The organism is Bremerella alba, assembly GCF_013618625.1.
GTDB classification, from domain to species: Bacteria; Planctomycetota; Planctomycetia; order Pirellulales; family Pirellulaceae; genus Bremerella; species Bremerella alba.
Window position 1 is genome coordinate 1 of sequence record NZ_JABRWO010000016.1, and the last position, 95,000, is coordinate 95,000.

Annotated in this window: 75 protein-coding genes; 40 read left to right on the forward strand and 35 right to left on the reverse strand. The window is 54.4% G+C overall.

The features are described from left to right. Positions 1-467 precede the first annotated feature (467 nt). Positions 468-1,487, forward strand: coding sequence for a hypothetical protein (locus tag HOV93_RS22995; RefSeq protein ID WP_207398905.1), 1,020 nt, complete (start codon positions 468-470; stop codon positions 1,485-1,487). A 1,263-nt stretch (positions 1,488-2,750) separates the two neighbouring features. Here the strand turns inward: HOV93_RS22995 and HOV93_RS23000 are convergent. Further along, positions 2,751-4,286 carry a YifB family Mg chelatase-like AAA ATPase gene (locus HOV93_RS23000; RefSeq protein WP_207398906.1) on the reverse strand — a complete coding sequence of 512 codons (1,536 nt, stop codon included), beginning with the start codon at positions 4,284-4,286 and terminating at the stop codon, positions 2,751-2,753. Positions 4,287-4,458: 172 nt separating this feature from the next. Between HOV93_RS23000 and HOV93_RS23005 the strand changes: the two genes are divergently transcribed. Then, positions 4,459-5,931, forward strand: a complete 1,473-nt coding sequence (locus HOV93_RS23005) for a DoxX family protein (RefSeq protein ID WP_235990853.1) — start codon at positions 4,459-4,461, stop codon at positions 5,929-5,931. Between the two features lie 195 nt (positions 5,932-6,126). Here HOV93_RS23005 and HOV93_RS23010 read toward each other — a convergent pair whose 3' ends face one another. Both HOV93_RS23010 and HOV93_RS23015 read right to left on the reverse strand, forming a co-directional pair. Beyond that, complete coding sequence (locus HOV93_RS23010) at positions 6,127-7,443, reverse strand: DUF1501 domain-containing protein (protein WP_207398907.1); 1,317 nt, start codon at positions 7,441-7,443, stop codon at positions 6,127-6,129. A gap of 8 nt (positions 7,444-7,451) precedes the next feature. Beyond that, entirely contained in the window at positions 7,452-9,086 is a 1,635-nt protein-coding gene (locus HOV93_RS23015) for a DUF1549 domain-containing protein (protein ID WP_207398908.1), read from the reverse strand. Positions 9,087-9,290: 204 nt separating this feature from the next. Here HOV93_RS23015 and HOV93_RS23020 point away from each other — a divergent pair, with 204 nt between their 5' ends. The 3 genes from HOV93_RS23020 (at position 9,291) to HOV93_RS23030 (ending at position 12,363) form a co-directional block, all read left to right on the forward strand. Beyond that, a complete protein-coding gene (locus HOV93_RS23020) occupies positions 9,291-10,529 on the forward strand; it encodes a DUF4013 domain-containing protein (RefSeq protein WP_207398909.1) in 1,239 nt (412 codons plus the stop codon). A gap of 103 nt (positions 10,530-10,632) precedes the next feature. Further along, on the forward strand, positions 10,633-11,949 hold the full coding sequence (locus HOV93_RS23025) for a S41 family peptidase (RefSeq protein WP_207398910.1): 1,317 nt from the start codon (positions 10,633-10,635) through the stop codon (positions 11,947-11,949). 180 nt (positions 11,950-12,129) lie between these two features. Further along, positions 12,130-12,363 carry a hypothetical protein gene (locus HOV93_RS23030; protein WP_207398911.1) on the forward strand — a complete coding sequence of 78 codons (234 nt, stop codon included), beginning with the start codon at positions 12,130-12,132 and terminating at the stop codon, positions 12,361-12,363. A gap of 6 nt (positions 12,364-12,369) precedes the next feature. Here HOV93_RS23030 and HOV93_RS23035 read toward each other — a convergent pair whose 3' ends face one another. Continuing rightward, positions 12,370-13,323, reverse strand: a complete 954-nt coding sequence (locus tag HOV93_RS23035) for a histone deacetylase family protein (RefSeq protein ID WP_207398912.1) — start codon at positions 13,321-13,323, stop codon at positions 12,370-12,372. A 212-nt stretch (positions 13,324-13,535) separates the two neighbouring features. Here HOV93_RS23035 and HOV93_RS23040 point away from each other — a divergent pair, with 212 nt between their 5' ends. The 9 genes from HOV93_RS23040 to HOV93_RS23080 all read left to right on the forward strand — a co-directional run bounded on the left by HOV93_RS23040 (position 13,536) and on the right by HOV93_RS23080 (position 28,498). Next, positions 13,536-15,305, forward strand: a complete 1,770-nt coding sequence (locus HOV93_RS23040) for a hypothetical protein (RefSeq protein ID WP_207398913.1) — start codon at positions 13,536-13,538, stop codon at positions 15,303-15,305. Between the two features lie 49 nt (positions 15,306-15,354). Then, entirely contained in the window at positions 15,355-17,661 is a 2,307-nt protein-coding gene (locus tag HOV93_RS23045; RefSeq protein WP_207398914.1) for a HEAT repeat domain-containing protein, read from the forward strand. 135 nt (positions 17,662-17,796) lie between these two features. After that, entirely contained in the window at positions 17,797-19,953 is a 2,157-nt protein-coding gene (locus HOV93_RS23050; RefSeq protein WP_207398915.1) for a 3-hydroxyacyl-CoA dehydrogenase NAD-binding domain-containing protein, read from the forward strand. Between the two features lie 30 nt (positions 19,954-19,983). Next, positions 19,984-21,144: an acetyl-CoA C-acyltransferase FadA gene (fadA, locus tag HOV93_RS23055; protein WP_207398916.1), complete on the forward strand. Its 1,161-nt coding sequence runs from the start codon at positions 19,984-19,986 to the stop codon at positions 21,142-21,144. Positions 21,145-21,163: 19 nt separating this feature from the next. Next, positions 21,164-22,876: an AMP-dependent synthetase/ligase gene (locus tag HOV93_RS23060; protein WP_207398917.1), complete on the forward strand. Its 1,713-nt coding sequence runs from the start codon at positions 21,164-21,166 to the stop codon at positions 22,874-22,876. Between the two features lie 153 nt (positions 22,877-23,029). After that, positions 23,030-24,964 carry an acyl-CoA dehydrogenase family protein gene (locus HOV93_RS23065; protein ID WP_207398918.1) on the forward strand — a complete coding sequence of 645 codons (1,935 nt, stop codon included), beginning with the start codon at positions 23,030-23,032 and terminating at the stop codon, positions 24,962-24,964. 140 nt (positions 24,965-25,104) lie between these two features. Further along, positions 25,105-25,785 carry a 2-C-methyl-D-erythritol 4-phosphate cytidylyltransferase gene (gene ispD / locus HOV93_RS23070; protein WP_207398919.1) on the forward strand — a complete coding sequence of 227 codons (681 nt, stop codon included), beginning with the start codon at positions 25,105-25,107 and terminating at the stop codon, positions 25,783-25,785. Positions 25,786-25,862: 77 nt separating this feature from the next. Continuing rightward, the gene (gene tyrS, locus HOV93_RS23075; protein WP_390814352.1) at positions 25,863-27,200 is read left to right on the forward strand and encodes a tyrosine--tRNA ligase; all 1,338 of its coding nucleotides are present in this window, start codon (positions 25,863-25,865) and stop codon (positions 27,198-27,200) included. A 563-nt stretch (positions 27,201-27,763) separates the two neighbouring features. Then, positions 27,764-28,498, forward strand: a complete 735-nt coding sequence (locus HOV93_RS23080; protein WP_207398920.1) for a hypothetical protein — start codon at positions 27,764-27,766, stop codon at positions 28,496-28,498. Here HOV93_RS23080 and HOV93_RS23085 read toward each other — a convergent pair. The 3 genes from HOV93_RS23085 to HOV93_RS23095 form a co-directional block, all read right to left on the reverse strand. Continuing rightward, positions 28,447-28,818, reverse strand: coding sequence for a DNA polymerase ligase N-terminal domain-containing protein (locus HOV93_RS23085; protein ID WP_207398921.1), 372 nt, complete (start codon positions 28,816-28,818; stop codon positions 28,447-28,449). The two genes, HOV93_RS23080 and HOV93_RS23085, sit on opposite strands and share 52 nt — an antisense overlap. 4 nt (positions 28,819-28,822) lie before the next feature. Then, positions 28,823-31,303, reverse strand: coding sequence for a DUF11 domain-containing protein (locus HOV93_RS23090; RefSeq protein ID WP_207398922.1), 2,481 nt, complete (start codon positions 31,301-31,303; stop codon positions 28,823-28,825). A 228-nt stretch (positions 31,304-31,531) separates the two neighbouring features. Further along, positions 31,532-32,404: a hypothetical protein gene (locus HOV93_RS23095; protein ID WP_207398923.1), complete on the reverse strand. Its 873-nt coding sequence runs from the start codon at positions 32,402-32,404 to the stop codon at positions 31,532-31,534. Between the two features lie 371 nt (positions 32,405-32,775). Between HOV93_RS23095 and HOV93_RS23100 the strand changes: the two genes are divergently transcribed. Beyond that, on the forward strand, positions 32,776-34,680 hold the full coding sequence (locus tag HOV93_RS23100; RefSeq protein WP_207398924.1) for a hypothetical protein: 1,905 nt from the start codon (positions 32,776-32,778) through the stop codon (positions 34,678-34,680). Positions 34,681-34,839: 159 nt separating this feature from the next. Next, positions 34,840-35,316, forward strand: a complete 477-nt coding sequence (locus HOV93_RS23105; RefSeq protein ID WP_207398925.1) for a hypothetical protein — start codon at positions 34,840-34,842, stop codon at positions 35,314-35,316. 330 nt (positions 35,317-35,646) lie between these two features. On the opposite strand, the gene HOV93_RS23110 is transcribed toward HOV93_RS23105, so the two are convergent. Then, a complete protein-coding gene (locus HOV93_RS23110) occupies positions 35,647-36,981 on the reverse strand; it encodes a dihydroorotase (RefSeq protein WP_207398926.1) in 1,335 nt (444 codons plus the stop codon). 477 nt (positions 36,982-37,458) lie between these two features. Between HOV93_RS23110 and ccsA the strand changes: the two genes are divergently transcribed. Together ccsA and hemA are read left to right on the forward strand one after the other, a co-directional pair. Beyond that, the gene (ccsA, locus tag HOV93_RS23115; RefSeq protein WP_207398927.1) at positions 37,459-38,358 is read left to right on the forward strand and encodes a cytochrome c biogenesis protein CcsA; all 900 of its coding nucleotides are present in this window, start codon (positions 37,459-37,461) and stop codon (positions 38,356-38,358) included. Continuing rightward, positions 38,355-39,629, forward strand: coding sequence for a glutamyl-tRNA reductase (gene hemA / locus HOV93_RS23120; RefSeq protein ID WP_207398928.1), 1,275 nt, complete (start codon positions 38,355-38,357; stop codon positions 39,627-39,629). Before ccsA ends, hemA begins: the two co-directional genes overlap by 4 nt. An 81-nt stretch (positions 39,630-39,710) precedes the next feature. On the opposite strand, the gene HOV93_RS23125 is transcribed toward hemA, so the two are convergent. The 4 genes from HOV93_RS23125 to HOV93_RS23140 form a co-directional block, all read right to left on the reverse strand. Continuing rightward, complete coding sequence (locus HOV93_RS23125; protein WP_207398929.1) at positions 39,711-40,784, reverse strand: DUF932 domain-containing protein; 1,074 nt, start codon at positions 40,782-40,784, stop codon at positions 39,711-39,713. A 123-nt stretch (positions 40,785-40,907) separates the two neighbouring features. After that, complete coding sequence (locus HOV93_RS23130) at positions 40,908-42,122, reverse strand: DEAD/DEAH box helicase (protein ID WP_207398930.1); 1,215 nt, start codon at positions 42,120-42,122, stop codon at positions 40,908-40,910. A 201-nt stretch (positions 42,123-42,323) separates the two neighbouring features. Continuing rightward, complete coding sequence (locus HOV93_RS23135) at positions 42,324-42,737, reverse strand: YraN family protein (protein ID WP_207398931.1); 414 nt, start codon at positions 42,735-42,737, stop codon at positions 42,324-42,326. 14 nt (positions 42,738-42,751) lie between these two features. Further along, positions 42,752-44,344, reverse strand: coding sequence for an amidase (locus HOV93_RS23140; RefSeq protein WP_207398932.1), 1,593 nt, complete (start codon positions 44,342-44,344; stop codon positions 42,752-42,754). 28 nt (positions 44,345-44,372) lie between these two features. Between HOV93_RS23140 and HOV93_RS23145 the strand changes: the two genes are divergently transcribed. Next, positions 44,373-44,594 carry a hypothetical protein gene (locus HOV93_RS23145; protein WP_207398933.1) on the forward strand — a complete coding sequence of 74 codons (222 nt, stop codon included), beginning with the start codon at positions 44,373-44,375 and terminating at the stop codon, positions 44,592-44,594. Positions 44,595-44,656: 62 nt separating this feature from the next. Here HOV93_RS23145 and HOV93_RS23150 read toward each other — a convergent pair whose 3' ends face one another. From HOV93_RS23150 to ehuB, 5 genes are read right to left on the reverse strand one after another with little or no spacing between them, the layout of a single operon-like run. Next, a complete protein-coding gene (locus HOV93_RS23150) occupies positions 44,657-45,280 on the reverse strand; it encodes a MarC family protein (protein WP_207398934.1) in 624 nt (207 codons plus the stop codon). A gap of 7 nt (positions 45,281-45,287) precedes the next feature. After that, the gene (gene ehuA, locus HOV93_RS23155) at positions 45,288-46,067 is read right to left on the reverse strand and encodes an ectoine/hydroxyectoine ABC transporter ATP-binding protein EhuA (RefSeq protein WP_207398935.1); all 780 of its coding nucleotides are present in this window, start codon (positions 46,065-46,067) and stop codon (positions 45,288-45,290) included. Beyond that, on the reverse strand, positions 46,064-46,723 hold the full coding sequence (gene ehuD, locus HOV93_RS23160; protein ID WP_207398936.1) for an ectoine/hydroxyectoine ABC transporter permease subunit EhuD: 660 nt from the start codon (positions 46,721-46,723) through the stop codon (positions 46,064-46,066). The genes ehuA and ehuD overlap by 4 nt, the downstream gene beginning before the upstream one ends. A gap of 2 nt (positions 46,724-46,725) precedes the next feature. After that, positions 46,726-47,400: an ectoine/hydroxyectoine ABC transporter permease subunit EhuC gene (gene ehuC / locus HOV93_RS23165; RefSeq protein ID WP_315853459.1), complete on the reverse strand. Its 675-nt coding sequence runs from the start codon at positions 47,398-47,400 to the stop codon at positions 46,726-46,728. Further along, the gene (ehuB, locus tag HOV93_RS23170) at positions 47,397-48,302 is read right to left on the reverse strand and encodes an ectoine/hydroxyectoine ABC transporter substrate-binding protein EhuB (protein ID WP_207398937.1); all 906 of its coding nucleotides are present in this window, start codon (positions 48,300-48,302) and stop codon (positions 47,397-47,399) included. The genes ehuC and ehuB overlap by 4 nt, the downstream gene beginning before the upstream one ends. A gap of 243 nt (positions 48,303-48,545) precedes the next feature. On the opposite strand from ehuB, the gene ectA reads away from it, so the two are divergent. The 4 genes from ectA to thpD all read left to right on the forward strand — a co-directional run bounded on the left by ectA (position 48,546) and on the right by thpD (position 51,937). Beyond that, a complete protein-coding gene (gene ectA / locus HOV93_RS23175; RefSeq protein WP_207398938.1) occupies positions 48,546-49,040 on the forward strand; it encodes a diaminobutyrate acetyltransferase in 495 nt (164 codons plus the stop codon). Continuing rightward, positions 49,037-50,317, forward strand: a complete 1,281-nt coding sequence (ectB, locus tag HOV93_RS23180; RefSeq protein WP_207398939.1) for a diaminobutyrate--2-oxoglutarate transaminase — start codon at positions 49,037-49,039, stop codon at positions 50,315-50,317. The genes ectA and ectB overlap by 4 nt, the downstream gene beginning before the upstream one ends. 175 nt (positions 50,318-50,492) lie before the next feature. After that, the gene (locus tag HOV93_RS23185) at positions 50,493-50,882 is read left to right on the forward strand and encodes an ectoine synthase (RefSeq protein WP_207398940.1); all 390 of its coding nucleotides are present in this window, start codon (positions 50,493-50,495) and stop codon (positions 50,880-50,882) included. Positions 50,883-51,055: 173 nt separating this feature from the next. Then, complete coding sequence (gene thpD, locus HOV93_RS23190; protein WP_207398941.1) at positions 51,056-51,937, forward strand: ectoine hydroxylase; 882 nt, start codon at positions 51,056-51,058, stop codon at positions 51,935-51,937. 4 nt (positions 51,938-51,941) lie between these two features. Here thpD and HOV93_RS23195 read toward each other — a convergent pair whose 3' ends face one another. After that, positions 51,942-52,454, reverse strand: coding sequence for a MarR family winged helix-turn-helix transcriptional regulator (locus tag HOV93_RS23195; protein WP_390814353.1), 513 nt, complete (start codon positions 52,452-52,454; stop codon positions 51,942-51,944). 300 nt (positions 52,455-52,754) lie between these two features. Here HOV93_RS23195 and HOV93_RS23200 point away from each other — a divergent pair, with 300 nt between their 5' ends. From HOV93_RS23200 to HOV93_RS23210, 3 genes are all read left to right on the forward strand, one after another. After that, positions 52,755-53,342, forward strand: coding sequence for a TetR/AcrR family transcriptional regulator (locus HOV93_RS23200; RefSeq protein ID WP_207398943.1), 588 nt, complete (start codon positions 52,755-52,757; stop codon positions 53,340-53,342). Positions 53,343-53,418: 76 nt separating this feature from the next. After that, the gene (locus tag HOV93_RS23205) at positions 53,419-54,570 is read left to right on the forward strand and encodes an efflux RND transporter periplasmic adaptor subunit (protein ID WP_207398944.1); all 1,152 of its coding nucleotides are present in this window, start codon (positions 53,419-53,421) and stop codon (positions 54,568-54,570) included. 80 nt (positions 54,571-54,650) lie between these two features. Then, positions 54,651-58,028: an efflux RND transporter permease subunit gene (locus HOV93_RS23210; protein WP_207398945.1), complete on the forward strand. Its 3,378-nt coding sequence runs from the start codon at positions 54,651-54,653 to the stop codon at positions 58,026-58,028. Positions 58,029-58,043: 15 nt separating this feature from the next. On the opposite strand, the gene HOV93_RS23215 is transcribed toward HOV93_RS23210, so the two are convergent. Continuing rightward, entirely contained in the window at positions 58,044-58,241 is a 198-nt protein-coding gene (locus HOV93_RS23215) for a CPXCG motif-containing cysteine-rich protein (RefSeq protein ID WP_235990855.1), read from the reverse strand. A 268-nt stretch (positions 58,242-58,509) separates the two neighbouring features. On the opposite strand from HOV93_RS23215, the gene HOV93_RS23220 reads away from it, so the two are divergent. Continuing rightward, positions 58,510-59,961 carry an alkaline phosphatase D family protein gene (locus HOV93_RS23220; protein ID WP_207398946.1) on the forward strand — a complete coding sequence of 484 codons (1,452 nt, stop codon included), beginning with the start codon at positions 58,510-58,512 and terminating at the stop codon, positions 59,959-59,961. A gap of 97 nt (positions 59,962-60,058) precedes the next feature. Continuing rightward, positions 60,059-60,418 (forward strand): VOC family protein, encoded by a 360-nt coding sequence (locus tag HOV93_RS23225; protein WP_207398947.1) that lies wholly within the window; start codon positions 60,059-60,061, stop codon positions 60,416-60,418. A 10-nt stretch (positions 60,419-60,428) separates the two neighbouring features. Here HOV93_RS23225 and HOV93_RS23230 read toward each other — a convergent pair whose 3' ends face one another. Further along, on the reverse strand, positions 60,429-61,037 hold the full coding sequence (locus tag HOV93_RS23230) for a thioredoxin family protein (RefSeq protein ID WP_207398948.1): 609 nt from the start codon (positions 61,035-61,037) through the stop codon (positions 60,429-60,431). Between the two features lie 290 nt (positions 61,038-61,327). Between HOV93_RS23230 and HOV93_RS23235 the strand changes: the two genes are divergently transcribed. Next, entirely contained in the window at positions 61,328-62,110 is a 783-nt protein-coding gene (locus tag HOV93_RS23235; RefSeq protein ID WP_207398949.1) for a DUF4142 domain-containing protein, read from the forward strand. 2 nt (positions 62,111-62,112) lie between these two features. Here the strand turns inward: HOV93_RS23235 and HOV93_RS23240 are convergent, their stop codons facing one another. From HOV93_RS23240 to dxr, 7 genes are all read right to left on the reverse strand, one after another. Beyond that, the gene (locus tag HOV93_RS23240) at positions 62,113-62,895 is read right to left on the reverse strand and encodes an SDR family oxidoreductase (protein WP_207398950.1); all 783 of its coding nucleotides are present in this window, start codon (positions 62,893-62,895) and stop codon (positions 62,113-62,115) included. Positions 62,896-62,969: 74 nt separating this feature from the next. Continuing rightward, complete coding sequence (locus HOV93_RS23245) at positions 62,970-63,677, reverse strand: class I SAM-dependent methyltransferase (protein ID WP_207398951.1); 708 nt, start codon at positions 63,675-63,677, stop codon at positions 62,970-62,972. A gap of 31 nt (positions 63,678-63,708) precedes the next feature. Then, a complete protein-coding gene (locus HOV93_RS23250; protein WP_207398952.1) occupies positions 63,709-64,602 on the reverse strand; it encodes an LpxI family protein in 894 nt (297 codons plus the stop codon). Positions 64,603-64,612: 10 nt separating this feature from the next. Further along, positions 64,613-65,680, reverse strand: a complete 1,068-nt coding sequence (lpxD, locus tag HOV93_RS23255) for a UDP-3-O-(3-hydroxymyristoyl)glucosamine N-acyltransferase (protein ID WP_207398953.1) — start codon at positions 65,678-65,680, stop codon at positions 64,613-64,615. Between the two features lie 105 nt (positions 65,681-65,785). Further along, positions 65,786-66,478 (reverse strand): HAD-IA family hydrolase, encoded by a 693-nt coding sequence (locus tag HOV93_RS23260; RefSeq protein ID WP_207398954.1) that lies wholly within the window; start codon positions 66,476-66,478, stop codon positions 65,786-65,788. A gap of 49 nt (positions 66,479-66,527) precedes the next feature. Beyond that, the gene (locus HOV93_RS23265; RefSeq protein WP_207398955.1) at positions 66,528-68,630 is read right to left on the reverse strand and encodes a site-2 protease family protein; all 2,103 of its coding nucleotides are present in this window, start codon (positions 68,628-68,630) and stop codon (positions 66,528-66,530) included. Then, positions 68,576-69,793, reverse strand: a complete 1,218-nt coding sequence (gene dxr, locus HOV93_RS23270) for a 1-deoxy-D-xylulose-5-phosphate reductoisomerase (RefSeq protein WP_207398956.1) — start codon at positions 69,791-69,793, stop codon at positions 68,576-68,578. The genes HOV93_RS23265 and dxr overlap by 55 nt, the downstream gene beginning before the upstream one ends. Positions 69,794-69,984: 191 nt before the next feature. Here dxr and cmk point away from each other — a divergent pair, with 191 nt between their 5' ends. From cmk to HOV93_RS23295, 5 genes are all read left to right on the forward strand, one after another. Then, positions 69,985-70,638 carry a (d)CMP kinase gene (gene cmk / locus HOV93_RS23275; RefSeq protein WP_207398957.1) on the forward strand — a complete coding sequence of 218 codons (654 nt, stop codon included), beginning with the start codon at positions 69,985-69,987 and terminating at the stop codon, positions 70,636-70,638. Beyond that, positions 70,631-71,332, forward strand: coding sequence for a lysophospholipid acyltransferase family protein (locus HOV93_RS23280; RefSeq protein ID WP_207398958.1), 702 nt, complete (start codon positions 70,631-70,633; stop codon positions 71,330-71,332). The genes cmk and HOV93_RS23280 overlap by 8 nt, the downstream gene beginning before the upstream one ends. Before the next feature lie 274 nt (positions 71,333-71,606). Next, positions 71,607-73,505: a 30S ribosomal protein S1 gene (locus HOV93_RS23285; RefSeq protein ID WP_207398959.1), complete on the forward strand. Its 1,899-nt coding sequence runs from the start codon at positions 71,607-71,609 to the stop codon at positions 73,503-73,505. A 391-nt stretch (positions 73,506-73,896) separates the two neighbouring features. Further along, complete coding sequence (locus HOV93_RS23290) at positions 73,897-74,796, forward strand: sigma-70 family RNA polymerase sigma factor (RefSeq protein WP_105349688.1); 900 nt, start codon at positions 73,897-73,899, stop codon at positions 74,794-74,796. Between the two features lie 242 nt (positions 74,797-75,038). Beyond that, positions 75,039-75,488: an adenine phosphoribosyltransferase gene (locus tag HOV93_RS23295; RefSeq protein WP_449243600.1), complete on the forward strand. Its 450-nt coding sequence runs from the start codon at positions 75,039-75,041 to the stop codon at positions 75,486-75,488. A 119-nt stretch (positions 75,489-75,607) separates the two neighbouring features. Here the strand turns inward: HOV93_RS23295 and egtB are convergent, their stop codons facing one another. Next, positions 75,608-76,876: an ergothioneine biosynthesis protein EgtB gene (gene egtB / locus HOV93_RS23300; protein ID WP_207398960.1), complete on the reverse strand. Its 1,269-nt coding sequence runs from the start codon at positions 76,874-76,876 to the stop codon at positions 75,608-75,610. 39 nt (positions 76,877-76,915) lie between these two features. Beyond that, positions 76,916-77,854 carry an L-histidine N(alpha)-methyltransferase gene (gene egtD, locus HOV93_RS23305; protein ID WP_235990857.1) on the reverse strand — a complete coding sequence of 313 codons (939 nt, stop codon included), beginning with the start codon at positions 77,852-77,854 and terminating at the stop codon, positions 76,916-76,918. A gap of 678 nt (positions 77,855-78,532) precedes the next feature. Here egtD and HOV93_RS23310 point away from each other — a divergent pair. Both HOV93_RS23310 and mdoH read left to right on the forward strand, forming a co-directional pair. Next, entirely contained in the window at positions 78,533-80,143 is a 1,611-nt protein-coding gene (locus tag HOV93_RS23310) for a glucan biosynthesis protein (protein WP_207398962.1), read from the forward strand. Then, on the forward strand, positions 80,131-82,764 hold the full coding sequence (gene mdoH / locus HOV93_RS23315) for a glucans biosynthesis glucosyltransferase MdoH (RefSeq protein WP_207398963.1): 2,634 nt from the start codon (positions 80,131-80,133) through the stop codon (positions 82,762-82,764). Before HOV93_RS23310 ends, mdoH begins: the two co-directional genes overlap by 13 nt. Here the strand turns inward: mdoH and HOV93_RS23320 are convergent. From HOV93_RS23320 to HOV93_RS23335, 4 genes are all read right to left on the reverse strand, one after another. After that, positions 82,761-83,045 (reverse strand): hypothetical protein, encoded by a 285-nt coding sequence (locus HOV93_RS23320; RefSeq protein WP_207398964.1) that lies wholly within the window; start codon positions 83,043-83,045, stop codon positions 82,761-82,763. The genes mdoH and HOV93_RS23320 overlap by 4 nt on opposite strands. A gap of 7 nt (positions 83,046-83,052) precedes the next feature. Further along, on the reverse strand, positions 83,053-83,457 hold the full coding sequence (locus tag HOV93_RS23325) for a hypothetical protein (RefSeq protein WP_235990858.1): 405 nt from the start codon (positions 83,455-83,457) through the stop codon (positions 83,053-83,055). Positions 83,458-83,572: 115 nt separating this feature from the next. Further along, on the reverse strand, positions 83,573-84,553 hold the full coding sequence (locus HOV93_RS23330) for a DUF1559 domain-containing protein (protein ID WP_261358655.1): 981 nt from the start codon (positions 84,551-84,553) through the stop codon (positions 83,573-83,575). 353 nt (positions 84,554-84,906) lie between these two features. Continuing rightward, complete coding sequence (locus tag HOV93_RS23335; RefSeq protein ID WP_207398965.1) at positions 84,907-85,347, reverse strand: nucleoside deaminase; 441 nt, start codon at positions 85,345-85,347, stop codon at positions 84,907-84,909. A 351-nt stretch (positions 85,348-85,698) separates the two neighbouring features. On the opposite strand from HOV93_RS23335, the gene HOV93_RS23340 reads away from it, so the two are divergent. Further along, on the forward strand, positions 85,699-87,093 hold the full coding sequence (locus HOV93_RS23340; protein WP_207398966.1) for a metallophosphoesterase family protein: 1,395 nt from the start codon (positions 85,699-85,701) through the stop codon (positions 87,091-87,093). Between the two features lie 408 nt (positions 87,094-87,501). Then, positions 87,502-91,008 (forward strand): dockerin type I domain-containing protein, encoded by a 3,507-nt coding sequence (locus HOV93_RS23345; protein WP_207398967.1) that lies wholly within the window; start codon positions 87,502-87,504, stop codon positions 91,006-91,008. Positions 91,009-91,335: 327 nt separating this feature from the next. Here the strand turns inward: HOV93_RS23345 and HOV93_RS23350 are convergent, their stop codons facing one another. Both HOV93_RS23350 and HOV93_RS23355 read right to left on the reverse strand, forming a co-directional pair. Further along, the gene (locus tag HOV93_RS23350) at positions 91,336-91,764 is read right to left on the reverse strand and encodes a carboxypeptidase regulatory-like domain-containing protein (protein WP_207398968.1); all 429 of its coding nucleotides are present in this window, start codon (positions 91,762-91,764) and stop codon (positions 91,336-91,338) included. A 46-nt stretch (positions 91,765-91,810) separates the two neighbouring features. Then, a complete protein-coding gene (locus HOV93_RS23355; protein WP_207398969.1) occupies positions 91,811-92,827 on the reverse strand; it encodes a DUF1559 domain-containing protein in 1,017 nt (338 codons plus the stop codon). 206 nt (positions 92,828-93,033) lie between these two features. Between HOV93_RS23355 and HOV93_RS23360 the strand changes: the two genes are divergently transcribed. Then, a complete protein-coding gene (locus tag HOV93_RS23360; protein ID WP_207398970.1) occupies positions 93,034-93,597 on the forward strand; it encodes a sigma-70 family RNA polymerase sigma factor in 564 nt (187 codons plus the stop codon). A gap of 1 nt (position 93,598) precedes the next feature. After that, on the forward strand, positions 93,599-94,789 hold the full coding sequence (locus tag HOV93_RS23365) for a hypothetical protein (RefSeq protein WP_207398971.1): 1,191 nt from the start codon (positions 93,599-93,601) through the stop codon (positions 94,787-94,789). Positions 94,790-95,000: the final 211 nt, after the last annotated feature.

The following is a 95,000-nucleotide window of genomic DNA, read 5'->3' on the forward strand; positions in this document are numbered from 1 at the left end:
ATTCAGGGCATGATAGATCGAACCTCCCTCATCGGCACGCTTTTGTCGAGGCATGGCACTTCACCGAGCAGCAAATGGGATCGTGGACTATTACTGAATAGTGTATCACACCCCCAAGGCAGATTAATGACCCCCGTCCCCTTTTCTTCCCTCAAGACAACATCTGGTAAAACAAAACCAACCGGTCAAATCTTGTGCCGAACAGTATTGGACCTGCCCCCTTTCCGTCCTCTGGAGAAACGACGAATCCTGACACCGTTTCTTTCCCGCTTCTGCAAGTTGTACCTATATTGAAATCCTGAGCGTATTTGCCGTCGCCTTTAAATACTTGACGGCAGGCAGCTTTCCCGCTATTTTGGGGGTGTGTATTACTGGCAGGTATACATCTGTCGACAATACGTATTGATATGAACTCTATTTGTCTAACTAATCATTACTGGGCCAGGTTGTGAATTTGGGTGACTAGAATGAAATGGGATTCTTCGATACGTAGTGCAAGAAAGCAAGCACTGAAAGACGGAAAGTTATCACATCATGACGTGATTGAGATAATTCGGAGCACTCTCGATTGCGGTGGAATTACAGAACTTGAGCGAAAGAATCTAGAAGCAATTTCTAAGCATTCGAAGACGCTTCCTGACCGCTCTAGACGTTTGCTAAGGAAGCTTTGTTTTCGTCAGGGGAATATGTTCAGTGATAATCAGCAGAAAAAACTCAAAGTGACGAGTAGTGCGGCAAATCGAGTCTGTGACTTCTTAGAGCTGGAAGGAAATGGTGTGTTTCCAAATCTCGACCGCGATGAAGTCGGGATTGGCCTGTTAATGCGAATCTCAGACCCCGGCATAATTGCTCAGAAACATGCGAGCCTGTGTGGTCCGACTTCCTTACTGTTCTCCATTGCAACTCACCGGCCATTTAGATACGTAGAATTTGCTGCTGATCTTTACGACAAAGGTCGCGGAACGATTGGCGAGCTAACGATTAAACCTTGCAGTGATACTCGCAACTACAAACCGGCCAAAGGTTCGATCTCGCCGGTTGATTGGTTGACCGCAGCATCGATTCGTGACTCCGAAAACTGGTTTTTCGACTACCAGACTGCTTCCAATGAGTTTGCAGGGATCACGATGCCCAATGAAATGGCGTCATGGTTCGAAAGAGCCGGCTTTCGTGATGTCAGAAACGTGACCAATGTATACTTTACCAAGGGGGATAACGCCTTGGATGATATTAAAAGACTGATGGCAAAGGGATTTCGTATTTGTTTGTTTATCAACTCTAACATGGTAAAGTCAGCAAAACAAACTGTGAGTTCCACATTTCCTGATCATTGGGTGGTGCTACGTAAAGTACACAAGTCTTCTAAGGTTGTAGATCTAGAAATTTACAACCAGGGTACAGGGAAATTTCGAGTGCCGAAAACTGGCGAGTTATTGACAGAGGACTTTTTCAAAAATTTCTATGGCTATGTAGCTGCTCGACCTTAACTCTATTAATGTCAAAGGAGGCAATCCAGCAGGGGCACCACGGCCAGCACGCACTTTAGGTAATCTACGGTAGTGCGTCCAATCTCTTTCTGCGATGATAACGTTTTTCCAAATCCGTGTCTCGCGCTGCAGGGAAGAGCCGATGCCTCGCCGGATTGATCAGGATGATGTCGTTTCGATTCTCGGCGGACGTAGGAACGGGGGCAGGTCTCTTTACTCGGTCGTCTGGCCGGGTGACACAGTTTATCCTTCCAGCTTGTTCAGCATCTTGGGGTGTGCCACTGCCGCCCTCAGCAGTGTGAAGTGGTGAATCGGCTGGCTGCGGTAGTCGGCTTGTGCAATCGCCACGATATGGAAAAACAAACAGTCTTGATACCGATTCTTCCTCTGGCGCCTTGTCTATTCCAACGCGTTCGATGGCCCAAAAAAAATCGCGGGTTTTTGTTAGTTCTGCAACCCAAACGCCCAAGCGGGCTTAGGTGTTGCCTGGGATCGTGGTTCGAGCCTTTCGGCTAAAAAAATTTGCTGGCGCTCTAGCAAAAGCGCACACCAGGCTGGTATACCTAAATTCATCGCCGGGGTCACTTCTCCGGCTTCTTTATTTTCTGCTCGGTCCCGTGTGTATTTCTTCACGTTCAGGGACCCAATTGCGACGCCCAAATCTTCTTGGGTATTCGACGCCGGAACCCTTCTAAGTTGGGCTACCGATCGAACTATTTGACCTAAACGCGTGCCCTAATCGCGGCACGCCTGTTCCCTTTCACCGAAAGAAGTATTGTTATGTCTACCCCCATCGAAACACCAAGTCAGAACAGCCCTGCCGATGCCTGTGAAGGTCCGGCAACGCCGCTTGCCGACCGCATCTTGCATGTCTATCAGAGCATGCAGGCAGAGCTGCGTCAGAAGCAGCGCGAGATCGACCGCCTGCAGCAGGAACTGAGCGCGCTGGACGAAGCCGAAGCACGCGAAGCGTCTCCGCCGCCGGCGACCCAGCACGCAGGCCAAAGTCCGCCTGGGCTGGGCCGAAAATCTCGTCGGATGCCAAAGAAAGTGCCGGTGTGCCGGCCGATCTGCCCTGCCAGCGGCGACCGATCAGCGGATGCCCCATCGGATCAGCCTAGGACGCTGCGGCGCGACCGGAAGTCTTGTCTTTCGCAGAAGTTAACGCGAGAGCCATGCCTGCGGTTTGAGCCAAGGCATGCCGATCGATCGGCCGTCGAGGCTTGCACCGGGGCCGGAGCGGTGACCCACCGGGGATCCACTTTACCCCACCAGACTCCGGTCGAGCATTCGGTAGTTAATCGCCTCGCAAACATGATCGGCCGAGATCACCGTGGCCGATTCCAGGTCGGCGATCGTTCTCGCCAGACGCAGGATCTTATCGTAGGCCCTGGCACTCAGGCCAAAGTTGCTGATGCTTTGCTTCATCAGGTTGGCCGCTTCTTCTTCCACGTGGCAGTGCTTACGGACTTCGCGGCTACTCATTTGGGCGTTGTAACGGCTAGGGCTGCCGACGAAGCGGCGGGTTTGAATTTTGCGGGCCGAGATGACCATCTCTTTCAGCTCCTCGCTGCTGGTTCCTTCCGTGGTGCTGGCCAACTCTTGGTAAGGGACCGCAGGGACTTCGATCTGAATATCGATTCGATCGAGCAGCGGGCCCGATATTTTGCCGACGTACTTTTCGACCTGCGGGACCGAGCAGCGGCAGTTGCGGCGCGGGTCGTTGCGAAAACCGCACGGGCAAGGGTTCATCGCTGCGACCAGCATGAAGTCGGCCGGGAAGGTGACACTACGCAAAGCCCGGCTGATGGTCACCTGGCGATCTTCCAGCGGCTGCCGCATCAGTTCCAGCGTGCGGCGGTTGAACTCTGGAAGCTCGTCGAGGAAAAGAATTCCGTTGTGCGAGAGACTAATTTCGCCGGGTGCCGGGTTGCTGCCACCCCCGACCAGGCCAGCCTCAGAGATCGTATGGTGAGGCGAACGAAAAGGCCGCGTCGCCAGCAGCGGCTCGTTGGTGGCCAGGCGGCCGGTAGCGCTGTAGATGCGTGTAGTCTCGACCGATTCGCTGGGCGTCAGTTCCGGCAGGATCGTTCGAACCCGCTTGGCGAGCATTGTTTTGCCTGAGCCTGGAGGGCCTACTAACAGCAGGTTATGCATTCCGGCTGCGGCGATGGTGGCGGCTCGTTTGGCGAGTTCCTGCCCGCGGACGTCGGCGAAATCGACTTCGTAGGCAGAGTGTTCTTCCAGCAAGGCGTGGATTTGGGGTGGGACCGGTTCGATATCGAGCTGACCCGACAGAAAGCCGACCGCTTCACTCAGGCTGGCGACCGGAATGACCTCGATCCCTTCCACGACGGCAGCTTCCCGGGCATTTTGTGCCGGCACGATAATTCCGCGTAGCTTCTGCTTCTCGGTTTCGATCGCTTTGGAAAGTACACCGCGGATGGGACGCGTGTTGCCGTCGAGGGCCAGTTCGCCGACGATAGCGTATTCGCTAAGCCGGTCACTGGTGAGTTGCCCACTTCCCAGCAGCACGCCAAGCGTGATGGGCAAATCAAACGAGGCCGCGTTTTTGGGGATTTCCGCCGGGGCCAGGTTGATGACCACGCGATCACGCGGGCAGAAGAAGCCTGAGTTGACGATGGCCCGCTCGATACGGTGGACGCTTTCCTTGACGGCGGCTTCCGGCAGGCCGACCAGTACGGTCTTGGGAAGCGCGGTGGGAGAAACGTCGACCTCGACCTCCACGGGAATCGCATCGATGCCGGCCATCGTGTAGGTGCAAAGTTGAGCCAGCATGCCGAATTCCTTGTCGCCGTCATTGGAAGGTTTATCTTGAGGTAACCCCCATTGTGTGAGAAGCGGCCCCCCTCAGGCAAGCGATTCATCAGGATTTCTCGATCAACGCGTAAATGACCGGTTGTGTGCTATGGTTAAGGGTTTTAACGAATATCGAAGCGGCGTTGGGAACATGACCACAATCTCTCAGCCAGAAACAGCCGATACGTTGCCGGAGGCTCAGCCGATGGTGCTGGGGCTTTCGCGCATGCGGTATGGAATGCTGGTCGTGGCGGTGGTCGCCCAGGCTGCGACGATTTTGATTACTTGGCCGTTGTGGCAAGTCCGCGAAGCACCGGTCCATTTGCCGCTGGTCGATCTGCCGCAGATTCCTTTTGGCGGGTGGCTGCTGGCCACGCTGGTACTGGTGTTGATCCGCCCTCGTATGGGCTTGGCCGTGCATGCGGCTTCGCTGTTGCTGGCGTTTGGTTTCGATCAATACCGTACGCAGCCTCAGGTGATTGCCAATGCGGTGCTGATGCTGGCCGCCGTCGAGAACGTGGGCGTGGTCATTGTACGGTGGTTTCTGGCCTCGCTATGGCTATGGGCAGGCACGCACAAACTGCTGTCGCCTGATTGGTTTTCGTTCGGCTCGTGGAACATGGTGAGTTCGCTGCACGTGAACCCGGAAGACTTCCAGATGTTGTTCGCCTATGGCGTTTCGCTTGGGGAAGTCACCGTCGGCTTGCTGGCCATCTTTCGTCCCCGCTGGGCAGCGATACCGTGTGCGCTGATGCACGTGGGGATTGTGATCTTCTTGTCCCCACTTTTCTACGACCACAACGAAAGCGTGATGCCGTGGAATCTGGCCACGGCGGTGGTTGGCAGTTGGGTGATGTGGAACGCGCCGAGCATCCGTCCGCAGCTACGCTGGGAATGGATTCTGGCGGGACTGCTGTTGATGTACCCGGCTGGGTTTTATGTGGGCTGGGTCGATCATGGGATTGCCAGCGTGCTTTACTCGAATCATTTGCCGGAAGGAATGATCACCACCCCAAACGGCGCGGCGAAGATCTCGGGCTGGGGGGACCTCTACGTACCGTTTCCCAACGAGCGGCGATTGCTGGTGCAATACTTCGAGCGCTCTTCGCAGCCGGGCGATAAGTTGCACCTGTCTGAGCCCAGGCCTTGGCTGGGGGATAAGTATTATGTTCTTGGCGAGCGTGGCGACTTGGTCGAACAAACCCGCGAGCAGTTCGTGCAAGGCAGCGACGACGAAGTGTACGGGATGGAGGTCGAGAGCCGGCGAATGCGTTTCCTGCTGGCCCGGGCAGGTGCGAAAATGCTTAGGCGTGAGGAAAAGGGAACGATTTACGCCGTCGAGGTCCCCCCGCGGCGATACCGGCCGGAACTGCTTGGCATGCTGGCAGGGCTGCCAAATCTCGAGCAGATCAACCTGACCGGGTGCGAAGTGACCGACGACGACCTGAAGTGGTTGCCATTGCTGCCGAAACTGGTTGGCATTGGGCTTACTGATACGCCGGTAACGAACCAGGCGATCGAGACGCTGTTGAATCAGCCGCAGTTGCAGTTTATTGAGTATGAGCAATCGAACATAACGCTCGATGCGATTCTCGAATTCGAGCGAAAGCGACCTCTCGACTAACGGCAGGGAGACAGCCTGGGGTGGCCCAGAGATTTATCTCTGGGTCGGCAACGCCGACAAGCGGCTAAGGCAAGAACGTGAACAAGTAGCTAAGTCTCCATCGGATTCCAGCCCAACTCACAAGCCGCTTGTGGCCGATGGCCACCCAGAGATAAATCTCTGGGCCACCCCCATCCAATTCGCTGTGACGAGCCCTTAGGCATCGGCAACAAGCTCGGGGATGGCGGTTCCTTGGCAGATTGCCATCGGGCGGCCGATGGGGGTTTGGAAGTCTTTGTCGATGTTGATTCCCAATGCGTCATGGATGGTGGCGTGGATGTCTTCGACACGAACCGCGTTTTTGGTCTCGGCGGTGATCTTTTGTCCTTCCGGGTCGGTCTCGCCGAGGACCACTCCTTTGCGAATTCCGCCGCCGGCTAAGGCGACGCTGAAACCGTGGGGCCAGTGATCGCGGCCTGCGGCTGGATTGATCTTGGGGGTTCGCCCGAACTCGCCACCGCACAGGACGATGGTATCGTCGAGTCGATCACGCTCCTTCAGGTACTTGATGGTCGCGCTCAGTGCGGCGTCCAGGTTGCCGGCCTTGGCCGATTGAAATTCGTGATTGTTGGCATGCGTGTCCCAGCCATTGAGGGTTACTTGCACGCATCGCACGCCTGTCTCGATCAACTGCGTCGCGCACAGGCAGCCCCGGCCAAACGGCGTATCGCCGAACTGCTGTTTGACCTCTTGGGGAACACCGTCGATGTTGAACGCATCGATCTGGTCCGACGTCATCATCGTGGTGGCGCGATCGACCGTCTCGCGATGGAGGGTCTTCTTCTTTTCCAGATCCAGCCGACGGCCTCGGGCAAAGCTTGCTTCGAGGATGTCCAGGTCTCCTAGTCGGGCATCGAAGCGATCTTCCGGAACCCGCTTGGGAAGGTCTGGCAAGGGGCCAGTCGGATCGTACATCTTGAACGCGTCGTACTTGTTGCCCAGGAAACCACCTCGAGCAGAGAACTCGGAAGGGAAGATCGAGACATGACGAGGGATTTCAACTCCTTTCGCCGAAAGCTCGTGGCAGAGAATCGCGCCGATCGATGGGTGAATAAGCGTTGGGTCTGGCCGATAGCCGGTCTGCATGTTGTAGGTAGCCCGCTCGTGGTCTCCTTCTTTGCTGGTCACGCAGCGGAGCAGGGCCATTTCGTGCATGATTTCGGCGGTGAGGGGCATCGTGTCGGCGATCTTCAGGCCTTTGAGCGACGTGTCGATGGCCTTGGTGTCGCCGCCGATCATCTTGCCGGGGTGCGGGTCCCACGTTTCCAGCTGGCTGGGTCCTCCTTGCATCCACAAAACGATGACCGACTTGGGGCGTCCCTTGCTGGACTTCTCTTGGGAAGTGGCGGCCAGCACCTGGGAAAGAGGCGTCAGCCAGGCCAGGCCGGCACCGGCTTGCAAAAGCGTGCGGCGGCTAAAGTGGCTGGACGTGCCGCAACCTTCGGGACCGAGCAGATGTTGAAAGCGTGTCATGGCGTTTCCTAGTGATTCCAGGCGAACTCGGTGCAGTTCATCAAAGCCCAGTAAATGTCTTCAAAGTCTTGGGAGCGATTCGATGGGATCTCTTCGTTCTCGAGCTTATCGGTAAAGTGTTCTAGCTCGACGGGATTGGGGCGTCGCGTCAGGACGCACAGGAAGGCCGTTTCCACAGCCGTTTCGTCGTTGGGCGACAGTTGCGAGATACGCGTGGCAGCGTTGCGGACGAAATTGTTTTTGGTGCGCTCGGTGACCAAGTTTCCGTTCATCATTAACAGACGCTGCGGAATGGTGCCGCCGTCCATGCTGAACTCGTCTTCACCCGCATCGCCATACCGTTGCAGGAAATCGTTCGTTTCGCCATAGGTAATGAGCTTTGTCAGAACGTGGCTGTCGGCATTGAGCGTGCTTAACGAGGAGGCCTGATTGACGCTGCCAATAACCTGTTCTGGCCGAAGCCGGGTCACCGGGAAGGCGGCCCAGGCTTGTTCGTGCTGGGCGGTAATTTCATGATCGGCGCGGCTATCCCGCCCAAACGCTTCGGTCGCGGCGATCAAGCGAATCAATCGCTTCAGGTCGAAGTTGTGCGCGATGAAATCGTCGACCAGTGGGTCGAGCCCTGCTGGGAAATTACCTTTTTCAAAGCTTCCCTTGAGAGGAATGTCGTCGACCGGCTCCACCAGCGGACGGCCGGTCATGACCGCCCACACACGATTGACGATCGCTCTTGAGAATGGTTTGTTTTCAGGGTGCGTCACCCAGCTGGCCAGGCGATTTCTTAGCGTCCCGCCCGACTCGGGTATCAAGTGCTGATTGAACGGGGCTTGGGCCGGCACCGTGGTCTCTTCTTCGGCATGCAGATACTGGTAATCGTATGGCTTTCCCTTTTTGTCCATGATGCCGACAAACGAGTTCTGGGCTTCACGAAAGAAGGATGCCAGCTCGTGAAAGTCACTTTGTTTGAGATCGCCACCAAGGTTGTCGTCGTGACACTGCACGCAGTCGATTCGAGTCGCTAGAAAGGCCCGGGTCACGCGACCGGCCAGCATCGCCACGTCAGGCTCCTTGGTTCCATCTTGGTCGACGGTGGCCGTAATGAAATTAACCGCTGGGTGATCGGTCCACAGGCCGGAATCAGCGATGAGGTCTTGCGTTAGTTCGTTGTAGGGGCGATTCTCCATCAGCTGATCACTGAGCCAGGTGACAAATCGCCGCTTGCGAAAGATCAGGAACGGACCGTTCTCGGTTCCTACGTAGGCACGCGAAAGACGCTCGGCCATGTAGTCGCCATAGCGGCGGTCTTCCAGAAGATGGTTCACCCACCAAGCCAAGCGATCTTCGTCGGGGCGATTCTCGATCAGGCGGATCTCTTCCAGCGAGGGGATCGAGCCGGTCAGCCCCAGCGAGATGCGACGGGCGATCGTGAGATCATCGGCCTGGGGAGCCGGCTGCAGCTCTCGGGCTTGCCAAACCTCTTGAAATTGAGCATCGACGGCTAGTTTCGCAGCCTGGAAGTCATCTGCCACCACAATTACGGGGTCGTCGACAGCTTCGACCTTCGGGGGCGAAAGCAACCAATTGGCCAGAGAGGCCAAGACCACGGTGGCCAAGACGATAAAGGCAATATTCTTGAGCCACATAGGAAGACTCGCTGTGAGACTCACATGGTTAGAAAAGGAACGTCTAAGTACCTATTGTTACCGGTTGCAGCAGATCTTTGTTTCCTGTTGTTGAGGAAAGTTTTTGTTTTCGCGGATTTATCAAAACCATCGGGACATCGCGTTAGGTAGAACAGACATAAGGAATTACGCTGATTCCTTACTCATCGCATTCTGGATCTACCGATGTCTGTGGTCAACTCAACCTGGCAAGACGAAGCATTGGTTCCTGCCGAGGAACTGATTGCCCCGCTCAACCATTTGCCGGAAGAATCGGCAAGTGAAGCACCCTCAGAGACGGCCCAACCTCCCCAAAAGCATGTGTTTTGGCGGGCTGTCGATGGGCTAATGCATGCTTGGGAGTGGTGCTTTGGCGTCGTTTCCATGATTGTGATCCTCGCCTTTTTAGCGACCGTGCCCATTTTGAATTTGATGAGCCTGGGCTATTTGCTGGAAGTTAGCGGGCGAATTGCCCGGACTGGCAAATTTACGCAAGGGTTTGTCGGCATTCGCAAAGCGGCCCGCATCGGAAGTATTGTCGCCGGGGCCTGGCTGATGTTTCTGCCGCTGCGGCTTTTGTCCGACGCCTGGCAAAGCGCCTGGTTGATCGACCCTGAAAGCGTTCAAACGCGAAATCTGTGGGTGGTGACGATGGTCGCGACCGTTGCCGTCAGCCTGCATGTCGCTTGGGCCTGTTATCGGGGTGGGCGACTCCGGCATTTTCTTTGGCCGGCACCGATCAAGTTCTTCAAAACCATCTTCCACGGCGGCATGTATGCTCAGGCCCGGGAAGGCACGCTAGCTTTCATCAAAGAACTGCACTTATGGCACTATTTTTCGATGGGAGCCCGCGGCTTCGTCGGCACGCTGATTTGGCTGTTGGTGCCGGTGCTGTGGATGATAGGTGCTCGGCAGATCAATGAACCAGCGGCCGCTTTCCTGGTGAGCCTGCCTGGCATGTTGGTGTTTGCGTTTGTGCTGCTTTACCTCCCGTTTTTGCAAGCTCGCTTCGCGGCCGAGAATCGCTTCAAGGCCTTGTTTGAAGTGGGAGCGATTCGGCGGTTGTTTGTTCAAGCCCCGATGGCGTGGTGGCTGGCCCTCTTTATTACGCTGTTGTTTGCCCTGCCGCTGTATCTGCTCAAAGTCGAAATGATCGATCGCGAGATTGCCTGGCTGCCGAGCTTATTTTTTGTGATCTTCATCTTTCCGGCTCGGATGCTCTCTGGCTGGGCCCTGGCGGTGGCTAAGCGGCGGGAAAAACCGGCCCACTTCGCCTGGCGTTGGTTAAGCCGCCTGGCTGCGATCCCCGTGGTGGTGTCCTATATCTTCTTCATGTACTTGTTTTTGTACATCTCGTGGCGCGGGGCGGATAGCCTTTTAGAGCAGCACGCGTTTCTGGTTCCGGTGCCATTTTTGGGGGCTTAGCATCGGCTTGCTTCAAGCGTTGGCACTAGGACCGTCCCCAGTAAAGGGGTACGATAGAGCCATCGTTTCCTGTCTTTCTCGCTCTTAGGTTGAAGAGTCTTCCATGCCGCGTGGAAACCTGATCGTGATTTGTGTTGCCTTCGTGACGGCGATGATCTGTTATCAATCGGCGGCTCAATCGCGTTACGCGTTGATGTTTCAGCAGGGGTTGCGGACGATCTCCGAGTTCTACGTGCGCCCGGTTGAGAATGAAGATCTGTTCGACGCCGCCATGGAAGGGCTGACCGCTCCGCTGGATCAAAACTCGGTCTACATTGCCCCACCTCGCTATTCCAATTTTCGCCGCGAGCTTGGCCAAGAGTTCGGTGGGATTGGCGTGCATGTCGATTTCGACGAAGAAAACCGAGAGATGGTGATCATCACCCCGCTCGCCGGGGCACCCGCTTATGAAGCTGGAATCCAAGCCGGGGATGTCGTGGTGGCCATTGATGGGGTCGACTTGAACGGTGAAGACTTCGACAAGTCGCTGGACCGCCTACATGGCGAGACCGGCACGTCAGTAACCCTTACCGTTCGGCACATCGGCCAGGACGACTTGGTCGATATCACAATGGACCGAGCCAATATCATGGTCGAGTCGGTTATGGGGGATACGCACGGAGAAGGGGGGAAGTGGGATTTCCATCTCGCCAGTAATCCCCGCATTGGATACATCCGCGTCGATTCGTTCGGGGACCGTACAGCGGAAGACTTCGAACTCGCCTTAGAGCAAGTTGGCGATGATGTGGACGGATTGATCATCGATATGCGAGGCAACGCCGGTGGCTACCTGACGGCGGCAATCCAGATGGTCGACTTGTTTATCGATCAGGGAGACATCGTAACAACGCGTACCCGGAACAACCGCATTCGCGACATTTACGAAGCATCGTCCGGCGGAACGTTGGTCCGTCAAGATCTTCCGGTTGTGGTGATGGTCAATCGGTTCAGTGCCAGCGCGAGTGAGATCTTCGCGGCCGCACTGCAAGACCACGGGCGAGCGACGGTTGTCGGAGAACGTTCGTTTGGCAAAGGCACCGTGCAAAGTATCTTCCCGCTCGATGGAAACCGTCGTGCGATCAAAATCACTACGGCGACGTACTGGCGACCCAACGGAAGCAATATTCATCGTTTTCCCGATTCCAAGGAAGAAGACGATTGGGGCGTGGCTCCTGACCAAGGCTGGGAATTGGAGCTGGATGACGAGACGTTGACGAAAGTCATCAAGGCGAGGCGTTTAAACGACGTCGATCGAACCAACTTCGCCAACCCAGAATCGGCTACCGAGAGAGAAGTCTCAGAAGAAGAGCAAGTCCTTCTCGACTTTGAAGACCCACAGCTGCAACAGGCAATCGAAGTGATCGAGGAAGCGAACAAGTAAGCGTTTCTGGTACGTTTTGCAAACGTGAATTGCAATTTCTTCCAACGACCTGAGCGGCTATTCCGAAGGCATAATCGGGGCAAATTATGCCGATTCATTGCCATCATCGAAAACCACGCATATCAGCGACTTGAGGCAATTTCGAGTGCCTTTTCTGGAATTTGGCATTCGGATTGCAATATGAACCGGCTAGTCTCCCTGATCTCCCCCGGTTTGTTGAAAGACGCATTGATGGTTTGCAACGTCGACTACTTCCAGTGGCCCCCCACCAGTTCTGAGTCCGGCGTGGACTTGGAAACATTCTCGCGGCCACTGCCTTCCAATCCGCACCCAGAAACCCCGTACGTTGTGGTTCTCTTGAAAATGCTGAGTGTGGCGGACGAAGTTTCCGAGGGAGACGAGTTCGACCAGTAGGGATCGTTAGGGGGCCTTCTTGATCGAGGCTTGTGCTAACTCACGCAGGTGAACTTCGATCGAGTCGGCCAGCCGTGGCGGATTGTAGCCCCCTTCGAGCATGCTCACGATACGGCCCCCGCACCACGTGTCGGCCACCTCTTGGACAATATTGGTCAGGGTGGCAAAGTCTTCGGTTTCGAGCCCCAAGTCGCCGACCGGATCGTCTTTGTGGGCGTCGAAGCCAGCGCTGATCATCACCAACTCTGGCTGCACGCGCTCGGCGAACTCTTGGAGTTGGTACTCGAACGTCGTGAGCGTTGCCATGCGATCGGTCCCGTACGAGACCGGCAAATTCCAGGTATAGCCTCGGCCAGGACCTTCCCCCACGGCATCACGATCGCCGGAGCCAGGGTAGAAGGGATAGCGATGCATGGAAAAGAACGCCACGTTCTCGTCTCGCCAGAAGATCTCTTGCGTCCCGTTGCCGTGGTGAACGTCCCAGTCGACGATCAATACCCTGGGGACATCCAACTTCTTCACCGCGGTTGCGGCGGCGATGGCAATGTTGTTCAGCAGGCAGAACCCCATGCTGGTCTCGGATGTCGCATGATGCCCAGGCGGTCGAATCAGGCAGAACGCATTAGATGCTTCCCCCTGAGCAACCTGCCGCGTGGCGTCGATCGCCGCACCTACCGCCAGCAGGGCGACCTGGTAGGAAGCAGGCGAAACGACCGTGTCGGCATCGAGATTCCCCCCTCCAATGCCGGCCAAGTCTTGGATTTGGGCAATCATCTCTTGTGTGTGAACCAGTTGGGCGTGCTCGATCGTGGCCGCCTCGAAGCCTGGTCTGGTCCATTTTTCCCAGATATTTTTGTCGCGAAGGTGGGTCGTACACGTCGTGAGACGCAGCGGACATTCCGGATGTTTGCCCGTTAGGTGCTGAAGATATCGGTCGTGGTAGTAAAGCAGGCTGGTCATTGCCGGGATCGGCTCTTTTGGGGGGATTGTGCTAATTCGTTGACATCAATTCCAACTAGCAACTATTCTTAACCTAACCGATGTCAGAGGGTATGATTAGATAACTCGTCGATTGGGGAATAGTACTCCCTAAATTCCCTCGCTTATCTCATCGGCGCTCAATCCTGGCTCAGCTGGGGTGAGACGTCTTTTATTAATAGGAACACCGTGGCATGAAACGAGTTGCTGTTTCGACCCTGGTACTCGCCATCTTGGCGTGTTGTGCGCAAACAACCTGGGCTCAGTACAACGAGATTCCGATTACGGCCACCGATATCGACCCTGATTCGCAAGATACGCAAACACGTATCCGTTTCGGTCAAGCTCAAGCATCCGTTCGTGAATACCTCAGAGGTAATCGGACGATGGACGAGCAAGGTCGGACATTGATACGTAAGTTCTTCCGCGATGCTTACTTAAAGAGCTGGACCCGTAAGGAGAACTGGACCAAGGCTGGTACCAAGCGGCAAGAGTTCTTGCGTACCTACTACGGGCCACTCAATTCCGATCAAGTGGCTCGCGGCATGGTCAATGAAATCATGATCGAGTTCATGCGCGAATACATCAAGCCGAACTATCACCCGGTACTTCGATACAACGCGGTTCTGCTGCTGGGCGATTTGCGATCCCGAGAGATGGACAACATCAACCAGACCCCGGAAGTCCCTTACGCACCCGCGACGGCCATTCTGCTGTCGGCCATTGAAGATCCCAAGCAAAGCGACGCAGTGAAGGTGGGTGCCTGGATCGGACTGATGGAGCACAGTCAGCTTTACGGGGTGAACCTCGGAGCGATGTCAGGTGCCGAAAAGACGAAGGTAATGGACCTGGTCGTGAAAACGCTCAGCGAGAAAGCTCCTCCTAAAGATCGCGGGGCTGATGCCCATGCATGGATGCGTAAGCGAGCGATCGATGTGGCACGCCATATTGGTAACGCCGGCCGTGATGGAGCGTTAGCCAATGCCCTTAATACGATCATTCTCGACGAGAGTCTCCCGATTGAAATGCGATGTAATGCCATCGCAGCCAAAGGCAATCTCACCTTCGACGCGCAAACTGCCGGCAAACTTGATGTCGCCAAGGATGCAGCGGAAATTGGCAAAGTGGCATTGGAAGCCGTCTCGGCTGATGTTCTGTGGTACGACAACGCAATCACCGAGTATTACAAAGCCATGATGGGCCCAGGTGGTTCAGGCATTATGGGTGGCGAGTACGGCCCAGGCGGCCCGATGATGCGGCCAACCGCTCGTCCCCCGTCGCGTCCTTCGGGACGTCCATCACGTGGACGTCAACCGGCCGAATTCGATGAATTAGGTGGCGAAATGGCAGAACCTGAGATCATTCGCGATCCATTGGTCGTTCGCATGGAAACCTTGTTCCGTCGTCGCGTGAAGACGCATCTCGATGATTGCAAGCAAGGTCTGGTCGGTTCGACGACACAAATCTCAGGCGACGGAAGCGAGATCCGCGAAGGGATCATTCGCTATGCCAAGAACGCAGAAGATCGACAGCTGATCGTTGGTCTGGCCAAGTCGATGTTCGGCATGCTGGCAACCGTTGACGACGATGAGCTGTGGGAAGACGAACTGCTCAAGAATTCCAAAGCACGTCTTGAGACGCTTACCGTGGCAGCCCAGAAACTAGCCGCCAAGGCCGCCGTCGACATTACTCCGCCCGAGGCTGCGGCAGATGCCAAGCCTGCCGCCGACGTTCCCGGTGGGGCAGCGGATGTTCCTGGGGGTGCAGCAGACGTGCCCGGGGGTGCCGATGTGCCCGGTGGCGCTGATGTACCTGGACCGATGGCCCCAGCCGCAGACGTGCCCGGTGCCGGGGCTCCGGCGGCGGATGTACCAGGGGCGGCACCACCTGCCGATGTTCCTGGTGCGGCGGCTGGTCCCGCGGCCGATGTGCCGGGTGCCCCAGCGGCTGATGTGCCCAACTAACTCGGGACTGCTCTTGTCGTAGCTGCCGCTGCCAGCTAAAAGCAGCGGCATGACCGATCATTCCGTTCGCAATCACTCGATCCTTGCTGCGCTGCTAGCAGTAACTGTTTCCTTGGCCCTGGCCACAGGGGCAGGCTGTCGTAGTGTTGTCGATGGCTCTCGGGATCTAACCGAGATCGCTTCGCCTCCGGCTAAGACGAAGCCTGAGAAGAAGGCCGTGTCTGCTCCGACGCAGGCGCCAGCTGTCGTCGACCGAGCCGTAGAAGCCGCGGAAATGGTGCTCGCCGCCAGTGTCGTTCAAACCTCGGAAACCGCTCTTCGTCCCAAGCATATCGAGTCGCGCGGTTGGTATCTCGATCATGGACTGCCGGTCTATCAGGCCGTCGCCCAGAGAACCACGCGTTGGCGTCACTCGGCGCTTGAATCGCTGTTAGATCAGCCCGATTCTCCGCAAGCTACCTTCGATAACGGAACAAAGTCGACCAACTTCGAGATCCAGGCAACCGCCCTGATCGGATTGGTACGCAGCGGGCACACTGTCGAGCCGAAGCGTTTGGCCGAACTGATCGAGAATCAAGAGATCGCGCCCACCACCCAGGCCGCTCTGCTGGAAGCCCTGGCAATGACGCCGCCCAAGCAGGCCAAGCCGATCGTAGAGCAGCTCTTTCAGAACAGAGATTCACTCATCGCTTCCGCCGAAGCCATCGACGAAGAAGTGGCGACGGCACTCGAGCAACAGTTCTGGATAGCCCTGGCATTTCTTCTGACCGAAGATCAACAGGTAACCCGCTTCACCGAACGCTTCTCGCAAGCATCGCCGCAACTCCAAGCGACACTGCTCGACCTGCTCGTCTTTCATCGAGCTGACCAGCGGGACGCGATCACCGAACATTTCGAGCAACTGTCGCCTCAGGCAGTCCGGCGACTAGGGCTGTGGGAGCCATATCTTCGGAGCGTGGCCCCTTTAGAAACGCTTATCGCTCAGACGCGCTCGCCAGAGTTCGCCACGCGAGAAAGCGCTGTCATTGGTCTCGGACGAGATGGCTCTGCCGCGGCTCAGGCAATGCTCCGAGAGATCACCGATAAAGACCCCACCTTGGTCCAAGTTGCGTCGGTCTTTGCCTGGAGTCTGATTCCCGGACATGATCAGTGGACGCGACTTTCCGAGGCGTCGTCCTGGCGCGTACGTTTGGCCACGGCCCAGTTGGTACCGCTGCACTCGAAATATCAAGACATCTTCGCTGAGCTGAAAGACGACAATAGCCGCCAAGTGCGCGAGGCGATGATTCATCGTTCGCCAGAGCTGGTGGCCCGGCAGAAATCGCCGCAAGAAGAGGCCCCCCTGCCAACGAAGCGACATGAGATCCCGAATCTGACGGCCGAACAGGTTATGGCCATTCTCGACCGCATCGAAAAGGCCGAGCATGCCTCGGACGAATCGCAGCGACAGGAAGCCAGGCGGGCCTTATTATTGCAGCCGCAAGAGGTGCTCGCCGCAGTAGACCAGGCAGCCAAGCCCCTGGTGGCCTATGACAACGACTATCTATTTAACGTGCTGCTACCTCAGTGCGATCCAGCCTACCGGCTACTGCTTGAGGTGACTTCCGGAGATCCTCGGCTCACGCTTTCGGCATTAAGGCAGCTTGAACTGCAGTCCCGTCAGGCCGCATTGCCGGAACTTGTCGTGTGGCGTCTTCAATCGCACGTCGAACACTTCACGCCCATGACGTGGCCGGTGTTAATGGAAGTGATTCGCAATGACCAACGCGAGGCCGCGCAACAAATCGTGCGACGCGCTTTGGCTCACGACAGCCCTCAGATACGCATTGCCGCCTATCGTTACATCGCCGATTTTCCAATGGATGACGTGACGTCGCAGGTCAAAGACGGACTGAATCACGAAGTGCCCAATGTCCGAGTCGCGGCGATTGAAGCCCTGTCCAGCGTAGATGGAGCGGCCAGCATCGGCGATTTTGTCAATCGATTGACCGATAGCGACATCGACGTGCAGATGGCAGCCTGCCGGGCGCTCGACGCCCAAAACGATCGGCGCGGGATCGACCACTGGAACCGCATGATCTATTCGTCGTCTAAGGCCGTTCGCCTGAAAGCGGTGCAAGCGATTGTGGCGAGAAAACAGCCCAGCGACATCCCTCTTTTGATCCGTGTGTTGGATGATGAAACGTCCATTCGATCGGCGGCACTGGACGGACTGTCCAGTATTGTCGCGAAAGATCAATGGCCATCCTCAATTTCTAACGCAATTTCTTTAGAAGCGAAGTGTGCTGCCTGGAAAAACTGGTTCGACCGGCAAGCCGATCGCAGCGAACCGGAAATCTTAGCTCCTACCGGTTAGCCTACTCAACCTTGGGTGCTGCGGCGCGTTATAATTCCAGCGTCTGGGAGCACCCCCACATGTTGCGCTCCCCAAGATTAGTTACGTGGTCATGCAAGTAGCACTTGTTTGGCTCGGGACGAAACGGAACCAGACATGGCCCCCAATTCCAGCATCAAGCTTAGCTTCCCCGAACAGGATATCGCCTGCCTGACATTCGACCTGCCTGATAAGGGGGCGAACATACTGAGTCGTCCTGTCATGGACGAATTAGCCAGTCACCTCGATACACTCGCCGACCGAGACGATATCGTGGGCGTGATTATCGATTCGGCGAAGCCTAGTATCTTCATCGCCGGCGCCGATATCAACGAGTTTGCGGCTTCGATGGAAGTCGACGAGAAACACACCTACGAGATGTGCCGGCAGGGGCAAAGCCTGTTTGGTCGACTGCATGCCCACAAGTGGCTGACCGTGGCGGCCATCAACGGAACCTGCGTCGGCGGCGGAACAGAACTGGCCCTCGGCTGCGATCGGCGGATCGTCTCGACCCACGAGAAAACCGAAATCGGGCTGCCCGAGGTGAAGCTGGGCATCTATCCCGGTTGGGGTGGCACGGTTCGCTTGTCACGCTTGGTGGGTCTGGGCAACGCCGTTAAAATGATTACTTCCGGCGAAAGTGTCTCGCCGCAGAAGGCCTTAGAGATGGGCCTCGCCGACGACATCGTCCCGGCCGATCAGATGGTGCCGGCTGCGATTCGAATGATTCGTGAAGAGCAGCAAACGGGTCAATATTTAAACGACCGCGCCCAACGCATCAAGCCGATCTCGATCAACGAGACCGAACTTGGCTTTCTCGGGGCGACTGCTTCGGCGTACATTCTGCAGCAAACCAAAGGACAGTATCCCGCTCCCTTGGCCGCGTTAGAAACGTTGCTCGGTGGTGCGATGCTCGACGCCGAAGGGTCGTTGGAGGCCGAAGCCCAGGGCATGGCCAAGCTGTTTGGCACGCCCGTCAACGCGGCACTGATCAATGTCTTCTTGCTGACCGATCGCAACAAGAAGGATAGTGGTGTCGAGGGAGATGGCCCCCAACCACGCAAACTCAAGTCGGCCAGTGTTATCGGGGCTGGCATCATGGGCAGTGGTATCGCCGCCGCGAACCTGAAACGCGGCCTGACCGTCACGCTGAACGACGCCAACCCGGAAGCCCTCGAGCGTGGTGCCAGTGCGGTACTCGATGAAGTGTCGTTCGATAAAGAAACCCGCGGTAAGAACGTCGAGCGGGCAATTCATTACGCCGGTAAGCTGCGCAGCACGACCAGCGGCGACGAGCTGCTCGATTCTGAGATCATCATCGAAGCCGTCGTCGAGAACCTAGAACTCAAACGCAAGATCTTCGCAAGTCTGGAAGAGAAGCTGCCTGCCGATACCATTCTGGCCAGCAATACCTCGACCCTGCCGATCACCAAGATGGCCGAGAACCTGCAGCACCCAGAGCGTTTCGTGGGGATTCACTTTTTCAATCCCGTCCGCAAGATGAAGCTCGTGGAAGTGATTCGTGGCGAGAAGACCTCGGACGAAACGGCCGCGACGGCAGTGGCCTACGCCAAGGGGCTGGGCAAGTTTCCGATTGTCGTCAACGACGGGCCAGGCTTCCTGGTCAATCGGCTGCTCTTTCCTTACATGAACGAAGCGACGCAGCTGCTGCAAGATGGCGTCGACATGAAACGCATCGACAAAGTGGCCGCGAAGTTCGGTATGCCGATGGGGCCGATCGCGTTGTACGACATGGTAGGGATCGACACGTCCTTCTATGCAGGTCGAACCATGTACGATGCGTTCCCGGAACGGACGCTCGTTTCGCCCATTCTGCCGGCATTGATCAAGAACGAGCGGCTCGGCACGAAAAAGGGCTTCGGCTTTTACAACCACGAAAAGAAGAAAGGCCGCCCCCAGCCAGATCCGATGGCCTTGGAATTGATTGCCAAGTATGTCGACCCACCCGAGCGTGAAATCACCGACGAAGAAATCGAGCACCGCCTGATCTTGCCGATGCTGCTCGAAGCGACCCGGGCCTTGGACGAAGGCATCGTCCGCGATCCGCGGGATGTCGACCTGGGTTTGATCTTCGGGATCGGTTTTCCACCCTTCAAAGGCGGCCTGCTGTTCTGGGCCGACACCGTGGGGGCCAAGACGCTGGTCGAGTGGCTCACGCCGCTGGAAGCACTCGGCAAACGCTTCCTGCCCACGGAAATGCTTCTGGAGATGGCCCAGCACGACAGCAAGTTTTACGACCGGACCTCGGACTAACCCCACGAGGAAGTGAGAGAAAGCATCATCATGAATCAGGCAGTAATCATTGACTGTTTGCGAACGTCGATCGGTCGAGCCCACCCCGAACGTGGCTACTATCGTGATGTGCGTAGCGACGACCTGGCCGTGCACTGTGTCCAGGCACTGATCGAGCGGACGGGTATCGATCCGAATGAGATCGAAGACGTCCTGTTCGGCAACACTCAGCAAACGCTCGAGCAAGGTCTGAACGTTGCACGCATCATCGCATTGACCGCTGGTTTGCCAGTCACGGCAGCCGGAACTACCATCAACCGGCTTTGCGGAAGTAGCTTACAGGCACTCAATCAAGCCGCGCACAGCATCATCGCCGGTGGGGAAGACGTGCAGATTGTCGGCGGTCTGGAGCACATGACGCATGTTCCCATGGATCATGCGATCGACGTGAATCCCAAGCTTTACCATCACACGTCGGAAGCGGCCCTGCATATGGGCATCACGGCCGAGTTCCTGGCCCAGACGCAGGGCATCTCGCGTCAGGACCAGGACGAATTCGCCTTGGCGAGCCATCAGAAGGCCAGTGCCGCAATCGCCGCCGGCAAGTTCAACCAAGAGATCATCCCCACGCACGGTCGTGACGAAGAAGGCCAGCGAAAGCTGCTTACCATCGATCAGTGCGTCCGCGAAGATACCAGCCTCGAGGCCTTGTCGGCGCTTCGCCCCGTGTTCATGCCCGACGGCGGAACAGTCACCGCCGGCAACGCTTCGCCCATCAACGACGGCGCCTCTGCGATGCTCGTCATGTCTGACACGACTGCCAAGCGATGGGATTTGAAGCCGATGGCCCGGGTGGTTGCTACCGCCGTAGCTGGCGTCGAGCCATCGCTGATGGGTACCGGACCGATCCCCGCCACGCAGAAGGCGCTCAAGCGGGCCGGAATGACGCTCGATCAGATTGACGTCATCGAACTGAACGAAGCGTTCGCGGCCCAATCCCTGGCATGCATTCGTGCTCTGGAATTGGATATGGACAAGGTTAACGTCCACGGCGGAGCGATTGCGATTGGTCACCCACTGGGGTGCTCTGGGGCACGCATCAGCACGACGCTCCTTCACGCGATGCAAGACCGTGATGCTCGCTTCGGCCTGGCGACCATGTGCATCGGTGTCGGACAAGGAATCGCGACCATCTTCGAGCGACTGGACTAAGAGGAGCCGGAGTTCTCGGATGGATACGGGGGGAGAGATCCAGCAAACCGATTCGATCGCGGCCATCTTTCTAAAGCGGGTCCGCGCCGACTTGAAATCGCCTGCCCTGTGGTCGCGAGCGGCAAACTCTGTTTATGAAGAAACGACCTGGGAACAACTGCTTCTCGAGGTCGGCAGCATGACGGCTGCTCTGGCAAAGCAAGGGGTTACCCACGGCACGCGAGTCGTTCAACTGAGCGACAATCGTCGCGAGTGGATCACGCTCGATTTAGCATTGCAGTTTCTCGGTGCCTGGCATGTGCCCATCAGTACCCATGCGTCGCTCAGTCAGATTCGCGAGATCTTAGATCACTGCGATCCGGCGCTGATCGTCGTCGAGTCGACACTCAAAGATGGGTGGATCGCTAAAAGTGCTGCGGATACCGTCACAACGATTTGCTACGATCACGACGGTTCGTCCCAGGCTTTGGTCATGTCTGAACTGACTACCGATTTATCAACGTCGGTAGAACTTGCACTAGCCGACCTGGAACAACACGCAAGTCGCATCGACCCGGATGACGTCTGCTCGTTGGTCTATACCAGCGGCACGACCGGACCACCGAAGGGGGTAATGCTCACGCATCGAAACCTGGCCTTCGACGCCATGGCGGTGGTGCATGCGTACGAAGAAAAGCCGGCCGACAAGCGGTTGAGCTTTCTGCCGTTTAGTCATTTGTATGCTCGGACGTGCGATGTCTACACATGGATTGCCCGGGGATCGCAACTGGCGTTGGCGTTTTCGCGCGAGTCGATATTGGCCGATTGCCAGGCGATCCAGCCATCGCTGATCAATGGGGTTCCTTACTTCTATCAAAAGGTTGTCGAAGGCCTGAAAGCGAAAGATAAGCTGGCAACGCCTGGTGCGCTGCAAACGGTCTTGGGTGGCGAAGTGCGGATGTGTGCTAGTGGGGGTGCTGCATTGGCTGGCTTCGTGATCGAGGCGTTTGAGAAACAAGGCCTCCCGCTGCTGGAAGGGTACGGTCTGACCGAGGCCTCGCCGGTGATCGCCGTTTCGACCGAAGGAGCCCGCTGCGCTGGCAGTGTCGGTAAGAAGCTGACAGGCGTCGAGGTGCGAATCTCAGAGCACGGCGAGCTTGAAACGCGCGGTCCGCATGTCATGAAGGGCTATTACCAAGACGAAGAATCAACGCGGCAAGTGATGGACGGCGACTGGTTGCGTACCGGCGATATCGGCCTGATCGATGAAGATGGCTTTGTGTGGATCACCGGGCGACAGAAAGAAATGCTGGTCCTTTCAACCGGTCGGAAGGTCAATCCGGCGGCGTTGGAACTGGCCATCAGCAGCGATCCTCTGGTCGCCCAGGCAATTGTATGTGGCGAAGGCTGTAAGTGTCTCTCGGCACTGCTTGTCCCCGATCCAGATCAACTGCGTAAGAGAATCAAAGAAGCCAAGCTGTGGGTGTTTTCCAAACGGCAAGCACTTCAGCACCCGACGGTCCGCGGTTGGTATCGCGACATCCTCGATTGTCAGCTGGCCAATCGGGCCGATTACGAACAGGTCGGACCGTATACGGTCCTTGGCCAAGGCTTCACGCCAGCGACCGGAGAAATGACCGCCAAGCTAAGTCTTCGAAGGGATGCCATCCTGAAAAATTATCAGGATACGATTCAACAAATGTACAAACCTCAAGAAGTGTCGCCGCCCTGGTGGAAGGTCTGGTCGTCCTAATTGCTGTGTTTGTAATAAGTTATGGTAAATTCAGGGGCGTCATAGGCAGCCGCTGAACAGGAAATAAGGTAGAGTTAGATAGCCAGGATGCATTGCTAACGGGGGTGAGTCTCTCGTTACGCGTACACTCGAACCCCGGCAGGAGCAGCAACCATGAGCAGTGACACGACCAACTCTTCGGCCTCAGAAAACAAGCCGGAAGACGTTCAAGAGACTTCCTTCGCCGAAACCGCGCTCACCCTCGGCGGTAAAAGTGCCGACGAAGCGCGGCGCACAGGGGCCATCGACTCTGCGGACGATCAAGTTGAGAAGCTCTTCCAGCCGCAATATCAAACGGCCAACAGCCCTGCGCATCGTGCGGTGTGGGATCGTGGTATTCCGGTCGAGCTGTTCGAATCGAACCCGGTCGAAACGCCGCCCGAGATTCGCAAGGTAATGGACGACAGCCTGGAGGTCGTCCGTGGCTTTCAAAAGAGCAAAACCATCACCGATGAGAACGGGAAGATCCGCAACGAGGTGCTGCAGGGTCTCGCCGATGCAGGCTACTGGGGCTTGCTGGTCGATAAGAAATATGGCGGCAGCGGCACGCCGTTTCGTGCGTTCGCCCCGTTTCTCACCGAAATGGCAATGATCGACCCAACCTTGGCCGGTTTGGCTTCGGTGCACGGGTGTATTGGTGCTGTCGATCCGGTGAGCACCTTTGGAAACGAAGAGCAGAAGCAGCGGTACTTGCCCAAGCTGGCTAGTGGCGAAAAGCTTTCGGCTTTCGCATTGACTGAACCGGGTGCAGGTTCTGACCTGAGCGCCCTGCGGACAACGGCTAAGCTCGATGGTGACTCGTACGTCCTCAACGGGGAGAAGCTCTTCATCACTAACGTGGTGCCAGGCAGAACGATCGGTGCGGTGTGTCTGATCGACGAAGTGCCGGCGGTGCTGGTTGTCGATCTGCCGCCGGAAGAGAACGAAAACTTCCAACTTCGTAAGTACGGTATTTGGGCTCTCAAGCATACCTACAACCAGGGCATCATCTTTAAGGACTTCCGCGTCCCGAAAGAGAACTTGCTGCTGCCCGGCAAAGGCAACGGCCTGACGATTGCCTATCACGGGCTCAATCTGGGTCGTATCAGTTTGTGTGCCAACGCGGCCGGTACGATGCGGCTGATGATGGCCAGTATGATTCCTTGGATTCACTTCCGCGAAACGTACGGCGAACCGATTGCCAAACGAGAACTGGTTCAGCGCCGCTTAGGCAAACTGGCCGGGATGATTGTTGCTTCCGACGCGTTAGTGGCTTGGTGCAGTACGCTGATCGACGCAGGCTACCGTGGCGAGATGGAATGCATCATCGCCAAGATCTTCGGTAGCGAATCGCAGAAGGAAGCGGCGATCGAGCTCTTCATGAAAACGCACGGCGGACGTTCGTTCCTGCATGGGCACATGTTTGGCGATAACGTCCACGAGTACCTGGCTCCTTGCATCTATGAAGGAGAAGGCGAAATGCTCGGGATGGCGTTCTTCAAGTCGCTGGTGAAAAAGCACGGCACGCAGTTCTTCGAGCCGATCGGCAAGGCGTTGCACGAAGCGGGAATTAAGAATCCGAACCCGTTCAATCCGGCCCATGCCTGGGCGCTCAAAGGGGCAATTGCTCCGTATGCTAGTTGGATGATGAAAGAATACGTGGGTAGCAAGCCAAGTCCGAAGCTGCCGCAAATGCAGGAAGATTTAAAGGCCCACGCCCAGTTTGCCGCTGACCGCCTACAAGATATGCCGCTGCATATCTCTGGCACCATGCGGAAGCATCAGCTGAAACTAGCCGACCGTCAGTGCCGGATGTCGTACCTGTCGCAAAACGTGCAAGACCTTATGACGATTCTGTGTACGTCGCTCTACGCGGCTAAGCACGAGAACGAAACCGTCCGGGCAGCAGCCGATATTGCCTGTCGAGATCTGAAGCGGAAGATCCTTTTGACGCGGCCCAGCGATCGCTACTTCCGCCGCGTTTCGGAAGTGGGAGCCATGGTCGCCGAAGGAAACTTCCCCGGCGTCGACGTTCCCCCAGACGAAATCATGATGCGGTATGATAAGTAACGCTTTGTTACTTATTGAAGCCTAAGCTGGCAATCCAACCGGGGCATCCAGTGGAAGCCCCCGAATTTGTCGCAATCGGTTCGACGCAGTGTTCGATTCCGTGCGACGACATCCATCATTGCCTGGGAAGGACCGCATCGTTGATCAAATTCAGTGTTATCTTGCCTGCCGCCGGTCGCAGTACTCGTTTCGGTGGTGGCGAACTAAAGAAGGTCTACGTTTCGCTGCTCGGACAACCGGTTTGGCTGCACTGCGCTCGACGGTTTGCCGCTCGGCCTGACGTGAGCGATGTGGTCATCGTCATTTCCCCAGACGACGAGCCCTACTTCCGCGAGCAGTTCGCCGATGTCTGCGATGAACTGGGAATTCAGATCGTTTTAGGTGGCGAAACGCGTACCGACTCGATCGCCAACGCTGTCGACGCGTTGGATTCCAGCAGCGAGTTCATCGCCATTCACGATGCGGCCCGGCCTGGCATTGACGATGCGATGATCGACGCCGTGTTCAACAGTGCGGCTGGAAGTGGCGCGGCGATTCTCGCATTGCCGGTTCCTGGCACGCTGAAACGCGTTTCCATCGAAGGCAAGATTGTCGAGAACGTGCCCCGCGAAGGCGTGTGGGAAGCTCAAACCCCCCAGGTCTTTCGTCGGCAGTTGATTCTCGAAGCCTACGAGAAGTTCCGCCACGAGCCAGCAACTGACGATGCCAGCCTGGTGCAGCGACTAGGGCACCAGGTCGCGGTAGTGCGTGGTGCGATGAAGAACTTGAAGATCACCACGAAGGACGATCTTGCCGTGGCCGAGCAGCTTCTGGCGGACTAACTTGCCGGGGTCGCCGTTTGAACCAGGGAGTCGGTTTCGGTGTCGTCCCGTAGTTCGATGGGGCAAATTTTCTTAGAATGCCCGTTTCTCTCGATAACGAAACACCTAACGGCGGCGATCCTGGGCAGATGAACGATATTTTCGCAGAACTCTCGTGGCGTGGTCTCATCAATCAAACCACCGGGGACGACTCGTTCGGCACCTGGTTGAACGAGCAATCGCGGACCGTCTACGCCGGGTTCGATCCGACTGCCGAAAGCCTGCATGTGGGGCATATGCTGCCGCTGATGTTGTTGCGTCGCTTTCAAGCGGCAGGGCACAAGCCGATTGCGCTGGTCGGTGGTGCGACCGGGATGATCGGCGACCCCAGCGGAAAGAGTGCCGAACGCAACTTGCTATCCGTTGAACAGTTGCAGGCTAATGTCGATGCCATCAAGGTTCAGATGGGCCAGTTTCTCGACTTTGAAGCTTCAGGCAGTGGGGCCGTGCTGGTCAACAACTTTGACTGGATGCGAAGCTTCAGCTACCTCGACTTCCTCCGCGACATTGGGAAGAACTTCCCGGTAAACGTGATGATGGCGAAAGACTCGGTGAAAGGGCGTCTGGAACGCGACGACGCCGGTCTCAGCTACACCGAATTCAGCTACATGCTGCTACAGGCCTACGACTTCGTACACTTGTTTGACAAGCACGGCTGCACGCTGCAAATTGGCGGCAGCGATCAATGGGGCAACATCACCGCCGGGATCGACCTGGGGCGGCGGATGCGATCGGCCCAGCTTTTCGGTATGACCTGCCCGCTGCTGACTAAGAGCGACGGAACCAAGATGGGCAAGACCGAGTCGGGGGCTATTTGGCTTTCGGCTGAACGCACAAGCCCTTACGCGTTCTACCAATACTGGATCAACGTTGCTGACGAAGATGCTGGCAAGTGCCTTCGCTTTTTGACGGAGCTTGAGCGAGAAGAGATCGAATCGCTCGATAAGGCTCGCGAAGAAGAACCCCACAAGCGTCAAAGCCAGAAGCGATTGGCCGAAGCACTTACCCAGTTGGTACACGGCAGCGAAGGGGTCACGAGTGCTCAGCGAGCGACCGAGATTTTCTTCGGCGGCGAGATCGACAATCTGAGCGACAAGCAGTTGACCGAGATTTTCGCCGATGTTCCCAGCCAAGAGCTGAGTCGCGAACGATTGACTGCCGCCGAAGGATTGAACATCGTCGATGCGTTCATCGAAGCAGGGCTGTGCAAAAGCAAAGGGGACGCACGTCGAACCATTTCGCAGGGCGGAGCTTACGTCAATAATCGCCGCGTAGAAGAGGTCGACAAGGCCTTGGGAACCGACGACCTGGCCAGCGAAACAGTCATGGTGCTTCGCAGCGGTAAAAAGAAGTACGCCCTACTGCGATTCGCTTAGAGCTTTACCGATCGCCCCAGTAGTTAGGGGCTCGGGACGTGTGTGCGACGGCAAAACGTTTCGTTAACCTGCATCGACGAGACTTCCGGAATTCAACTTCCGGTAGTCATATGTTTGGGTTGGCTCTCTTCCTAAGGGCCGGAGGCCCGGCCGAAAATAGCCAGGGGCGCAAGCCCCTGGTGGGAAGCTAAAGATTAAGCAAGCCCTGAAAGGGCGACCGAATCTTCGCAAATGATTTTTCGGCCGCCCTTTCAGGGCTTGTTTTTATTAGTCCTTTCCTACCAGGGGTTATCACCCCTGGCTATTTTCGACCGGCCTTCCAGGCCTAAGACGACATGCCTTGTAATTGCGGGCGAACGTCCGGCCTGTAGGGCACTTCCATCCATTTCTTCCCGTCTTGGTCTTCCATTGCACTTCGATACTCAATAAAGCTGCTAGCGATCCGCCGATTCAAATTGACGACCGACGGCTAAACTCCTACGATTCCCCCAGGCGGTTCGTATAGGGGCGGAGCATTCTCCCAGACAGCTAGGTCGACGGTGGCGCGGAAGAAAACATTTTTAGTGGTGTTCGTTGTAGCGGCCGTACTTATCGCGGCGGTGACCGGGTCGGTTTACAACGCTACTCAGCACGTGCCAGACTTCTACACCGAAGCGTTACATGTTGAACCGACCACCGCTCATGAAACGGGCGAAGTCCTGGAAGAGCAAGTCTTTGCGTTTTCTAATCAGGTCAAAAAGCCTCGGCCGTGGTCCCTTCGTTTGACCGATAAACAAATCAACAGCTGGTTGGCCGCCGACCTGAAAGAGAAGTTCCCCGAGCTTCTGCCAGAGCACATCGAAGACCCTCGCATTGCCGTGAAGGGGAAGACGCTCTTGGTCGGGTGCAAATACAACGGACAGTCGCTCAACTCGATTCTGGCCGTATCGCTCGACTGCTTTCTTTTAGAAGGTGAGCCCAACGTGGTGGGCATCCAACTTCATAACGTGACCGCCGGTGCGTTGCCGATTCCCCTTGGACAGCTTATTTCAGAAATCGATACGTATGCCGGTAAGGCCGAAATTCCGATCCGTTGGCAGCAGCGCGATGGCGATCCTGTGGCCCTGATCACGATCCCCAGTACCGGCAAAGACATCGAAGGCGAAATACGGATCGAAGCGCTCGAATTCAAAGATGGCGAGATCTTACTCTCTGGCAAAACCATCAAAACAGAAGAGGAACTGGAAGAGGAAGCGGTAGCCGCCCCTCAAGATCCGCCTGCTTCGTCGCCCATGCAAGAGTCGCCCGACGAATCTTGAATCTCAAGGATCAAGCGACCTTGGAGCCGCTCGCCTTGCAGATGAACGGTGGCCAGGTCGTCTTGTCGAATGATCCAGCTAAACGTCCCTTCGTCGGCCCTGGTTACCTCGCCGCGATTATCAGATACGGGGCCTTCGTAGTCGAGATAGATCAAGCGATGGTCGAAGTCAGCGATCGCTCGCACCGGCAGGCCGACCTCCGGAAAGCTCTCGAGCGTGAAGGTCTTTAGCAGGTCGCCATCTTCGAGAAGCAGATCGTAGTGATCTGGCTTCTCGGCATTGGAGGGCGTTGTGTGGTGAAGGATCGCGTAGCGCGGCATAGCATCAGTAGACGGTCGTGTCTTCTTCGACCGAAACTCCTTGCGGTGAACGTTGGCTGCGAACTTCTGCCTTGACTATCTTTTTACCAGGCGTCGATGTTTGGATATCAACATGGAAACTAACCGACTCGCCGGCCCGCAGGAACTGCAGCGGCTGCACACCCACCGTCAGTCCATCGGGTGACCGCGAGACTTGCGGATTCACTGGGCCAGCAAGGGATAAAAATCGCATGCCATCGCCCAATCGAAGCATGATCTGGACATTCTCGTCGTCGACGTTCCGGCCGTTCTTGATCGTGAGGTAATAGCGAACGTTCTGACCGGCAGGGATGCCATCTTGCAGTTCGGTCATGGTCACTTCCAGCTGGCCGGTTACCGGTTGGTTGCCGCCGTTGTTCTGCCCGTTCTGACCGACCGTCGGCGGAGCTTCCGCAGCCGGCTGACTCGAAGCCGTGACGGTCGTGCAGGTTTGGGCATTATGCGTGATCCCTTCATCGGTCCGGGCCGTGATTCGATTGCATGCCTGAGCGATCGGGCTATTGGCCTGGCATTGAACTTCCAAGATTGCCTGTTGATTGGGCTGGATACGTGGAAACGTCCAGATAACCTTGTTCTGCTCGTCACGAGCAGGGTCCGTTCGTCCGGTAACTTGGAAGCTTGGATCGACTGTTTCTTCAACAACCACGTTGTTCAGTGGTGTCGCACCGGTATTGGTTAGCACCGCACGGAACAGGATTGGTTGACCCACTTCACGGCTGGCCGGGGCTCGCAGTTCCAGGGTGAAGGTCGGTTCCTGAGGTGGTGGATTAACGGAGACGCATGCCGTGGAGGACTTCCCTTGGACGCCGTCGGCCGAGACTGTCAGCCGATGGCAGAAACGTCCTGGCGTCTGGGTTTGGAAGTTCAAGCGAATTGTCTTCGCTTGACCAATGCCCAGCGATCCCAGGTCGTTAAAGATCGGGCTATTCTGGTTCGGATAAACCAAGCCGTCGTCGAAGACATCTTCCAACTTCATATTGTTGAGCGGTTGATCCCCCGTGTTTCGGATAATGACTTCGTACACTACAGGGTCGCCCACGGTGACGGCTTCGGGTCCGGTCATTTCCAGGTGGATGGCATCGACCGCGATTTGCGTGCTGGTGCAGTCTTCGCTTCGCAGTCCAGGCTCAGCGGTGGCTGTCACGCAGTTTTCGATGGTGCCGGACTTCTGTACCCGGGTGGTTAGCGAGATCTGACGGAAGCCGCGAGCTTCCAGGTCGCCGATCGACCATTCCAGGCGGTTCCCCATTTGCTGGGCAGCCGGAACACTCGATTCGTAGGTCAGCCCCGGTGGAAGGATCACGCTGACTAAAGTATTACGGGCCGCCACATCGCCCCCGTTCTGGACGTTGATATTATAAACCGCTTGGGCGTTGAATTCGGCAACCTGAGGACCGGTCATGTCGACGGCCAATTGCGGAGCACTCCAGGTAACCGTCGTCACGCCGGAACCAAGGATCAGGTTTTCCGCATTGCTCTCGGGATCTAAGTTGGGCTGAATGATCGTAACGCGAACCTGGGCGGTTCCGGCTTGATTGGAGAGTGGTGCCAGTTCGACGGTTGCGAAACCGTTGGCATCGCTGCGTGATTCGATGGGGGCCCCTTGGGCCGCTGGGCTTCCATTAACCAGGAACGCCGAAGCGGGGCCGTCGAGGATTTCGTATTGGACCTTCCAGTCGGCGACAGGCTGCCGATTGGTCTGCCGCAGCACGGTGGTCGTAAGAACTGCCTTATCCCCAGCAGGCACCACGACCGCGTTGGGAAACTGCCACTGCGCATCGACCCAGTAAATGGTGGCCGTTTGTTGACGTGCTGGCCAGTTCTCGAACGTCGGGGCCAGCGCTGTCACGCGGCTAACCCCAGGAGACGCCGAGCTGACCGACATCCAAGTTTGACCTTTCAACACGCGAACATCGTCGCCGGGAAGTTCGGTTCCGCGATCGATCGTTTTATCGCAAAGTAGCGTGCTGCTGGTAGCGAAGTCGGGGCCTTGAACGCCGTAGTTTCGGTTTGAGACCAGGTCGAACATATTCGAGTCCTGCCCCACTTCGGTGATATAGCCGACGCTTTCACGCGACAGAATCCAATTCATCGGGCGGCCCGCTTCGTGCAGATGCTTCTTGCGGTTTAGTCCCGCAACCAGAACGACTTCGGTGCCCACCGGAGCAACAACACGTGAGGGGGAAAGCTGTAAGGCCTCGGTATCGACAAGTCCCTTGGGAGGAGCCGGCAGCGGGGTTAATGGAGTCACGCCAGGGGCAGGGCAGGGCGAAAGGGGAGCTGGTTGCCGGAAAGCTGGTTGCTGATTGAAACAGCCCAGGTTGCAGTCGACCGACGTCGAGTCCTGTGCGAAGACACGCTGTCCGGTTGGATCAATGCTGGGAACACGAAGACGCGCACAGCCAGCGCTGACGACCGCAATCCATAGCGTCGTAAGGAGCAACATTCGCTTCGTGCTAGTTGACCGCAGCATGATAGTTTCCAAAATTGGGACGTGAAATTCCCGACGTAGCTTGCCCAGAATGACAAGCCATGAAAACCTAGCACGCAGTTAGGCAACATGCGGCATTTTTTCATCATGCGATGGTGAGAAAAAACAACGCGACCCGTGCGGTTACGAGAACAGCACGGGTCGCGAGGGTTATTCAGATTAAGCGGGCAACTGCCCAGCGTCTTAGCGGTTTCGAGCAAAGATGCCGGTGGCGTACCAGATGCCGTTTCGACCGCGCTTCATGTCGTAGCCGTAATAGACATTGTTGTCGCTAACGGCCGACCAGTGACCCGATGAATGACGCCAGCTGCGAACACATTCCACGGCGGCATCTTCCAGACGCTGACCTGGCCAGCTTTCGGCACAAACTTCGGTGGGAACCAATCCGCCTGGTAGTTGGGCCTTGATTTGGTGGAAACGCGATTCCCACTGATGGTGTCCCTGCAACTGCATGCTGGCCTGGTTGCGGCTATGCCGAAACGTCTCGAAGGCCAGCAACCGGCGGAAGATGCCTTTGGTGCTGCGAGGTTGTTCGGGATGCATACGCACAGCGTAGATGAGCGTCCGCTGTGTGAGTGAACCTGGAGGCAATGTCAGGATGACCTGCATCTCTTGAACGGTGCGACCCTGGGCCGATCGGAAATTGAACTGGCTGACGACCTGTCCATATTGCGAAGGATCGTTGTTGGTGTAGTCGATGATCGCGATCCCGGCGCTGCCATACATGTAACTAAACGCCGCATGGTTCAAAACCCGAGTTGGCTTGTCGTTCATTTTCACGTTGGCATCAACGGATAGATTTGCCACCACGTAGTTTTCTAGAAGTTGGCTAACACGACGATCGGTGAGAATTTCTTTCTCGAACCGGGTAGCCGCATTCGAATCGTCGTTAAAGACGATGAACAACATTTTCTTTTCCGCCGTGGCGGCTTTGACGGCCCGCGAATAATCATCGTGCCATTTGATTTCCGATGTTTCCGCTGTTGCGGTGCTGTTCCAGCTTGCAAGAAGCAATAGACTTGCCAGCAGGCAAAAGAAGCGAAGCGAAATGTTCATGGAGATTGGGGGAGGTTAAAGGGAGACTTACCGAAGGTAAAGGATCCAGCATTTAGGCAGGAAAAGCTGGATATACCGGTCAAGTTGTTTAAGTAAAGGTAAAGTGGTGAGTTGTAGCAGTCAATCTACTAGTACCGACTCAGGCAGTGGAGAGGTGCAAATTCCTCATATCTTTGCCCTGACGTTAACATGGTTAAAGGGCGAAGTATAGGAAAAGGAATGTGGTCTTGGAATTGTTTGTGAATTAGGCGACTTTTCGAGATAATGCTGGCGATGAAAGCTTCACGAGATCACCTAAACGGTATATCTTGTGGGCTGCCTAAACCTCACAACCCGTATTCAGCCCCTTCCCCCCACGGATGAGGAACATCATGATTTGGAATCTACGGCATACGGCAGCGCAGAGTCTTCTCGTTCTGGGTCTTCTCGTTCTGGCTTCAGGATTTTTGATCTTCCCAGGCAATGTTTCGGCTCAAGAGCCAACACCCGCTGGTGATCTGACGCAAGTCATCGACAACGCGAAGTCCGAGTTCAAAACGGTTACGCCTGCGGATGTCGCGACTGCAAAATCAACGCTACAAACCAAACTCAATTCGCTCCAAAGCCTGCTTTCCAATGGTTCGTCGGAAAACGAACAAGCTTGGAAAGACTTTTTGCGCTGGGATGACCTGCAAGCTCAGCTTTCGGCCGAAACGCCAGACATGCGAACCTTGGAAGAAATCTACCTGAAATTTAAGGGGTCGTATGCGGGCCTTGACAAGAAGCAGGTTGTATCGGCTCGTCAGGCACTGCGAACGTACATCAACCTGGCCTACTTCGTTCAGGTCGATCAGTACAAGCAACAGTTCGACATGCAGCTGAAAACGCTTAGCGAAGCGGTAAAACGCTATACGCAAAAAGCGACCGGAGACGATGCTCGTTCCATCGGAGCCATCCTCGGTTGGCTTGAGCAAGGCAACCAGGTACCGGCCTCCGTCAAAATGATCCGAAATAAATTGGATCAGCCCAACCTTTATGCCTCGGTTTCCCGTGAATTGATCGCCGGTGGAATCCGTCGAAGCGTCGATCAGGTCAGTCCCGTTCGCGAAGTCATCCTCGGAACCAACGTTCGTGGGACAGCCCATATGGTGGGTGACGTCGACGTAAATCTGGTCCCCAGTAAGAACCGAGGCCTGATCGAGCTTACGCTTACCGGTACGGTCAGCTCCGACAACGTGGGCGTGAATGGACCGGCCACCATCTACTCGACCGGCTATAGCACGATTGGGGCAAGCAAGCTGCTTAGCGTCGATAAAGACGGTCTGACACCAAGTGCCGCGGTCGCACATGCCGACACCACCACGACCTTCAATGCCATCTGTGCCAAGCTGCGTCTGGTGCAAAAGATTGCTACCAAGCGAGCATACCAGCAGAAATCACAGGCTGAAGCGATTGCTTCGCAGCGAACCGAAACCCGGATTGAAGGCCGTTTCGATAACGAAACGAAAGATCTGGTCGCCGATGCCAATACCCGGTTGCAGGAAAAGCTTTACCGGCCGTTGAATGGTCGGGATGAATTCCCCGACGAGATCAACGTTTCGACAACCAGCGATCACCTCAATCTCGAAGTGATGCAGGCCAGCCAGTCGCAATTGGCGGCACCCGGCCCGGCTCCGGCCACCGAGGACAAGCAAGCCGATCTGACCTTAAAGCTCCACGAGTCAATCGTGAACAACTACGGCGAAACATTCCTGGCCGGCGTGAAGCTGACCGATGAACGCTTGGTCGAACTTCTCAAAGAACGCGACGCGGAGATTCCGGAAGAACTGCAGATCACCCCTGATACCGATCCTTGGTCGATCACCTTCGACTATCAGAGCCCAATCCAGGTCGTCTTCGACAACGACACCCTTAAGATTGGCATCCGCGGTCGGCAGTTCACCCGGGGTGATAACGAAGTGAACCGCACGATCGCCATCAGCGCCGACTACAAGATCGAAAAAGGGGAGAACGGCACCCTGCTAACACGGACCGGTCCTGTGGTAGTTGATTTCCCTACCCAGGAACGCCTGGGCCCGTTGGATCTGACCGCCAAGACCTTCCTGCGAAAGAAGTTTGAAGCCGTCTTCAAGCAGGAAATCGTCGGCGAAGGCATCAAGCTCGAAGGCCAGTTGGAAAAAGCAGGCACGCTCCGCATCTCGTCGTTATCAGTCACGCCAGGCTGGTTTGTGGGAAGCTGGAGACTGGAAGCCCCGGCCCCAGCTGCTGCGACAGAAGTAACTTCTGTGGTAGAATAAGACGCTTCGCGAGTTTTCAGTTTGAAGTGTTCAGTTTTCAGTAAGAGATGATGGTGTCACCGGTCATTTCTTCAGTTGCCTATGGCATTAGGCTTAGCTGGTTCTCTTCACTGAAAACTGAATTCTGAAAACTTCAAACTAAGCTCCAAAGGAGCGCCAATGGATCGTTGGGTAGAAATTCAATTCGACTGCATTCCGCTGCGTTCAATCGATCGACTCGACATTCCGATGGATGCGTCGCCGAAGTTTCAGGAGCATTGTCTGCGTGTGAAAGCCGCCATGGAAAAGCATGGCTCGCACAACACGTACTATCTACACAACGCCAAGTGCACCTACCATCTGCTGAATCATCCGGTCGATGGAATGATCCAGTTCAAGTTCCACGGCACCGTCATGACCGCGGAAGACGACATGACGACCAAGGGACTCGACCTGCAAGTCGAACTGCTCAAAGAAACCTGCACGTGGCTTTCCGAACCGATCGTGAACTGGTTCCAGGAAACCGTACAGCGGAGCGTGGCCGTCGAATTCGACCACTACATCCAAGCTGGAGACCTGAAGAAAACCGAAGAACGAATCGCGAAAATTAAAGAAGAAAGCGAATCGGACGAAGGCTTCTTGGGCATGTATCTGTAAGCTAATCGACGCCAACGGTTAGTCGAGATGCACGCCCCCTTCTCATCCTTCAAGGGCCCGGCCTCGGCGACGGAGCGAAGTCAAGCGACTGCAATCGGCATTCAAAAACGCTCGCTCTCGGTGAGAGACCAGCGAGATATGACGCGAAGCGGAACGTATCGCACCGAATGCGGCTTCTATGGGCAATACAATATACGAGCATTGTTCATGGTGCGATTCGCTGCGCTGCTCGGCACCCTACGTGGCAAAACACAAGATCAAGTGCTAAGGCCCAAGTCCTCTTGGGCGTGTGGTTGACGCTTGCGCTGTCGCTACTTAACTCGATGCCGTTTACTCGTCGACCCCGGCCCAGTAGCCGCCGCGGTCGTGCTCGAACATGGCTTCGACGCCCATGCGCGATTCGTCGAACTTGCCGTCGCGGTAGACTTCCTTGCCGCAGACCCACGTTCGTGTCGGCCAGCCGGTGACTTCACGACCCTCGAATGGTGTCCAGCGACACTTCGATTCCATGTGGGGGCCGCGGATGGCCTGGGTTTTGTTCATGTCGATCAGCACCAGGTCGGCGTCGTAGCCAACTTCGATGCGTCCCTTTTCCATGATGTCCCACACCAACGCTGGGCCTTCGCACATCCAATGCACGACGTCCTCGATGGTGCACTTGTCTTTGGCGACCATGTCCAGCATTAGCGGCAGGGCCGTATCGACGCCGGGGACACCGCTGGGGGTGTCTGGGTAGCGACCGCATTTTTCGTCCCACATATGCGGGGCATGGTCGGTCGCCACAATTTGGATTTTGTCGTCCAACAAGGCCTGGAAAAGAGCTTCGTTGTCTTCCTTGGTCTTGAGCGACGGGTTCATCTGGGCCAGCGTGCCCAGGTTCAAGTAGTCGTCAACATTAAGGAACAAGTGATGCGGCGAGACTTCCGCAGTGATCACGTCGGCGTGATCGTCGAAGATCTCGACCGATGCGCCGGAGCTCACGTGGCAGATGTGCAGGCGATGCTTGTACTCGCGGGCCAATTCGCAGGCGCGCTTAACGGCGGCTACTTCGGCTTCGACGTTACGAATCTTGGAATGGTCGACCACATTACGCGTGCCAGCACATTCGAGCTTCATCTTATCGATGATTGATTCGTCTTCGGCATGCACGGCGATGGGGAGCTTGGTCTCGGCAAAGATGGCTTCTAGAAGACCGGGGTCGGTCAGGGCCATGTCGCCGGTGCTGCTGCCCATATAAATTTTGATGCCAGGGGTCCGCGAGCCTTTCTTCAGCTCGTCGATATTTTGCAGCGTGGCACCCAGGAAGAACCCGTAGTTCACGATGCTTTTGTTGGCTGCAAGCGTAAGCTTCTCTTCCAGAAGCTTCTGCGAGATGGTGGCCGGGTTGGTGTTTGGCATTTCCAGGAAGGTGGTGATTCCTCCCTTAGCGCAGGCTCGGCTACCACTGCGGAGGTCTTCCTTGCTAGTCAGACCGGGGTCACGCATGTGGACGTGGGCGTCGATCACGCCGGGGATCAGCGTCATACCATAGGCATAGACGGTCTCGTCCACTTTCACCGTCTCGGCCGGATCGATCTCAGCAATTTGGGCTCCATCGATCAGGATGGATGTCTTTTGTGGTCCATCGGGAAGCACGACGGTGGCGTTCTTAATCAGCGTTTTCATTCAATATCCTACGGTCGAAAACGATTGGGCCCACGGTAAAGTAGGGGGTGGCCGAGTGCGAAAGAACCCGTCGGCGACCAGCGTGGGGCGCGAGATTGTCTGGGCTACGGCCTTGGTTCTGGGGTGCACGGAAGATCCCCGAAGCCAGAACGTAAACGACTACTATAAGATGTTTTGCCCCCTCATGAAAGCGGTGTAGATGTCGACAATCACGATACCGAAGAAGTCTGCGGAAACCATTGGGGACCGTGGTGAACCGCCGAAACGTGGTTTCTTGGCCTGGAATTGCGGTGTACCGCGCTCAGGGGAGTTACCCTTTTGGGGTCCTCCTATCTAGAATAAGTGAGTCGACTTTACCTACCTTTTCAGGAAGCCGCCCGAAGATGCCCGATCGACTGAAGCTGGCGGTGAGCCTGACCGATCCCAATTACAAGAAACGCAACCCCTTCACCCCACGAAGGTTCAGTTAGAACGGTCATGCTGTCTGGGATAACGCTGCTTTGTTTTGCATCTTGTTACGCGATAACGCTGGGGCTTGAGATTGCGCGAATCTGGGTTCGGGCACGTTCTCGCGCGGTCGTTTCGTTGGGATTTGCGCTGGTGGGGATCGTCACCCACACGCTCTATTTGATTGGCGAACAACAAGGTGTCATCCAATCGGGGCCGATTTCCTCTTGGCACCAGTGGTGCTTGATGGCGGCCTGGGTGCTGATGTCGTTGTTTGTGATCGCCGCGTTCGCCCAGCCTGGGACATCGCTCGGTTTATTTCTGCTGCCGATGGTTCTGCTGCTTATTGGCGTGGCCTACTTGATGGATCAGGTTGCCCCCTTTGGTGCCGATACGGCAGCAGAAAGTTGGGGGGTGATCCACGGAACGGCCCTATTGGCCGGAACGGTCGTGGTGATGTTGGGGTTCGTGACCGGGGTGATGTATCTCATTCAGTCGTATCGACTCAAACACAAAATGCTTTCGACCGAAGGCTTCAAACTGCCGAGTCTCGAATGGCTGGAAACGACCAATCGCCGCGCCTTGGTGATTTCGACCTGTTTGCTCGCAGGTGGAATGTTTGCTGGCATTTTGCTGAAGATCAGCCATAACAGTTTTCCTTGGACCGACCCGGTGATATGGAGTTCGGCAATTCTGTTCCTGTGGCTGGTCGCGGCCATGATTTTCGAGGTGGTTTACCGCCCGGCCCGGCGTGGTCAGAAGGTGGCCTACCTGACGATGGCCAACTTTGTGTTCCTGGCCTTGGTATTGGGACTCATCCTATTCGGTCCCTCGCAGCATGCCCGGAATCCGGAAAGCTCGGGTCAAGAAGAGGTAAGCTCCGCGAAAGTCGTTCCGCTTGCAACCGATTCAAGGAGCGTCGCCCGATGAAGCTCCATATGATCGGCTGCAGTCACCACAACGCGAAAGTGGAAGTCCGCGAGCGGATGGCCTTTACGCCTGAGCAGGCCAGAAAAGCCATGCTCTTGTTGCGCGAGCACTTTCCCGAAACTGAATCGGTGATCCTGTCGACCTGCAACCGCACCGAGTTTTACACCGCATCGGTCGATCCGACGAAGTTCCCTAGTCACCACGAGATGGTCGACTTCCTGGCCCAGTTTCATCAACTTGAGTCGGAAGAGATTTTCGACAACGTCTTGGAACGCACTGGCGAAGATGTCGTGCGGCACCTGTTCACCGTGGCTGCCAGCTTAGACAGTATGGTCGTGGGGGAAGCTCAGATCCTTTCGCAGGTCAAACAGGCCTACGAGATGGCGACCGATGCCGACTGTGCCGGAACGCTCACGCATAGCGTGTTTCAATCCGCGATTCACGTGGCTAAACGCGTCCACCACGAGACCAACATTCATCAAAAGCGGGTCAGCATTCCTAGCGTTGCCGTGGGTGAGTTCGCCTCGAGCATCTTCGACCGATTCGACGACAAGAAGGTGTTGATTGTCGGTGCCGGTGAGATGGGTGAGGAAACGCTCAACTACCTTCGCGACATGGGCGTGCAGGACTTCACCGTCGTGAATCGCAATCTTGAACGCGGCCAGAAGCTGGCTCAAGCGTTCAACGCCGAGGCGTTTCCCTGGACGGAACTGACACGGCAACTCGTGAGGGCCGATGTCGTCATCAGCACGACCGGGGCCACCGAGCCAATTATCACCTACGAGCAGTTCCAGGAAGTCGAATCGAAGCGATACCAGAAAGCACTTTTTGTCCTCGACCTAGCCATCCCCCGCGACTTCGATCCGAAGATTGGCGACTGCGTGGGGGTCTATTTGTTCTCGATTGATGACCTGCAGAAAGCGTGCGAGAAGAACCGCAAGGCCCGCGAGCTGGAATGGCCCAAGGCCGAACGCATCGTTGAAAAAGAAACGGCCAAGTTCATGGCCGACCTGCACCACCGAGCGACCGGGCCCACCATCAAACGCCTGAAGCAAGCAGCCGACGAACTGAAGCAAGACGAGCTGAAGCGGCTGCTGAACAAGATGGAAGATCTCGATCCGAAGCTGCAGAAAGAGATCGAACGCTCCTTCGATCGGTTGGTGAACAAGCTTCTGCACCCGCCCCTGGAATCGCTTCGCGATGACATCGAAAGCGGCGCCCAAAGTGGTTTGCTCGACGCGCTGAAGCGGTTGTTCCGGCTTTATGATTAGTCGCGTATTGCACGCAAGGTCTTATCCATCAGCCAGTTGTCTTAGCCCTTTCAGGGCTTAGGACAGAAAACCTCAATTGAATTAGTTCAACAAAGCTTTGTTTGCGTCCTCCTTTTCGACGAAGAAGTCAGCGAACTCCGAGCCTTCGCCGGCGGTGCCTTCCATGTCGTATTCGTCGGAGATGAGACTTCCGATGTAGGCTTGCAGCGTTCGAGACGATGCCTCGTCGGCGTGGTGCGTGGCGACCTCGCTGGCGAAGTTGACTAGGTCGTAAACGCGGCACTTGGCCGGCAAGACGCGGAGACGCTTCTCGCTCAGGGCATCTAAGTTAGTGAGCCCATAAAGCTGATTCATTCGGCCGGTCAACTGGTGGAAGTCGGTCAGCACGTTAGGGCGATCGAACGACTTCGAACGATCCCATTTGAATAGCAGCTTGTACAGCTTGTTGCATTCGTTGAGCGATGCCCACGACGTTTGCGAGCTTTCAAAGCGTTGCCGCAAACCGGCGTACCCTTCACCGTTGTCGTAGCTTTCCAGTGCTCGCGAAATGCAGTGGCCGATATCCTTGCCCAGGCTGATGTCGCTACGAAAGGCCCGGCTGTAGCCGATCGCTCCGTTGCTGCACAGCATCCGCAGGAACGAAAGATAGATCTTCGGCTGGCTGAATCCGTCGATCGGCGTTTCCATCACGAAGCGATGCTTGAAGCGGTCGCCGCCGATTTCAAAATCGCAGTCACCACTGCGAGGTCGATGGGTGCTGGTGATGACCCCCTCGGTGTACTTAACATCCTTGCCGCCGTAATGATCTAAGAGGCCGCGAACTTCTTCGTGCGTAATCACCGGGCGTTTAGGGTTACTGACTGATAGCAGGCGAGGCCCTCTCGCCCCGCCACGTTCAAGGCAAAAGCGAACCGAATCGTTGGGTGCCTTTTCAGAAATTCGCTCAAAGACTTCGCCATGATCGAAGTAACGAAAGACGCTCTCCGAAAAACCAAACCGCATGAACATCGATTTCCAAAACCGCTTCGTGGGACGAAGCTTTTCGCCGTGTAGCTCGATGCCAGCTACGTGGACACGGCCAGACTTGAGGTCTCGCTCGGCCTGGACACGAAAATCAGAAACGCGGGCATGTCCGTATTCAAAATTCCATCGCATGATAAGGGCTCCGGATCAGTGTTCAGTGTTCAGTGTTCAGTAAGAAGTTTCGATTTTGTCCCCTCTCCCCTGAGGAGAGAGGGTTAGGGTGAGGGGCGGAGGGAGAAGGCCGTCGTACGGCAATTAAAACCGGTTCCGTCGCTGTTCCCACATGGGCGTTGCCTGTTTCAGGGCGGCTACCAGCTTGGGCAGGCGGACCTGCGTACCGGCGATCAGGCGTCGCGATCGTTGGCTGATCGCTTCGATCTGGCGGTTCATCGTCAAGCTGTTCCACTGATCGCCGACCCACACGTACTGCTCGAGGGCCGCGGCCGTTTTCAGAATTGGATGCGGCGTTTGTTGGCACTGTACCACTTGCTTGAATTGGTGACTGGCGTGCTTTCGGAAGACTCGACCACACATTTGGATGGTGCAGGCCTTGCTTGAAGGTCGACAGAACACCGTCTTCAAATCAGGGCAGTCGAACCCTTCGGTCAAGATGTTCATGTTGATCAGCACTTGTAACTTGCCTGAGATGAAGTCGGCCAGTTGCCGATTTCGGTCACTTTTGGCGGTGACAATCTCGCTGCGAATGCCGCGGAGCGTAAGCTCCTCCTGGCACTCGACACATTGGTCGTGGCGGTGGAAGAAGACAATCGACTTCCCCCACCGCTGGATGTCCGACGCGTAGGTCTGCGCGACGGATCCCGGGGTATATTCTGGAATGGTGTAGTGGTGATACTCGCTGAGGTAGCCATCTTGAATGAGTTGATGGATGCCTGCGTCGCGGATGACATGGTCGAAGCACAGCTTCACTCGGTCGCCTCGAAAAGGAGTGGCCGTCAGCCCCAAGATATATTGCGGGCGAATCGTACAGTGCAGATTGGCCATGCTCATCGCGGCGTCGTGTTGGGCTTCGTCGACGATCAACATGTCGACCTTAGGGGGATCCTTATCGAACATCGAGATGAGTTCCAACTTCACGTCAAAACCACGAGCGATGTTTTCGGCCTGGGCTTGCGATAGAAGATTGCGACGCATCGAGACCCAGCCAATGGAAAGCCCGAAGTGCTTTTGCATCCACTGGGCGATTGCCAAGGCCATGACCGTTTTCCCGCTGCCCGTGGGACTTTCGATCAGGACCGAGGCACTCGACCCAGCGAATTCGTCAAACGGATCCGCGTGTGAATTGAGGAGAGCTTTGATTGCCTTGGTTGCGATGCGTACTTGGTACGGACGCGGCTGAGCATCGACATCCTCGAACAGATCTTCCAGCAGGGCCAGTTCCGCAAAAGCGGTTTTCGTTTCGGTCGAATCTTCGATCCAATCACCTAGTTCCAGGCCAATTCCGATAGCCATAATAGACCTCTCCATATCTCGGCAAAGTTGATGATTTTGTGTCGTGTGCAGCCCGGCGGAAAACCTTTCCCATCCGCGACACAGGTACTATCGTGTTTGCCGATGACACGTTGGGTCACCTGCTTTTAGGGCAAGAGGATTATTTTTTAGAAATCATTGGCCAGGACATGGAAGTGCCTGTGCAGAAAGCGTTTACGTCGATTACGAAAACAACTGAAACTGGCCGGTGGGCTCGAAGGCGTTTTCAATGTGTGAAAGCGTCGGCTTGGTTTGACCTTCTGGCCAGACGATCGCGATCACATCGAACCTAGCGGCACAATTGCCCAGTAGGTTGTGCCGCCGCATATAGGCTAACGCAGCACGGGTGAGCCGTTCTTGCTTGTCTCGATTGACAGCTTCGGCGGGCAGACCTTTTTCTTGGGCAGACCTGGTTTTGACTTCGATGAAGACGATCGTCCTTTGTTGGACGGCGATGATATCGATTTCACCCAAGCGAGTCCGATCTTGCCGAGCAACAATTTTATAGCGTTTGCGTCGAAGGTAGCGGCAAGCGAATGCTTCGCCTCGCTGGCCAAGTGACTGGGGTTTCCAGAAGCTGCGAATCCAGGTCAGCATTGTCGCACCGCTGCCTATTTAGTGCCAAACTTGGGAAGGTTGCTGACGTCGGGATAGAGCGATAGCGATCGGTAGTGCGACTGGAGCGTTTCCATCACGGTGAGAACCTGATCTTCACGCCAGAATCGACCAGCAACTTGCACGCCGACTGGAAGCCCTGCGCTTCCATTTTCAATCTTGCGGGCCAAGCGTTCACTGGCATCGAGTTTGCCGGTGCGATCGGAAAGTTCTCCGAGACGCACTCGCGTGGCTGGCACCGTACCACAGGGAACCCCCAAAAGATTCATAAGGATGCTGTAGCTGGCCGCCGGGAGCGCATCGACCGCACACTTACGCTTGAGCGCGGGGGTTGCGTGCGCGGGGCAAAGAACCACGTCGACGTTTGCTTGGTCCCATGCTTGAAACACTTCGCCGACCTGACGTGCGGCTTGCCAGGTGACCTGCCACAGCGAATTCGCCGAGCGCGGTCCTGATGCTCGGAAGAGAGCGGACATCTTGTGTTTGCCGAGCGGGGCCAACGCCAGCATCGCGATCAGTGGTCGCGCCCAACGTGGCAACGCGGCCAGTCGAACGAGTCGTTTTACTTCGGGGTCTAACTTGCTTCCCTTGAGCAAGCGACGAAAATCGCGACCGCCGTCGGCACTGGCAATCGCAAAGTACGACTTCAATAGCTCCAATGTTTTGGGAGGATCTAGCTGGACGATCGTCGCTCCGCGGGCCTCAAGCCCTTGCACGCCTTCGGCGATCGCTCGTTTCACCGCAGGGCAAGGCGGGAAGTAACCATCGTCGGAATAAACGCCGATCCGCAGCGAACTCACGTCGGTCGAAGTTTGGGGATCAAAGCCGATAGGGGCATCTTCGGCGTCGTCCCATTTAGTTTGTAACTCTTTGCGGGAGAGAACCTGCATGGCGATTCGCAGGTCGGAGACATGACGCGCCATGGGGCCTGGCTGAAACTCGAGCCACGCCATACCTCGCAAGTTCTCGACGGCTCCGCTGCGGACTAAGCGTCGTGAGGTTGGTTTCAGGCCAGCAATTCCACAAAAATGGCAAGGCAGGCGAATGCTTCCTCCCAGGTCGCTGCCCAGCCCTAGTGCCGTGCCGCCGGTCGCGAGGATGGCCGCCTCGCCGCCGCTACTTCCGCCAACGCTACGATCCAAGTTCCAAGGATTGTTGGTCGTACCGAAGACCGGATTCCGCGTCTCGTGGATGATCATCAACTGCGGAACATTGGTCAGGCCCATGATGATGCCGCCAGCTTGTCGCAGCCGCGCCACCAAAGGGCCATCCTTTTCGTGAACCACGGCCGGCGAGGTCATGCCGAGTGTTGTCTTGCCACCGGCCACGTGAAAGCATTCCTTGATTGAGATCGGCACGCCCCGCAGCGGTTGGCCTTCGAGGAAAGATGGATCGTTGTCCATTCGTTTGGCCGTTGCGAGCGCCTCTTCGAGGAACGTTTCCGTTATCGCGTTGATATGAGGATTGACCGTTTCGATGCGGTCGATATGCGCCGCGATCACTTCCGATGCGGAGACCTCGCGCGAAGCGATCAGATGCGCGAGTTGAGCGGCGCCGTGCTGCCAAAGTTTGGGGGATGTGCGTTGCATGCCGTGATTCTATCGAGGATGCTTTTCCGTGTCTCGAATAATCTATGGTGCTCACGTGGGCATGGGAAGATTCAAAAAAGAAATAAACGCGTATTGGTTTCTGCATGTTGAATTGAACCCATCCAATCGTTTCTGGGCCCGGATTGAGGCGATGGGAGAGCCTGCGACGCTTGAGGAGGTCACTTGGCTTGGACTGGAGAATTGTCGCTTCTGTGAAAATTATGACAACTTGCTGGCCACGGTGCATTAGGACTCGTTGCGAGTCCGAAAGCTGGGAGTTGCTACGGTGAACGTATTCATGCCGAGCGCGCTCTAGCTGGCCCCAGTTCCCAGCCATTGCCCCAGGCCGTTGAGGATCATATCGACCGCGATCGTGCCGGTTAGCAGGGCCATGATTCGGCCGATGGTGTCCAGGTAGCGTTCCATGATCTTTTCGTGACGCTTACGGATGATGTCGTGGATCCACTTGAGAAAGATAATCGAGAGGACGCAGACGAAGACGGCGAAAAAGATCGCCCCGGCCGCTTCGGGTATACTAACTTTCGCACCGGTCACGATCGAGGCACTGATGGTGCCGGGCCCCAGCATGAACGGTAAGGCCGTTCCTTCGGCGCCGTGAGGTTCTTCGCCGCGCAGGCTTTTCAGGGCATTGCTGCCGTTCATCACCAGGCGAATCGACACCAGCAGGAAGACGATTCCGCCGAACATCAGAAACGATTCGTAGCGGACCTTGAAGATGGTGGTGAAGACCGTGTCGCCGACGACGGCGAAACCAAAATAGATGGCCGCGCTCATTAGCCCTGCCCGAATCATGGTGCGAGCAAAGCCTTGGGTATCGAGGCCTTGGATCAGGTCCAGCAGGTAGATACATAGTAGGAAAGGATTTAGCAGAACAAGGAGTAACGTCGTGGAGTCAATCAGCTCTTGGCTAAGCATCGCGGGGCTAAGCTTCCAATACAGTCTTTAGAAATTCTTGGGTGCGTGGTTCTTTGGGCTGGGTGAAAATCTGACTGGGTGGGCCTTCTTCGAGGATGACCCCGCCATCGAAAAACAACACTCGATCGGCAATCTCGCGGGCAAAGTTCATCTCGTGCGTTACCAGCAACATCGTCATGTCCGACTTTTTCGCCAGCGTTCGCAAAACACTTAGCACTTCGTGTACCAGTTCCGGGTCGAGTGCAGAAGTCACTTCGTCAAACAGCATGATCTCTGGCTGCATGGCCAAGGCCCTGGCAATCGCGACCCGCTGCTTCTGCCCACCGGATAGTTGGGCTGGGAAGGCGTCGGCTTTGGCTTCCATGCCTACCATTTGCAGCAGTTCCAGGGCCGTATCGTCGGCAACCGTCCCTGAGACATTGTTTACCAGTTTCGGCGCAAGAGTTAAGTTTTGACGAACGGAGAGATGAGGGAACAAGAAGAAATGCTGAAAGACCATGCCCAGCTTCGAACGCATTCGCCGCATATGGGCTTCGTCTGCTTTCTTCTCTTGTCCGTTGGCGTTCATCGTCCAGACTGATTCGCCATCGACCATCACGCGCCCACCGTTGGGGGCTTCCAGGGTCATTAAGATTCGCAGGAGGGTGCTTTTGCCAGAACCGCTGGGCCCGATGATGGCGATCTTTTCGCCGGCCTGAATATCGACATTCAAGCCGCGCAACACCTTGTTGTCGCCGTAGGTCTTTTGCAGGTCACGGATATGTAGTTGGGGTGTGGTTTCACTCATGAAGTCATTGCCGCTGTACGTTTGCGTAACCATTCAACCGACAGGCCTGCCAAGAGGCTCAGCAGAATAAATAGCACACCCACGATCGTCAGGGGTTCCAGGTATCGGTAATGTTCGTTGCCGAAGATCTTCGCTTCGTTCAAGATTTCCAGGACAGTGATCGTCGAAAGAAGCGGGGCTTCCTTGAGCATTGCAATCAAGTAGTTGCCAAGGTTCGGCAGAATCGGCGGAATCGCTTGAGGCAAGATCACATAGCGATACGTCTGATAAGGCGTCAGGTTGAGCGCCTTGGCCGCATTCCATTGACCACGGGCAATACCGTCGAGCCCTGCCCGATAGACTTCAGCCGTGTAACAGCTGTAATGCACGCCGAGGACCAGGATACCGGTCATCAGCGGCGAGAAGCCACGGCCGACCACATCGATCATGACGTAGTACACGAAAAACAGCTGCACTAGCAGCGGTGTACTTCGGACGAACTCTACCACTGCCCAGGCTGGCCAACTCAAGTAGTGCGACTTGGAACGTCGCATGACGGCCCATAGTAGACCTAACACAAGCGCCAAAACCATTCCGCCGGCGACCGCTTCGAGCGTGACGACCAAGCCACTGAGGATGTCCGGCATGACTTGCCAGACGACGTCCCATTTCCACATGGTTAATTCCCTCCTCCGTAATCGCGGCCTTGGGAATGGCGATGCTCTAGCACCCGGAAGACGGCGCTGATGGTCATCGACAAGACGAAGTAAATCAACAGCAGCAGGCCGAAGATTTCAAACGAGCGATGCGTGTCGTCTCGCAGAAACTTTCCTTGCAGGGTCAGGTCGGTCACGGTAATGGTCGAGACCAGAGCCGTCCCTTTGAGAAGTTCGATCATGAGATTCCCAAACGGTGGAATCATGCTGAGGATCGCCTGCGGAAAAATGATATATCGCAACGTTTGCCAGCGGCTAAGATTCAGTGCCGCGGCCGCTTGATATTGGCCTTTGGGAACCGCTTCGAGACTCGCTCTGACGACTTCCGCGCCGTAGGCACCCACATTGGCCCCAAGCACCAGGATGCCGGTCGTGATGGCATCGAGTCGGATGTTGGTTAATTCCGGCATGGCGAAATAGAACCAGTACAGCAAGATCAGGGCACTGGCACCGCGAAACACGGTGATATAAATCGCGCTCAGCCAGCGAAGAATGGGGTCGGTCGATTTGCTCCATGCCCCAAACAGCACCGACATGAAAATCGCTACGGCACAACCGCCAAGCGTAATGATGACGGTGATGTAGAGCCCTTGCAGCAAGAAAGGGAGCAGATCGAATGGAGGAGGGAGGTTACTCACGGTGCTTCCGACAATTCCTTTGCTGTCACATCGCCTGGCAGGGTCGTTTCATCGAAACCAAACTCCTTCACCAGTTGAAGATGCTCTGGCGAACCAATGAATTTGGCGAGTTCTTCGTTGAAACGCTGGCGAAGCGCCACGTCCTCTTGGCGAAATCCAAATGCACCGTAACCGCGAATCGTCTGGCCATCAATGACTGGGTCTTGAAAGTCTTTCGCCTTCTCGATCTCATCACTGGCCTGCTTCTGCAGAAGATCGTTGACCGTCAGGTCGGTCGCGGCGACAGCATCGATCTGGCCACCCTTGAGCCCCAGGATGGCGCTATTGTAGTCAGAGAAGACCAGAACCTGGTTATCGTCGACCCCCATATCTCGGGCATATCCCTGTTCAACACTGCCACCCATTACGCCCAGTTTAACTTTTGGGTTTTTGCGAACATCATCGTACCCGTGCAGTTTGAGCGGGTTACCGGCTTTCACGATGAACGATTCGCCGATGGCATACGATGGATTCGAGAACGCGACCTCTTGAGCTCGCTGAGGCGTGATATACATTCCGGCCGCAATTAAGTCGAACCGTTTCGCTTTCAGGCCTGGGATAAGTGATCCGAAATCAGCCACAATGGGTTCAACGCGCTCAACCCCCATCCGTTTCAGGACCGCCCTAGCAATTTCAGGAGCTTCGCCGGTAACTTTTCCGGTTGAGGTGTCTAGGTAGCCATAGGGGGCTTCGTTGGCAAAGCCAATGCGGACAGTGTGGGCCTCTTGAATCCGCGTTAAGGTTGTCTCTCCATTGGAATTAGAGCGATTCGCCTGCCAAAAGATCGCGCCCAAGCCTGCTGTCAGTATTAGCAGTGCTAATACTCCGGTTAGCGAAATCTCTGACTTATTTTCATCGAACATTATTAAGTTCGTTTCGTAACTAATTGCGTGCATACAAGTTGTGTCTTCGGGTGGTTGACCGCGAAAACAGTTGTTAGCACATTGATCTTCAACGTGAGATGTGCTAAATTCTAAAGCTAATTAGTTGCGGCAGCAACCATTGCTGCAGTAATTTTCGCGAATCCGAAAGACTGGGTAATCCCCGAGGTTGTGTCGATCTCTGGGACGCGAGCGAGAGAACTCAAGTGGAGGTAATCAGCCCGGATGATCATCCGGAAACCCCGCGTCGAAGACGGCGCGCCGCTTCGTCAGTTGGTCGCCAATAGCGAAGAGATAGACGATAACTCGTGCTACCTCTATTTGTTGTTGTGCCAAGATTTCGCCGACACATGTGTTGTCGCGGAACTTGAAGGATCAATTGTTGGCTTTGTCACCGGCTACTCGCCACCGACTCGGCCGACCTCATTATTCGTTTGGCAAGTGGTTGTCGCGCCGGAGGCACGACGACAAGGCTTAGCTAAGCGAATGTTAGAAGCGCTGATTGCTCAATTCCCTGGTGAGAAGCTCGAGTGGGTCGAGGCGACGATAACGCCTGACAACCAGCCATCTCGCCGACTCTTTGATGCCCTGGCACGTTCAATGCATACGGAAATAGGATTTACTCCTTACTTCCGCGCTGAGCACTTCGGAACCTTTGCCCATGACCCGGAAGAACTTTGCCGGGTCGGCCCAATTGGCCCCAATCGAGAGAACTCATGAATATTATTGACCGAATGGAATCAAACGTCCGTAGTTACTGTCGTTCGTTCCCAACCACGTTCAAGACGTCTAAAGATCACTTGATGATCGATGATCGCGGCAAAGCGTACATCGACTTCTTTGCTGGTGCAGGCTCGTTGAACTACGGCCATAACAACGAAACCCTGAAAAACGCGTTGATCGAATACATCTCCAACGACGGCATTACGCACGCGCTGGACATGACGACGGTCGCCAAGAAGAAGCTTCTGCAATCGATGCAGGACGTTCTGTTCGCACCGCGCGGCATGGATTACAAGGTGATGTTCCCTGGGCCAACGGGGACCAACGCCGTGGAAAGCGCGCTGAAATTGGCGCGTAAGGTCACGGGACGACGAAACGTCATCTCGTTCACCAATGGTTTCCACGGAATGACGCTGGGTTCGCTGGCCATTACCGGTAACAGCAGCAAGCGAGCCGGTGCCGGTGTTTCGCTGCACGATACGACGCACATGCCATTCTGCGATTACTTTGACGCAGAGATGGACACGATCGCGATGATCGAAAATTACCTGGAAGACAACAGCAGTGGTATCGACAAGCCGGCTGCGTTCATTCTGGAAACCGTTCAGGCCGAAGGTGGCGTGAATGTGGCCTCGAAGGAATGGTTGCGTCGTATTGCCGACTTGGCCAAGGCTTCAGGTGCCCTACTGATCCTGGATGATATCCAGGTTGGTTGTGGCCGTACGGGTCCGTTCTTCAGCTTTGAATTTGCCGATATCGAGCCAGATATTGTCTGCTTGTCGAAGTCGTTCTCAGGCTACGGCCTACCGCTCGCGGTAGCTCTGATTAAGCCAGAGTTCGATGCGTTCAAGCCAGGCGAGCATAACGGAACGTTCCGTGGTCATAACCCGGCGTTCGTGACGGCTTCGACTGCCCTCGAAACGTATTGGCGAGATGATCGCTTGTCGAAGGAAGTCCACGAAAAGGCCCGTATCATTAAAGATGCGTTCCTAGAAATGGCGGATCGCTACGATGGTAGTGTCCGCGGTCGCGGTATGATTCAGGGGATTGAGTTCTCTGACAAAACCTTGGCCGGCAAGATTTCGCATTCGGCCTTTGGCCGCGGTTTGATCGTGGAAACGGCTGGACCTAACGACGAAGTATTGAAGGTTCTTCCGCCACTTACGATCGAGTTCGACGCGTTGAAGGAAGGTCTGCGGATCATCACCGAAGCGATTCACGAGAACTTGAAGTCGGAAGGTTCCACCAAAACGGTTGTTCCTGCCAAGTCGTAATCGACTACAAACAATAGATACCCCGATGGTATCATCCGTAAGGATGGTGCTCCGGAATAAACCTGCCGGGGGCCTCTGCTAATGTGGAGTGCCCCCGGTTTTTTTAATGCTGATACAATCACCCGCTAGGGTTTGCCCCAACAATCAGTTCACGATAGACACAGGAGAAAGTGACATGCTGGTACGAAGTTTAGAAGAGATCAAAGGGACCGAACGCGACGTTGAAGGTGGCAATTGGAACAGCCGTCGTCTTCTGCTTGCAGGTGACAAGATGGGGTTCTCGCTGCATGACACGATCTTGCGCGAAGGTACCACCACTCCGATCCACTACCAGAACCACCTCGAAGCGGTCTACTGCGTTGAGGGGCATGCGACTGTTGAGCTTGTACCCAGTGGCGAGAAGTTCGAGATCAAGCCTGGTACCGTCTATGCACTGGACAAGAACGACAATCATTTGCTGACTGCCCACGTCGATACGCGTATGGTTTGCGTGTTCAATCCGGCTGTGGTCGGCACGGAAGTCCACGACGAAAATGGCGTCTATCCAGCGGCGACAGACAGTTAAAGCCTGGTTATCCGACGCATCATGCAGTTCCCAGCGGTTACCCCAAAACCGCTGGGGCATGCGTCGTGAATCCTGAAGGGTCCCTGACCGGATCGCGACCACCCTTATACGGTGTCAACCGTAAGGACCGTCGAACCCACGAATCACACTCCCATCATTCTCTTTGAAGGACAATGTCGCAAAGATCTTCACTTGATACCGACCCGTACGCATCGCGTTTTAGTAATTCCTGGAAACTAGCGTCTCGCCAGGATCCAGTCGTTTGGGATATGGACGCTTCTGGTCCGCTTTCCCGCCAGCAGCTATTGGATTTTGAAGCTCGGGGTTATTCGGCTTTTCCCCAGCTAGTGAGTGCGAATCGCGCCCGGAGTTTACTGGCCGAGGCACGCCATCTCCAAAGCTCTCTTGATCCCCATCTCGATCACGTAATCTCGGAACCGACAAGCCAAGAGATCCGCTCGATCTTCCGCGTTCACGAAGATAACGCGTATTTCGCCAAGGTTTGCCGTGATGAGAGTATTGTGGGGATCGCCAGGCAGATCCTTGGTAGCGAAGTTTATCTCCACCAATCACGCATCAACTTCAAGCCGGCCTTTCAGGGCAAAGAGTTCTTCTGGCATTCTGACTTTGAAACCTGGCATATGGAAGACGGAATGCCCCGTATGCGTGCGGTGAGCATTTCGATCAGCCTGACTGAGAACAACGAGTTCAATGGTCCGTTGATGTTGGTCCGTGGCTCACATAAGTCTTACGTCCGCTGTGTGGGGGAAACGCCCGACGAGCATTTCCGTAGTTCGCTGAAGAAGCAAGAGTACGGCGTGCCCAGCCGCGAGGCGCTTCATCTGTTGGTCGAACAGGGCGAAATCGTCGCTCCCAAAGGGGGGCCTGGCTCAGCCGTGATGTTCGACTGCAACACGATGCACGCCTCGGTAGGGAACTTGAGCCCTTACCCACGGACCAATTTGTTCCTGGTCTTTAACAGTGTCGACAACCCGCTGGAAGCACCTTTTGGCGGAACCGAGCCGCGACCGAGGTTTTTAAGCTATCGACCTTAAAGCCTTACGTCAGCCGAGATCGATCTTCGCGGGGTTCGAATTCCGCAGAGATCACCGGTTCGGCATCCAGGTCGGCGGCTTCCATCAACTCGACCACTTGCTCGAGCGATACGACAAGGCCACGTAGTTCGTCTTCCTGCAACGAGGTCAGGCGATTGACGAATTGTTCCTGCAGAGGCGTCGGAATACCGGCAAGCTTCTGCTTGCCCGTTTCGGTCAAGTGAATTAATACGCGTCGACGATCGGGGCTGTTGCGAATCCGCTCGATGAGTTGCCCCCGTTCCATACGTTCTAAAATTCTGGAAACGGTGGGAGCCGCCAGCCCAACGCGGCTGGAAACCTGGGCGGCCGTCACTTCATCTTTCTCTTGAGACAGATCACGAATGGCCCGCAAGCACAGCAGTTGTGGAAGGGTCAACCCAGAGTTTCTTGCTAACGAGCGAGAGTACTGAGAAGTCTTCAGAATAACCCGACGAATGGCCCGTAACATTCGTTCAACTAGGTCATGTTCTTCCATTAGACAGAAGGTTTCACGGGTTCATAGCGATCAAGAAAGACATCTTCCTCCAATCTATCCCTGATCAGGAAATGTGTCGATACCGCGGTGGTGGGTTTGGGCTTAAGAGTATGGCAAACTTCGTAGACTAAACGTGAAATGTTCAACTCGTACGATGTTATCGAAGACTTGTTTAGCACTTGTGGGGCAAGGGAAACAATAAAGACTTGGGATGGCTGTCATAATTTTGTCGCTTGACGGCACTAGACGACTGGTCTAATATTGCGGAAACACCTTAAATGGATAATAGGTAGCGAATTAGTGGGCAACGAAACGAAAAGCGAAATCATCGAGGCAGGCCGCAAGGCGATGATTGCCAAGAGTTACAACGGAGTCGGTTTGAACGAGATTCTGACCGACGCCGGAGTACCCAAGGGGTCGTTCTATCACTTCTTTAAGTCGAAGGAAGAACTGGGCGTGGCGGTTATCGAAGCTTCGGTAAACGAGAATACCGAAAAACTTCGCCGAGCTTTAACCGATCCGAAGTGGAGTCCCCTCAATAGGTTGGAGCAATACTTCATTTGGGCTCGCGACGATATTAACTCTCGCGAGTTGCGGCAGGAATGCTTGATATGCAAGCTGGCTTTAGAGTTGTCCTCTTTGAGTGAACCTTTGCGGGACGCGGTGCGTCAGGGATGGAATCAGTGGCGGGTCATCATGACCCAATGTCTTCGCGAAGCCCAAGAGGCAAGCGAGATAGATTCGTCCCACGATCCCGAATCGCTGGCCGAGTTCATCATTTACTCCTTCGAGGGGGCAATGATTCGCGTTCAGGTGGATAACAACATTCGACCCGTGAACCAATTCCTGCATTTTGTCTTCCAGGTATTACTGAAGCAGGCGGTTTGAAACCTTTGTCTTTGGTATGGCATCATACAGAGACGACTGGTCTACTATATTAACAGCAGTGGAGATGGAGAAGGGTATGCGTATCATTCTGATGACACTCGCCGGACTGGCGGTGGTATCTCCGGGCATGGCACAAATGCCGCCGGCAGCCGTTCGGGCTGTGCCTGCAACGATGCAGACCGTGGAACCGCATCATCGTTTTACGGGAAGTTTAAAAGCCGTCGCACGCGGTGCCGTAGCAGCACTGGAAGATGGCCGTGTGCTTGAAGTCACGGTCCGCGAAGGAGCGACGGTCGAAAAAGATGACGTGATTGCCCGCATCGATGCTCGCCGACTGGAAGCCCAGAAGGGTGAACTCGAGGCCGCATTTGGTACAGCCGAAGCGTTGATCGCTCAGCGTGAAGCGGAACTTCGTCAGGCTAACTTGGACATGGACCGCTCGGCATCGCTGATACGCAACAACGCAATTTCCAAACAGCAGCACGAACGAAGCGAAACCGAGCTGACGATTGCCCAAGCCAAGCTGTCGACCGATCGACGTCGGCTCGATGAACTTCGCCGCAAGTTGGACCTGGTTCAAGTCCGTCTCGACGATACCGAAGTTCGAGCGCCTTACAACGGCCAGGTGATTATGCGGCATACTGAACCGGGCGAGTGGATTCGGGCTGGCGAGCCCTTCGTGACGCTGGTCTCAACCGGCCAGGTCGAAGCGTGGCTGGAAGTTCCTGAACGATACGCAGGCACCGTCTCGCAGCACGCACAGCAGGTACCGGTTCACATTGTGGGTACCGATCGTAAGTTTGTTTCCGCATCGGCCAAACGTGTGCACGAAGTTCATCCACGGACGCGCATGTTTCAGTATGTGCTGACCCTCGATGCCCAGGATGCGATTCTCGCCCCCGGTATGTCGGTGGAAGCCTGGCTGCCGACCGGTCCGGCTCAGCCATCGTTGACGGTGCCTAAGGATGCCATCATTCGCTCGGCAGGGATGGCTTATGTCTTTAAAGCGGTCGAAAGCGAGGGGCAGGCAACGGCCGTTCGGACATCGGTTTCCGTGAAGTTTGAAACGGGCAGCATGGCCGTCGTCGAGTCACCTCAGCTTGCCGACGGCGACTTGGTGGTCGTCGAAGGGAACGAGCGGCTGTTCCCTGGTACTCCGATCGCCGTTTCCCAGGAGCCTCCGATGAATGCCACCACGGCAGTCAATATGCCGACCAAGCCTCGCTAACTGACGGCTGCCATGGGAGTGAGCCTGGCAGCTTCCTGATGCAAGAAGTGCACGTAAGCAAAATACCTTAGGACTTCGATATGAACTTCATCCAACTTGCGGTCAGGCAGCCTATTACGGTCGCGGTGGGGGTGATCCTCAGCATCATGGCCGGCGTTCTCGCTTTCACGCGAATGCCCATTCGTATGACGCCCGAGGTTGAGTCGGTCGTTGTTTCCGTGATGACCTACTGGGAAAACGCGTCGGCCCAGGAAATCGAATCCGATGTGATCGAAGAGCAGGAACAACGGCTCGGAGATCTATCCGGGCTGGTTTCCATGACCAGTATCAGCCAACCAGGCTCAGGTCAGATCCGTCTTGAATTCATGACCGGCACGAACATCGACGATGCCATGTCAGAAGTCGATCAGAAACTGTCGGAAGTCTCGGGCTATCCGGCCGAAGTCGATCAACCTCAGGTCGAAGACTTCGATCCCGAATCGGTCGACTATATCTCTTGGATCGGGCTGGCATCGACTGACCCGAACTTCGACGCGACCACGCTGTACGACTTCATGGAGCGGCGGCTGCGTCCGCGATTCGAACGCATCCCCGGCGTTTCTCAGGTGGGGATTCGAGGTGCCCGGGAAAAGGAAGTTCAAATACGTGTCGATCCGGTGGCCTTGGCTCAGCGGGGGATCACGTACCAGGAACTGGTCAACGCGCTGCAGTACAACAACGGCAACTTCTCTGGAGGCAAGCTACCCGAAGGCAAGAGCGATATTCGCGTGCGAAGCGTCGGTCGGTTCCGCGATGCTCAGTGGGTTGAAAGCCTGGTGATTCGCCGCGAGCAATCCGGCCCCATTTATCTGCGTGATGTGGCGACGGTACAAGAGGCCCACAAGGAAATGACCGAATGGGTCCGGGCACGCGGGCAGACGATGCCGTTTTTTAATTTCATGCTCGAGAGCGGCGGCAACCTACTGGAAACGATGGAGGGCATTAAGCAGGAAGTCGACGAGCTGAATCAGCCTGGGGGCGTGTTAGAGCAAGAGGCTAAACGGCTGGGCGTGAACGGCACCTTCGAGTTGGTGCAAACCTACGATTCAACGACTTATGTGGTCGATGCCATTGCTCTGGTCGAAGGCAATATCCTGATGGGGAGCATGCTTGCCGTTTTGACGTTACTGCTGTTTCTGCGATCGCTTCGCACGATTGGGATCATTGCGATTGCAATTCCGATTTCGACCGTGATTGCAGTGGTGGTGATGGTGGCGATGGGGCGCTCGATGAATATCATCTCGCTCGCTGGGATGGCATTCGCGGTGGGAATGGTGGTCGATAACGCGATCGTCGTGATTGAGAATATCTTCCGCCATATCGAAATGGGTAAGTCGGCAACCAAAGCAGCGGTCGACGGGACAAAGGAAGTTTCCGGAGCTGTTCTCGCTTCGACGCTAACGACCCTGGTGGTCTTTTTTCCGATCCTCTTGATTGAAGAACAAGCGGGGCAGCTCTTCCGCGACATTGCGTTGGCGATCATGGCGGCGGTGGGGGTGAGTTTTGTTGTTTCTACGACGGTGATTCCTTCAGCTGCCGGGCAGTGGCTCAAAGCAAAGTCGATCCAACAGCATGCTCATGAGTCGGCAGTAATGAAAAACCCCAACGCCAAACCGAAGACATTCCGGGCACGTGTGTGGGAATTCTTCACGACCATTACTAATGTACCGGCGATGGTGGGCAGCACCGTGTTCGCGATGATTGGCAATTGGACCACGCGTTTGCTGGTGATCACAGGGTTTGGGGTGGCAACGATTGTGGGAATTTGGTTTCTGATTCCACCGCTCGATTATCTACCGACCGGTAATCGAAATATCGTGCTGGGAATGTTACTTCCTCCTCCTGGATACAATGTGGATCAATTGTCGGAAATCGGTGCCCGGATGGAGTCTAAGATTAAGCCAGCCTGGGAAGCCGCCGGCGATAAATTCGGAGCCGAAGCAGTGCTTCGCGGCCACGAGTGGGACGGCGAGGACCATCGCGAACTTGTGCCGATGATGGGTTCGGACGAGATGGTGATGCCACCTCCGCTGGATCATTACTTTCTGGTTGCCTGGGATGGTCGCGTGTTTCAAGTGGCGATCTCGAAGGATAAGGAAAAGGTCGTTGACGCACTGCCGCTCTTTGGGGCAGCGGCCGGCGGAGATCAGGCTCCGGGGGTGATCAACTTCGCGTTTCAGCTGCCGCTGTTCCGAACCGGCGGAACCACCGGTTCAGCGATCAAAATCGACTTGGTTGGGGACGATTTGGATCGTGTGAGCGGAGCCGCAGGGGCATTGCTGGGAACGCTTATGGAAAAGTACGGCCCGTATAGCGTTACACCGGAACCCGCTAACTTCGCCTTGCCGACGCCGGAGATTCGGATCACGCCGAACGACGAACGTCTGCAAGATGTGAACATGACCCGGCGTGATATCGGCCTAGCTGTGGCGGCGAGTGGGGATGGGATCTTGCTGCCACGAGCGTTTGATGTTGGTGGCGAACTGAAGGACCTGAAGATCGTCAACATCGAGGCACTGCAAAGCGATCCTACCAACGCGATGTTCAATTCACCCATTGCCACGCCCAGTGGTGCTGTTGTCGACCTGGAAAGCCTGGCGACGCCTGAACGTGTCGAGGCCGCCGATCAAATCAAACACGTCGACCGACAGCGAGCGGTAACGCTTCAGTTCACTCCACCGCAAGGGTTGCCACTGCAAGAGGCCATCAACGAAGTGGAAGCAACCGTTGCTGAACTTCGCGAAGCTGGGGCCATCGCCCCCGACGTCGAGATGCAGTTAGCCGGTTCTGCCGGGCAGCTTTCTCAGATTCGTCAAGCGTTGATGGGAGACGGCACGATCGTGGGGACGTTGTTTAGTTCGCTCTTTTTAGCCCTGGTGATTGTCTATCTGCTGATGGTGGTGTTGTTCCAAAGTTGGGCGTATCCGTTGGTGATTATGGTGAGCGTGCCGCTCGCGTTGTTGGGGGGATTCGCCGGGCTGGCGGTGGTGCACCAGTGGAGCGTGGCCGATCGCTATATGCCCATCCAGAATATGGACGTGCTTACGATCCTGGGTTTCGTGATTTTGGCAGGTGTGGTGGTGAACAATGCCATCCTAATCGTCTACCAAACGATCAACTTCCTGCAAGGTCGAAGCGAAGAGGGGGACGATGTGAGCGGCCTGTCCCCACGTGAGGCAATCGCCAAGAGTGTTGAGAGCCGCGTACGTCCGATTTTGATGAGCACGCTGACTTCGGTCGGCGGGATGCTGCCGTTGGTGCTGATGCCTGGTTCAGGCAGTGAATTGTATCGTGGTCTCGGAGCAGTCGTCGTCGGTGGACTTGTCGTATCGACCGTGTTCACCATGTTTCTCGTGCCGGTGCTTCTGAGTGTCTTGTTCGACATTTGGAAGCCGCAGCAAGTCGAGATGGACGTGTAGCATCTCGGCTTTCGGTTAGTCGTAGTCTTGCTCGGGCTCGGCCCAGGCCGTTGCTTCACCGTGGGGATCGATCTCGATGTGGATTACATGCGGTCGACAGCACACTGGGCAATCTTCTACAAACTGTTGCTCGCTGCCCTGGGATGGGTCGAGTGGGATGACGATGTCTTCACCGCATGCGTTGCAAATGTAATTTATTTCCGTTTGCATCATGGCCGGACTCCTTTTAGTTACAGGCCGTTGATCAACCGACGCCGCTTTGCTCCACAACGCTTGTGCTTCCTGCGTCGTGCATGTCGACCCTGGACCAAGCTCAGTATTTATCGCTAAGGTTTGCGGTAGGGCCTGACTCTCTCTATTCTAAGGAAAGTCCTCCCTGCGATGCGACACAGAAAGTTGGTCAATCCTGGAATACTAGATCAGGCCAGATTGCTCGTCGCATTCCATTTCCTCATCATGTCGTTGCCCCGGGAAATCCTCTATGTCTGAATTTAATCCCCTCAATCGTCGGTTATTCTTGAAGTCTACGGTGGCATCCGCTGCCATCGCGGCGTCGGCGGATGCCCTCGACACAAAAATTGTGGTGCATTCCGTCTATCAGGCCACAGGACTTCGGATCGGAGAAGTCACGCCGACGAGTGCGATTGTCTGGACACGCCTGACTAAGAACTCGGAGCGTAACAACGATGGGGTTGTTTTCACGAAACGGGGCAAGTCGAAAGAGGCCCTGAAGACTCCGGCCGAAGAAATCGAAGGTGCTTGCCCCGGTCAGCCAGGTAAGATTCGCTTGCTTTACGCGATCTCACCTAAGGAAGAAGTGGTGCTGGAGACCGAGTGGGTGAATGTCGATGAAGAATCGGACTTCATTCATCAGTTTCATTTGAAGGATTTGAAGCCTGGCACGCCTTACAGCGTTATTTGCCAGACATCGGTCGAAGGGGAAGTGCATGAGGGGGCGAGGGTGGGCAAGTTTCGCACGGCCCCTCGTCCCGATGAGGTGAAGCCGGTTCAGTTTTGCGTGATGACCTGCCAGGGGTACCCGGACCGTGACCATCCCGACGGGCATCCGATCTATCCTGCCATGACGGCGAAGAATCCCGATTTCATTTCATTGACCGGTGATCTGATTTATTACGACAACGATGCCCCCAGTGCGATGACCGTCGATTTGGCTCGCTTGCATTGGCAGCGAATGTTTAGTTTACCGCGATTGGTCGATACGCTCAGTCTGACTTCGGCGTATTGGCTGAAGGACGATCACGACACGCTTGATAACGATTCGTGGCCGGGGCAGAAGTACGGTGAAGTGACCTTTGAAGAAGGCCAGAAAATCTTTCGACAACAGGCCCCGCTGGGAAGTGATTCGTATCGAACATTTCGTTGGGGGAAAGATCTTCAGATTTGGTTGACCGACGGTCGTGACTTTCGCTCTCCGAATAAGATGCCTGATGGGCCTGAGAAAACCATCTGGGGAGCCGAGCAGAAAGCCTGGTTCAAGCGTACGGTCAAAGAGAGCGACGCCGCTTGGAAGATTCTGATCAGTCCCACTCCGCTAGTTGGACCGGATCGCAAGGGTAAGAACGATAACCATGCCAACGAAGGGTTCGCCCACGAAGGCAACGAGATTCGACAATGGTTAAAGCAAAACGTGCCTGAGAATTTCTTTGTCGTCTGCGGCGATCGTCACTGGCAATACTATTCGGTCGACCCGGAAACGGGGGTAAACGAGATCAGCGTTGGAGCGGCCAGCAATTCACATGCAGGGGGAACGCCAGGGAGAAACCCCAAGATCCATCGCTTCCACAAAGTGCAAGGCGGGTTCCTGAATGTCGTGGTCGACGCAAAGCCGGACGAATCAGAGATCACCTTTCAACTGTGCGATGTCGACGGAAACGTAGCGTTCGAGCAGCGGTTTCAACAGTCGCGTGCCTAGTTAAGGTGACGAGCCGTCGTGTGAATGGTAATTTAAACGCGGTTGTGGTGTACCTCATTCCACGCCTGGTGGCGACTATCTATTGACGGAACCTTCGATGGAACTCTTTGCGGTTGAGATACGAACGCCCCAGTGGCAGCCGATGATCTTGTGGTATACGTCGGCTTTGAATATGAAGGCTGCCGTTCGCAGCGTTGAAGATGGGTATGCCCTTTTGGCCGGTCGAGGCTGGCGGCTTTCGCTTTTAGAATTGCAGGAAGACGAACCACGCGATCGCTCGGCCATCAGCCTGGCCTTGGAGGTCGAGAACCTGTCGGCTGTCCGAGAACGCATCGAGTCCTTATTAATGGAACCCTCGGCGCCGATCGAGACGAGCGACGAAGGCTTCCTGCAGTGGACCACCACCGATCCTGATGGTAATCGGATTAAGCTGTTTCAATTTGTCGCCGTCGATTAACGGCCAGGGCCTAGCGGCGCGACCGTTTGTAGCGAATGTTGCAGCCAATCGCGACGGTCTCTTGAACGTCCGGCACTTTACCGGCCAAGGTTGCTTCGACCGCTTGGTTGACGTAATTGATGGTCGCTTTCGAGGCGTTCGTGTCGTTGTCCAACGCTCCCATGTAGACGACCTTTCGTTGACCGTCGATGACAAAAAACTCAGGGGTCCGGGTTGCTCCCCAGGCTTTTCCCAGTTCCTGCTTCTCGTCCTTGAGGTATGGGAACGTGAACTTGAGGGCCTGGGCTTTTTCTTTCATGGCGTCTAAGGAATCTTCGTCGATCAGGTTGGAGTTCACCGCGATCATTGCTACCCGGTCGTCGCCGTCCCACTTCTTGGCAAGCTTTTTAATGCGGTCTTCGTAGTCCACTGCGTAGGGACACGTGTTGCAAGTGAAGACAATGACGACGGCTTGCTTGTCCTTGAGATCTGACCAGCTATGCGTGTCTCCATCGATGCCGGGGAAGTCTTCCCATTGCTGGACAGCATCGCCGATCTCGAGAACCGGGTTATATTCGCCGGCTTGAAGGGTGCTAAGTGTGATGAAAACTGAAAAAAGTAGCGAAAAAACGCGGGTCATTTTCATTCTTTCGATTATTCGGCAGTCGATTGGAAAATAGGATCCGAATTCGTGAATCACATTTACCAGCATAGGTGACACCGTCGATCCAGGCAAAACGTGACATGATCGTGAGTATTCGACTTCATTTTGAGCCGTTGTAAGGTACGATTTGGGCAGCGCTTCAAGGTGATTCCACCCAGGCCTGCGCCAAGTTGCCCCAGGGCAAGCATTTTGAACGCATGTCGCTCAAGTAAATTCAGCCGGTCCCGCGTTTGGCCAAAGTCTTTTCTACCAAGGAATTTTACTCCATGTCCACCTGCGTGAAACTTACCGGATGCATGATTCTGTTAGGAGCCTACTGCACGGCCCCAATTTCTGCTCAATCACCCCCTCGGCCTCTCACTGCTTCCCAGACGCAAGAGGCCTCGGCATCGGAGGTTGATGCGTTGGGTTCTCATATCGCGATCAAGATGCTTTTGATGAACAAAGAAGCAATCGTGCTGGGGGAATTGGCCGAGAAGAAAGCTCAATCGGAAGACGTCAAGAAATATGCCCAGCAGATGGTCGCTAAGCACGGGAATTTAGAAGACAAGTTAGAGCCGATGATCGATTCCGATCACCTGGAAAAAATCGAGTCGATTGATACCGATATTCGCTATCCACGCGGAGAGCCAGGCACCCAGCAGGAACGCGCCGATGCCGAAACCATCCGCGACAATAAATGGGTCATCGATGGCGGTACCAAACCGATTCCGCCCCAAGACAACGCACCACTAAAAAAGCTAACAACAAAAGAGAAAAGCGAAGCTGAGGAAGACACCGATGTTGTTCATTATCAACTTGCTGCCGTGAAAGAACACATTAAGTCAGTAGTCGAGCGACTCGATCAACTACAGGGTAAACAGTTCGATGAAGCCTATCTCGATCAAACGATCCATGCCCATGCTTGGATGTTTGCTGAATTGGGAGCCATGAAGGTCTCCGATCAACCAAAGCTAGAACAACTGAGCCAGCAAGAAAAGAAGATGGCTCAGCAGCATCTAGCCGAAGCCCGACGACTACGAGATAAACTTCTGCGCAGCGGAAAGTGAAACTAACCCTGCAATAACGATTGGGCTCCGTCGACGTAAATCACACTGCCGGTCACGTGGCTGGCAGCTTTCGACGATAGAAATAGCACGACGTCGGCAACCTGGTCGGAGGTGCCTGGTCCCCCATCGGTGAGCGGGACTTTACCCTCAGGGAATTCCACCGGTTCCTCGACCTGGTCGAGATTGCGTTTGTTGGTGTTGTCGTCGATTTCTGTTTCAATCCAGCCGGGGCAGACGGCATTGACCCGCACTTTTTGCTCGGCGAACTCGAGGGCCAGCATCTTGGTAATCGCGATCAGAGCGGCTTTGGTAGCGGAGTAAGCCGTCGCACCGGTGTTGCTGAACATCCGCGTTCCGTTGACTGACGAGTTCACCACGATTGCCCCGCCCCGTTTCTTGAGGTGCGGGATGGCGGATTTAATACACTCGAATGTGCCATGCACATTGATGGAAAACGTTTTATGCCACTCTTCGGTGCTTAGCTCTTCCAGCGGTGCCCAGGTTCCGTTGACGCCAGCATTGCAGAACAGGACATCAATGCGTCCCCATTTCTCGACCAAACAATCTACTGCCACTTGAACTTGCTGTGGCTTGGTGACATCGGCTTGCAGCGGCATGACGAGACCGTCCTCCGCTTCGATCTTCTTAACGGTCTCTTCCGGCCAACTGCGGTTGAGGATCCCGACCCTGGCTCCTTGACGAGCAAACTGGATCGCAGCGGCCTGGCCAATGCCTGAACCGCCTCCGGTAACAAGAACGACTTGATCGTGGAACTGAGCATCCATGGGCTGGTTTCCTTTCGAGAAACGAGTGGGGGATGCCTAGCTGAAGAGCAAGTCGCATGCCGCTGGATAGCGTGTTACTTCTCTGGCGTTTGGTCCGCCTTTTCAAAGAACATCATGTGTTGCCATGGAAGGCCATCGAATTGCTTGGCCAGTTGAAATCCGTTGGCTTGATACTCGAGAATCATTTGCTTTTTGCTCATTTTGTGGAGCAATTTGATGGGGACGTTGGGGTCTTCCATCCGAAACTCTAGCAGCACGATCTTGCCGTCTGGTTTCAGCGATTGTCGCATACCGGCTAGCATCTCGACCGGGTGCGAGAACTCGTGATAGACATCGACGCAGAGGATCAGATCGACTTTCCCCACGGGAAGTTTCGGGCTGTTGAGTTCGCCGAGAATCAATTCGATGTTCTCAATCCCCTCTTCTTCCGCGCGGGCTTTCAAGAGGCGCAGCATCTCGGATTGAATATCGACGGCCAGGATTTTGCCGTTTTCGCCGACCATTTCGGCCAGCTTGAGACTATAAAAACCGTTGCCGCAACCCATGTCGCAGATGGTCATCCCGGGCTTCACGCCGAGGTTTTCCAGCATCTTCTGGCAGTCTTCTTCGCGTTGTCGGCTTTCGCGAATCAGCCAGGGCGCACCGTTGTAGTGCATCGTCTGGGCAATTTCGCGTCCCTGATAAATGGGACGTCCAGCGACCGATGTCACGCCTTCCTGGGCACTTGCGGACCAGGTTGCAGAAGAAAGAAGAACGAGAGAGAAAGCAGCAGTACGAAGCATAGGTTCCTGGCACCGCGGCCAGGCAGGTTACCTAGGCCGCTTCCGAAGAGGGATCAAATTCGGCGAGGCGATCCTCGCTTACCGCAAGAATCCTTAAACGATGGGTCTTTGCAAATTCTAACACGGCCGGTTCGTCTAAGAGAATTGTTTTTTCGGCCTCAAGGACCAGTGTACTTGCACCGGCATCCACCATGGTCTGCAGCGTACCGACCCCAATCGTGGGGACATCAAACCGCATGTCCTGCTTCGGCTTGGCCACCTTAACGACGGTGAAGCCACCCGCTTTGCAAAGACTGCCGGCCCGCTCGATGCAAGCATCGGTTCCCTCAATGGCTTCCAAGGCCAGCACTGCCTGATTTTTCACTGCGACGCTTTGCCCAACATCCAGACGTCCTAGTTCCTTGGCCATTTCCCAGCCGAACTGAATATCTCGCAGCAGTTTTCCCGTAGGCTGAGGGCCTGCGATGACACCAAAATTCACGAGCAACTCCGGAGCAAAATCAGTAGGAGGTAAGAAAGTAATACCGCTGGACTCGAATCTGTTGACGATTGCCAGCAGCAAGGTATCGTCCTTGCGATCTTTGGATCCCCATAACAGTTGTGGGGCGAACGTTTTAAAGCAGAACCAATCGGGACGGTGTTTCCACACTGCGCCACGATCGAACAGGTGGATCTTGTGGATTTTCCCTGCCATGGTCGCTTCCGCCGCTTGGTGCGTTTGGAAGTGACGTTTCACCTTGCCAAGCTGTCCTAGTCCGACCCAAATGGTCGCATCGCAAATTTCTTCCAAGACAGGGTCGGCATGATCTTTGACGGCAGCGCAGACAACTTGGCGGCCTGAACGTTGAATTGCTTCGGCCACCACGATCGGTAGATTTCCCCAACCGGCGAGTAGTCCGATCGGAGGCAATTTAGAGCTGTCCATAACGCGATTCTTACGACGCTTTGCGAATGACCGGTTCGGTGATCGCGGCGGCTTCCTTTTCCAGTTGTTCGATGCGTTTGACCAGAGACTTGATCGTCTTACGCATTTCCGGCAGCTTCTTGATGGCCATGTGTTCGCCCAAGATAACCTTGGCTGGCCCACCGGGAACGCCCAGGGTTTGCTGGCCGTTGGGAATATCGGAGCCGATACCAGCTTTCGCGCCGATCATCGCTCCGGTGCCGATATGAACGTGGTCGCGTACGCCAACCTGACCGGCCATGACGACGTAGTCTCCGGTCGTCGAACTGCCGGCAATCCCGACTTGCGAACAAATCAGGTTATGTTTACCGAGGCGACAGTTGTGACCAATCTGAACCGTATTGTCGATTTTGGTTCCTTCACCAATCAGCGTCGAACCGTAAGTACCACGGTCGACCATGGCCCCGGCACCGATTTCGACGTCCGATTCTAAAACGACATTCCCGAGTTGAGCGGAAAGGATGTGCTTGCCTGAGGAAGAGTCGTATCCAAAACCAAACGCCCCGAGTACGGCATTGGCATGGATAATACAACGGTCGCCAACTTCGGTGCGGTCGTATAGGACGGCTCCTGGAAAGATGACCACTTCCTCCCCAATTCGGCAACCAGCTTGAATGTGGACTCCACTGTGAATGACGGCGTTCTTACCGATCGCCACGCCATCGCAAATAACGGCGCCAGCTCCGATCGTAGCGGTGGGGTCGACGACGGCTGCCAGGGATACGATCGCGGAGCGATGAATGCCAGCCGACGCGGTTTGTTCCCACGGCTGAAAGAAGCGGATGATCTTGCCGAACGCTTCATGAACATTCGCCACGACAATGCCATCGATGTTCAGCTTTTCAGATTCTTCGCGGACCAACACCGCCGATGCCTGACAGTCTTCCATTAATAAGGCTGTCTGATCGGGCTTATCCATCAGGGTTATTTCGCCGGCAACCGCATCGCGGATGATATTGGCCCCGGTGATGACGCGATCGGGATCGCCAAAAACCTTGCCATCAACAAGTTCGGCCAGTTGTGCCAGCGTGGTGCCCATGAAGGAATCCTTTCCAATGCGGGTCGGGTCGATATAGATCGCCCTAATGTAGCTGGTTTCCCCCTCTCGAACCAACATCAATTGTCGACCGAATTAGGCGAGTCGCTAGCGGTCTAAAATTGCGACGATCGCATCACTTAACGTTAGATAGTTATTGGAGATATCGCCTTCACCAGGCCTTTGTGATCGGGTTAAGTAGAGGGTCTGCCACCCGAAAACTCGAGGGGCTTGCACATCATTTTTCCAATCGTCGCCGATCAATAAGATCTCGTGCGGTTCGCAGTCGAGAGATTCCGTGACCCGCTCGTAAAACGCCGTCGCTGGCTTTACCCAACCAACTTCCGAGGAAATAAAGAGGCTTAGATCGTAGGTGGGAAGGAGACACTCAACAATCGGTCGAAGACGCTGGTCGAAGTTCGATGCGAGTCCCAGGCGAAAGCCGGCATCGGCTAGTCGTGACAGGGCAGGGGAGACATCCTCGAATATCCGCCAGTTTTGTGCCTGACCAAAGTGGTCCCACAGATGCTGAAAGACAGCGTTCTGCTTCTCAGGTTCCGGTGAAAGAACGAACTGGACAATGGCTCGCCAGCGGGCCACTTCTGTTTCCTCGGTCGTACGTAGAGGGTCGTCGACTCCCTGCTTTGTTTGAAATGCGTGAACACTATACGTCGAGATAGCCTGACGAAACCGCCGGCGGATTGTCTCACGGTCGAGAGTAATGCCGTGAGATTGTGCGGTCGCCAGGTAGGCATCGGCCACCGCAGGGGATGGCTCGATGACCGTTCCGACCGCGTCCAAAAGAACCACCTTTGGACGCGGATCAATTCTCCGTTCTTCCGTCAGCGAATTAACCCCACGGGAAGAAGCGATTGATATCGAGGAAGATGACCGTCACCATCAGGGTTAACACCATGGCCAAGCCCAGATAGGTCAGACGTAGCATCCACTTCTCGTTCATCGCTTTGCCGCGGATCCCTTCGTACAGCAGGAACATCATGTGTCCCCCGTCGAGAACGGGAATGGGCAGGAAGTTCACCACGGCCAGGTTGGCGCTAATCAGCGTTAGGAACGTCAACAGGCGGGAAATACCTCGTGACGATTCGGCAGTGGCCACATAAAGGATCGTTCCGGGGCCACCCAATCCGCTGATTTGCATCTCTCCGGAGAAGATCTTCCGCAAGACGACGATGACTTGATTCATCCCTTCGCCCACTTCGCGAACGCCTAGATAAAGCGAATCGCCAATGCTAGTTGCGTATTGAATCTTCTCTTCGACTTCAAAGCGAAGGTAACGGCTTTGAAGCATTTCTGTCTTGGAGAGGGTGCTTGTGACGGAAACATTTTCTGGCGTGCCAGAGTCTTTTTTCTTCACCGTTAGCACCATCGCCGTATCGGGATGGGCAACTTGCAGCGTCCACTGAACGGCCTGCCAGGCGATTTCGTCGGTCTTGACTTTAACGTCCTTCACGCCGATCTTCATTTCGCCGTTCACTTCCTTGGCGGCATCATTCGTGCCTTGGAAGCCAACGATTAGGACCTCGTCCCCGGCAGCGAGACCAGCCTCGGCGGCCGAGCTTTCTGGGAGGACTTCGGCGATGGTCGTTGTCAGATTGAAGGTAAGCCCTAAGGTCTGCAGACCGATTTCGTAGCCGGGCATGTACTCAGAGGAGAAACCTTGCGGGACGACCGTTGCGATCGACTTGGTCTCTTCTTTGCCGTCTCGAAGGATCACGACATCAATCGTTTCACCGGCCCACTTGGTCTCACGGCTGGGTAGCGTATAGCCATCGCCTAGCGGCTCTCCATTGAGCGAGACTAGTTGGTCGCCAACCTTCAGGCCGGCCTTCTCTGCCGGAGATCCTGAGCGGATACCAAGGATGGGGCTGATCTCCATGACCAACCCGGTCTCGCGATAAGGCACGGTCGGAATTTCGACTTCAACGTCTTCGGTTGCTTCGCTTTCCTCGTCCACTTTTCGCTGAAGTTTCAGTTTCAGCGAATCGTACGGGTGATTGGCCACGTACTTTTGGTAGTCGAGAAAGTTTGCGATAGGCGCATCGTTGATACCGGTGAGATTATCGCCTGGCTTCAGTTTGTCGGCGACTTCACTACCAAAGATCATGCCCATCAGCTTGGGGGCGACAACCATTTTGGTCGTGTACATAGGGGCCACGCCGATGGTCGGGCGTTGGGCATCCTTGAAGGTGTTCTTAGGAACAATGTCGATGACTTCCTGCTTGCCGTCCGGGTGACGAACCACGAGCGGCATCGCTTTGTCGTCGCCGTTCATGATGATCTGCAGGGTCATGTCTTTATCGAAACGCAGGTCCTTACGAACGGTGCCTTCCGAGTTTAGGCCGACGATCTCGTCGCCCGGGCTGAGCCCGACTTCCCAGGCAGGCGACCCTGGCTGTACCCAACTGATTTCGGCCGGGATGTAGGGAACACCCATGTTGTAGGCGATGGCGGCAAAGATCACACCAAAGATCAAGTTAAAGACCACACCAGCGGAAATGATGGCCATTCGCTGAGGAACGCTTTTGGCGGTGTAGCTGCGTGGGTTAACGACTTCCTGCTTGTTGCCGGACTCGTCAACCGTTTCGACCATCGTCGAGGCTGTTTCGTCATCGGCGTTGTTGGGGTTATCGTCCTGCCCCAACATTTTCACGTAGCCACCCAGGGGGATCGTTCCGATGCCGTACTCGGTTTCGCCCCACTTTTTCTTCCAAAGAGCGGAAAAGGTCCACGGGCCGAGGGTAATCGGTACGTCGAAACCGACATAAAACTTATCGCAGCGCACGCCGCAAGCCTTGGCCACTAGGAAGTGTCCAAGCTCGTGCACGAAAATCACGATGCCCAAGCCAATGATGCCCTGCATGAAGGCCCAAATGCCGCCTAAGTATTGGAGCAGGCTTGGTCCTTCGCTTGCCGCAAACAGCAAGTGATCCACTTGATAGACTCCTCTCGGGCCCAAGCATCAAGCTCGAGCAACCGGGTTAATTCTGGGTTTGATTCAAACGGGTGTTCGTCCAATAGGTGGCGACATACCCGGTAAATGTCAACGAAACGAATTTTACCTTCTAAAAACTGCTGCACGGCCACTTCATTCGCGGCATTTAGCACTGCTCCACACGTCCCTCCGCGTTGGGCCACCTCTTTCCCTAGCTTAAGGGCGGGGAATCGCTCGTAATCTGGCGGCTCGAATTCGAGGGAAAACGCGGTTGTCAGGTCCAACTGCTTGGCAGGACACTCCGTTCGCTCGGGGTAGGTCATGGCCAGTTGAATAGGCATTCGCATATCCGGCGGGCTCATTTGGGCCACCATCGAGCCGTCCACGAATTCAACAATCGAATGAACGATCGACTGTGGGTGGACAACGACGTCAATCTGATCGACCGTCAAATCAAACAACCATTTGGCTTCAATCAGCTCGAGTGCCTTGTTCATCATGGTTGCCGAATCGACAGTGATCTTAGGGCCCATCTTCCAGGTAGGGTGGTCGAGCGCCTCGTCTACAGTTACCGCCGACAACTGCTGCTGGGTGAACTTTCGGAAAGGGCCGCCGGAAGCCGTGAGAATCACTTTACGAACATCAGCCGTACGACCTGCCATTAGGGCTTGGAATATCGCACTGTGTTCGCTGTCGACCGGTAGGATCTCGGCGCCAGATTGCTCGGCCAATTTGGTGGCTAAATGACCGGCAACGACCAAGGTTTCTTTGTTGGCGAGCGCCACACGCTTGCCGGCTTCGATGGCCGCGAAGGTCCCTTCCAGTCCGGCCCGTCCAACAATGGCTGAAACAATAATATCGGCTTCGCTATGGGCAGCCACTTCTTGGATGCCTGCCGTGCCAGTCAACAGCGTGGTGCAACTGGGAAGGTCCGACCAATTAAATGCTTCTGCAGCGGCTGCATCGCTAGCTACAACGAACTTTGGTTGGGTCTCGATGGCGGCCTTTAACAGGTCGTCGAGTCGCCCGTGAGCTGTCAGTGCAAAGGGAGTGAATGCCCCCTTACTGGCTCGAATGACATCCAGAGTGCTGCATCCGATGCTCCCGGTGGCTCCCAGGACGACGACGTTTTGGCTGGATTTCGAGGACGACGAGCTACGCATGGACCGCTTCTAAACAAGGGTGGCTTCTTAACTACGGATTGTTCCAGAATTTCCTCGTTCGCGAAAGATTACTGCGGAAAAGGATTTGTGGGGTCCTTAGAAGCGATTCCGGCTTCCTGGTATAACTGCCTTATTAATATAAATTTCCAGATGACCTATCCATAAACCCAAGCAGTTCACGACCTTTTGGCATGATTGTTACCATCGATGGCCCAGCTGGGGCAGGAAAAAGTAGCGTTTCCCGCCGCCTGGCAGATGAAATTGGATTCGAGTTTCTCGATACGGGGGCCATGTATCGGGCCATCGCTTTAAAGGGATTACGGGCCGAAGTTGATTGGGCCAATGTGGATCTTCTCGTTGAATACGCGAAATCGGCAACGATCGATCTATCGGGAAGAGCCGTAATTTTGGATGGGGAAGACGTATCGCACGCGATTCGGTCGCAACAGGTAACCGAAGTTACTCGCTACGCAGCGGGCAATATCGGGGTACGCGAGGAACTTGTCCGGCTGCAGCGAGAAATTGCCGCAGGAAAAGACATTGTCACCGAAGGTCGTGATCAAGGGACCCTCGTTTTTCCACAAGCCGAGTGCAAGATTTTTCTGACAGCTTCTCCCGAAGAACGGGCCCGCCGCCGCGTCGGCGATTTAGCTGCCCGAGGTGAATCGGCCGATTTTCAAGTGATTTTGCAGCGGCAAGCCAAGCGAGACGAAGAAGATATGCAGCGTGAGGTCGGTCCTCTTCTGAAAGCGGATGATGCGGTCGAGTTGATGACCGATGGCATGACGGAAGTCGAAGTCTTGCAGAAATTGGTAGGCATCGTGCAGCGGTACCAGCATGCGTGACGTCAAGAAGCGGCCGGCGCGGTCGTGGCCTCAAAAGGCCTTATATATCTTGCTACGCGTCACAGCGCGGATCTTCGCCGTGGGGTTTTATCGCGTTCGCGTCTTTGGCCGTGAAAACTGGCCCGCGGAAGGGGGGGCATTGGTTTGCTCGAATCATCAAGGCTTTTTAGACCCGGCGTTGGTAGGGCTTTGTTGCGATCGTCAACTGAACTTCTTGGCAAAGAAGTCTCTCTTTCGGTTTCCTTTGAAGACGTTCATGACGACGCTCAACGCGATTCCCGTGAACCGTGAAGGTACCGGACTCGATGGGCTAAAAGAAACACTCAAACGTCTGCGATCGGAAGAACTTGTGCTGATATTTCCTGAGGGAACTCGCAGCGAGACCGGTGAGATCGGCCAATTGAAGCCAGGTTTTATCGCGGTTGCCCGAAAGGGGAAGGTACCGATTGTTCCGGTGGTGTTCGACGGATCCTTTCAAGCGTGGCCGAAATGGCAATTATTACCCACTATTGGTGTGGTCCACGTAAAGATAAGCAACCCTATCAGTGCCTCAGAGATTTCCCAGATGTCTGACGACGAGTTGCTTTCATCACTTCAAGAGCGAATGCATACGATGTTTGATGAAGTTCATTACTCGCGAGCACGTTCAATGAACCCACGCGTCCACACCTCAGACAAGACGCAGTTTGCCTAAACCGACCTTTCTTTCGGTATTTTTCGGGAATCGCGGCATCCTACCCCACCATCTGTGGTTGATGGCAATTTGGGGATTTGATAGTTTTACGGGTTCTCGCTGAACCGATCGTTATAAAGGGTATATTGGTATGCCCTGCGCAAGTTCAATAGTCCCAGCATTTTTGCACTCGAATAGTCGCCTTGTGGGATCAGTCCCGCCGCCATTTTCCCTTATTTTGCGGCAGCTTTTATCTCCAGCGTCATCGAGCCCCGTGGTTCAAAAACTTTAAAGCATGGTCAATCGTAATCTCATTCGCAATCTCGAAAGTGACGACACTCTTCTAGCAGAAATTGATAGCTTGGCGTCCGGCACTGAGGACTCCTGGCTCGACTCGATCGAGTTGGAAGAATCGATCGAAATCAACAAAATCGTCGAGGGACGAATTCTTCGCATGGACGAAGAGTTTGTGCTCATCGACATCGGCGGCAAGAGCGAAGGTAGCGTTGCCCTCGACGAATGGGATGAAGACGAAGATCCGCCAGAAGTTGGGGCTGTTGTTCGTGTTCTCGTCGAAGACGTCGAAGATGAATTCGGCCGTACCGACGACCCGCACGGCATGGTTGCCCTGTCCAAGCGTAAGGCACGCAAGATCGACGACTGGGAACGGACGATGGAATCCATCGCCGAAGGTCAGGTCGTCAAAGGCGAAGTTACCCGCAAAATCAAGGGTGGTTTGCTCGTCGATATCGGCGTCAATGTGTTTCTGCCGGCCAGCCAAGTCGATATTCGCCGTCCGCACGACATTGCCGACTACATCGGCAAGGTGGTCGAGTGCGAAGTCCTTAAAATTGACGCTGAACGCCGCAACATCGTCGTCAGTCGCCGTTCGCTCATCGAACGTAAGCGTAAGAGCGATCGCGAATCGTTGCTCAAGGAACTGGAAGTCGGTCAAACCCGCAAGGGCGTCGTCAAGAACATCGCCGACTTCGGTGCGTTCGTCGACCTGGGCGGCATCGACGGTCTGCTTCACATCACCGATATGAGCTGGGGCCGAATTGGTCATCCGACCGAAATGGTCAACATCGACGACGAAATCGAAGTTCAGATCCTGAACATCGATCACGAACGCGAAAAGATCGCTCTCGGCTTGAAGCAATTGACCCCAAGTCCATGGGACGGTGTCGAAGAGAAGTACCCAGTTGGCGCTAAGGTCAAGGGTTCTGTCGTCAACGTCATGAGCTACGGTGCATTCGTCAAGCTCGAAGAAGGCATCGAAGGTCTGGTTCACATTTCCGAAATGTCGTGGACCAAGCGTATCAGCCACCCAAGCGAAATCGTCAACATCAACGACGAAATCGAAGTTGTGATCCTGGGCATCAACAAGGAGAAGCAAGAGATCTCCTTAGGTATGAAGCAAACCCAGTCCAATCCTTGGGAAAACATCAAGGACCGTTACCCGGTCGAATCGGTTGTCAAAGGCCGTGTTCGCAATCTCACCAACTACGGTGCGTTTGTCGAGCTCGAAGAAGGTATCGACGGTTTGCTGCACGTCTCGGACATGTCCTGGACTCGCAAGATCGGTCACCCGAGCGAAATGCTCGAAAAGGGCCAGGAAGTCGAGTGCAAGGTCCTCAGCATCGACGAAGAACGTCGTCGTATCGCACTGGGCCTGAAGCAGTTGGAATCGGATCCGTGGGCGACCACTATTCCCGAAAAATACCAGCCAAACCAGTTGGTTAAGGGTAAGGTCACCAAGATCACCAACTTTGGTGTCTTCGTCGGTCTAGAAGACGGGCTGGAAGGCTTGCTTCACATCAGCGAACTTTCGGACGATAAGGTAGAAAACCCCGAAAACGTCGTCAAAGTTGGCGAAGAGATCGAGGTCAAGATTCTGCGTGTCGATACGGAAGATCGTAAGATCGGCCTGTCTCGCAAGCGCGTCCAATGGGCGGAAGACGAAGCTCCTGAAGGTGCCGATGGTGGCGGCGATGGCCGAAGCGGTGCTCCATCCTCAAACGAGCTCAAGGGCGGTCTGGGTTCCAGCGGTCCAATGTTCTCGATGCCTTCGGAAGAAGAGGAAGCTGCTGCTGCTGAAAAAGCTGCCGAAGCAACTTCTGAGGAAACCTCTGAAGAGAGTTCCGAGGAAAGTAGCGAAGAAAGTGTTGAAGAGAGCAGCGAAGAGAAAAACTAACACGCTGCCTGCTTCAAATCGATCGAAATCCCAAAAGCCCCGAAGGAAACTTCGGGGCTTTTTTCGTAGTGTCTGCTGCGTGGGCAGAGTAAGTAGTGAATCCTTCTGTGGATGTGGAACCCACCTGTCTGCCACGGATTGGGGGTGATAACGCATAGCAGCGTTCGCACTGCGGACCCTATAACCGCGACTGTCTGCATAATCGGTTTTCGCCATGCTTCTCTTTCCAATCGCGTGGCCATTCTGTGTGCATCCCGCACAACCGGAGCTTCCCGCGCATTGCTGACCGTTTGGCTACGCATCAAAGAAAGTGATAGCACATGGACGATAGCAGTGATGTGACAGCGTGAAAGATTTCCCCCCGCCACGTATCGAAAGCATTGAAGCAACCATGGCCACGAAGACCAAACGGAGTGAAACGGAGTTCGACGATTTCGAATCCGTGCAAAGCCCACTCGAAACCTACTTACGTGAAATCAACGAGACTGCTCTCCTCTCTGCTAAGGAAGAGCGGGAACTTGCTACGGCCATCGGCAATGGAGACGTCGCCGCTCGAGATCGTATGGTCCGCGCGAATCTCAGGTTGGTCGTCAACATTGCCCGTGGTTACACTGGCAAAGGTTTGGGTCTGCAGGATCTCATCGAAGAAGGCAACCTCGGCCTCTTGCGTGCGGTCGAAGGGTTTGACCCGGCGATGGGAACTCGCTTCAGCACTTACGCCAGTTACTGGATCAAGCAGTCCATCAAACGGGCTTTGATCAACTGTGCTAAGACGATCCGCATCCCGGCTTACATGGTCGAACTTCTTTCGAAATGGCGTCGGGCAACCAATCGTCTGACCGAAGAACTTGGTCGCACGCCAACTCCTGAAGAAATCGCTCGTGTGCTCGGTTTGCAGAAGAAAAAACTGCCGATCATCAAGAAGGCGATCCGCATCTATAACAGCACTCCCCAGACCGATCAGGCAGACAACGGCTGGTCGTTGGGCGAGATGGTCACCGACGAGCGGCTTAAGAACCCGGAAGAGGAATTAGTCGAACACGACGACCTGAAGCACGTTCGCGAAATGCTGAAGACGATGGACGGCCGCGAGTCGACCGTCTTGAAGATGCGTTTCGGCCTGCATGGCGAAGAGCCGCACACGCTGAAAGAAATCGGCGAAAAGCTGGGCCTTACCCGTGAACGCGTCCGCCAGATTGAAACCGAAGCACTGAATCGTCTGGCCGAAGGGCTGCAAGATCCACGCGAACGCATGCTAGAAGGCCCGATCCGTCGCCGAACACGTCGATAGATCGAAGGAAGAGAAACAACCACGGATTACACGGATATTACGGATGGGATGCAGAGCCGTCCAAGACGGCTTCCCCTTATCCACGTAATCCGTGGTTAAAAGCTCTTCTTTGCGACAGCTGTGTGCTCTATGGCTAGTTTCCTTCTTCTGCCCATTCTTCCCGCGATGGCAGAATCCCCGTATATTCAGCACCTGAAGCGAAACGAATCTCAAGTGCTTTTTTAATAGCTGGAGAGAGCAGCATGTCGGAAATTGATCTCAAAGCATACATCCGCGATATCCCTGACTTCCCGAAGCCTGGGATCTTATTTCGCGATATTACGCCGCTGCTGGCCAATCCGCATGCGTTCAATGAAGCCATCGATCAGATGGCCGCTCATTGCGAAGGAAAAAAGATCGACGCGATCGTTGCTGCCGAAGCACGCGGATTTATTTTCGCCGCCCCATTAGCGCTGAAGCTCAACTGCGGGTTCGTTCCGGTTCGTAAGCCAGGGAAGCTTCCTTTCGACACCCATGCGTTTCACTACGAGCTGGAATACGGCAGCGACACGCTCGAAATTCATATCGACGGCGTGCAGCCAGGGCAAAACGTCTTGATGGTGGATGACCTCTTGGCGACCGGAGGCACGATGAAGGCCTGTTGCAACCTGGTCAAAAGATCGGAGCCACCGTTGCCGGCTGCTGTTTCCTGATTCATCTGAAAGCATTGGAAGGGGAACAGCGAATTGCCCCGTTCGAGTCGTTCAGTCTGATCGAGTACTAAGCGACTCCAGCATTGGTTGCCGCCGTTCGTAAAGCGGGCTCTACCAGGTTACCTGGCCAAACGAATTCCGGTGAACTGCCAGCGGGCTTCCGGCGGAAAGAAATTGCGGTAGGTCCTGCGGATGTGACTTCGGGAGGTGGCGCAAGATCCGCCTCGCAAGACATACTGCTGACACATGAACTTGCCGTTGTATTCGCCAATGGCACCTTCAGGCGGTTTGAAGCCGGGGTAGGGGGCGTAGGAACTGGTAGTCCACTCCCAGGCATCACCCAGCATCTGACGCAGACCTTCTGATTCCTGCGTCGGGGCAGGGTGGAAGTTGTGTGATTCCGCGAAATTCCCTTCGACGGGAACTAATCGGCTGGCCGTTTCCCACTCGAACTCAGTCGGCAATCGACTCCCTTGCCATCGCGCGAATGCGTCGGCCTCGAAGTAGCTGATATGAGTCACCGGGCTGGCCTCGTTCAAGGGGCGAAGACCGCTCAATGTGAACTCGTGCCACGTTTCGTTTTGACGGATCCAATAGAGCGGTGCATCCCATTGTTCGCTTTGGACGGTGTTCCAACCGAGGGAAAGCCACAGTTCGGGCCGTTGGTAGGCTCCGTCTTCCAGGAACTGGCGATACTCACTGTTGGTGACTAACCGTCCAGCAATTTCCAGTGCGGGGATCAAGGCCTCGTGATGCGGAGATTCGTTGTCGTAAGCGAAGTCCGCTGCTTCGTGGCCAATCTCAACGAGCCCGCCATCCACTTCGTGCCACGTTTGCGATGTTGTTTTACCGGTCGGTTGCTCGACATCGGTATCGTAAGCTGGGTAGAACGGATTCTGAGCTAACGCGTGCTTTAGATCGGTTAACATCAACTCTTGATGTTGTTGTTCGTGGTGAAGCCCTAACTCGACCAGTGGAGCGATTTGCATTGCTTCTTCCGGAGTAGCTTCCAGTAGAAGTTGCCCCATACGGTTGTCAATTTCCCGCCGGTAGATCATCACTTCGGCCACGGTCGGGCGGGTGAGTAGCCCGCGTTTGGATCGTGGGAACTGCTCACCGATGCCGTTGTAGTATGAGTTAAAGAGATACTCGTACATTGGGTCGAGAGGCTCGTAATCTTTGGCAAACGGCTTCAAGATAAACGTTTCAAAGAACCACGTGGTATGTGCTAGGTGCCAACGGATAGGACTGGCATCCGGCATCGACTGCACCACGAAGTCTTCAATCTCAAGTGGTTCACAAAGCCCGTCTGTAAATCCACGGATGGATTCGTACTTGGACAGCAAGAGAGCACATCGTGTCGAAAGGTCAGACGGAATAGTGGCCATTTAGGATTCCTCGAACTTAAGTGGCAGTCACACGAGTGCTTAAAGAACAACCAGATGAAGAACTGCGAAGTAATCGTTTTCGTCCGTCCACCAGCGTCTGAGCGTCCATCCTGCTTCCGCAGCCAACTGGGCGAATCCGTCGACGGTATATTTGTGCGAGTACTCGGTATGGATGAGTTCGCCTGCTTCGACTTCAACCGTTTGGCCGTCTAATTGAATGGTTTGGTCGATTCGACTGCGAAGATAGATCTCGATGCGGCCCGCTTCTTCATTGTAAAACGCATGATGTTCAAACGCGTCGACATCAATAGTCGCCCCGAGTTCGTTTCGCATGCGATGCAAGAGATTCAGATTGAACTGGGCCGTGACCCCTTGGGTGTCGTTGTACGCTCGTTCCAGGGTTTCTCGATCTTTTCTCAGGTCGACACCAATCAAGAGCCCTCCCTGTTCGCCGCACATATGGGCGATGCTTTCCAGTAATTGCTTGGCTTGATTCGGCTGAAAGTTGCCAATCGTCGACCCAGGGAAATAGACCGCATCGTGACTTGGGCGTCGTTTTGGATTGGGCAAAGAGAACGGTTTGGTGAAGTCGGCACAAACCGGCAAAACTTCAATTTGAGGATAGTCTCCAGAGATTTGACCGGCCGACTCGTAAAGGTGCTCTCGAGAAATGTCGACGGGAACATAGGCCACCGGCTGGATCAAGTGATCTAACAGGTACCGCGTTTTTATACTGCTACCGCTGCCGAATTCGACCAGCATCACCCCTTTTCCCAGGCAATTGCCCATCTCGTCTGCGTGCCGCTGCATGATGGCTGTTTCAGTGCGTGTGAGATAGTAATCTTCCGTCTCACATATTTGGTCGAACAGTTGTGATCCACGCTGGTCATAAAAATATTTGCATGGCAGTTGTTTAGGCGTCTGATTCAAGCCTGCTATGGAGTCGTTGAGAAATCGCTCGCTGGCAAGTTGATTCATGGATTGTTGGGCTATCGGATTTATTGAGGAATTGGAGAGGATCATGGGGGTGTCCCGAAGTAGGAAGCCGGGTAGCAATCATAAGTTACTATCCTGGATGCAATTCCCGCGCCGAGGTTGCGTTCCTATTGTCACTTCTTAGACGTCTGCTTCCGTACGCTGTGCTACCTTCGCCATGGTAATTATGCTTTCGCCTTGGCCGTTTTCCGTTCAGGGTCTTCAACTGCTTGTGAATGTTCAAGGAATTATTCCCATGGAACCCGCTGAGAAGATGGAAATTAGGGGTTGGGGACCAGCCTGACGGAATTGAAAACTCTCGAAGGAATGCTTGTCAAATGGATTTCCAAGTAAATGTATGTAAATGTGTAGATTCGACATCGGGCTGTGCAAATTCTGCACATCGCATAGGTCAATTTCGCGTCAGATAGCATCCAACTCTGCCAACACGTGCAGGTGGTCAATCTTTATCCAACCGCAATCAGAACTTAGCTCTCTTTGTGCGTTCCCTTACTTGTGTCTTATGGGATGGCTTCTGCTCTTTGCCGAGGTCTAGAAGTTTCGCAGCGGTACTTGTGGATCTGTTAGAGAAATCCAAATCAAACTTTGGCACAACTCGTGCATTTAGGTTGGGCTATCGCGCTTGCCGTGATAGCAACACCAACACCACAGGCCCGCTCCATGAACTTGATCTCAGATTGGAACCAAGCAATTGCGCTCAAAGCGATCCAAGATTTGGATGCGCGATCGTTGATCTTTTTAACGTTAATTATGGTAGTGGCCTGTTTGCCAATACACGCAGCTTGGGCGGAACCGACCGCATCAAAGAAAGAATCAGACACGGTTTCGTCCCATTCAGATGCCATCTTCGACGCTATGGTTCTCAAAGCCAAGGCGAACTCTTCAAAGCCTTACGAATCTTCGCGTGAGCTTCCAGAAGATCTTAATAGCCTGAATTACGATACCTACCGTCTAATCGCTTTCGAGCACGAAAAGTCGATCTGGAAGCAAGATGCTTCGCCGTTCTGGTTGGAACTGTTTCACCGCGGCTATATCTTCCGTGACGAAGTTCAAGTTTCGCTATTACCAGAGAATGCCAAAACGGCTGAGCAGACGCAGTGGATGGAGTTTGATAAGGCTCTGTTTCAATATCGGGGTGAATTGGCTGGACTCGATCCACCCAAGGATCTCGGATACTCCGGGGTCAAGGTAATTGGCAAGTTTCCTTCTTCAGAGCATCCTCTCGAAATTGCTTCGTTCCTCGGAGCGAGCTATTTCCGAGCCATATCGCCGGGGCAGTTTTACGGAACGAGTGCCCGGGGGTTAGCCATTGATATTGGTCTTGCTAAGACGGAAGAGTTTCCAGTCTTTCGTGAATTTTGGATCGAGCAACCTCGGCAAGATGCCAAACAGTTAAAGCTGTGGGCCTTATTGGATAGCCCCAGTGTGAGCGGCGCCTACGCTTTGGTCATTCATCCTGACGAGACTATGACAATCGACGTGAAAGCGACCTTATTCTTTCGCAGCGTTCCCGAGAAAATCGGGCTTGCTCCTTTAACCAGCATGTTTATGTGGGGTATGGGAAAGCAAGGGCCGGATAACGATCCTCGCCCGCGTGTTCACGACGCCGACAGTCTTCTCATTCAAAAGGGTGACAACCGCTGGATCCGCCGTTCGCTCAACCGCTTGGACTTTCCATCCCTTAGTAACTACGACGCGCAAGAGCTACATGGCTTCGGTCTCATGCAGGCTGAACGATCTACTGCTCGTTATAACGATGACGAGGCCAAGTATCATCTGCGCCCTAGTGTTTGGATTACCCCTAAAACACCTTGGAAAGATGGTGCTGTCCAGTTGCTCGAACTTCCGTCAGAGCATGAAGGTATCGATAACATCGGTGCCTACTGGATGCCAAAACAACCGATTGAGATTGGCAAGCCAGTCGATCTCGAGTACCAAATTGCCTTTCTCGATCAGGTACCCAAGCAGCATTCGCTGGCGAAGGTGACTGATTTCCGAGTGGATCGCTCGGATAAGTCCTCACTTAGTCTCACCGTCGTTTATCAGGGCGACAACATTTCCAAATTCTCTACGGAACGCCAGTTGCAAGCCTTTATTGATGTGCAACGCGGTAAAGCAGTGAACGTCGTCGTCCGACGAACTGCATTGAATACCGTAGAAGTATCGTGCAACCTGATTCCAGATTCACCGTACGCTATGGAGATGGAAGTTTACCTCACTGACGAGGCTGAACTCTTCTCTGAATCGTGGAGATATTTATGTCCCATTTAAGTTCAACAACCGATGTCGGAGCCGTATTTGACTCGTTCGGCACGGACACCCTGGGCACGGTTTTCCCGAATGCTCGGACGCTGCACGACGTCATACCCGACGCCGACGTTCGCGCTGCCAAGCTTGTCGTGTCCGACTATCTCCGCGACTTAGGTGTTGCCGATACCGACTTTATCGCTGCCGAAAGTAAGCGAATTGTCAACGACGCAATGGAGCAAATGGCGACCGATCCGAAAGCAAATGGTAAGCGACTACGTAAGGTCGCGATTCGCTTGACGGTAAAGAAGCTCGCCAAGTGGGTTCACGCCATTGAAGTCGAGAACGATGCAACCGATCATCCGATTCCAGCGGGCATAATCGGAGCCCATTTGCCTGAGCTGCTGAACCAGCACCCGGAAGGATTCTTGAGTGAATCCCCTTCGGAGTCGTTTGTGGCGAACGCAAAATCGAAGCGCAAGGCCGTCGTTCCGCATTCAAAACCGAAAGAAATGACCAAGCAGCAGTTATCGCTGCTGCCGCGTTGGGGTAATCATCTGGCCGAGATGTTCGGCTTGAAAGGTATCGAAAAAACAAAGCCCGGTCAGTCTTCAAAATCAGAAGAAAGCAATGATTGTTCTTTCTTCAGTTGCTTCAACATAACACGAAGCCTGTTGGGGTTTCTGACAGTCCTGACTACAGGCACTGCGGCGGCCGTGTACTGGGAGACGGTAGCTAATACTGGTTTCTTCCAATATCCGCTAGTAGCCCTGTTCGTGCTGCTCTTCTTTTGGATCGCGTTCAGTTTCTGGACCGCCACGATGGGACTCGCCTCGATTTTGTTTTCCAGCAAACAGAAAGAGACGCTTAGCCCCGAAGACCCGGCATACTTGGAAGGGCTTCCGCGAAGCGCGATTCTGATGCCGATCTACAACGAAGACACTACCTGTGTGATGTCGAACCTTAAAGCAGTCGCTCAGTCGCTCAGTTCGATTGGTGCTGCAGAAAAGTTCGATTTGTTCATACTTTCGGATACCACTAATCCCGATATTTGGCTGGAAGAAGAACGAGCATGGGCCAAGTTGGTGATCGACCTGCCCGACGATTGCCGTGTGTTCTATCGACATCGCCCTAAAAACATCAGCCGAAAAGCGGGCAACATCGCCGATTTCTGCCAACGCTGGGGTGAGCACTACCCATTCATGACGGTGCTTGATGCCGACAGTGTGATGGCCGGGGAAACATTGGTCGAAATGGTTCGCCGTATGGTGAACGATTCCAAGATCGGTATCCTGCAGGTTCCTCCAACTCCCGTAAATCGGCAATCGTTTTTTGCTCGAACTCAGCAGTTTGCTGCTCAAGTTTACGGTCGCGTCTTTCTCGAAGGGTTTGCTCTTTGGTCGGAATGCGATGGTAACTACTGGGGACACAACGCCATCATCCGGATCCAGCCCTTTATGGAGCATTGCGATCTCCCCGTGTTGCCAGGCAGCGGTCCCTTGGGTGGTGAGATCCTCAGCCACGACTTCGTAGAAGCAGCACTAATGCGACGAGCTGGTTGGAAGATCTGCCTCGCCCATGACCTGCAAGGCAGTTATGAAGAATGTCCTACGACCATGCTTGATTACGCCCAGCGAGACCAACGCTGGTGTCAGGGCAACATGCAGCACATGGGCTTGTTGTTGGCCGACGGTTTTCACCCTGCCAGTCGTCTGCACTTGAGCATGGGTGTCATGAGTTACCTGGCTTCACCGCTTTGGCTCGTGTTTCTCTCGCTTTCGTTGGTCGCTGCGCTTCTCAGCGGTGGTGCCGAAGGTAGTACTATTCTCGGAGCGATGGCGGGCGGATTGTTCGCGGCGACCATGGGAATGTTATTGTTGCCAAAAGCTTACGGACTCATTGCGATGCACCTTCGTCCGCAACCGAAGGATACGCCTGAGATACGTAGGCGAGCCTGGCTCAGCGTTCTTTTGGAAACAGGAATCGCCATTCTGATCGCCCCGATCATGATGTTGCTGCATAGCCAGTTCGTCCTTGCGACCCTGCGTGGTAAGAAGGTGAAATGGAATGCTCAGCAGCGCGACGATACTGGGGTCACGCTCAGTGATGCGATCATGATGCACTGGGCCCATACGTTGATTGGTTTGATCGTGACTGTTGGGCTTGTCCTTACCGTCCCGGCGTTCCTCTTCTGGCTCGCACCGGTATTAATAGGACTTGTCTTCTCGGTGCCTTTATCGATGCTTTTGGGGAGCCTCGAAATTGGTCGAAAGCTGAAAGCAAGTAACCTGTTAGTGATTAACGAAGAGGTCGAAAGTCCAGAAGTCTTGGTGGCACAAAAGAAGGCCATGGCCAAAGGCTTTCGAGATAAGCATATGTCGCCTAATGTCGATCCATTCCAGTTGGTGCTGGAAGATCCGGCGTATCTTGTCTTGCATTTGGGCATCTTGCGAACGGCCGATCGAGAGATTCCAGTCTTCCGCGATCAACTGATGGAAATTCAGTCGATGATCAAGAAGGACGGGCTCAAATCGCTGTCTCCACAAATACGATTCCAGGTCCAAAATAATCGATATGCGATGGAGCAACTGCACATCCAAGTGCGAGCCCAACGCATACCAAAATCGGCTCTGGCTTACCGTTAATAACGGATTGACGATTCAACCATCTCAGGTGTCATGCCCACGTTCGCGTGGGCATGCATCGTTTCTTGCCCAATACGATCTAGAAGATGGATGCGAGGATTTACCTTGTAGCTGGAGGATGGATCTCCTCGCAAGATGCTATTGGTAGACAAACACTCCGCTCGAAATTGCTCGGCGACTGCCGTGGTATAAGGCAAATAGATGACCACATTCTGGCGACGCTCGAAGCAGGCAATCTGCGTCGAGCGAACAACGTCGTATTGATTTATGGGGAAGTCCAAGAGGAGCTTACTTCGAAATAAGATCGAATGGGAATTCGTTTTCACCGTCGGGCGTTACCAAAGCACTCAGCTCCGTTTTTCGGTTGTACTTAGACGGAATGTACATTTCTCCCATCTGCTCAGGCGTCCCGTTCGAGTTGTCGAATTTGCCCGGCAGTAATCGCGAGGCCGTAATCGTTACGTCAGACGGTCCTTCTTTCACTTCTAGCTCGTAGGACCCATCGACGATTTCAGCCGAAAATGCCTGGCCGTCTCCTTCGCTTTGACGGAATAAAATGCGTCCTGTTTCAATCGGTTTACCGTCGAAAGTTACGGTGCCTTTGACGGGATGCATACCGGGAGCAGACGAGTTTGAACCACAACCGAGGGATCCAAAAATCAGGCAAACGACGAGCGCAAGATTTCTTCTCATGCTTCCTTCCTTACGGACGTGTTTTTTTGGTTTGAACTTGGGCGAAAGCGTGGCCCGTGCGGCTTTATGGCGGCATGGGCCATTTTTCCAGATGTGATTCTTTAGAGAACGCAGATTAGTATTCGCCGATCACCTGACCGTCGTTGCGGATACCAAGTTTCAGCCACGCTTGGCGATTAATCGTGCTGGTGAAGAAGTGGACCGATCCGTCCACCATCACAGCATTTACGCCGCCGGTGTGGTAGCTGCGAGCAAAGTTCCAGCGACCGGAAAGCCCATCTGCATTGCCGTTTTCGCAAGGGGCATCACTCGGTGCACCTGGCACGGACGTTGCCGAACAGGAATAAACTCGATCCGGCACACTCGAATTCGGAGTTTCGGCGACAGAGAAGCCAAACGACCCATGAGGAGCACCACCCCAGTAGCCGCCAAGTTCACCGAAAGCAGCTACATTGCTTCTGCGGACGATTCCTTCTGAGGCCATAAGCGTATTGCTCGAGCCATCGACGCAATCTCGGAAGGTTGTTTTCGATTCGCGGTAGAACATTCCGCCTGGCTCGGTGCCCGTCAGATTCCCATCGGTGACGTTAATGGTCACAGGGTTTGTTGACGTGTCGATGGAGTAGGTCCCAGGCCCAGCCGAAAGGCCGAAGTTACCTTGGAAACCAATCGAGTCACCACCTCCACCATGGCCTGGCGAGTTGGGATCGGAAGGACATGTCAGCGTGGGGACCTCGGCCTTCTTGATATCGCTTACGACATGCATAACGTATTCACCTGGGTCTGCTTCATAGGCATCAGAAAGAGCCTTTTGCTCCAGGAAGGGAAGTATACGGTGATACCATGTATCACGCCGATGGGTGTTTCCTGAGACCTCGGTTTGGTGCCCGTAGGGGAACTTTCCGAACGTGCTTTCGTAGTTGTGCATGGCTAGGCCAAGTTGCTTCATGTGGTTTACGCACTGAGCGCGTCGCGCTGCTTCGCGGGCCTGCTGCACCGCTGGCAGCAGTAAGGCAATCAGTACACCGATGATGGCAATCACGACCAAGAGTTCGACTAAGGTGAATCCCGCACGGGACTCCATTTTGTGATTCATAACAAACGTAATCCTGAAAGTAGGGTATTAAAAAGGACGTTGTACGTAATGAAATTTGCCGAGTTCGTTTCCCTGAAAGTGGGGAAGGGAAACGCATGATAGGATTACGCTTTACAGCTCAGGCACACGTGATGCCAATTGCAATGCGTTATTTGGGCAATACTCATACTTGAAGGTCGTTAGTGAGGTAACTTCTTCAGGAAAACGGCCTGTTATGGAAAGAAAGTCGCACGTGATATCATCGGAGAAAACTTAAAACAAAAGGGTTACCCCCAGCTGTAATGGATCTTGAAAAACCACCACTTTGTGGTTGTGCTAAGAAATTCAGCGAAGAGCGTAAGGCTTGTGCGGCGTCAAATTACACCAATGTCTTCGTTCCACAATTGTGGGTGCGCCGCGATGAAATTATCCATCAACTTTATGCACTCAGCATCGTCCAGAATGACTAGTTCTACGCCGCGCTTCCGCAAATACGACTCAGGGCCTTGGAAGGTCTGATTCTCGCCAATGACGATCTTGGGAATTTTGTACAGCAGTGCCGTGCCGCTACACATGTCGCAGGGAGATAGGGTCGTGTAGAGAACCGAGTTTCGATACTCCCTCGGCGTCAGTCGGCCTGCTTCTTCCAGGCAGTGCATCTCGGCGTGAAGGATTGCACTTCCTTTCTGAACACGGTGGTTGTGTCCCCGGCTACGCAACTTTCCGTCGACTACAAGCGCGGAGCCGATCGGAATGCCTCCCTCCAACAGGCCTTTTTGGGCCTCCTCGATCGCCACCTGAAAAAATGGATCCATGGTAAGCTCCTGAGTTGAATCTTTGATTTGCGGTATTTTATCGCACTTTCACGCATGCTGCTTGAGAGAGGGTAATGACTCGGGATAGCATGGTAGTCGCAATTATTTTTCTGCGGAGAGATCGATCCGGCTCTACCATTTCATTTTCATCGAGCTGGCTACCCGATATCTAGGGGGCAGCTTGAACGGCCAGCGAGGTCTGAAATGCGCGGAAAACCGATATCCGTATGAAGAAGTCATGTAGACCGGGAGTTCGATGATTTGGCCCCTAGACCCGTCGACGCACCTGGGGTAGCTTCGCTCTACATTGTTTCCTAAAAATCTCGCAGAGTGCGAAAGGCAATCAGCACGATGAAAAGCATACTCGTGGCACAAAGTTTCGTTTGGATCGGAGTTATTCTCTTGGGAGGTGTCAGTGCCCAGGAGAAGCCGGTGAGTGACACTCCCAATTTGGTGCATGATCGTCATATGCACCATCACAATCATCACCACGAAACGGAACAACCGACGGAGAAGCGATTTTTCACTACACGTTCTAGTCAGGTGATGTTGCCGCTTCCCAACGAGCAAGACGCTTTCGTGTTCGCCGTTTTCGGCGATCGAACGGGTGGCCCCAAGGAAGGTGTTAACGTGCTCGCCGACGCCGTGAGAGATGTCAATTTAATTGAGCCAGACTTGGTGATGACTGTGGGTGACCTAATCAACGGTTACAACAGCACCGAGCAGTGGCTAGGGCAAATGCGTGAATTCAAAGCGATCATGAAAGAGTTGCTTTGCCCTTGGTTCCCGGTGGCTGGTAACCATGATGTTTATTGGCGTCCATTGGACGATCCGAAGATGCCGGAGGGACAGCACGATCAACATTACGAAATGCACTTTGGTCCGCTGTGGTACTCGTTCCAGCATAAAAAATGCAACTTCATTGTCATTTACTCGGACGAGGGTGATCCAGAGACCGGTGAAAAGAATTTTCGTAATGCCAAAGCCCAGAAGATCAGTGACGAGCAGTTGGCATTTCTCAAGCAAGCTCTCCAACGTGGCGAGAAGGATGATCATCAATTCATCTTTCTACATCATCCTCGTTGGCTGGGGGGCAATTATGGAAATGATTGGAAAGAACGCGTTCATCCACTGCTTAAGGAAGCAGGCAATGTGACCGCCGTTTTCGCTGGCCACATTCATTACATGCGGTATGACCCTCAGGACGGTATTGAATATGTCACCTTGGCCACCGTAGGTGGTGGGCAATCGAGCAAGGTGCCTGAGGCTGGCTACTTGCATCAGTACCACCTGGTCACCGTGCGTCCCAAGCAAGTTGCCATGGCTGCATTTCCTGTGGGTGAGGCGATGGATGTTCGCGAAATAACGGCCCAGTTACAGCAACAAGCGGTCAAACTGGCTAATCAGAAACCGAAAGTCTCGACCAAGCTCGCTCCGGCCGGGGATGATCTGCAAGAGGGAACGGTCACGACTGTGATCGAGAATCCGACCGACTATCCGATCGACTTCACCCTGACTCCTGCCAGCCGTGACTCGCGCTGGAGTCTCTCACCCAATCACACCCATGGCCACGTGAAACCAGGTGAGTCGCAGAAGTTCACCTTTAACGTGCGATACCGCGGCAAGATGAATGATGAATCGTATCAGGGAATCGAGTTGATCCTCGATCAGGACTTCTTGGCAAAGACCACACGCTATGCGATTCCACAGGTGCGAACGGTGGTTGAATTTTCCAAGCCGGAATAGCGGAGTAATCGCCTGAGAGTAGCTTAGAACTGCGACCTCCATCCGGCCATGATTCCAGATCACCAAAGCTCCAGTCATCTCTTGACTGGAGCTTCTTTTTTTATCAGAGAATCTTGATGTAATCGCTGGCGGTTCGCTTTTCATCAGATGAAATTCCGCTTAGACTAGCTCACCGAGTATCCACCCAGATGGGTGTAACAATCCCCTGGTTAAGATGGTGTTAATCCTCCTAACCCTCATAGCCGGAATTCCTTCAATCTGACCCGCGAATTTTGGATAGAAGCCCCGATGCCAGCCAGCTTTCTCAGTCGCTTTCTGAAACCGTTTTACACTCCAAAAAAGAAAGCTTCGTGTCTGGGCATTTGCTCGGGGCGCGTTAGTTCAGCGGAAACCCTTGAAGATCGCCGAATGCTTTCGGTGAACGTCAATACGGTCATACCGGAACCGCAGTTTGATCTAAATCAGCAATCGCTCCCGGCGAGTTTTGATCAAGGTGCAGTAGTCGATGGTGTTGTTTACTTCTCTGGCATATCGTTTGAACGACGTGGTGACGATTCGGCTATCTGGAGTTACGATCCAGCAGCAAACGACGGCGCTGGCGAAGTCCGGCAGCTTGAGTTGACTGGCGATACCCACGATTTGGAGATTGTTCGTTATATCGATGCCTACGATGGTAAGCTCTACGTCCGCTCTTATAATGCGTCCAAAAATCATCTGCTGACAATCGATCCGACCACTTCTGTCGTCACCAAGATTGCCACGCTTAGTTCATCGATCAATTCGGACCATGTCACCTACGACGAGATGATCGTTCACGATGGAGATCTCTACTATCGTGATGGCAGTACCTCGGGCGGCATGGGAGTGTGGCGATATACGCCAGGTGTAGGAACGACTGAGGTTGCCAGTTTTCAGATGGGTGCCGGTGAGACCGCGCACGAGATGTTCTTAATTAACGACAAGATCTATCTCAATGTGATTGGTGCGAACAATAAATTCCAAATCTGGGAATATGATCCGGCCAACGAAGCAGCCGAAGTAACCAGTCTCGTATTCGAGACATCGACTGCCAACAATGATTCGCCAGAAATGGCCACTGCCAATGGCAAAATTTACTTCACTACCGAAGCTAATCGATCGCTTTGGGAAGTTGATCTTCAAGCTGATCCAACTCCCACAGGCACCCAGGTTGTCTATCTCCCTGATTTTACAAATTCGTCTACGACCGATATCCTCGATTTGGTAGCACTGAAAGGAAAGTTGTACTGGACTTCCTCGCAGCGCGGGAGTGTATCGTTCTGGCAATATGACCCCGAAAGTGGTGAAGACCCACTGAATCTTGGTCGTGATATTCTGCCTGGCAAATTCCCTTCCATTATTAATCTCTCGGCAGGGGAAGATTACCTGTATTTGTTAACCAGTCTTAGAAACAGATACTCGACAGGCGGCACTGCCTATAGCTTTCCAGGAGAAGCCATCCTTAAGTACGATCCCAGCCAACCACTTGCCGATTCCACCACAATTATTTCGGATATCGATTTGGGGTCAGGAAATTGGTACACCGAGAAAGCAGACGTCTTCGAAGTCGGTAACTCAATACTATTTCCTGGCCAAACAGACCATCTGCGATATGACACGCTCTTGCGGTATGACGCTGGCAATGAAGGAGAGCCTGGTCAGTTGACTGAGGTTCGACAGTCAATCGAGTTGAATGAAAGCTCGAACCCGCACGAATTGACCGTAATTGGTAAAACACTCTTCTTCACTGCCACCGATGGAATTCATGGCTACGAACTTTGGAAAGCGACGATCCAAGCAGATGGAAGCGTAACGAGTCCGGAAATGATCGCGGATCTCTATACCGGAGTAATTGGCTCAAATCCACAGAATCTCGCGGTGATCGATGGAGTTCTCTACTTCGATGCAGAGGATCAAGGCGTCGATTCACTGTATAGGTATAATCCCGAAGGAGACGAATTGACGCGGCTCGATAGTACTGGCCCGTATACCGAAGTGGTCACTATTGGTAATCGTCGGTATTACTTTTGGTTTGGCAGTCATGAGGTGTACCTGAATTACTACGAGGCAAGTTCCCCTGACTCGGCTGGGGAAATGACAGAAGTGCCAGATTTCCTCGTCGAACGAATCAATGGACAACCACACCATACGACGGCCATTGGCGACCAGGTCTATTTTGCTATTAAAAATGCGGTTACCGGGGATGAGGGAATTTACGTCTATGACACGACTGCCAATAACGGCATGAATTCTCCGAAGCGAATTGAACTTCCTAGCGGCGTCACGTATGCCAAACGCTTTATCGGGTTTAACGGAAAGGTTTACTTCCATGCAGCGAAAGAGATCGTTAACGGAGGACTTTTTGAATACAATCCGTCCGATGATTCGATACGCCAGATAACCGATTCTAACTCGGGGGATTCCTACTTTTACCCATCGCGATTGACCGTATTCAATGATCAGTTGTACTTTCGAGCACACGATGGCTCTTCAACGTTTCAATTGTGGAGGTTTGATCCGACAGTTAACGATGGATTAGGTGAAGTCCAGCTTGCTTTCGACTCACATATTTATTCTTGGACTTCGGGTTCTTATCACGATGAAGGAAGCCCTTTCCTGGTTCACGATGGTCGAATGTATGTCGATGCAGATTTTAATCGTGCGCGTGGGCTTAACATTCTCGTCTTTGAACCTGATGCAGATGATCGACCTCTTACGCTTACCGAATCGATTGCGAAGCCCCCGTCTTCCTATTTTGATTACGAGTACGTTGTCGCAGGCAATCACATTGTTACCAACATGTTCGGAGAAATTGAGGGCAGGGAACTCTATTCCATTCCCTTGATATCCGGAGAACTTCATGCCGAATTTCGCTATGCCGCGGATCCCAATGATATCGCTGGCACGGTTGAGAACAGTCCTTCCGATTCCACACCCACGTTTGGCGAGTGGGATTCTCACGTTGGCCAGATCTGGCTGACTGTTGGCCCGAACACCGTTGAACAGGTATTTGATCTCTCAGTGGAACTCGAGTGGGATACGCTTTGGTTCCTGGGACCAGAAGTCACTTCGCATCTTGGTACGGATGCCACGTCGATCAATCAAACCAACAGTGGTACTCGAACTTCAAGCGTCACCATTTCCGGTGTCGATCTGTCATCGTATGAAATCGGCGACCGGGTTCTCGTGGGAACCCTGGAATTCTCATTAGATCCAGATAAGTCCACGAATGTGCTGATCGATAACCCACTGCCAGTCCCGCGTCAGGGAGCCGCTTTGACAGGTGTGAAGAACAGCAGCACACGGCAGCCTGTGCTTTTTGACGACGAGCAAGGGAACCTTCAAATCACCCCTATGCAGTACGATGTCAACGACGACGACAGGGTTGGCATCGCGGACTTTGCAGAATTCATTCGCAACTACGGTAGACAGGCAGATGAGAGCTCACCGGAAGCATACCGATTTGACTACAATCGTGACGGTCGAGTCGGCATCGCTGATTTCGCGCTATTCATCACTTATTACGGGGATCGAAAGTTTCCGCTAGCCACACCAGCGGCTCGTAAGTCAATCGCCATAGAGATTGAACCGGACGTTGCCCCTTCTTTATCCGTTTCTAGCTACCAGTTGGAAGGTGAGCCGGATCCATCGATTTACTTGGGTACGATGTTGGTCCAGCCGAGTGAGTCTGCGATCGATAATGTGATCCACACGGAATTGAAACATGGAGTGGAATCGGTAGACGCGTTAGACTTGCCAGTGGATCCGTCTTGGGATGCCCAGATTGTTGACGCGGCGATGCAATCGGGCGAATTATCTTACGCCGCAACCAGTGACAAGAAATCGGGATTTAATCTCACGCTTTCCGCCGAGTTCGATCCCTACGATTCGATATGATGGCTTCTCTAAAGCTTTCGCTGATGGAAGTGAGTTCGTTTTGGAGATGACTAAAGGACAGCCATACCAATTGGGTTGGTAGCTTTCCACTTCCGTTAGCGCGGCAAGGTGAATAACGAATCGTTCCAGGGTGTCTAATTAAGCCTCGATCAAGACTTCTTGGCAATGTTCACACGCTATACGATTCCGCAGGTGCGAACGGTGGTTGAATTCAACGCAGTGACGAAGTAGTCACTTTGGAATAAAGAAAGAGGGCAATCACTCTGGATGTGCCTTGCCCTCTTTTGAGCAACCCTAGATGACATCTGATACTTTGATCTGCGTTTCCTACTTGGACTCGAGAGCGAAGTCGATCGTATTTGCCTTTTCTTCTACGGTTGCCTTTAGTTCCGAACGGCGGTTGTAACGTATCGGTAGTACTTCTTTGGGCATTGCGGTCGAGGGCATGCCTGGCCCATTGTGTTTCTCGGGCATTGTCAAGATTTTCACGGAGTGCTGTCCAACTTCCGCACCTTTCTGGGTGCGGATATAGACTAACTCGTAGTGTCCTTGCTCATCCGTCAGGCCATTGGATGGTCGCCCTCCGTTGATGGGGGAAAAGGTAATCATGGCATTGGGGTAGGCATGTCCATCAAGCGTTATCGTTCCCTCAACGGCCCCTACTCCATCGTAAGTTGTCTGGCCACATCCGACGGTTAACGCCAAGATTGAAAGCAGCGGCAATATTTGCCGCCACTGGTTTCGTGTCAGATTCATACGAGTCTCTCCTTCTTTGGATTGAATAATCCTTGATGGGGTTTATTTAGTACTCACCTACTACGGCACCGTCTTGTCGATGGCACAGCGCTGTAAGGGTTGCGAAATCAACCGTTTCACTTAGGAACCGAACCGAACCGTCGGTTAGCGTGACCATGACACCTCCTGGGTGAGCGGAGATTGGGGGGATGTTGCGGTAATAGTTGTCCAGGTTTCCCCAGCCACCTTCGGTAGCGATCGGATACCTGACGGTCGTCACATTTTCCGACCAGTCAGCATAGTTACCCCCTCCGCACCAAGCTCGACCCGCGTGTCCGCCACTTCGGCGTTTAATTTTGCTGCCGGTTGCATCGATAAAGAAGTCGCTTTGTTCCGACAAAATCATCGTATTGCTTGTTCCATCGAGGGCATTTTTAAAGCTCACGCCGCTACCCCCTTGGTCGTCGTGAGCAGCACTGGCAGGATAAATTGGAACGATCATGCCATTCACAATGCCTTCTCCATAAGCATTGGGGAAACTATCTTCGGTCGCAGGAACATCGACGGTACCGCCAAGCCAACTCGTTCCCATGATGCCAACATAGCTGGCGACTTGCAGCTCGATGTCACCATTAGAGGCCGTCGACTGGGTTTCCACTTCAGGAAGTGGACTCGAAGGGCATAAGAGACCCGCGACAACGAAACCATCGATCAAGTTTGCGTTGGGGTTTGGCCCGTCTTGCATGCTCCAGTCGCCAGAGAAAACAATCTGGTCGTATGCCGCCCCTTGTTCGATAAATGGCAATAAACGAACGAAGAAAGAGGGACCTCGCTGTTTGCTAGAACCAGAACCCGTATCGGGATGCTGATTGTAAGGAAGCTTGCCATAGGTATCGTGATAGTTATGCAGCGCAAGCCCTAGTTGTTTTTGGTGGTTGGAGCATTGCATACGGCGCGCGGCCTCACGAGCCTGTTGCACGGCAGGCAACAGAAGCGCGATTAAAACGCCAATAATGGCAATCACAACCAATAGTTCCACGAGCGTAAACCCGCGTTGGCGAGAAAGGTGAGGACTTAGAGACATGGACGAAATTCTTTCAATGGTGTGGTAAAATTAGTGCGATACCGGGCTGGATCGTTAGGACTCATCCCGCAGTCATGTGAATATCGTGAGCATGCCTGTTTCGTTAGCGACTTGATTACGGAATTAACACAATCTGAACTAAACCTCCCGTAATGGGTGGCCTTCAGTTCGGTGAGAACCCTGTTTCTCAATAAACTGCCGAGCAAATGACCGATAAAGAGCACGATCGAAACTCAACCACCCAATTGACCGCGCGCGACTCTCGGGAATTGCTAACGCGTAGCTGGATGAAAGCGCAGCCGTCCGTTTTTGCTTTTGTCATTGCTTCGACCCCCCAATTTTCGGATGCAGAGGACCTATTACAGGAAGTTGCGGCCGAAGTCGCCATTCGATTTGACGAGTACGACCCGAAGCGGCCTTTTCTGCCATGGGCGTTGTGGGTAGCAAAAATCAAGATTGCTGATTTTTATCGTTTGAAGAAACGTGAACGTCTCGTCTTTGCAGGAGAAGCGATCGATGCCCTAGCTGCCGCGTGTACCCGCGTGCAAAGCTTGATGTCGGAAGAGCAGGGGGCTCTTGAACATTGCTTGAAGGAAACAACGGGGCGTACGCGACAGCTTCTGCTGCTTCGTTACGCGGAAGATTTGAAGCCGCGACAGATCGCCAAGCGCCTGAGCATGTCGGCCGCAGCGGTTCGCGTTACTCTATCAAGGGCTCGGTCTGCTCTTGGTAAATGTGTAGAGCAGCGGTTGGGAAGGAAGACTTCCTGACATGGAATCTCACGAAGCAATGAACTTGGTCGATGCTCACCTCGATGGCGAAGTCCTTACCGAGGCACAAGCTTCCGCGCTTAGCGATTGGATTAAAGAAGACCCGCAACAAGCCGACGACGTGTTTCGGCGAATTTTTCTGCATACTTATCTGCGGCGACGCGTCCAAAGTCTGGAGCTCGAATCGACCGAGTCGGTTCCTCTCGAAATAGGCAGTGAATATCAAGAACAGCAGCCAGGCGATGGATCTATCTGGGTTCGCTTTGGTTGGCGTTCGATCGGTTTCACAATCGCTATCGTTGCCGCAGTCGGCCTCATCTTGGGTGGGCTTTCTTTCTGGCAACGTACGTCAACGGCTAAAGCTTCCCATCCTTTTATCTATGAATCGTTCGACTACCCAGGCTTTGATTACGAAGGCTTTGGATTTCCGGCTGTTCCCGATTTTATTCCGGACGAAGTTTGGCCGACGGAGGGAGGATTATCCGGGCTTAAAAAAGGCACCGGCTTCAGCGGTCCTTGGAAGGAGGAGGGAAATTTAGTTTCTGTGATCGAGGCCGATCCGATGTCGCATCCCTTGGGAAAGGTCGATCTGCGGCAGTTTGCGAGATTAGGTTATATCGATTCCCAAGGGCTTGCTTTAAAGACTCTGGGCAATCAACTACGCACAAGTGCCGGTGATGGTTCTCATGCATCGCGAAAGCTTGATATCTCAGCTGCCCCGGAAAATCTCCGAGATGGAGATCAGCTTGGCGCGGATGGTAGTAAGATCTGGCTCAGCTTTCTTGCTCAATCGTATGATGGAGCTGGCGAGCACCGCTACGCAGTTCTAGAACTTGGATCGGAATCGGCAGGAGTTCGTTTTGGGAAGCTTAATTCCAATCCCAACGGAAACTGGGGTGTCGCTGGCATGTTAAATGGGCAAGAAGTAAATACTCGAGTCGCCCAAAAATCCTCTGGAGAAAGCGTCTTTGTAGTGATCTGCCTTGAATTTCGGCCAGGCATGGAACTAGCCACCGTCTGGCTGGACCCGGACTTGGACGAAACACCAACCGATCAAACCGCCATGTGCCAGATTCAAGTCCCCGATTTTCGATTCGACAGTCTATCGATCAAAGGGCGTTACTCTACCGATTTCGACGAAATCCGCCTTGGACAATCGTTCTTTGACGTCGCCCCAACGGTAGATATGTAATTAGCCTCGTATGCTTTGGCAGGGTTCTGTTCTACGGCCTTTCGGTCCCATGTAGCGGAATGCTAAGTGGGCGCGACTTGACCAGGGCATACCAAGGTGGCTGGCCTTGATCGTTGAATACGGATTCACCATGAATACTAGATAGATGCAGGCAAAGGTTTGTATCACAAACACCGTATACGCGCACGAAAAAAAACCTCTTCGAGCGAAT

Excerpts from the sequence above, each read along its gene's own strand:
- HOV93_RS22995 (WP_207398905.1), top strand. The coding sequence starts at position 468 with ATGAAATGGGATTCTTCGATACGTAGTGCAAGAAAGCAAGCACTGAAA.
- HOV93_RS23000 (WP_207398906.1), bottom strand. The coding sequence starts at position 4,286 with ATGCTGGCTCAACTTTGCACCTACACGATGGCCGGCATCGATGCGATT.
- HOV93_RS23005 (WP_235990853.1), top strand. The coding sequence starts at position 4,459 with ATGACCACAATCTCTCAGCCAGAAACAGCCGATACGTTGCCGGAGGCT.
- HOV93_RS23010 (WP_207398907.1), bottom strand. The coding sequence starts at position 7,443 with ATGACACGCTTTCAACATCTGCTCGGTCCCGAAGGTTGCGGCACGTCC.
- HOV93_RS23015 (WP_207398908.1), bottom strand. The coding sequence starts at position 9,086 with ATGTGGCTCAAGAATATTGCCTTTATCGTCTTGGCCACCGTGGTCTTG.
- HOV93_RS23020 (WP_207398909.1), top strand. The coding sequence starts at position 9,291 with ATGTCTGTGGTCAACTCAACCTGGCAAGACGAAGCATTGGTTCCTGCC.
- HOV93_RS23025 (WP_207398910.1), top strand. The coding sequence starts at position 10,633 with ATGCCGCGTGGAAACCTGATCGTGATTTGTGTTGCCTTCGTGACGGCG.
- HOV93_RS23030 (WP_207398911.1), top strand. The coding sequence starts at position 12,130 with ATGAACCGGCTAGTCTCCCTGATCTCCCCCGGTTTGTTGAAAGACGCA.
- HOV93_RS23035 (WP_207398912.1), bottom strand. The coding sequence starts at position 13,323 with ATGACCAGCCTGCTTTACTACCACGACCGATATCTTCAGCACCTAACG.
- HOV93_RS23040 (WP_207398913.1), top strand. The coding sequence starts at position 13,536 with ATGAAACGAGTTGCTGTTTCGACCCTGGTACTCGCCATCTTGGCGTGT.
- HOV93_RS23045 (WP_207398914.1), top strand. The coding sequence starts at position 15,355 with ATGACCGATCATTCCGTTCGCAATCACTCGATCCTTGCTGCGCTGCTA.
- HOV93_RS23050 (WP_207398915.1), top strand. The coding sequence starts at position 17,797 with ATGGCCCCCAATTCCAGCATCAAGCTTAGCTTCCCCGAACAGGATATC.
- fadA (WP_207398916.1), top strand. The coding sequence starts at position 19,984 with ATGAATCAGGCAGTAATCATTGACTGTTTGCGAACGTCGATCGGTCGA.
- HOV93_RS23060 (WP_207398917.1), top strand. The coding sequence starts at position 21,164 with ATGGATACGGGGGGAGAGATCCAGCAAACCGATTCGATCGCGGCCATC.
- HOV93_RS23065 (WP_207398918.1), top strand. The coding sequence starts at position 23,030 with ATGAGCAGTGACACGACCAACTCTTCGGCCTCAGAAAACAAGCCGGAA.
- tyrS (WP_390814352.1), top strand. The coding sequence starts at position 25,863 with ATGCCCGTTTCTCTCGATAACGAAACACCTAACGGCGGCGATCCTGGG.
- HOV93_RS23085 (WP_207398921.1), bottom strand. The coding sequence starts at position 28,818 with ATGCCGCGCTACGCGATCCTTCACCACACAACGCCCTCCAATGCCGAG.
- HOV93_RS23090 (WP_207398922.1), bottom strand. The coding sequence starts at position 31,303 with ATGTTGCTCCTTACGACGCTATGGATTGCGGTCGTCAGCGCTGGCTGT.
- HOV93_RS23095 (WP_207398923.1), bottom strand. The coding sequence starts at position 32,404 with ATGAACATTTCGCTTCGCTTCTTTTGCCTGCTGGCAAGTCTATTGCTT.
- HOV93_RS23100 (WP_207398924.1), top strand. The coding sequence starts at position 32,776 with ATGATTTGGAATCTACGGCATACGGCAGCGCAGAGTCTTCTCGTTCTG.
- HOV93_RS23105 (WP_207398925.1), top strand. The coding sequence starts at position 34,840 with ATGGATCGTTGGGTAGAAATTCAATTCGACTGCATTCCGCTGCGTTCA.
- HOV93_RS23110 (WP_207398926.1), bottom strand. The coding sequence starts at position 36,981 with ATGAAAACGCTGATTAAGAACGCCACCGTCGTGCTTCCCGATGGACCA.
- ccsA (WP_207398927.1), top strand. The coding sequence starts at position 37,459 with ATGCTGTCTGGGATAACGCTGCTTTGTTTTGCATCTTGTTACGCGATA.
- hemA (WP_207398928.1), top strand. The coding sequence starts at position 38,355 with ATGAAGCTCCATATGATCGGCTGCAGTCACCACAACGCGAAAGTGGAA.
- HOV93_RS23125 (WP_207398929.1), bottom strand. The coding sequence starts at position 40,784 with ATGCGATGGAATTTTGAATACGGACATGCCCGCGTTTCTGATTTTCGT.
- HOV93_RS23130 (WP_207398930.1), bottom strand. The coding sequence starts at position 42,122 with ATGGCTATCGGAATTGGCCTGGAACTAGGTGATTGGATCGAAGATTCG.
- HOV93_RS23135 (WP_207398931.1), bottom strand. The coding sequence starts at position 42,737 with ATGCTGACCTGGATTCGCAGCTTCTGGAAACCCCAGTCACTTGGCCAG.
- HOV93_RS23140 (WP_207398932.1), bottom strand. The coding sequence starts at position 44,344 with ATGCAACGCACATCCCCCAAACTTTGGCAGCACGGCGCCGCTCAACTC.
- HOV93_RS23150 (WP_207398934.1), bottom strand. The coding sequence starts at position 45,280 with ATGCTTAGCCAAGAGCTGATTGACTCCACGACGTTACTCCTTGTTCTG.
- ehuA (WP_207398935.1), bottom strand. The coding sequence starts at position 46,067 with ATGAGTGAAACCACACCCCAACTACATATCCGTGACCTGCAAAAGACC.
- ehuD (WP_207398936.1), bottom strand. The coding sequence starts at position 46,723 with ATGTGGAAATGGGACGTCGTCTGGCAAGTCATGCCGGACATCCTCAGT.
- ehuB (WP_207398937.1), bottom strand. The coding sequence starts at position 48,302 with ATGTTCGATGAAAATAAGTCAGAGATTTCGCTAACCGGAGTATTAGCA.
- ectA (WP_207398938.1), top strand. The coding sequence starts at position 48,546 with ATGATCATCCGGAAACCCCGCGTCGAAGACGGCGCGCCGCTTCGTCAG.
- ectB (WP_207398939.1), top strand. The coding sequence starts at position 49,037 with ATGAATATTATTGACCGAATGGAATCAAACGTCCGTAGTTACTGTCGT.
- HOV93_RS23185 (WP_207398940.1), top strand. The coding sequence starts at position 50,493 with ATGCTGGTACGAAGTTTAGAAGAGATCAAAGGGACCGAACGCGACGTT.
- thpD (WP_207398941.1), top strand. The coding sequence starts at position 51,056 with ATGTCGCAAAGATCTTCACTTGATACCGACCCGTACGCATCGCGTTTT.
- HOV93_RS23195 (WP_390814353.1), bottom strand. The coding sequence starts at position 52,454 with ATGGAAGAACATGACCTAGTTGAACGAATGTTACGGGCCATTCGTCGG.
- HOV93_RS23205 (WP_207398944.1), top strand. The coding sequence starts at position 53,419 with ATGCGTATCATTCTGATGACACTCGCCGGACTGGCGGTGGTATCTCCG.
- HOV93_RS23210 (WP_207398945.1), top strand. The coding sequence starts at position 54,651 with ATGAACTTCATCCAACTTGCGGTCAGGCAGCCTATTACGGTCGCGGTG.
- HOV93_RS23215 (WP_235990855.1), bottom strand. The coding sequence starts at position 58,241 with ATGATGCAAACGGAAATAAATTACATTTGCAACGCATGCGGTGAAGAC.
- HOV93_RS23220 (WP_207398946.1), top strand. The coding sequence starts at position 58,510 with ATGTCTGAATTTAATCCCCTCAATCGTCGGTTATTCTTGAAGTCTACG.
- HOV93_RS23225 (WP_207398947.1), top strand. The coding sequence starts at position 60,059 with ATGGAACTCTTTGCGGTTGAGATACGAACGCCCCAGTGGCAGCCGATG.
- HOV93_RS23230 (WP_207398948.1), bottom strand. The coding sequence starts at position 61,037 with ATGACCCGCGTTTTTTCGCTACTTTTTTCAGTTTTCATCACACTTAGC.
- HOV93_RS23235 (WP_207398949.1), top strand. The coding sequence starts at position 61,328 with ATGTCCACCTGCGTGAAACTTACCGGATGCATGATTCTGTTAGGAGCC.
- HOV93_RS23240 (WP_207398950.1), bottom strand. The coding sequence starts at position 62,895 with ATGGATGCTCAGTTCCACGATCAAGTCGTTCTTGTTACCGGAGGCGGT.
- HOV93_RS23245 (WP_207398951.1), bottom strand. The coding sequence starts at position 63,677 with ATGCTTCGTACTGCTGCTTTCTCTCTCGTTCTTCTTTCTTCTGCAACC.
- HOV93_RS23250 (WP_207398952.1), bottom strand. The coding sequence starts at position 64,602 with ATGGACAGCTCTAAATTGCCTCCGATCGGACTACTCGCCGGTTGGGGA.
- lpxD (WP_207398953.1), bottom strand. The coding sequence starts at position 65,680 with ATGGGCACCACGCTGGCACAACTGGCCGAACTTGTTGATGGCAAGGTT.
- dxr (WP_207398956.1), bottom strand. The coding sequence starts at position 69,793 with ATGCGTAGCTCGTCGTCCTCGAAATCCAGCCAAAACGTCGTCGTCCTG.
- cmk (WP_207398957.1), top strand. The coding sequence starts at position 69,985 with ATGATTGTTACCATCGATGGCCCAGCTGGGGCAGGAAAAAGTAGCGTT.
- HOV93_RS23280 (WP_207398958.1), top strand. The coding sequence starts at position 70,631 with ATGCGTGACGTCAAGAAGCGGCCGGCGCGGTCGTGGCCTCAAAAGGCC.
- HOV93_RS23285 (WP_207398959.1), top strand. The coding sequence starts at position 71,607 with ATGGTCAATCGTAATCTCATTCGCAATCTCGAAAGTGACGACACTCTT.
- HOV93_RS23290 (WP_105349688.1), top strand. The coding sequence starts at position 73,897 with ATGGCCACGAAGACCAAACGGAGTGAAACGGAGTTCGACGATTTCGAA.
- HOV93_RS23295 (WP_449243600.1), top strand. The coding sequence starts at position 75,039 with ATGTCGGAAATTGATCTCAAAGCATACATCCGCGATATCCCTGACTTC.
- egtB (WP_207398960.1), bottom strand. The coding sequence starts at position 76,876 with ATGGCCACTATTCCGTCTGACCTTTCGACACGATGTGCTCTCTTGCTG.
- egtD (WP_235990857.1), bottom strand. The coding sequence starts at position 77,854 with ATGAATCAACTTGCCAGCGAGCGATTTCTCAACGACTCCATAGCAGGC.
- HOV93_RS23310 (WP_207398962.1), top strand. The coding sequence starts at position 78,533 with ATGAACTTGATCTCAGATTGGAACCAAGCAATTGCGCTCAAAGCGATC.
- mdoH (WP_207398963.1), top strand. The coding sequence starts at position 80,131 with ATGTCCCATTTAAGTTCAACAACCGATGTCGGAGCCGTATTTGACTCG.
- HOV93_RS23325 (WP_235990858.1), bottom strand. The coding sequence starts at position 83,457 with ATGAGAAGAAATCTTGCGCTCGTCGTTTGCCTGATTTTTGGATCCCTC.
- HOV93_RS23330 (WP_261358655.1), bottom strand. The coding sequence starts at position 84,553 with ATGAATCACAAAATGGAGTCCCGTGCGGGATTCACCTTAGTCGAACTC.
- HOV93_RS23335 (WP_207398965.1), bottom strand. The coding sequence starts at position 85,347 with ATGGATCCATTTTTTCAGGTGGCGATCGAGGAGGCCCAAAAAGGCCTG.
- HOV93_RS23340 (WP_207398966.1), top strand. The coding sequence starts at position 85,699 with ATGAAAAGCATACTCGTGGCACAAAGTTTCGTTTGGATCGGAGTTATT.
- HOV93_RS23345 (WP_207398967.1), top strand. The coding sequence starts at position 87,502 with ATGCTTTCGGTGAACGTCAATACGGTCATACCGGAACCGCAGTTTGAT.
- HOV93_RS23350 (WP_207398968.1), bottom strand. The coding sequence starts at position 91,764 with ATGAATCTGACACGAAACCAGTGGCGGCAAATATTGCCGCTGCTTTCA.
- HOV93_RS23355 (WP_207398969.1), bottom strand. The coding sequence starts at position 92,827 with ATGTCTCTAAGTCCTCACCTTTCTCGCCAACGCGGGTTTACGCTCGTG.
- HOV93_RS23360 (WP_207398970.1), top strand. The coding sequence starts at position 93,034 with ATGACCGATAAAGAGCACGATCGAAACTCAACCACCCAATTGACCGCG.
- HOV93_RS23365 (WP_207398971.1), top strand. The coding sequence starts at position 93,599 with ATGGAATCTCACGAAGCAATGAACTTGGTCGATGCTCACCTCGATGGC.